The organism is Nonomuraea sp. WAC 01424 (assembly GCF_003947315.1).
Taxonomy (GTDB): Bacteria; Actinomycetota; Actinomycetes; order Streptosporangiales; family Streptosporangiaceae; genus Nonomuraea; species Nonomuraea spiralis.
In genome coordinates, this window is the sequence record NZ_QHHZ01000016.1 from 108,385 (window position 1) to 216,019 (window position 107,635).

Here is a 107,635-nt window from a genome sequence, read left to right on the forward strand (position 1 = left end):
GCAAGAAGTTCGACGCCACCGACCGGATCGCGAGCCCGCTGACGCTGGCCAACACGTGGGTGCAGCCCGACATCTGGGTCAGCGGGCGGTTCTTCTTCGAGGTTCCCTCATCGGCTCTGCCGGAGGCTCGGGTGGTCTTCGGGCTGCCGGCCGAGATGCTGGTGGAGCCGTACCAACCGGAGGTCGAGGTCGACCTCGGGCTCGACGAGGAGGCCGCGCGCAAGCTCGCGGCCTCGCCGCAGGCCGTCTACTCCATCGTCAAGAAGTGATCGCACTGTGAGCACGAACGAGCGCGACTGGTTCTCCCCCAGAACCGACCACCAGCCCGAGGACCCGCCCCCACCCCCGCCCGCCGGACCGCCCTCGGTCCCCCCGAGGTCCCCCTCGTTCCCGGGCTTCCCGGAGTCCTCACCTCCCACGGCACCTCCGCCGCCGCAGGGACAGCCGCCTGTACCGCCGTCGCCGCAGGGGCCGCCGCCTGAGGCGGGGGCGCCGCAGGCGCCGCTGCCCGCCGGGCAGCGGCGGCGGCGTGCGGGCACCGGGCGGGACCGCGCCACCCCGCCGCCCAGCCGCCCCACCCCGCCTCCCGGGTACGGAGGCACCCCCGGCGGCTACGGCGGCGTGCAGCCCGGCCCCGGCGGTGCGAGCGGGCCCGGCGCCCCGGGTACGCCCGGTGGTCCTGGTGGCCCCAGAGGCGCGCAGGCGGCCGGAGCGGGGCAGGCGGCGTTCGGGCAAGGGGCTCCGGCAGGGCCCGGGTTCGGGCAGGGGGTGGCTGGGCGGGGGCGGTACGTGCATCCGGACCAGCAGGTGTGGCCGCCCGCCCAGCGCGAGTCCTCAGGGGGCAGTACCCAGCCCTTGCCGGCCATCCGCCCCGGCATGCCCGCGCCTCCCCCGCAGCAGACCCAGCCCCACGGCGGCGGCCCGTCCGAGCCGCCCCCCAGGGGGCCCCGGCAGGGCGCGCCGCAGCCCAAGCGCAGCCGACTGATCCTGGTCGCCGTGGGCGCCGCCGTGGCGTCCGTCGTCGCCATGGGCCTGAACGCCTACGACGGCTACGGCTTCTACGACACGACCGTCACCGACGGGATCGAGACCAAGGTGATCGCCGTCGCCCCCGGCCAGGCGGGCAAGGTCTTCAACATCGAGTGGAAGGCCACCCTCACCCCGACCCCCGCCCCTCAGGGCAGCAAGCACGGCGCCGAGGTCACCTGGCTGAAGGTGGACATCACCCAGAAACTGCTGGACGAGGCCAACGCCACCATGATCGCCCCGCCGGACAAGGCCAGGCTGGAGGACCGCTCCGGCCGGACCTGGACGGTGGAGTTCGATCCGGGCGACCGTCCGACGGACCGGCTGGAGCTGGGCAAGGAGTACAAGATCGAGGGGCTGGCCATCGTGCCGGCCCAGGTCGCGAACGAGGTCGAGCTCTCCTTCAGGACCAGCGACTACCGCTCCGGCACACCCGTCCAGGACTTCTTCAAGCGCGACAAGGTGGGCCCGCCGGTCGCGAACGTGTTGTTGTTCAGACGTCGCTGAGGGGCTCGCCCTTGAGGCGGGCCCTCGTGGCGGCCAGGTCGTACGTGGCCGCCATCAGCGCCATGGTGAGCACGGTCACGAACATGTCGCGCAGGAAGATCACCGGCGCCTGCTTGTACGCCCACGTCCACTCGGCCTGCGAGCCGACGAGCGTCACCACCAGGCGCTCGGCGTACTGGCCGGCCAGCGTGACGGTGACGTAGCACAGGCACATCATGCCGAACAGCGGCGCCCCTGCCTTGGCGATCATGCGCAGGGAGTTGGCCAGCGGCAGCCAGCGGTCCCGGAAACCGCCGGTGAGCTGGTCGAACGACCGCTGGGTGAGGTCGTGGCTGTCCTCCAGCCGGTCCACGCCGCGTTCGAACCGGGTGCCCTTGACCAGGCTGCGGGTCTCGTCCGAGTAGGAGCCGAACACGAGCATCGCGACGGTGAGCCAGGCCAGCGGGACGGCGACGGCGTCCAGGAAGTACGGCCAGAAGTCGCTCACCACGCCGCTGACGCTCTCCCAGAGCGGCACGCTCTTCCGCGCCTGCTCCATCAGGTCCTCCGTGCCCGCGACCACGCTGCGGTGCTCCACCCAGTCCGAGCGCAGGCCGGCGATGGCGACGGTGGCGTTCAGGCCGTAGAAGACGAAGGCGAACTCGGAGAAGGCGGCGCCGAAGCCGTACAGCCTGCCCTTGCCCTGCTCCACGAGCTTGGCGAACAACCACTTCAGGCCGAACAGCACGACCATCGCGCCCAGCGACACCCGCCAGTCGAGGTCAGTGAGGCCCTTGCCGACCTGGGTCTCCTCGCCGAACCAGGCAGCCGACGTCATGTCGTAGAAGTGGTGGTTCAGGTCCATTCGCTGGACGGCGCGGGCGTCCTCCACGTGCCAGCCCCACGACAGGTAGAGCACCGCGAAGGCGGGGGCCACCCGGTCCAGCACCCTGAAGAAACGTTCGTCCTCGACGCCTTCGCCCCTTCTGGCGCGCATCTCCCACAGCGCGCCGCGCAGGGTGAAGAGCATGCCGGTGGTGACCGTCATCACCGCGAGGACGATCAGGGTCAGGAAGGTGACCGTGCCCATCAGCCGGAGCTGCCGCAGGTCGCCGTAGGCGATCTCAGTGGCGCCGTACAGCAGGGCGAAGCGCACGACCTGGCCGGCCGCGAACCACAGGATCAGCGGCAGCGCGCACCGTCCCGCAAGGCGCAGCGTGTGCAGAGGCAGCGAGTACGGCGACGGCATCCGCTGAGCCGGCGTAGGCCCAGGTCGGGGCGGCGCCATCACACCAGTCGATCCGGACATCTGCTGAATCGTAGCGGTCTGCCCCTAACACCGCAGCCGCAACCCGCGCACCGCGTGTGACCCGCGTTCCTGCTGCGCATTCCTGAGCACTGAGGAACAGAGGAAAGCGGGAATCGGCGGCCACACCGGACGAGCCGTGCGGCACGATGGCGTTATGGACCCGCTCCCCGCGTTCGACCAGGACCCAGCCGTCGTCGGCGATCGGCTGCGACGGCTGCGACAGGCGCGCGGGGTCTCGCTGTCCGAGCTCGCCAAGCGGGCGGGCATCGGCAAGGCCACACTGTCCGGCGTCGAGACCGGCACCCGCAACCCGACGCTGGAGACGCTCTGGGCGATCACCGCACAGCTCGGCGTGCCCATCGGCGCGATCCTCGACTCACCGCCCGAGCCGCAGACCATGCGCGGCACGGCCATCGAGGCCGACCTCCTGGAGGTCTTCGAGGACGACAACGTCACCTACGAGCTCTACCGCGTCCGTGTGCCGCCGGGCCTCACCCAGACCTCGCCCGCCCACCACGAGGGGGTCAGCGAGCACGTCACGGTCTTCACCGGCACGCTCAGCGCGGGCCCCCTCGACGCGCCGCTGACCGCCGGGCCAGGCGACCACATCTCCTGGCTCTCGGACGTGCCCCACGGCTATCGCGCGCACGGCCCCGACGTCGTGCGCGCGACCCTCCTGATGCGCTACCCGGCCAAGCCGCCCACCTGAGCGGGCCGGCACGTACGGCACGGCCGGTAGCCGGCCGCCCTGGCCTGGGCGATGCTGCGGAAGCCGTGCCGGTGCGCCGGGGTGATCCGGCGGGCGTTGTGGCAGGTCGGGAAGCACACCACGCCGGTGGTGTCGCTGGCCAGGTAGAACACCCGCTCCCCGGCCAGGTCGCGCACCCGGCCGAGGTCGACGCCCTCGGCCAGCAGCAGCCGTTCCTTGGCCGCCCGGCCGAACACGTAGTCACCGGCCACGCCGTCGGACCTGACGACCCGGTGGCACGGCACGAGCAGCGGCACCGGATTGCCGCCGAGCGCCGTCCCCACCGCCCGTACGGCCCGCGGCCGGCCGATCTGCGCCGCCACCCACGAGTACGGCCTGACCTCGCCTCTCGGGATCGTCCTGACCGCGTCGAGCACGTCACGCTGGAAGCCGCTGACGCCGCGCAGGTCCAGCGCCACCTTCCCCAGGCGGCCGGTGCGCAGCGCGGGCACCAGCCCGGCGGGCGGCCGTTCGGCGGCCAGCAGCGGCCGGCCGAACCGTTTCCTGAACGAGGCGGCGAAGTCGTCGCCGGCGTGCACGTACGCGACGCCCTGGTCGGTGAAGGCCACCCGCAGCGCGCCGATCGGCGCGGGCACGTTCACCCAGCGGGCGGCGATCCGGTCGAGCAGCCCGGCGGGCGCGTCGGTGGCCAGCCCGGCGAGCCCGGCCAGCAGTGAGTCGTCGTTCATCGGGCACCTCCCAGTTCGCGCAGTCGCCGCAACCCGCGTGACACATGTGATTTCACCGTGCCCTGCGGGATCTTGAGCACGGTGGCGATCTCGCTGACCGGCAGGTCCACGACGTGCCGGAGCACCACCGCTGCCCGCTGCTCGTCGGGCAGCAGGCCGAGCAGTTCCGACAGCTCGTCGCCGGTCTCCCTGCGGACCGCGGCCTCCTCGACGTCCTGCGCCGGGTCGGGCTCGTCGACGGGCTCGTCGCGGAGGTCGGGTGGCGGTTTGCGGGATTTCGCCCGTGCGCAGTTGCGCCAGATGTTCATGAGGATCGTCATCAGCCAGGCCCGGGGCTGGAGCGCGGCCACGCGGTCGCGGTCGTACCCCGAAAGGGCCCGGTAGGCCCGCAGGAACGCCTCGGCGGTGAGGTCCTCGGCGTCGGCCCAGCGCCCGCTCAGCCGCAGCGCGGTCGAGAAGACCAGGCCGCGATAGGTGGCGTACAGCTCGGCGAAGCCCTCGTCGAGGTCGTCGAGGAGCGCCTTGCGCACCGGGTCGAGACAGTCGGTTGCACTCACGACCTCTACAACACCGCCGCGTCCGGTTTCGTTGCACGTGCCGGAAACGCGGACGGGGCCCGTGTCCGAGGTGGACACGGGCCCCGTCGAGGCGATCTCGTGCTCAGACGGCGACCGCGAGCTGGGAGACCTCGCCCAGCTTGGCCTCCACCTGAACGTCCCGGGTGACGCCGCCGCCCGCGATGATGCGGACGGTCCAGTCACCGGGAGCGGCGAAGAAGCGGAAGACGCCGTCGTCGGAGACGACGACCTCACCGGTGAACTCGCCGGAGTCGTCGAGCAGCCGCGCGTAGGCGGTGGTGGCGCCCGTCACCACACCCTGGATGACGGCCTGGTTGGACAGATCGATCCCGGCCGGCAGCGCGATGGTCTGCTCCGGCGCTCCGCAACCCTGTGCAGTGGTCATCAGCGGGCCTCTCCCAGCTCGATCGGCACGCCCACGAGCGAGCCGTACTCGGTCCACGAACCGTCGTAGTTCTTCACGTTGCCCTGGTCGAGGAGCTCGTGCAGCACGAACCACGTGTGCGCCGAGCGCTCGCCGATGCGGCAGTAGGCGATGGTGTCCTTGCCGAAGTCGACGCCGGCGTCGCCGTAGAGCGCGCGCAGGTCGTCGTCGGACTTGAAGGTGCCGTCGTCGTTCGCGGCCTTGGACCACGGGATGTTGCGGGCGGTGGGCACGTGGCCGCCGCGCTGCGCCTGCTCCTGCGGGAGGTGGGCCGGGGCCAGCAGCTTGCCCGTGAACTCGTCGGGCGAGCGCACGTCGACCAGGTTGAGCTTGCCGATCGCGGAGACCACGTCGTCGCGGAAGGCGCGGATCGCGGAGTCCTGCTCCTGGGCGGTGTACTGGGTCTTGGCGCGCTCGGGCACGTCGCGGACCAGCTCGCGGGAGTCGAGCTCCCACTTCTTGCGCCCGCCGTCGAGCAGCTTGACGTCCTGGTGGCCGTAGAGCTTGAAGTACCAGTAGGCGTAGGACGCGAACCAGTTGTTGTTGCCGCCGTAGAGCACGACGGTGTCATCGTTGGAAATGCCGCGGTCCGACAGCAGGGCCTCGAAACCGGTCTTGTCCACGAAGTCGCGGCGGACCGGGTCCTGCAGGTCCTGCCGCCAGTCGACCTTCACGGCGCCACGGATGTGGCCCTTGTCATAGGCGCTGACGTCCTCGTCGACCTCGACGAGTACGACGCCAGGGTTGTCGAGGTTGGCCTCGACCCAGTCGGCGTCCACCAGTGCGGCGGAGCGGCTCATTGGGAAACCTCCATGTTGGCGGCGGGCAGTAGACGGCGGAAGAGCAGGTACGTTTCGCAGCCGAGGCAGAATCCGAAGGCTGCGTTGAGGAAGGCGGCGAGGAGAGCCGCGGCCGTGGCCCCGAGGGCCAGGGGCGTGATCCCGGCGACGAACCCGGCCAGCCCCACGACCGCGAAGACCAGCCCCACCCCCTGCGCGAACCGCGGCGGGCGGGCGTCTTCTGTCTCCTTCGGGGCACTCCTGACGAGCGCCTTGAAGAGCATCGTGTACGGCGAGAGCCGCGCGACTCCGAGTGCGAAGACCACCGCCTGGGCGGCAAGCAGCCACGCGCTGCCCGTCACGAGGACGAGAGCGAGGACCAGGGTGGTGATGGCCGCGCCGAAGCGCAGAGCTCTGGGATCAGCACGCATCACAGGATGCTCCTGAAGGGGGCGATGGGGCGGACCAGATGTCCGCGGTGACCGTCCTCAGGCAGCGCGACAGAGCGCGGTGGCGACGCGGCAGAAATCAACTGCGCGCCGCTTCGTGAGCAGCTCTGTCGACGGGTTCATGGCGTCGACACTACTCGTCGTCTCGCCATCTGTCACATCTCGTCCGAGTTCTGAGACAGTTCGTGAGACGACTGTGACTCCCCGGAGGGAATCGCGGCCGCCAGCGCGGCCAGTACGTCGGCCTTCCGCGGCTGGCCAGACGCCTTTTTGACGACGTTCCCTGACGGATCCAGCACAATTACGGTGGGCGTGCGCATGATGTCGAGCCGGCGCACCAGGTCGAGCCGGGACTCGGCGTCGATCTCGACGTGCGCCACCCCGGGCACGAGCGCGCTCACGTCGGCCAGCACCCGCCTGGTCGCCCGGCAGGGCTGGCAGAACGCCGTCGAGAACTGCACCAGCGTCGCCCGCTCGCCCATGGCGGCGCCCAGCATGTCCGCGGTCAGCCGGTCGCCGGCCGCCGTACGCACCCGTCCGTCGCGGCGCAGACGTACCACCCCGATCACCGTTCCGAGCGCCAGCGTCGCCAGCGCGATCCACAGACCCGTCACCTCAGGTGCCAACCACGGGCGTCCGCGATTACTTCCGCGCCGGGCCGTCGACGTTGACCAGCACCCGTCCGGCCCGGTCGACGACCTCGAACCGGTCGATGTGCCGCATGAGCACCGGCGTCTCCATCTGGAAGACGGTCTCCTTGCGGTAGGTCTCGCGGCTGACGGTCCAGCTCCCCACGACCTCGCGCCGCCCGCCGTCGTCGTAGACGGCCAGGCTGCAGTCGGTGCCGACCGGCACGTTCCGTACGGTCACCAGCAGTTCGGTGCTCGCGCCGCCGGGCAGGGCGTAGACCGTGGCGTAGTAGTCCTCGGCCGAGTTCTCGCCCTTGAAGGCGCGGCCGTCGCCGGTCCGTCTCGCCGTCGTGGGCGTCGCGCTCGGCGTCGGGGCGGCCTTCCCCATCCGGGTTTCGGGCGCGGCGTCGCTGGCCACGAAGGGCTCGGTCGTCAGCGACTTCTCGGCCGCCGAGGACTGGGGGGCGGCCGCGGGCGCGGCGGCGGTCTGCTGGGCGGTGTCCTGCCGGGTGGCGGTCCAGACCGTGCCGCCGAGGGCGACGACGGCCACCGAGGCGGCCACGGCCAGCATGAGCCGGCCGCGCCGGTACCGCTTGACCCGGGCGTTCAGCAGCCGGTCGAGCACCTGGCGCGGCGGGCTGGCGACCAGCTCGACGTCCCGTTCTGACACCTTGCCGAGGAACGCGGCGACGCCTTCGAGTTCGAGCAGCTCGGCGCCGCAGGTCTCGCAGGTGGCCAGATGGTTGTCGACCTCCAGCGCCTCGTCGGGCTCCAGCGCCCCCAAGGCGTGCGCGCCCATGGCCAAACGCACTTCTTCGCAGGTCATCACGGCGCCAGCCCCCGTTCTTCGAGTGCCAGCTTGAGCGCGCGCAACGCGTAGTAGGTGCGCGACTTGACCGTGCCCGGCGGAATGCCCAGCGTCGCCGACGCCTCCTTCACCGATCGCCCCCGGTAGTAGACCTCCAGCAGCACCTCGCGGTGCTCGGGCCGCAGCGCGGCCAGCGCCTCGGCCACGGCCCACGACTCGACCGCCCGCTCCAGCTCGTCGTCGGCCGGCAGGACCGCGAGCGCCTCGTCGCCGGTCTCCTGCGGCCGGGCCTTCTTGGCCCGGTGCTGGTCGACCACGAGGTTACGCGCCACCGTGAACAACCACGCCCGGATGGGACGGCCGGAGAGCGCGTCGGGGTGCCGCCAGGCCCGCAGCAACGTCTCCTGCACCACGTCCTCCGCACGTCCGGAATCACCGGTGAGTCGCAGCACGTACCCGTAAAGTGGCCCGGCGTGCTCGTCGAAGAGGGTGCGTACGAGCTCCTCGTCCGCGGTGCCTGCTGCGCTCACGTCCTCATCACGTACGGGAGGCCGCAGCGGTTCAGGCTCATCCACGGATCGGCACGTCAGACGCTTCGGCCGAGAACTCCAATCCGTCGGCCACGTTCTCGACCCCGGTGATCTTCACGTCGAAGGGCAGCCCGCCCTTGAACGGGATCGTGTAGCCGACGAACCCGGCGAGCTGGTCGGGCACGCCCTCGATCTTCTCCGCCTGGAGCCTGATGGCGCCGTCGGTGACGACGACCCGCATCTCCGCGTTGAACTGCACCTTGCGCACCCCCACCGTCACCTCTCCCGACGCCACGAGCCGCCGCCCGTTGCCGCTGATCTTGACGCCCCGGGGCGCGTACTTGTCGATCGTGGCCCGGGTGAGCGTGCCGCTCACGGTGACGCGCCCGGCCCGGACGTCGGCGCGGTTCTGCAGCACGTCGGTCAGCGGGGCGGTCACGTCGTAGGCGGCGCCGCGCAGGTTCTTGACCGGCACGCCCCCGTAGGTGAGCGTGCCGAGATTGAACCGTACCTCTGGATAGTGCCCGGAGACTGCCTGAGTGAGAAACGGGATGCCCTCGATCTCGACCGTGGGGGTGCCGCTGAGGTCGGAGGCGGCCGCGATGCGATTGGCGAGATCGCGTTCCACGCCGGCCACTGCGACGCGGTCGAGGGCGATGAGGAGGACGCCCAGCACGATCAGAAAGACGATCAGCTTGCGCATGTGGCTCCCTGTCGGTGGCGGGGGTTGACGAGCCTATCGACTGGCAGGTCTCATTCCCCGCCAGGGCCGGCGATCACCCGCCGGCGAAGGGCGGCAGCACCTCGACCGTCACGCCCTCGCCGAGCACGACCGAGTCGTGGGCGCGCAGGCCCACGGGCGCGCCGTCGACCAGGAACGACGAGCGGCCGACCACTCTGGCGAGCTCGGCGCGGTTCTCTGTGATTTTGGTCATCAATTCGTCAAGAGTGGCCGCCTCGAACGACTCTTCCGCCACTCCGGCGGCCTCCTTGGCCGCCGCCCAATAACGTATTCTTCCTGTGGCCATGCGTTGCCTCACAATCGCGTTCGCTCTATTGTGCGGCGTCCTTAACGCGCTTGTTCCACGGGAGTCGCTGTTCACCAGGTGGACGCGCAATGGACGCGACTTAGTCGTGGGATATCCTCGCTTACAGGACCTGGGCGACATCGCCCCCGGGTCCTTGCGTGTTCGAGGAGGCCGTAATGAGCAACCTGCTGCTGCTGACCAACGCCCTCGAGCCTTCCTCCGAGGTGCTGCCGGCGCTCGGGTTGCTGCTCCACTCCGTCCGGGTCTCGCCCGCCGAGGCGTCGGCGCTCATCGACACGCCGCCCGCGGACGCCGTCATCGTCGACGCGCGCAGGGAGCTCGTCCAGGCCAAGAGCCTGTGCCGGTTGATCCGCACCACGGGCGTCGACTGCCCGCTGCTGGTGGTGGTCACCGAGGGCGGCCTGGCCGCCATGACCGCCGAGTGGGGCGTCGACGACGTGCTGCTCGAAACCGCCGGTCCGGCCGAGGTGGAGGCGCGGCTGCGCATGGCCACCGGGCGCATGTCGCAGTCCGCCGCCGAGGACGTCCCCGACGAGATCCGCAGCGGCGACCTGTCGATCGACGAGGCCACCTACACCGCGCGGCTGCGCGGGCGCGTGCTCGACCTGACGTTCAAGGAGTTCGAGCTGCTGAAGTACCTCGCCCAGCATCCGGGCCGGGTCTTCACCCGCGCCCAGCTCCTCCAGGAGGTCTGGGGTTACGACTACTTCGGCGGCACCAGGACGGTCGACGTGCACGTCCGGCGGCTGCGGGCCAAGCTCGGCACCGAGAACGAGTCGCTGATCGGGACCGTACGCAACGTCGGCTACCGCTTCGTGCCCGACAGGAGCGATCCCGCGCACGTGTGATCCGTTGACCCGCGTTCGCCCGATGTGACACTTTGTCGTTGGGACTGTTTCCAACCTGTCATGTCGAGGACACCGCCGTCCCCAGATTGGTGGTGTCGGCGTGGATCTGTTCAGGTCACTCGTGGACGAGGGCGCGCGCCCTCGCCTCTTCCGCCGCGGCGAGCTGATCTGCTCGCCGGTCCGGCCGGTCAACCGCGTCCATCTGATCGACCACGGGTACGCCCGCGAGCACGTCCCCGGCGGTGACCGGGAGGTCGTGCACGACCTGCGCGGCCCCGGCGACCTCGTCGGCGAGCTGGCCTTCTGGAGTCCGGGCGAGCGCGTCAAGGTGGACGCGCTGACCGAGGTCCGCGCCTGGCCGATCGACCTGGGGCGGCTGCGCGAGCACGCCTCGGCGGGCCCGGCCGTGGCGACCGCGCTGGTCCAGGAGCTGTTCGCCAGGAACCTGGCCGCCCGCAGGCACGAGGCGCTGGCCCGCGCGCCGGTCGCGGCCCGGCTGGCCGTCTGGCTGCTGCACCTGGACGAGCGGTACGGGCTGGCCTCCCCCACCGCGCCGCCGCTGTCCATGGAGACGCTGGCCGACCTCGTGGGCAGCGCGCCGGACGTCGTACAGCGGCAGCTCACGCAGTGGGTCAGGCGCGGCTGGCTGGTGCGGCCGGGGTACCGGCGGCTGCGGATCGCCGACCCGGCCGCGCTGCGCGAGGCCGCCGGGGCGTGGGGGGAGCTGTCGGAGCCGTGGCGCGGGCGGGTGACGCCGTTCCTCACGCGGCCGGGCGCGCAGGCCGGGCCGCTGCCTGTGGGCGAGCTGCCGAAGCCGCGCCAGCTTCCCGCCGACGTCCCCGACTTCACCGGACGGCAGCAGAGCCTCGACCTGCTCACCGCCTGGCTGGACCGGCCGCGGCGGACGAACACCATGGTCGTGCAGGGCCTGCCCGGGGTCGGCAAGACCGCGCTGGTGACGCATTGGGGCCTCCTGCACGCCGACCGGTTCCCCGCCGGGCAGATCATGATCGACCTGCGCGGGCAGTCGCCGACCCAGCCGCCGATGAGCTCGGCCGAGGCGCTCGGGCAGATCCTGCGCTCGCTCGGCGTCGGCGAGCACATGCCGGCCGCCGACGAGGCCGAGCTGATGTTGTTGTACCGCAGCAGGATCGCCGGGCGCAGGCTGCTGCTCATCCTGGACAACGCGGCCGACCCCGCCCAGGTGCGGGCGCTGTTGCCGGGCGGCAAGGACTGCGTGGTGCTGGTGACCAGCAGGACGCGGATGGCGCCGCTGCGGGCCACCGGGCACGCCGACCTCATGGACCTGTCGGTGCTCGACCCGGGCAACGCGGTGGCGCTGCTGGTGTCGGTGCTCGGCGAGGGCTCGCCGCGGGCCGCCGACCGGGACGCGCTGGCCGAGCTGGCCCGGGTGTGCTCGTACCATCCGTTCGCGCTGCGGATCTCGGCGGCCAAGCTGGCCGAGGACCCGGCGCTGAGCGTGCGGTCGCGGGTGACGGAGCTGCGAGGGCCGGACCGGCCGCTGGCGGGGGATCCCGAGGAGGCGTTCAGGTCGGCGCTGGACCTGGCGTACGAGTCGCTGGGTCCCGCTCAGCGGCGGGCCTTCCGGCATGTCGGGCTGCTTCCTGGACGGGACTTCGCGCCGGAGGTGCTGGCTGCGGCGCTGGGCGTGCCGGTGGGCGAGGCCGTGGCGGCGGTGGAGGGGCTGCATCGGGCGTACCTGGTCGAGCCGCTGCCCGGACCGCGTTACCGGGTGCACGACCTGGTCAAGCGGCTGGCCAGGGAGCTGGGCCGGCACGCCGAGGCGGGGGTGCGCGAGGCCAGGGTGCGGCTGCTCGACCACTACCTGGCGGTGGCGACCGGCCCGGACACGCCGCGCGAGTGGTTCGAGGCCGAACGGCGCTCGCTGGTCTCTGCGGTACGGCTGGCCGAGGAGAGCGGCGCGTACGGGCTGGCCTGCCGGCTGGCCGAGGCGGTGTTCGAGCCGTTCAGGAGGCTGCGGTACTACGAGAACAACCTGGAGGTCCAGCAGGCCGGGCTGAGCTCGGCCATGCAGGTGGGCAACCGCCGGGCCGTCGCGCTCATGCGCAGCCACCTCGGCTCGATCCACCGCGACATCGGGCCGTCCACGCTGGCGGCCAGGTTCATCGGCGAGGCGCTGGCCGACTTCACCTCGCTCGGCGACCGCGAGGGGCTGGCCCGCGCGCTCAACGACCTGGCCGAGGTGCACGGCATCGCGGGCAACAGGGACGAGGCGCTGCGCCGCGCGGGCGAGGCGCTGGAGGTGCACCGGGAGATCGGCGACCTGGCCGGCGTGGCGAAGTGCCTGCACACGCTGTCCCTGCTGCACCTGTCGCAGGAACGCCACGACCTGGCCCTCCGGTACGCCGGCCAGGCCCTGCGCGTACGGGAGGAGCTGGGCGACCGCAGGGGCACCGCGCAGAGCCTGATCATCTCGGCCCGCGTACGGCAGAGCCTGGGCGAGCCGGACACGGCGCTGTCGGAGGGCCTGGAGGCGCTGTCGATCTGCCACGAGCTGGGCGACGAGCACGCCGAGGCCGAGACGCTGCTCTGCCTGGCCGAGATCTACGACCGGCTCGGCCTCCAGCAGGACGCCCGGCGCGACGCCGAACGCGCGCTCGCCGGGTACACGGCCACCGGCGACCAGCACGGGTGCGGGCGCGCGCTGTGCGCGCTCGGCCGGATCGCGCGCAACGGCTCGCGTTACGACGAGGCGCTGGCCTGCTACGAGCAGGCGCTCGCGGTGCAGGTCGAGCTCCACCACGAGCAGGGCAAGGCCGAGACCCTGGGCGACATCGGGGTCGTGCACTGGCGGCTGTCGGACTACCTGCGCGCCGACGACTACCTGAACCAGGCGCTCGGCATCAGCAGGGTGATCCGCGACGAGCCCGGCGAGGCGCGCATGCTCAACCGGCTGGCCCGGGTCCGGCGGCGCCAGGGCCTGCCCCAGGTGGCCTTCGTGTACGCGCTGGAGGCGCTGGACCTGGTCCAGGGGCTGGGCAACCGGCGGGCCGAGGCCGACGTGCAGGAGACGCTGGCGTACACGTACCTGTCGCTGGGACGGCACGAGCAGGCATTAGCGGCGGCGCGGTCCTCGCTGGCGCTCAGGGAGGAGACGGGCGACAACCAGGCCAGCGCGCTGCTGTCGATCGCGCAGGCGCTGTACACGGCCGGCGAGCCCGCGGCGGCCCTGGAGTACGCCGGGGAGACCGTCGAACTGCAGCACGTCACCGGCACCAGGGACCGGTGGGGGGCGGCGCTCACGACGCTGGCCATGGTGCTGCTCGACCTGGGACGGGCCGAGGAGGCGCTGGTCCACGCCAAGCAGGCCAGGGACGTGCATCTGGAGTGCGGGACGCGGCGCGACCTCGGATGCGCGCTGCGGGCGCTCGGACTGATCACCGCCAGGCTCGGGGACCGCGTGGCGGCGAGGGCCCACCTGACCGAGGCGGTGCGCACGCTGGAGGAGGTGGGGGACGTCTTCGAGGGCCGGCGGGCGGCGCAAGAGCTGCGGGAGCTTGCCTGAAATCCCGCTGAAAGTCGTGAATTCTCGGCAATAAGGTCGCAGATCTTCTCCGGACCTTCTCGTTAGCTGGTTCCACCAGCTACGACACGGAGGTGATCCGGATGCTCAAGAGCCATCTGCGTCGAGACCTGCAGTCACTGAAGCGACAGTCGCGCAGGGACCGGCGGGTCACGCTCGGCCTGCTGGCCGGGGTGCTGGCGGCCTGGACCCGCCAGCTCTCGCCCGGTGACCCGCCCTCGGGGCCGGGGGTGCTGCTCGCCCTCTCGGTGGGACTGGTCGCCGCGTCGTGGGCGGCCTGGCTGCTGGCGGCGTACTTCGCGCTGCGGGCGGTCCGGCCGCGCTCGGAGCCGGTGGAGGTGCTGGTCCGGGTGGCCCGGGTCGGCAGGAGCAAGGAGTGGGCGTTCTGCTCGCTGGCCGCGTACGTGGCCTGGCACCTGCTGCAGTTCGTCACCGCGCTGCTCCTGGGCTGAGCGGGGGCGCGGCGAGGCGTCACCCCGGAGGGGGCGTCTCGCCGCCTTCGCGCCCGCGCCGGACCCTGACCGCGGCCTCGATCAGCGCCGCGTAGCCGGCTTCGAGGTCGTCCGGCAGCCGGTCGACGGGGAAAAAACGCAGGTCGCTGTGCTCCTCGCTGACGCGCGGCTCGACGGGCCCCACGAGGGTGGCGAGCAGGGCCACGATCAGGACCTTGCCGCCGGCGATGTGGAAGATCTCCGCGCCGACGACCTCGCCGACCTCGACGTCGAGGCCGCTCTCCTCCAGGACCTCACGGCGTACGACCTGGGCGAGCGTGTCGTCGGCCCGGTCCGGCCAGCCGCCGGGGAGCTCCCAGGCGTTCCTGGGGTTCCGGCAGAGCAGGACGCCTTCGTCGGTCAGGACCACGCCCTTGATCGAGGCGTGCATGAAATACCAGCCGGTCTCCGCGTCGATCACAGGCCGATCATGGCACGGTCCTGGGCGGGCGCGGGCGGGTGGCTCGGGTCAGGGGAAGGCGTCCCGGTGGGGGCCGGTGTCGGGGTCGAACTCGTGGCGGATCCTGGCGCAGTCGTCGAGCAGGGCGCCGTACAGAGGCCAGAGGGGGCCCTTCGGCGGGGAGTCGGCCAGTTCGGCGGTCAGGTGGCGCTGCTGGTGCTCGCCCTCCCGCAGCGCCGCGCACAGGTCCGCCATGTCCCTGGACCTGGCCTTGCCCACCTGGAGCAGGCCGAAGTTGTAGAAGATGCGCGACAGCGCCCGCAGCTCCTCGGCCAGGGGCTCGGGCAGGTCGGCGGCCTCCTCGCCGGGCAGGCCGCGGGCCCCGGCGATCAGGTCCACCAGCCCCCTGGCGATGCTCCTGAGCTGGTGCCCGGCGTGATCGAGGCAGGTAGCGGCCTCGGCGGCCTGGCGCAGGCGCCGCTCGTAGCGGCGGCGCCGGCGGAAGGTCAGGCGCATCGACTCGGCCGCCTGGTCGGCCGTGTCCTTGGTGTTCTCCAGGCGCTGGGACAGCTCGCGGGCGCGGTCGAGCCAGTCGCGGGCCATGTCCTCGGTCCAGTGGCCGCCCAGCCCGTCGGCCATGTCCTCGGCCAGCTCGGCCAGCTCGCCCGACATGTCACACAGCTCCCGCGCCGCGTGCTCCACGAAGCGCGGCGGGAGGATGAGCAGGTTCGCCGCGATGCCGATGGCCGCGCCGAGCAGCACGTCGGCCAGGCGGGCGAAGCCGTACGTGCGGCCGAGCGAGAGCACGAGCAGGGCGGTGATCGGGATCTGCACGTTCTGGGCCGGCAGGTTGAGCAGGCGCGTCAGCACGAGCCCGGACGCCACCAGCACGCTCAGCGTCACCGCGTTCACGCCGATGAGCCAGATCAGCACCGACGCCGCCCCCACCCCGACCACGACCGCCCCGACCTGCGGGAACCCGCGTACGACCGTGCTGTAGGCGGTCGCCGAGACCGTGAGCAGCACGCCGATCGGCACCAGGACGGGCAGCGGCACCTTCAGCACGTACGCCGCCAGCCACCACCCGAACACGCAGGCCAAGGTCACCTTGACCGTCTGGGTGAACGCGTCCCGCTCGGCCCGCAGCCACTCGCGGAACCCCTGGGCGCGCAGCCGCGCCAGCCCGGCCGCAGCGCCCGAGACGATCCGCCCGAGCGGGGCGCCGGCGCTCTGCTTGCGGCCCGGTTCTCTGTCCATCCTCCCAGGTCAATGCCCATCCAGGCGGCGGATAGAGGTCGTCGTGCCTGGGTAGCGGCAAGGCTGTGGCGCAGCGGCGCCACGAGCCCGTCGGAGGTGAAGCATGACCGGCGACCTGGTCATCCCGGACGCCGCCCAGGGGGTGGTGGTGTTCGTTCACGGCAGCGGCAGCAGCCGGCTCAGCCCGCGCAACCGGTACGTGGCCGAGGTGCTGAACAGGGCGGGCCTGGGGACGCTGCTGTTCGACCTGCTCACGCCGGAGGAGGAGGCCGACCGGGCCAACGTGTTCGACATCCCGCTGCTGGCCGGGCGGCTGCTGGAGCGTACGGCATGGGTGCGCGGGCAGGAGGCGGCGGCGGGGCTGCCGATCGGCTACTTCGGCGCGAGCACGGGCGCGGCGGCGGCGCTGTGGGCGGCGGCCGAGCCGGACAACGAGATCACGGCGATCGTCTCACGCGGCGGCCGGCCCGACCTCGCGGGCGGGCGGCTGGCCGCGGTACGCGCCCCCACCCTGCTCATCGTGGGCGGCCGGGACCCGATCGTGGTGGACCTGAACGAGGAGGCGCAGCGGCACCTGCGGGCCGACACCCGCCTGACGGTCGTGCCCGGCGCCACCCACCTGTTCGAGGAGCCGGGCGCGCTGGAGAGCGTGGCCGAGCACGCGCGGGACTGGTTCGCCACGCACTTCAGCGGATCGTGACGGGCGCGGCCTTCAGGGGGTCGTGACGGGTGCGGCGCCGCTCGCCTGGGCGACCAGGCGGGCGTAGACCTCGGGGTCGGTCGTCTCGCAGCCCAGGCGGTGGCCGGTCAGCTCGCCGTGGTCGTCGCTCGACCCGGTCACCTCCAGCCCGAGCCCGGCCGCGAGCCGCCGCAGGTGGGCGCGGGCCTCGTCGTCGTGGTCGAGGTGGTCGGCCTCCACGCCGAACAGCCCGGCCGCGGCCAGCTCGGTGATCCACTCGTCCAGTACGGGCTCGCCGCGCCTGACCGCCTTCGGGTGGGCCAGCACGGGCACCCCGCCGGCGGCGCGTACCAGGCGGACCGCGCGTACGGGATCGAGGGCGTAGCGGGTGACGTGCGCGCGGCCGCCCGCGCCGATCCACTCGGGCGTGAACGCCTGCTCCGGCGTGGCCACGGCGCCGGCGGCGACCATGGCGCGGGCGATGTGCGGACGGCCGACCGGGCTGCCGCCGTCCAGCGCGGCCACCTGTTCCCAGGTGATCGGCACACCCAGCTCGACCAGGCGTTCGACGGTCAGCCTGCCGCGTTCCTCGCGGGCCCGGGTGATGCGCGCGCACTCGGCCAGCAGCTCGGGGTCGGCGGGGTCGAAGAGGTAGGCGAGCAGGTGGATGCTCCGCCCGGCCCGCCGGCACGACAACTCCATGCCCGGCACCAGCGTCAGGCCCTCGGGCAGCGCCTCGGCGGCGGCGGCGTGCCCGGCGACGGTGTCGTGGTCGGTCAGCGCGAGCACGTCGAGGCCGCGCTCGCGGGCCCGGCGCACCACGTCGGCCGGCGGCTGCGTGCCGTCGGAGGCGGTGCTGTGGCTGTGCAGGTCGATGCGCATCGCTCGATGGTAGGCGGTGTCGGGCGGTCACACCTGGACGGTCGCGAGGATGCGGCCGTCGAAGGTCTCGATCGCGAAGTGGTTCAGGTCGTCCTGGGTCAGGCTGGTGCCGCCGTGCAGCAGGAGGGGGTCGGGGGCGCCGGGCACGCCGTACCCCTTGTCGGGGACGCCCCAGCTCGCCACGGTCTCCGAACGGCCGTCGTCGCCGTAGGCCAGCAGCCGGCACTTCAGCGGCCCCTTGACGCCCTTGAGCTCCAGCGCCACGTGCGTGCCCCAGCCCTTGTCCTCGACGCCGACGACGCCGGACACGCCGGTCGCGGGGTCGCTGACCGCGTACGTGCGGCCCGTCATGAGCAGGGCGCGGGCGGGGCTGTGGACGCTGTCGGGGTCGGGCCCCGAGGTGACCGCGTTGACGGCGAGGAAGACGCCGGTCGCGACGAGGAAGCAGGCGGCCGCCGACATGACCGCGCGGTGCAGGGTACGGCGGCGGCGCTCCTTGGCGGCCCGGTGGACCAGCAGGGACTCGACCGGGGAGTCGATCCCGGAGCCCGCCGGGGCGGTGCGCAGGTCGTCCGGGTCCACGTCGCGCATCAGCTCGCCCATGGCCGCGAACGCGCCGACCTCGCCGGCGCAGCTCGGGCAGCCGTGCAGGTGGCGTTCGAAGGCGTTGCGCTCCTCGTCGTCCAGCAGGCCCAGCGCGTACGCCGCGACGTCCTCGTGGTGCACTTCGTTCATGGGAGCCCCACCCCCCTTTCCTCCAATGCGATGCGTAACGCCCGCATCGCGTAGTACACGCGGGACTTCACCGTGCCCACGGGCACGCCGATCGTCTCCGCCGCCTCCTGCAAGGTTCGATCGCGCAGGAAGGTCTCCGTGAGCACCTGGCGGTGCGCCGGCGAGAGCGAGAGCATGGCGTCGGTCACCACGATCTCGCGCAGCAGCCGGTCGTCCTCGGCGGCCACGGCGTTCGCGCGTTCCGGGATCTCCTCCACGGTGTCGAGGGGGCGTGTGCCGGAGCGTCGCCGGTCGTCGATCACGACCCGGCGGGCCACGGTGGCCAGCCAGGGCATCAGCGAGCCGTTGTCCGTCCGCAGGTCCCCCAGGTTGCGCCAGGCGCGTACCAGCGTCTCCTGGACGACGTCCTCCGCCCAGCGCCGATCGCCGCCCGTCAGCCGGACGACGAAGGCCATCAGCGGGGACCCGTATTCGCGGTACAGAGCCCGGACCATGGCCTCGTCGGTCACACGATGATTCACGCGGCGACTCCTCGCGCTGCGTACATCATGAAATGTCGCCCTGACAACTACTGATATTGAATTATTGCCCTAGATACCGGCGGGGAACAAGATACGGAATTTGCATCAATCGCCTCACCTGTTGATTAAGCGTTAAATCAGTGCTGGTCCGCGACCGTGCCGGCCGGTCGCTCGCGACCGGGTCTCCGTACGCGCCCACTCGTCCGGGCCGGACCAGCCCTCGGCCTCGCGCAGCAGCTCGCGTACCGAGGCGTGCCGGGCGGAGGGCGAGTGCCCGAGCAGGACGCGCACCAGCTGCATCGCCGTCGGCCGGGCGGCGGGATCGGGCCGGCGGCACCGGCCGATCATCTCGCGCAGCTCGTCCGGCAGCGCGTCGAGCCCCGGATCGCCGTCGGCGGCCTGCCCGGTGGCCGCGAAGACGATCACGTCGGCCCACTCGCGCACGTCGGCCGGCGGCAGCTCGCTGCTCCTCGGCCCGGGCGCGAACGACGCCTCGCCGAGCGGGCCGATCAGCACGTTGTGCGGCCCGAGCCGCAACCCCGCGATGCCGGTCAGATGCAGCCGCGCCATGGTGGCGGCCGTGCCGAGCGCGAGCCGGTGCAGCGCCTCGCCCCCGTACGGCCCCGCCGCCGCGACGACGTCGGCCAGCGGCTCACCGATCCCCAGGTAGTCGCGCGGCCGGAGGGCCAGGCCGCCACCCCATCCCTGACTGTCCATCGCCATCCTCTGGGTCGACTTCCCGTCGTCAGGCTGTACGCCGGTCTTCGCGGGCGGGGTTCAACGGCTCCCATACGGAAAACTCATGGGACGGCCGTGAAGAACTCGTAGCTGTGACCGTTCGGGTCGCGTACGTAGACGCCCCGGCCGCCGCCCAGGTGGTTGATCCGCCGGTCCCAGCCGTGCCAGGGGCCGGAGCCGTACTCGAGGGACGGGTCCGCGCCGAGCCGGCTCAGCAGCGCGTCGAAGGTGCCGTCGTCCAGCAGGAAGGCGTAGTGGCCGGGCTGGGCGTGGTGGCGGTCGTCGAAGTCGAGCGTGAGGCCGTCGTTGATCCGTACGGGTGCGAACGGGCCCGCGGGCGCGCCGACGTCCAGGCCGAGCAGTCCGGCGAGGAAGGCCGCCGCGACGTCCTTGTCGGCGGCGGGGACGATCAGATGGTTCAGCGTGATCTCCATGGCGACTCCCGTCAGTTGCGTGCGATACGCATACGATAATCACATAGACTGACCCGGTGAACGACGATTCCCCCGCCGACGGGGGCCCCGCGCTGTTCCGGCTGGTGCGTTTCTGGTCGCGGCGCTGGGCCGGGCAGGCGGCCGGCGACCTGGGCCAGGTCCAGCACGTGCTGGTCCTGGAGGCCGTACGGTGCTCCGGCGGCGACGCCGACGTCGGCACCGTCGCCCACCAGCTCGGGCTCGACCACTCGGGCGCCAGCCGCATGGTCAAGGACGCCGTCGCCGCCGGTCACCTCGTCCGCGAGACCAGCGAGCACGACCGCCGCCGGGCCGCGTTGCGGCTCACCGACAGCGGCCACGCCCTGCTGGCCGCCGCACGGCAGTGGCAGCGGCACGTCTTCGACGACCTGACCGCGTCCTGGGACGAGCCGGACCGGGAGCGGTTCGGCGCGTACCTGCGCCGCCTGGCCGACGACGTAGGCGCCTGACACCCCGGGCGCCTGACACCCGAGGCCTTCGAGACTTCGGACGCCCGACATTCCGGACGTACGGCATTTCGGGCATCCCGGCGGCCGGGATTTAGATGAGATCAGCTCATGTTTAGTCTTGCCGGACCCCTTCCGGCGGTGGATGCTTGCGGCGACCCCGGTACCGCAGCCTGGGAGGTGGTCCCGTGCTCCACCGACTCATCCGCAGGGCGGCCGCAGCCGTCCTTCTCCTGACCGGCGCGCTGGTCGCGCCGTCCGTCCCCACCGCCGCCGCGCAGACGGCCGCCGCCGTGAGCGGCTTCGTCGACGGCCACAGCCACCTGTTCTCGTACGAGGCGTTCGGCGGCATGCTCATGTGCGGCAAGCCGTACGATCCCGACGGCATCGAACGGGCGCTGACCGACTGCCCCGACCACTACCCGAACGGCGAGCTGGCCTGGTACGAGAACTTCACCAGGACCGGCAAGCCCACCGGCACCCACGACCCCGTGGGCTGGCCCACCTTCCGCGACTGGCCTGCCAACGACTCCCTGACCCACCAGCAGGCGTACTACACCTGGGTCGAACGCGCCTGGCGCGGCGGACTGCGGGTGCTGGTCAACGACCTGGTGGCCAACCGGCAGCTCTGCGCGATCTACCCGCTGAAGAAGTACTCCTGCGACGAGATGAGCTCCATCAGGCTCCAGGCCCAGCGGGCCCGCGAGCTGCAGGACCACATCGACGCGGAGTCGGGCGGCCCCGGCCGGGGCTGGTTCCGCATCGTCGACAACCCGGCCGACGCCCGGAGCGTGGCCGCGGCCGGCAAGCTGGCCGTCGTCCTCGGGATCGAGACGTCGGAGCCGTTCGGCTGCCGGCAGATCCTCGGCATCCCCCAGTGCACCAAGGCCCAGATCGACCGGGGCCTGGACGAGATGTACACGCTCGGCGTGCGCAGCATGTTCGTCTGCCACAAGTACGACAACGCGCTGTGCGGCGTGCGCTTCGACTCCGGCACCCAGGGCGCGATCGTCAACGTCGGCAACCTGCTCGCCACCGGCTCGTTCTGGCAGGCCCGCACCTGCACCGGGCCCGAGCACGACAACACCATCGACCCGGCCGGCGTGCTGCCCGACCAGATCGCGCGGCTGCTGCCGCTGGGCGTCTCGCTCCCGCTGTATCCGCCGGCGCCCCACTGCAACACCCGGGGGCTGACCTCGCTCGGGACGTACATGGTGCAGGGCATGATCCGGCGCGGCATGATGGTGGAGATCGACCACATGAGCGTCAAGGCCGCCGCCCAGACGCTCGGCCTGCTGGAGGCGGCGCGCTACCCGGGCGTGATCTCCTCGCACAGCTGGGCCGACCCGAACTTCTTCGCCCGGATCTACGCCCTCGGCGGCATGATCACCCAGTACGGCCACAACTCCCAGGACTTCGTCGCGGAGTGGCGGCGTACGGCGCCGCTGCGGCAGCAGTACAACGTCCCCGGATACGGCTACGGCCTGGACGTCAACGGCATGGGCCGGCTGCCCGCCCCGCGCGCGGGCAACGCCGCGAACCCCGTGACGTACCCGTTCGCGTCCTTCGACGGGAGCGTACGGCTGGACCGGCAGCGTACCGGGCAGCGGGTCTGGGACGTCAACGTGGACGGCGTCGCCAACTACGGACTGGTCCCCGACTGGATCGAGGACATGCGCCTGCTCGCCGGGCAGGACATCGTCCGTGACCTGGCGAGCGGCGCGGAATCGTACCTGCGGACGTGGGAGGCGACCGCCGCGCGGCGACTGCCGTGAGGCGGGCGTCCGCGTCCTTCACGCGACCGGCTGGACGGACCGCGCGGTCCTCCGGCCGGTGGCCAGGTTGAGCAGCAGCGATCCCGCCGTCAGCGCCACGCCGAACCAGACGACGCTGGTGACCCCGAGGTTGTCGGCGAACAGCCCGCCGAAGAGCGCCCCGAGCGCGATCGAGGTGTTGTACGCCATCGTGTTGAGCGACATGGCGGCCTCGAAGGTCTCCGGCGCGGCGGCGAGCGTCATGTTGACCTGGGCGAGCTGCACGACCCCGAACGACACCCCCCAGACGACCAGCGCCACGATCGCCCCCGTGGCGCTGTCGCCGATCGCGAGCAGCAGCAGCATGGCCGTCACGAGCCCCGCGGCGCCGACGACGAAGCTGCCCCGCAGGTTCCGGTTCACGGTGTGCCCGGCGACGAAGTTCCCGATCGCGCCGGCGACGCCGAACACCATCAGCACCCCGGTCACCAGCAGCGGCGAGGCGCCCGCGTTGGCCTCCATGAAGGGCCGTACGAAGGTGTAGGCCCCGAAGTGGCCGAGCACGAACAGCACGACCGTGAACAGCACCATGCGCAGCGGCACGTTCCTGAGCGGGAGCCCGAACACCTCGCGGACCGAGACCGCGTTCGCCGACGGCAGCGACGGGATCATGACGGCGACCGCCACGAACACCAGCGCGCTCAGGCCGCTCCAGATCAGGAAGGTGCTGCGCCAGTCGGTGAGGCTCTCCAGGAGGGTCCCGACCGGGATGCCGACCACGGTGGCGATCGAGATGCCGGACATCACGATCGCGGCGGCCCGGTTGGCGTGCCGCTCCGGGACGAGCCGCATGGCCATGCTCACGCCGATGGCCCAGAACACGCCGCTGGCGAAGCCCAGCAGAAGCCGGGTCGTCAGGATCACCGGGTAATTGGGCGCGATGCCCGTCACCAGGTTCCCCAGGGCCAGCACCGCCAGCAATGTGGACAGCAGCAACCGCCGGTTCACCCGCCTGCTCAACGCCGCGATGAACGGCACGCCGAGCCCGGCCGAGACGCCCTGCAACGTCACCATCAGCCCGGCCGCGCCCACCGAGATGTCCAAGCTCTCGCTGAGCGGGGTGAGCAGGCCCACCGGCATCAATTCGGTCGTGAGGAAGACAAAGAGACTGGCCGTGATGGCGGCGACACCCGCCCAGGCCCTGAAAGCCGAGCGCGCCGGCTGCGTCGAAAGAGTTTGCGTCATGGGACAAGGGTGCTGGAGACCTGATTGATGAGTCCAACACATAGTTTTCATCGTGATCGATCGCGTGACACGATTGTTCGATGGAGCTCCAGCAGCTGAGGTACGTCGTCGCCGTCGCCGAGACCAGCAACTTCACCAGGGCCGCCGAACGCTGCCGGGTCGTCCAGTCGGCGCTCAGCCACCAGATCGCCGCGCTGGAACGGGAACTCGGCGCCCGGCTATTCGAACGCACCAGCCGGCGCGTGCGCCTGACGTCGGCCGGTGAGGCGTTCCTGCCCGCGGCCCGCGAGTGCCTGGAGGCCGCCGACCGGGCGCGGGCCGAGGTCGCGGCGGCCAGCGGGGAGATCCGCGGGCGGCTGGCGGTCGGCTCGATCCCCACGGTGGCGGCCGTCGACCTGCCGGTCCTGCTGAAGGAGTTCCGCCGCCGGCACCCGCGGGTGCACATCACGCTCACCTCCTCAGGCAGCGAGGAGCTGATCGAACGCGTCCGGCGGGCCGACATGGACGTCGCCTTCCTCGGCCTGCCGCCGCGCGCCGAGCCGAAGGCCGTCCGCAGTCGTCCGCTGGCCAGGGGTGAGCTGGTCGCCGTGGTCGCGCCGGACCACCGCCTGGCCGGCGAGGTGACGGACCTGCGCGGCCTGGCCGGTGAGTCGTTCATCGACTTCCGGGCCGGTCACGCCGGGCGGATCCAGTCGGATCAGGCGTTCGCCGCCGCCGGCGTGGAGCGCGAGGTCTCCTTCGAGGTCTCCTCCGCCGAGTTCATGGTCGACCTCGTACGGCACGGGCTCGGCGTGGGCCTGCTCCCGGCCGCGTACGCGCCGCGCTTCGCCAACCTCGGCATCGTCCGGCTGCGCGACGCCCCGGCGCGGGTGGAGCACCTGATCTGGACGAATCACCCCTCCCCGGCGGCCGCCGCCTTCCTCGACCTGATCGGCCGCGACGACGGGTGAACGCTTGGCCCCGAAAAGCCCCGGGCCTGCCGGGGCTTCGCGGCGTCCGGGGCTTCCGGGGCTTTTCGGTGAAGGGGGACGATGCCGGGATCAGCCGCGCAGCAGCGGCTGGCCGGCGAGCTTGACCTTGGTCTTCATCAGGCTGGGCGCGCCGTTGCCGCCGATGTTGACGAAGTAGAGCGCCTTGCCGTCGAACGCCAGGCTGGCCGGGCTGTCCAGCTTGTCGGCCAGGACCTCCACACCGCCGCCGGTGCGGACGATGCTGAGCGTGTTGCCCGTGTAGCTCGGGACGTAGAGCTGCCCGCGCACGTCGAAGGCCACGCCGTCGGCGCCGGCCAGCTTGGCGTCCTTGACGTACACGGTCGGCACGCCCGCCTTGCCGCCCTTGCCGTACGGGATGCGGACGATCTGCGCCTCGTCGGACACCGCCACGTAGAACGCGCCCGAACGCCAGGCGATGCCGTTCGCGCCCGTGCCGTCCGAGCCGACGAGCAGCGGCGACTTCGCCCAGACCGCTGCCTTGCCGTCGTCCACGCGGTAGACCACGCTGTTCGTGGTGTCGGTGACGTAGAGCGCGTCGTCGGGCCCGAAGGCGAGGCCGTTGGCGAAGCCGATCGGCAGGGCGGCGTAGAGCTTGGCCTCGCCGTACGAGGTGATGCGCCAGATGCCGTTGGTGGCGGCCTGGCCGGAGTTGAGCGCGGCGTAGACGTTGCCGCGCCGGTCGGTGGCCAGGCCGTTCAGCTTGCCTTCGCCGATGGGCAGGGTCGCCAGCAGGCTGTCGGTGCCGGTGCTGTCGTACTTCCTGATCTCGCCCTTGGTCAGCAGCCCGACGTAGATCGTGCCGTCCGGCGCGACGGTGACGCCTTCGGTGAGGTCGGCGTACGGCTGCACGAGGACCGGGCGGAGCGCGGCGGCCTGAGCCGGGGTGGCGATCAGCGTCAGCAGGGCGACGGAGGAGAGAATGAGGGGGATGCGCTTCATGGCTGTGATCCTGTCGCCGCAAGATCGCTACGGCGTCACCACCACATCCGCGAATCGTCATGTCGAGCCACACAACGAAGACGTAAGCGCCCCCTCAAAGCACAACCCCACCGGCCGGACTGCATCGGGTTGACCTTGACGCGGCGGCAGGGGAAATGCGTTCTCATGTTGTGAAACCGAGTAGTTGGAGTCAGTCGGCGGGGTGGCTGCGGTAGTGGTCGGTGGCGGCGGCGATGTCGGTCCAGCCGAGCATGCTGGCCAGGCCGATGGCCAGATTGCGCAGGCCGGCCATGATGCGGGGTGCGGTGCCGGTGCGGTGTCGGTGCGGACGCGGGAGGTGTCTTCGCGGTAGGTGACGTCGCGGATGTGGTGCGGGGCCTCGATGCTCCGGTGGCCGTGGCTGGTCTCGTCGGTGCGGTCGTTGAGAATCGCTTCGTGCCAGGGCAGGGTCTTGAGCCGGTGCGGGAGTGTGGGCTGGTTGCTCTTGACGATGAACAGGTGGTGTCCGCTGGCGGGAGCGATCTGCCGGGTGTGTTCCTGCTGGGTGTGCAGGGCATCGGCGGTGATCACCACGCCGGTCAGGTCGAGCCCGGACAGCAGGGGTGTGAGCGCGGGGATCTCGTTGCTCGTGGCCTCGACCTGCTGTTGGGCTATGACGATCTGGGTGTTGTGGCAGGTGGCAAGAGCACGTCGATCGGGGATGATGGCACGCGACCGCGGCCCCTGTTCTTGATCGACTGGCTGGACGCCGACGATCACCAGAGGTCGCATTTGTCATGTGCACCCCGGAACACCTGCCTCATCGAGCCAGCAAATGTCCATCAACCGAGAACGCAACGGCCTTGGCTCACCCCCGGCTCTGCCGCTTTCACGCGCCCACGTCAACAATCACCTGTCTACTGGCCAATAGCGGCCAAGCGCCGGCGTCACATGGACATAGTCATTCAGTCACCCATCCATGGGCGATGGCCTGACCAGCACCACTGCTTCGGCCTGGCGTAGTTTGACATCAATTCCTCGGGCGGGCGGCCGGACACGTCGTAGTGATCTTGCCGGACACCGCTGATGGGATTAAGTGGCGGAGGCGTGAATCCTGTCCGGATGTGGCCACGGCTGGAGGGTGATTTCCCGCCCGCAATCAAGTTTCATAGAGACAAACAGCGCGTCGCTGCCTCGATCATCAACTGGAGGGGATCATATAGCCATTCCTGTTGTCGCCAACCTAATCAATAGCCAGTTACGGCTGGTGATCGACATCGAGGGCGCATCCACCGACAACGGCACCCAGGCCATACAGTGGACTGGGAACAGACAGTCGGCCAACCAGTAATTCAATATCAAGCCCGCCCGCGATCCTGCCGGCGCTTACAATCTCTTCGCCAAACATTCCGGCAAGGCGCTGATAGTCACTCCTGAATGGGTGGTGGAGCAGGCCGAGTTCGACCCATGCGCTTCCGGCTCATGCAGTACGAGAGGGAAGACGCGGGGGCGTACTGGATCCTCGCCGAGACTTTTAATCAGGTGCTGTTCGTGGACTCCACCACTGCGGGCACGCCGCTAATGCTCGCGCCGTGGTTTGGCGGTTCATCACGGGCTTTCTTGACGGGCGCATCTGTCGGAGTTCGTGGCTGAAGAATATATGTCATATATGGCCGCTGTGTCTGTATTGACCCTTGAGTGTCGACCGGCTCAATGTGGTGACCACTGGCAGGGCACGCCGTCCGGTGTGTGTCAGGCCCCTACCCCCGATTTCCCCTACCAAGGAGGTAACCATGGCTCCCTTCCCTCCGCGAGCCCGGCTGATCGTCAAGCATTCGGGCAAGGTGCTGGCCATCGAGAACGCCAGCCTCAAGGACGGTGCCAGTCTGAACCAGTACGACTCCGGCCACCAAGACAACGAGAAGTTCGAGCTGCGCGACGTCGGCGACGGCTACGTCCGCATCGTAGTCAAGCATTCGGGCAAGGTGCTGGCCATCGAGAACGCCAGCCTCGATTACGGCGCCAGTCTGAACCAGTACGACTCCGGCCACCAAGACAACGAGAAGTTCGAGCTGCGCGACGCCGGCGACGGCTACGTCCGCATCGTAGTCAAGCATTCGGGCAAGGTGCTGGCCATCGAGAACGCCAGCCTCGATTACGGCGCCAGCGTGAACCAGTATGACTCCGGCACCCAAGACAACGAGAAGTTCCGGCTGGAGCCCATCAGCGACGCCAACTGGTAGCTCACAAGGTTTGGCACGTCCGTGCCGTCCGTGCGCCGGACGGCCGGGCGTACCTGACATCGCGGTTCACCGTCTCCGCACTACCGCCCAGCAGGCAACTGCCACAGAACGGGCGGCCCGGAACCCTGTCGGGCGGGGCGGGTCCCCGAGTCGTAGGAACACAGCTTCTTCGTCGAGAAGCACGTCGTCGACCGACGATGAGCCGGGCGACCCGGATGGGGGTTGCACGTAGAGAAGCACGACAATGTCGGCAACACACAGAGTCTCAAGGCCGTTGCGTTCTCGGTTGATGGACGTTTGCTGGCTCGATGAGGCAGGTGTTCCGGGGTGCACATGACAAACGCGACCCCTGTTGATCGTCGGCGTCCAGCCAGTCGATCAAGAACAGGGGCCGCGGTCGCGTGCCATCATCCCCGATCGACGTGCTCTCTCGCCGCCTGGAGCACGTCACCGTCGCCGACCTGCCCGACGAGCCGCTCGATCTGCCCACGCTCGCCGAACACCTGGACACCATCTCTGACCCGCGCAGCCGCCGGGGACGCTGCTACCGGCTCGGCCCCATGCTGGCGCTATTTTGCTCGCCGTACTCGGCGGCGCGACCTCCCTGGCCAAGATCGCCCGATTCATCGCCGGGTACGACCCCGTCCTGCGCGCCCGCACCGGCCTGCCCGGCACGATACGCCTGGCCGCCAGCACCCTTGGACGACTGTTCGCCCGCCTGGATGGCGACGCCTTCGACACCGCCACCTGCACCTATTCGGCCGCGCACACCACCTGCGCCCCGCCCGCCACCCCAGGCAACCGGCCCGCAGACCGCACCCCGCACCCCGCTGACCGGCCTGGCCGTGGACGGCAAGACCCTGCGTGGCAGCCGCACCAGCCAAGGCGCGACCCACTTGCCAGCCGCCACCTGCCACAACACCCAGATCGTCATAGCCCAACAGCAGGTCGAGGCCACGAGCAACGAGATCCCCGCGCTCACACCCCTGCTGTCCGGGCTCGACCTGACCGGCGTGGTGATCACCGCCGATGCCCTGCACACCCAGCAGGAACACACCCGGCAGATCGCTCCCGCCAGCGGACACCACCTGTTCATCGTCAAGAGCAACCAGCCCACACTCCCGCACCGGCTCAAGACCCTGCCCTGGCACGAAGCGATTCTCAACGACCGCACCGACGAGACCAGCCGCGGCCGCCCCACCCACCACCGCACCGGCAAGACCACCACCGTCACCATCTACGCCATCACCAGCCTCCCACCAGGCCGGATCACCCACGCCCAACTCGCCGCGCTGATCCACGGCCACCGGAGCATCGAGGCCCTGCACCACATCCGCGACGTCCCAGTCAGAGAGCCGGAATCACACCGGCTTGACCTTGACGCGGCGTCAACCTGTCTAATGAGGGCATGCGGATCGGCGAGTTGGCCGCTTTGGTCGGGGTTTCTACCCGTACCGTGCGGTACTACCACCATCTGGGCCTTCTGCCCGAGCCTGAGCGGCTTCCCAACGGTTATCGCGAGTACCGGATGCGCGACGCCGTACGGCTGGCGCGGGTGCGGCATCTGGCCGGGCTCGGGTTGTCGTTGGAGGAGTTGCGGGACGCTCTGTCCGGCGACCGGGGTGCGGACTTCCGGGGTGCGGACTTCCGGGAGGCGTTGCGGGAGCTGGACGACGACCTGGCCAGGCAGCAGGAGGCCATCGCGGCGCGGCGGGCCCGGCTGGCGGCGCTGCTCGCGCAGCCGGAGCTGAGCCCCGACTCGATGATGTCGCCCGACGCGGCGGACGTGCTGCGTGACCTGGGCAGCGGCGGGTCGGTCTTCGGGGCGTTCGACCACGAGCTGCTGACCCTGGCGACCGTGTTGTCCGACGAGGAGGGCCAGGCGAACCTGGCCGAGCTGATGCGGCCCATGACCGAGCCGGGCAAGCTCGACGCCGGGCACGCGCTGTACCGGCGCCTCGACGAGCTGGCGGACGCGGAGGCCGGGGACGAGCGGGTCGGGCCACTCGCCGAGGAGATGGCCGCTCACGTCCCGGACGAACTGGCCGGGATGGTGCCGTCCGGTCCGGCGGCCGATCTGTCCTGGATGGAGGCGATGACCGGGGAGCTGTCGCCCGCGCAGGCGGAGGTGCTCCGGCTGGTGTTCACCAAGCTGAAGGAGAGAGCGTGATGTTGCACGTCGTACGCGCGGCCCTGAGGTTCGAGCTGGCCGGCATGACCAGCGTGGGGTTGTGGGCCGCCCGGCGGCGGCACGGCGTGCCGGACGGCGCGACCCCCCTGTCGTACGCCAAGGAGCAGGCGTTCACGCTGGGCCTGTTCATGTTCGCGATGGCCGTCGAGACGGGGGTCGTCGACCTGCTGCTGCTGGTGAACGACGTGCCGTCGGCGGTACGCGTGCCGGTGCTGATCCTCGACCTGTACAGCCTGCTGTTCGTCGTGTTCATGGCCGCCGCCTCCGTCACCAGGCCACACGTGGTCACCGAGGACGAGCTGCGCGTCCGGTACGCCGCCTACTTCGACCTCCGTGTGCCGCGCGACCTCATCACCTCGGTCCGCGTCACCCAGAGCTACAACGAGAACGGGTTCATCACGATGGACGGCGGGCGGCTGAACGTCGCGGTCGCGTCCCGGACGAACGTGACGGTGGAGCTCGGCGAGCCGGTCGTCGCGGTCCGGCCGCTCGGCAGGCGGGCCGAGGTCACCTCGATCCGTTTCTTCGCCGACGACCCGGCGGCCATGGTCGCCGCCCTGCGCTCCCCCGCGCGTACGTCCAACTGAAAGATCCCGGGCGGAGGCCCCGCCCGGGATCACCCTCTCAGCTCGCCGACTGCACCGCGACCGCGGACCTGGCCGCGGTCGCGGCGGTCCGCGGCGGGATGCCGCGCAGGTTGAAGGCGAACCTGGCCGTCGAGTCGGCGACCGCGTCGGCGTCCACGTCGAGCGCGGTCGCGTTGATGTTGGCGATCGTGTCGCACGCCTGGTGGTAGCAGGCGTCGTACGGGAGTCCGGCGACGCCGCCGAACAGCGCGGCCTCCTCCGCCGTCTTGATGCCCTCCGCGCCGGTGAAGATCCCGCCCGCGGGGATGCCGACCGCGATGAACGGCCCGTAGTCCGAACGCCCGTCGAAGTCGGTGCCCACGGTGGGCAGGTGGCGGGAGCCGTAGAAGTCGGCGAGCTGCCGTTCGATCTGCGCCGATCCGGGCGGGCCGGCCGGCGAGCCCTGGTTGTCGGAGTTGTCGCCGTCATACAGCTTGTACGCGTAGTTGGGCGAGGCGACCATGTCGAAGTTCAGGTAGACCCGGATCTTGTCGCGTTGTGCCTGGGACAGCGACGCGACGTACTGGTCGGAGCCGAGCAGGCCGATCTCCTCGGCGGCCCAGAACGCGAACCGCACCTTGTTCTTGACCGGGAAGTGCGCCATCTCCTCGGCCACCTCAAGGATGGTCGCGCTGCCCGAGCCGTTGTCGTTGATGCCGGGCCCGACGGTCACGCTGTCCAGGTGGCCGCCGATCATGACGACGTTGCCCGGGTCGCCGAACCGGGACTCGGCGATCACGTTGTCGTTGGTGCCGAGGACGAGGGTGGAGTCGACCTTGAGCCGTACGGTGGGCGTGCCGGTGGCCAGCTCGTTGCCGACGGCGAAGTCGGCGAAGACCATGGGCACGTTCGCCCGCCACTCGCCGATGTCCAGGGGGTAGGCCTCGGTCCGGCCCGGCTGGCCCTCGTTGAACACGATGATCCCGGACGCGCCGGCCCGGCCCGCGTTGCGGATCTTCTGGGCGAACGCGCACGTACCGCGCTGGATGAGCGCGATGCGTCCGGCCACGAACCCGGCGAAGTCGGACTCCTCGCAGCCGCTGGTCGAGGTGGGCGTCGGGGTCGGGGGCAGGATCAGGTCCACGCCCTGGACCTGCGCGGTCACGTCACCGGCCGGTGAGGGCTCGAAGGAGTAGAAGTCCTCGTTCGGCGCGTACGACTTGGCGTCCGGCGCGGTCCGGGCGAGTGTGGGCGGGCTGTTCTCGGTCCAGCTCTGGACGAAGTTGATCGGCTGGAGTGTGACCTTGTAACCGGCCTTGCGCAGCTTGCCCGCCACGTAGTCGCGGGAGGCGTTGTAGCCGGGTGTGCCGGCGGCGCGGGTGCCGCCGTTGGCGTTCGCGATCGACTGGAGTGCTTCCAGGTGTTTCCTGACGTTCTCGCCCTTGACCTGCTTCACGAGCAGCTTGGCGAAGACGTCGTCGAGTGGGCCCGCGCTCGCCGGGACCGCCATGGCGACGGGTAAGGCGAGAGCGGTGACCAACGCGATGATGATTCTGCGCATGCAGGCTCCCCTAGGAGTGAGATGCGGAGAAATCCCCCGAGCCGCAGTGATTCGGAAAGTAACCCGCCGAAGCACCCCTGAGAAGGTCTACCGGCCTACGCCAGTGCGTCAATATCCGGACATTACGGTGACTCGGCCCGGCGAGCACGGGCACGACGCTTCCCCTCGTGCATCGCCTGTACGCGGGCCACCGGGATCGTGTGCCCCTCCGCGACCAGGTCGGACGGCAGCGGGCGCGCCTCCGGCATGAGCTCCGCCCACGGGTCGCGGTCGCCGAGCAGCCCGGCCGCGTTGTGGATGGTGAAGTCGGCGGGCGCGACCCGGTCGAGCTCCTCCCACGGGACCGGGAACGAGACCGGCACCCCCGGCCGCACCCGCGGGCTGTAGGCCGACACGACCGTGGCCCCGCCGGCCCTGGTGGAGTCGATGAACACCTTGCCCGCGCGGTCCTCCCTGATGAACGCCGTGGTGGCCAGGTCCGGGTCGATGCGCTCGGCGCGGGCGGCCAGGGCGCGAGTGGCCGCGGCCAGGTCCTCCACGCCCGTGCCCGGCGGGACCGGGACGAACACGTGCACGCCCTTGGCCCCGCTGGTCTTGACCGCGCCCGCCAGCCCGGCGTCGGCGAGCGCCTGACGGACGAGGAGGGCGGCCCGTACGGCGAGCGGGAAGGAGTCGCTGCCCTCCGGCGGATCGAGGTCGAGGATCATGTGCGTGGGATGCCCGCCCAGGAACAGCGCCGGGTGGTACTCGACGGCCCGCTGGTTGGCGAACCACAGCAGGGTGCGCCGGTCGTCGCACAGCGCGTACGACACCTGCCGCCGGGACGCCTCGGCCCAGACGTTGACCGTCCTGATCCAGGAAGGAGCGTATTTGGGCAGGTTCTTCTGCATGAAGGGCTCCTGGCCGGGCCGTACCCGCAACACCGACAGGGCCCGCCCGCGCAGCGCCGGGACGATGCGGCCGGCGACCGCGTCGAGGTAGTCGACCAGGTCGCGCTTGGTGGCGCCGGACCCGTCGAACAGCGGCTGGTCGAGATTTGTCAGCACAACGTCATCGCCGGTCACCCGCCCCACGATGCCGACCGGCCGGGCCCCGGTCAAGATCGGGCGCGCCGTCAGGCGGGCGTGGCGTGGGCGAGCGACCGGGAGGCGCCGATCTCCTCCCGGAGCCGGGCGAGCGTGCGGCCGGTCGCCGAGTCGGGGTCGGCCGTGTACATGACGATCAGCAGGTCGGGCTGGCCGGGCACGGCCAGGGTCTCGTACGCGAAGTCCAGCTCGCCCAGTTCGGGGTGGCGCAGGCGCTTGCTCCCGTACGTCTTCTCGGCGACGCCGTGCTCCTCCCACAGGCGTACGAAGTCGGGGGACGCCGACAGCTCGGCGACCAGCGCGGGCAGCAGCGGGTCGCCGGGGTGGCGGCCGGCGTAGAGCCGCAGGTACGCGACCGTCTCGGCGGCCACCTCGGCCCAGTCGCGGTAGAGGGTGCGCGTGTGCGGGGCCAGGAACACCTGTACGAGCTGGTTGCGCCGGTCGTCCGGCAGACCGGCGAAGCCGGTGACGCGGTCGGCCAGCGCGTTCCAGGCCAGCACGTCCATCCGGGGCCCGAGGACGAACGCGGGCGCGCCGTCGGCCAGGTCGAGCAGCCTGCTCAGCCCGGGGCGCAGGACGGGGGTCCCGGCGTGCCGGACCGGGCGCAGCAGGTCGCGCAGGTGGGCGCGTTCGGTGTCGTCCATGCGCAGGACCCGGGCGACGGCGTCGAGCACGGCGTCGGAGACGTTCTGGACGCGTTCCTGCTCAAGACGGATGTAGTAGTCGACGCTCACGCCGGCCAGCAGCGCGACCTCCTCGCGCCGCAGCCCGGCGACCCGCCGCCGCCCCGACGCGGGCAGCCCGGCCTCCTCCGGATGGATCCGGGCCCGACGAGAACGGAGAAACTGCCCCAAATCACCTTCCATCGCTTCAGGGTAGTACTGGCCTTACCAGGAAAAGCCGTGCGCTGGGTAAGTGCGCCGGCCTCGGCCAGGGTGAGAGCCATGACGAACTACGAGAACCTCTCGGGCCGCATCGCCGTCGTGACCGGAGCCGCCAGCGGCATGGGCGAGGCCACGGCCCGCCTCCTGGCCGCCAACGGCGCCACGGTGGCCCTGCTCGCCCGCCGCGCCGACCGGCTGGCCGAGCTGGCGGGCAAGATCGACGCCGACGGCGGCACCGCGCTGCCCGTCACCGTGGACGTCACCGACGAGGCGAGCGTGGCCGCCGCCGCGCTGGCCGTCCGCGACGGGCTGGGCCGGCCCGACCTGGTCGTCAACGCGGCCGGCGTGATGTTGCCGAACCCCATCGACAGCGGCCGGACCGACGAGTGGACGCGCATGCTCGACACCAACGTCGCCGGCGTGCTCCGCGTCACCGGGGCGTTCGCGGCCGACCTGCTGCTCGGCGTACGCGCGGGCCGGACGGCCGACCTGGTCAACATCTCCTCGATCGGCGCCCACCTGACGTTCCCGAACTACGCCGTGTACGGCGCCACCAAGGCCGCGCTGACCCACCTGTCGGCCTCGCTGCGCCCGGAGTTCGGCCCGAGGGGCGTACGGGTGACCAACCTCGAACCCGGCCTGACCGCGACCGAGCTCGGCGACCACATCGACAACGCCGAACTGGGCACGCAGCTCGCCGGCATGTTCGAGGCGTTCACGCCGCTGACCGCCGAGGACGTCGCCGACCTGATCGGGTACACCGTCAGCCGGGCCCGGCACGTCAACCTGCGCCAGGTGGTCGTGCTGCCGACCGCGCAGGCGTAGGACGGGAAGCGCCGGCGCGCCGGACGTGTTGAGGCTGGCATGGACGATCGTTTCGCGGATCAGCGTGTGATCAGGAGCCTGCTGCACGACGCGGGCACGTGGGTCTTCGTGGGGTTGAGCGACGACCCCCAGCGCACGGCCTACGACCAGGCCGAGCGCATCCAGTCGCGCGGCAAGAAGATCATCCCGGTGCACCCGGCCGGCAAGCCGGTCCTGGGCGAGCCGGGCTACACGTCAGTGGCCGAGGTGCCGGTCAAGGCCGACGTGGTGGCGATCTACCGGCGTTCGGAGTTCGCCGGCGAGGTCGTGGACGACGACCTCGCGGCCGGGGCGGGCGCCGTGTGGCTGCCCATCGGCGTGATCGACGAGGCCGCCGCGCAGTGCGCCCTCGACGCCGGGCTCGACGTCGTGATGGACCGCTGTCCCGCGGTCGAATGGGCGTTGCGCCGCAATCCCTGACCCCTCCGCGATCCCCGGACACGAGGTACGGTGCGGTGCAGGAGGGCGGATCCATGGAAGACGACCACATCACCACGATCGGCACCTGCTTCGCGTGCAAGCGTACGTTCCCCTATACCGTGGCGAACGTCACGATGATCACCATCGATCCGGAGACCGGCCTGCCTCCGGACCGGTCGGTGCTCGGCACCCAGCGCGAGCCGACCCCGGAGGCCCTGGCCCGCGCGGTGCCCGAGCCCGTCTGTCCCGACTGCCTGACCAGGGCACGCCAGTTCAGGGACCGTATGCACTCCCCTGCCCTGCGCCTGGAGCCCTGGCACCGTCCGGGCCCCGGCTGACCTCACCGCACGGGCGGGCGGGCCCATTCGTCGCACAGCGTCTCGTAGGCCAGCGCCAGCGAGCTCACCACCACCGCTCCCGCGAGCGGCCCCAGCACGAGCGCCGCGGACAACTCCCCCGCGTGCCATCCCGCCGCCATGATCGCCGCCGACGTCAGCAGCGTGACCCCGAACGTGCCCGCCCACACCGGCAGCAACCGCAGGTACGCGAACAGCAGCGGGAACGCCGCCCCCACGAACGGCGCCGCCGCGACGGCCAGGACGGCCCAGCACGCGGTCACCAGCCCTAGCCACACCCGTCCGAGCGCCGCCCGGCCAGGCCCGGCGAGGTGCGGCGGGTCACCCTGGAGCACCTGCCCCACGCCGTAGAGCACGCCGAGCAGCACGCCTCCCGCGACCTCGACGGACCGCCCCTCGTCCAGCACGGACGCCAGAGCGATCACCAGCAACGCCCAGAAAGTGCCGTGAACGGCCCATCTCAGCAGCCGCAACACCGGCGACAACCACGGAAAGTCCATCATTGTTCACCAACAGTAATGGAACCTTCCCTGGCCCGATAGGTCAGCGGCGTCGCAGGGTGAGCACGAAGTAGAGCAGCCCGGCCAGCACCAGCGCGATGACCACGCCGATGTTGGCCGCGCCGAACGTGCTGCCGCGCAGTTCGTCGCTCATCAGGAATCCGACGACCGCCGCGATGTGCTCGTCCGCGGACGTGATCAGGCCGATGCCCGTGACCGAGGCCACGACCAGCGAGACCAGGCCGGCCCAGTTGACGGCGGGCGCTCCCGGGCGCAGCAGCCGCTCGTCGTAGGCCCGGCCGCCGTCGCGCAGCCGCCACATGTCGACCAGGAAGATCGCCACCCAGGCGGCCATCACCACGCCGATGATCGCCAGGAACGCCTGGAAGGTGCCGAAGAAGTTGTCCGAGACGAACAGCAGGTAGTAGCCGCCGAGCACCATGAGAGCCCCGTCGATCAGCACCGCGTAGTGCCGCCTGACCGGCACGCCGAGCGCCAGCATCGACAACCCCGACGAGTAGATGTCCATGATCGCTCCGGCCAGGAAACCGCCGATGACGGTCAGCAGGTACGGCAGCAGGAACCAGGTCGGCAGCGCCGCCGCCAGCGCGCCCACCGGGTCACCGCCCGCCGCCTCGCCCAGCTTGGGGTCACCGCCGGCCAGCAGCACGCCGAAGACCAGCAGCACCATCGGCGGCAGCGCGCCGCCCAGCATCGTCCACAGGGCCACGGACCTGGGCCGGGAGGCGGCGGGCAGGTATCGGGAGTAGTCGGCGCCGCAGTTGACCCAGCCCAGGCCGAGCAGGGTCATGGCCAGGATGACGCCGCCCACCCAGCCGCCGGGCCCCGCCGTCGTCTCCAGCGCGCCGCCGAGCTTGGGGGCCATGAGGATCACGTAGACGACGGTCAGCACGACGAACGCGTACGTCAGGTAGCGCTGGACGGCCATGATCATGGCGTGGCCGTACACGCCGACGGCGATCACGACCAGCGCCGAGACGGCGAAGCAGGCCGCGGTGGCGGTCGTGCCGGGGATCCCGGGCGCCACGCGCCGCAGCACGGCCGCGCCGCTCTGCGCGGAGAGCGTGACGAGCACGATCTCCCATCCCACGTTCGAGACGTACGACAACACCGCGGGCAGCTTGTTGCCCTGGTAGCCGAAGGGCGCCCGGCCCAGCGTCATCGTCGGCACGCCGGACCGGCTGCCCGCGACGGCGACCAGGCCGACCAGCAGGAACGACAGTGCGTACCCGAGGGTCCCGGTCACGATGGCGGGGACGACGCCCAGGCCGAGCCCGACCACGTACACACCGAACGCCACGCCGAACAGGGAGAGGTTCGCCCCCGCCCAGGGCCAGAACAGGCCGGAAGGTCTTCCGTGCCGCTCGCTCTCGGGTACGGCGTTGATGCCGTTGCGCTCCACGGCCATCGTGTCCATGATCGCTCCTTCGCGGGGGGCCGGCAAAGAAATCATTGTCCGCCACGGACGATATTTCCCAGCCTGCGGGGAATCATGATCGCGGCCCCTGTCCCGCAGAGAGGTCGCGATGCAGGCATCCGGTTCCGACACGCGCCGGCGGGCACTGGGTGTGTGCCTGGTGGCGGCGTTCATGTCGGGCCTGGACGTGAGCATCGTCAACGTGGCCCTGCCCTCGATCCGCGAGGGCCTGCACGCCTCCGACGCCGGACTGCAGTGGACGTTGTCGGGCTACGCGCTCACGTTCGGCCTGCTGCTGGTCCCGGCGGGCCGGATGGGCGACGCCCGGAGCCGCCGGGCGCTGTTCATGTGGGGTGTGGTGGCGTTCACGGCGTCCAGCGCGGCCTGCGGGTTCGCCTGGAGCATGCCGGTGCTGATCACGGCCAGGCTGGTGCAGGGCATGGCCGCCGGGATGCTGAACCCGCAGGTGTCCGGCCTGATCCAGCAGATGTTCCTGGGCCACGAACGAGGACGGGCCTTCGGCGCGCTCGGGGCGACCATCGGCGTGTCCACCGCCGCCGGGCCGCTGATCGGCGGCGCGCTGGTCACCGGGTTCGGGGCCGAGCAGGGCTGGCGGTGGGTGTTCCTGGTGAACGTGCCGATCGGGATCGTGCTGCTGCCGCTGGCCTGGAAACTGCTGCCCGGGCCCGCCCCTGGGCTCGCGCGGAGCGGGCGGCGGGAGAGCATGGACCCGGTCGGCGTGCTGCTGCTCGGGGTGGGCGTGGCGGGCCTGCTGCTGCCGTTCATCCAGCAGCACCAGTGGAAGGGCGAGGCCAAGTGGCTGCTCCTGCCGGCCTCGCTCGCCGTGCTGGCCGGGTTCGTGCTCTGGGAGCGGCGGTACCGCAGGGAGCCGCTGGTGAACCTGTCGTTGTTCGCCAAGCGCTCCTACAGCGTCGGGTCGGCCATCGCCCTGTTCTACTTCGCCGGCTTCACCGGGATCTTCTTCATCTTCACCCTCTACCTCCAGAGCGGTGAGGGCTACAGCCCGCTGCTGGCCGGTCTGTCGATCACGCCGTTCGCGCTCGGGTCGGCCGGGTCGTCGGTGGTCGGCGGCCGGCTCGTCGGTCGGGCGGGCAGGAAGGTGGTCACTGTGGGGCTCGGGACGGTGATCGCGGGACTGCTGGCGACCATGGCGGCGACCCTGCTGGTGCCGGGGCCCGGCGTGGGCGCGGCGACCGCCCTGCCGCTGCTGGTGGCGGGCATCGGCAGCGGGCTGGTGATCTCGCCCAACCAGGCGATCACGTTGTCGGAGGTGCCGCCCGAGGGCGGCGGCAGCGCGGCCGGGGTGCTGCAGACCGGGCAGCGGCTCGGCTCGGCGATCGGCATCGCGGCGGCGGGCTCGACGTTCTTCGGCGCGCTGCCGCAGGGGTGGCCGACGGCCTTCCGGCACGGCCTGCTGGTGGTGCTGGCGTTCGTGCTGGTAGCCCTGGTGGCCGCCCTCTACGACCTCCTCCGCTCGCGCACCGCCGCCCCTGGCTAGAGGTCGGCCGGGTCCGGGTGGTCCAGTTCGTCGCCGTACTCGAAGGGGGTGAGCGGGCCCGACGTCCTCGGGGGCTCACGGTCCAGTACGGCGACCCGCCCGGCGGGCTCGGGCACGCCCGGCACCCGGACGGTGAGGCCGGGGGCGAGCAGTTCCACGTCGGCCGCCTCCGGGTCGCGCCGCCGCCAGGTGACGGCCAGGGCCAGGGCGAGCAGCAGCCCGCACACGTCGCCGCCGTAACACATGATCTCCACCGCGCCCCTGAGCTGGCCGGCCGGCACCGGCGGGTCCGTACGGGCGGCGTACATGAGCTGCGACAGGCCCGCGTGCGCGGCGACCGCCACCGCCAGCACGGCCACCCGCACGGGCACCGGCGGGCGGCGCGGCGCGGGGTCGGGACCGGCGACGACCCAGGCGAACAGGTAACCGGTCAGCAGGACGTACGCGTGCGCGAGCGGCACGGGGACGAACCCGTACAGGGGGGTGCAGTACAGGGCCGCCGTGCCGCCCGCGCTGAGCGCCAGGGCCGTCCACGGGTTGGCCAGCAGGTGCACGGCAGTGCCGCGGAGCGCCCAGGTCACGCGGCGCGCGTACGCGACCGGCAGCGAGCGCAGCAGCAGCGTCACCGGCGCGCCCATCACCAGGGCCAGGGGCGCGAGCATGCCGATCAGCAGGTGTTGCAGCGTCTGGCCGCGCAGGTCGGTCGTGGCCAGCGAGGCGACGGGATCGGTGAGCGCCACGGTCAGCAGCACGCCGCCGCCGGCGAAGCTCGCGGTACGCCACCGGCTCCACGCCGTCCGCGTGGCCAGCACCGCGTACGTGATCAGCACGACGAGCGCCGGCGCGGCCCAGGACTCGCTCAGGTGGTGGTGCGGCACAGCTCGATCACCTTGCCCATGTGTTGCGGCGGCCACCCACGCCCGGCCGGCGCGCGCGGCGGGGCGGTCCGCCGTCGCGCTCCGGCGCCTCGCACGTGATCAACTATTCGACCGCACACCGGGGTCGCCCGCCGGGAACACGCCTCTTTGCGGGCCGCTTGCCGAATCTCGATCCGGCATTTGCCCAGTTCGAATCCTTATGGGTAGGTCTCTGGGGGATGGCGAAAAGGCTCTTTCCCCGCTCGATACGTGGGCGCCTGACCACTCTCGCGACATTGGTGGCGGCAGTGGTCCTGGCCGTCACGGCCACGCTCACGCTCACGCTCGGGCCGGACAACCTGCACGGTCTTGTCGAGACCCGGGTGGAGCTGGCCGTACGCAGGGTGGCCAGCGAGGCGCGGGCCGGGCAGCTCTCCCCCACGCTTGAGGCCCCGGCCCGGGTGCAGCTCCTTCAGGTGGTCTCCGCCGACGGCCGCGTCATCGCCAGCAGCCCCGGGCTGCGCGGCCAGCGCCTGACGGGCATCCAGGTGGACAAGCCGGAGACGATCTACAGCACCGAGAGCACGCTCACCGGCCTCAGGGACGAGAAGGAGGCCCAGTACCTGATCATGGCGATCCAGGTGCACACCCCCAGCGGGGAGCTGGTCACGGTGTACGGCGCCTCCTCGCTCAGCGACGTCAACCGGGCACTGTCCTGGCTGAACGCCATGGTGTTCCTGGGCACCCCCATGGTCCTGGTGATCGTCGCCGGCATCACCTGGGTCGTGGTCGCCTCCGCGCTGCGCCCGGTCGAACGCATCCGCGCCGAACTCGCCGAGATCACCGGCCGCGACCTCAGCCGGCGTGTCTCCGTCTCCGACACCGGCGACGAGATCACCGACCTGGCCGCCACCACCAACCACACCCTCGACCGGCTCGAGCGCTCCGCCGAGACCCAGCGCCGTTTCGTCGCCGACGCCTCCCACGAGCTGCGCAGCCCCATCTCCGCCCTGCGCACGCAGCTTGAGGTCGCCAACTCCTACCCCGACGAGACCGACTGGCCGGCCACCGGCGCCCGCGCCCTGGCCGCCGCCGAACGCCTCACCGGCATCATCGACGAGCTCCTCATGCTGGCCCGCCTGGACGCCGGCGCCATCCCCGACCGCCGCATCGTCGACCTGTGCCGCCTGGCCGAGGCTGGGGTACGCCGCCGCGCGGGCGGCAAGATCCCCATCGTCCTGGACACGTGTGGCCGCGCCCTGGTCCTCGGCTCCCCGGTCCAGCTCGACCGCCTGCTGACCAACCTGCTCGACAACGCCACCCGCCACGCGGCCAGCCGGATCGACCTGCGGATCTGGGTGGAGGGCGACCACGTCTACATCTCGGTCACCGACGACGGCGACGGCATCCCGCCCGAGGACCGCGAGCGCGTCTTCGAGCGTTTCACCCGTCTGGAGGCGGCCCGCAGGAAGGAGAAGGGCGGCAGCGGGCTCGGGCTGCCCCTGTCCCGCGAGATCTGCGCCTCCCACGGCGGCACCCTCAAGGTCGCCGACCACAGCCCGGGCGCCCGCCTGATCGCCCGCCTGCCGCTGCACCGCGCCTAGAGCCGCCCGGGGGCCCTCGGGCGGGCACCTAGACTCGCCTGATGGACGCCTGGACCCACCCGCCTGTCCCTAGACTCGCCTGATGGATCTGCGCCGGCTCGGCCATGACGTCCAGCGTGTCTCCGACCGCTACGCGGGGCGGCTCGGGATCGTCCGCGACGACGCCTGGTACCTGCTCAAGCTCCAGGAGGAGGTCGGCGAGCTGACCCAGGCGTACCTCATGCGCGCCGGACAGGCGCGGACCAGGGGGCTGACCCCGGAGGAGATCGAGGCGGGCTTCCGCGCGGAGCTGGCCGACGTGCTGTGCCACGTGCTGCTGATGGCCCGCCACCACGGCGTGGACCTGGAGGCGGAGGTCACGCGCAAGTGGCTGACGCGGCTGCCGGGCGAGCCGGAGGCCCCGGCGGGCGGGGCCCCCGGCTCGGGGATCACTTGACGAAGGTGATCTCGGGGATCACTTGACGAAGGTGATGCGGTCGGCCGCCGACGGGGTGATCGGCGAGCGCGCGGTCAGGTACGCCGTGAACGCGTCCAGGTCGATGGCCCCGCTCCAGGTGTCCGTGCTCTGCGTGAACACCGAGAAGCCGTCGCCGCCGCCCATCAGGAAGTTGTTCGCGGCGATCTTGATCGACTGGGTGTCCGTGACCGGCGTGCCGTTGAGCTTGATGCCCGACACCCGCGACCCCACCGGCTTGGTGGTGTCGAAGGTGTAGGTCAGCGAGGACGACACCTGCAACATCCGGTGGTTGATCGCGCCCGTCGCCGGGTTGGGCGTCCAGACCTGCTGCTCCAGCAGCGCCTTGAGCTGCGCCCCCGTGTACGTCCGCACCTGCACGAGGTTGCTGAACGGCTGGACGGCGAACGCCTCGCCGTAGGTCACGACGCCGTCGCCCTCCGACCCCGACTGCGTGTACGTCAGCGAGGTGCGGATGCCGCCCGGGTTCATCAGCGCGATCTCGGCCCCGGCCGCCTTGGCCGATTCGAGCTGCGAGTCGGCGATGAGGTCGCCGAGCGGCGTCTCCGGCTTGGTGGTCGCGGCCGAGGTGTTGCTGACGACGTTGCTGATGTCGCCGGTGATCGTGCCGATCTTGCGGTTGGCCACCTCGGCGCTGCGCGTCCGCCACGTCTGGACCTGCGCCTCGACCTGCGGGTCGGGCGTGACCGTACGGGCGACGACCTTGTTGTCGGCGGTGACCGAGGAGCGGATCACGTCCTTGGTGCGCTTGTCGACCCGCAGGTCGATCTGGGTCAGCACGCGGCCGAACGACGACCCCTGCGTGTAGAGGCGGTCCTGGCCGGCCGGGTCCTTGGTCTTGCAGATGTACGCCTGGTGCGAGTGGCCGCTGATGACCAGGTCGATCTGCGGGTTCAGCTCCCTGGCGATGCGCGAGCCGGCGTTGGCGGTGTTCACCGAGCAGGCGTCCGGGCTCTGGTTCGGGGTGATCGAGTCGCCCTCGTGCATCAGGACGACCTGCGCCTTGACGCCCCTGCGCGCCAGGTAGGCCGAGGCCCGGTTCGCCGCGGCGACCTCCTCGGTGAACTGCAGGCCCTTGATGCCCTCGGCGGTCACGATGGTCGGCGTGGTCGCCGTCACCAGGCCGATGAAGCCCACCTGGACGCCGTTGATCTTCTTGACGTAGAACGGCGGCAGCGCGTACTGGTCGGTGCCCTCCTTGACGACGTTGGCCGCGAGGAAGTCGAAGTCCGTGCCCTTCCACTGCCCGGCGGGCGAGCAGCCGTCCACCGGGTGGCAACCGCCGTTCATGAGGCGCCGCAGCTCGGCGTACCCCTCGTCGAACTCGTGGTTGCCGGCCGCGGTCGCGTTGAGGCCGAGCGAGCCGAGCACCTCCAGCGTGGGCTCGTCGTGGTAGGCGGCCGAGATCAGCGGGGACGCGCCGATCAGGTCGCCCGCGGCCACGACCAGCGTGTTCTCGGTACGCGCCTGCTTGACGTACGTCGCCAGGTACGACACGCCGCCGGCGATCGAGTACTTGCCGCCGGCGAGCCCGGTCAGCGAGCCGTCGGCGTCGACCAGGGGGCCGTCCGGGTCGAGGATGCGGCTGGAGGAGCCCGACGGCGGTTCGAGGTTGCCGTGCAGGTCGTTGATGCTGAGCAGGCGGACCGGGACGGTCGGCCCGCCGTGTCCGTGGCCGTTGCCGGCGGAGCCGCTGGTCGCGGCGACCGCGGGCGCCACGGCCAGGGCGATCCCGGCCGCGGTCGCGACGCCGGCCGTGCACAGCCGGAGGAGGGTGCGTGACGTCATGACAGGGACGTTACGACGTCTCCCTATGCAACGAATGTCTCAAAGGTAACGATTGACCGGGACAGCCAATGGCATTGTTCGCCATTGGTACGCCTAGAGTTCGTCCTGTGGGTGCGCACGTGAAGATCAGTGAACGGCTCGACGACGTAGAGGTCACCCAGGTGCTCGGCATCGTCGAAGCGGCGACCGAGGCGGACGGCGTCCGCCCGCTCAACGAGCACGTGATGCTCCATCTCCGCTACGGCGGCGATCCCCGGGCCCGCTCGTTGCTGCTGCACGCGGCCGACGGCACGCCCGTGGGCTACGCGCACGTCGATCCCACCGACGAGGTCGAGGGCCCGAGCGCGGAACTGGTCATCCATCCGGCCCACCGGCGGCAGGGCCACGGGACGCGGCTGCTGCGGGCCGTACTCGAACTGGCCGGCGGCCGGGTGCGGTTGTGGGCGCACGGCGACCACGCGGGCGCCGGCGCGCTGGCCGCGTCGTTCGGCTTCGAACGCGTGCGCTCGCTCTGGCAGATGCGCCGCTCGCTGTTCGCCCCGCTTCCTCCCTACACGCTCCCGGACGGCGTGCGGCTGCGCACGTTCGTCCCGGGGCAGGACGAGGACGCCTGGCTCAAAGTCAACGCCGCCGCCTTCGCCCACCACCCCGAACAGGGCGCGTGGACGCGCGACGACCTGATCCGGCGCGAGCGGGAGCCCTGGTTCGACCCCGAGGGCTTCTTCCTGGCCGTACGCGGCGACCGGCTCGCCGGCTTCCACTGGACCAAGATCCACGGCTCGTCCGAGCACGGGCACGAGCCGCTCGGCGAGGTCTACGTCGTGGGCGTCGACCCCTCCCAGCAGGGCACCGGCCTGGGCCGGGCGCTCACCCTGGCCGGCCTGAACCACCTGCGCGCGCGTGGCCTCGCCCAGGCGATGCTCTACGTGGACGAGGCCAACACGGCGGCGATCAGGCTGTACGAGTCCCTGGGCTTCGCCCGCTGGGACGTGGACGTGATGTACGCGGGCGGGCAGCCCACGCCGTAGCCCTACTCCACGATGGCGTGGAGGAGCAGGTAGGCCAGCGACGCCACGAGGGCCGCCGCCGGGATGGTGAGCACCCAGGCGGTCACGATGTTGCCGGCGACGCCCCACCGCACGGCGCTCAGCCGCTTGGTCGCGCCGACGCCCATGATCGCCGTGGTGATGGTGTGGGTGGTGGAGATCGGCGCGCCGAACCCGATCGCGGCACCGTACAGGACGGTGGCCGCGGCCGACTCGGCGGCGAACCCCTGGGGCGGGTCGAGCGCGATGATCCGCCGGCCGAGCGTGCGCATGATGCGCCACCCACCGGCGTACGTGCCGAGCGAGATCGCGCCGGCGGCGGAGAGGATGACCCACTGGGGGATGCCCTCGCCGGGGCTGGCGTACCCGCCGACCGTCAGCGCCAGGAAGATGACGCCCATCGTCTTCTGCGCGTCCTGCAGGCCGTGCCCGAGCGCCATGGCGGCGGCCGAGACGGTCTGCGCGTAGCGGAACCCGCGGTTGGTCCTGCCCGGCTGGCTGTTGCGGAAGATCCAGTAAATTGCGATCATGATCAACGCGGCGAGGCTGAAGCCGATCAACGGCGACAGGATCATCGGGATGACGACCTTCTCGATCACGCCGTCCCAGTGCACCACGCTGGCCGAGGCCAGCGCGGAACCCACCAGGCCGCCGATGAGCGCGTGACTGGAGGAGGAGGGCAACCCGAAGTACCAGGTGATCAGGTTCCAGGCGATCGCGCCGATGAGCGCCGCGGCCACGACGACCAGGCCGTGCGGACCGTTGGGAGCGTCGATGATCCCTTTGCCGACCGTCTGAGCGACCTGGGTGCCCAGGTGGGCGCCGATGAAGTTCATCGCCGCGGCCATGAACAGCGCGGCCCTGGGGGTGAGCGCCCGGGTCGAGACGGAGGTCGCGATGGCGTTCGCCGCGTCGTGGAACCCGTTGGTGTAGTCGAAGACCAGAGAGATGACGACCACGCCGATGACGAGGGCGAGCGTGAGGTCCACTGGGCCTAGCTTTCCTTGACCGCGATCGACTCGACGGTGTTGGCCACGTGCTCGAAGGCGTCGGCCGCCTCTTCGAGGGCGTCGACGACCTCCTTCATCTTCATGACGGTGAGCGCGTCGTACTCACCGCTGAACAGCTTGGCCAGCAACCTGCGATAGACCTGGTCACCCTGGTTCTCCAGGCGGTTGACCTCGATCCAGTACTCGTTGAGGTTCTTCATGGAACGCAGCCGCGGCATCGCCTCGGCGGTCAGCTCGGCGGCACGTTCCAGGACCTCGACCTGCCGGACCACGTCTTTGGGGAGGTGGTCGATCTGGTAGAGGACGATGAGGTCGGAGGCGGCCTCCATGGCGTCCATCACGTCGTCGAGGTTGGAGGCGAGGCGGTAGATGTCCTCACGGTCGAACGGGGTGATGAAGCTCTCGTTGAGCCGGTTCATGATCGCATGGGTGCGTTCGTCACCGGCGTGCTCGCAGGCGCGCATCTTCTCGGCCAGGGCTTCCCTGTCCGATCCGTCACTGATGATCTCGACCAGCAGACGGGATGCCGTGACCAGGTTGTTCGCGGAGTCTGCGAACAGGTCGTAGTAGCTGTCCTCACGTGGCGTGAGACGCAGGCGCACGTCGTTCTCCAGATGTGCGGGGATGGTCCGTGGAAGAGGGTACGGGTTACCAGGCGAAATGCGAACTTCATGTTCCCTTCGCCTTCTGGCTACCCTGCGTATGTTGTGCGACACCGGGATACGGAGTAGTTTGGCCGCTTTTTGCAGGGAAATCCGACCCCTGACATGGCCTGATGGCGGGTGCGTTGAGGGTCGATCCCGCCAAGGCGTTTTCTAAATGTTCACCTGTTGTTCACTCAAATCTTCGTCCGGTGGAAGTTCCTGAACGACCGGGACGGAGTGGGCCCCCGCTGACCCTGATACCGGGACTCGTACTTGGCCGACCCGTACGGATGCTCGGCGGGCGAGCTGAGCCGGAACACGCACAACTGCCCGATCTTCATCCCCGGCCACAACTTGATGGGCAACGTCGCCACGTTGGACAGCTCAAGCGTGACGTGCCCGCTGAAACCCGGATCGATGAAGCCGGCGGTCGAGTGCGTCAGCAGCCCGAGCCGTCCGAGCGAGCTCTTCCCCTCCAGCCGCGAGGCCAGATCGTCGGGAAGCGTGATCACCTCATAGGTGGACGCCAGCACGAACTCACCCGGATGCAGGATGAACGGCTCGTCACCGGCCGGCTCGACCATCCGCGTGAGATCCGGCTGCTCCACGGCGGGGTCGATGTGGGGGTACTTGTGGTTCTCGAAGACACGGAAGTAGCGGTCGAGCCGTACGTCGATGCTGGACGGCTGGATCATGTCCTGGTGGAAGGGGTCGAGGGCGAGCCGGCCGGAGTCGATCTCAGCAAGGATGTCACGGTCAGATAGCAACACGGTGAGCCAACTTACCGTCCCGGCCGGAAAAGGTGGGGCGTTGGGTTTGCTGTTGAGGGGCAAGTTTCCGCTACAGTGGGGGACGCGCACTTCGGTTCGTGCGGGTGTAGTTCAATGGCAGAACATCAGCTTCCCAAGCTGACAGCGCGGGTTCGATTCCCGTCACCCGCTCCACTCACGAAGGCCCAGGTCATGGATGACTTCCGACCCCGGGCCTTGATTGTTTTCTGAGACGTTTCTCACCTGCATGCCAGTTCAGTTGATCTTGCCTTTGGCGAGAGGGCCGCCGTCGAGTGGAACGGAAGCGGCTGGAAGCGGTTCGGCCGCCGGCGACATTGCCCCGCATCCCGGCGGCGTTGATCTCCGCCTCGATGCCCGCGGTCGTCTCGTCCCGGTCGGCCACGTCCTGACCGTGACGTTCGGCGGCATCCCGCTTGACCTGCACATCGGCCTTGAACTCGATCAGCCGCTTCTGATCGTCGGTGGCCGGGTACGGCTCGAACACGGGCTGTGTGGGAAGACCTGGTCGAAGCCGATCGAGCTCGGGCCCTGGATGGCCATGGTGATTCACTCCTCTCGAGAGAGACCGATGTTCGGTCGTCCACTTGTCCGACTGGGCCGAGAGGAGCTCCTTCAACTTGCCGCACAAGTGATTGAGCTGGGCGTGCGGGAGAAGTTTCAGCTCACCCGGCAGGCAGCCTCGACTGGATCAGTGACAGCGAAGGTCCAGGCCCGCGTCTGTGCTGTCGGACAGTTCCACGATCACAGCTTGGCCGCCGTGGGCGGTGGGTTTCGACGCCTGCTGAGCCCGCATCGTGACGTAGGGCCGATCTCCGTCGATTCCCACGATTTTCGCCCGGTCGTAGTAGTTCTTGAGCTCGGGGATGCTCAGGCCCGTCTCAAGCGTGAAGCGGGCGAGGTAGTCACAGTGGTTGCCGTTGCCGCGAAGCGCGACGGATCCTTCGCCCTGGCCGACCCACTCGGTCTTGGGCGGCAGGGGGTGACGCTCGAACCGGCTGATCATGCCCGCCAGCTTCCCGTCATTGACCCATATAGGGATCATGAAGAGGAGTACGAGTAGACCCAAGGCCATCACCGGCGACAGGAGGGCGACCAAGAGACAACCCCCCTTCCGACTGCGCCAGAACGACTTCTTCCTGGGGGGGTCTTCACTGACGACAGCAGGAATGTCTTGCACGGCACCATCCGAAGTCGGCCTATGTCACGGGATAGACATCCTGCAACTCATGAAGAACACCTGGCAACGCCGCTTCCAGCACCATCAGCACGGCTCCCGCCGCATCGTGCGCCGTGGCCAGGACGCCGGCCGGCCTTGGGCTTGGGCGGACCGAGAGCTGGCGCTCACCAATGCAGCGCTCCACATAGGCCAGACGCACGCGAACCATGCCTGCGTCGATGTCGGGATCCGCTCGGGTCACTGCGGCGATCTCGCCCGATCGCAGGCTCGCGAACGGGGCCAAGAGCACGAAGGCCCTGAACCGCCGATCACGCGTACAGTCGGCCTGATCGGTGTCGATCATCGCCACAGCGCCCGCTCGGCTTCTGCCCGCGTCAGGAACATTGGTGCGAGGGTCTTGACCGCGAAGGTCTTCCGGGCGGGCTTGTTTGATGCGGGACCGTGAAGCGGTCGTGTCCAATCCAGGACAGACCGGGATCAACACTTCTTGCCATGGAGCCGGAACGTACTGAATCCAGAGGTGGTTCGGCGCTGCTGGTCTTAGGAGTCGTGTGGGTGCTGGGCACCCTGGTGCTTGGATGGCTGGGTTTCACGTACAGCTTCGCCCTGATGGGAGCCAAACCGGCGAATGAGGACCTGGGCCAGGTGCTCATCTACCTGGCGCTCGGACTCGGAGGCGGAGCACCCGTCGTGGGTCTGATGACTGCCTGGGTGCTGAACAACAAGGGCGGCACCTGGTTCTACGGGCTCGTCGTACTCGGCATGGTGATCTTCGTCATCTTCGCCATGTATCAATACAAGAGCCGCAGCAACCATGTGTGGCAGGAAGATCCGCCGGTCTGCACAGCACCCCCAGAACGGGCGCATGGAGTGCCCGGATGCTAGGAAATGGGATGGGCGTCCTCTAGCTCGTGCTTGTCTGCCGGGAGCAAGACCTCCACAACCGTCCGAGGCCGGCCGGAAGCGTCGCCGACCGCACCACGTTTCTGCAGGACCCCTGAACGGCCCCCACGCTCCCCTTTGAGCCCTCAGCCGGGAGGAAGACCCCCGAATGCCCGGCTACATCCCGAACGTGCGACTTCGGGCCTGGCGCAACGCAAAGCACCTTTCCCGCGTCCAGATGGCCGACCAGATCAACGCCACTCCCATCGGCATCGCCGAACACCTGGCCTGCGACGAGGAGCGCGTCCGACGCTGGGGGCCGGCGAAGTCCGATGACCCGCACGCCGTACCGGCTCGCCCTGACACAACTGACCGGCCTGGAACCGAAAGCACTCGGCTTCTCACCCACCAAACAGACCGGCAACCGCCTCACCGAGGCCCACGTCATCCCGGCCGACGCCCTACGAGCCGAAGCCGACCTGTACGGCACATGGAACTCGCCCAGCAACTCCAGGCATCCGACGTCGGAACCGGCACGTTGGGAGCCCTCGCCGAGGCCGTCGATCTGTTGTGCCGCGCCTATCCCGTTGTCCCCACAGGCACGTTACGGGACCGCACACGAAAGCGCTTGGCACAGATCAACCACCTGCTTGCCGGACGCCTCACTTTGGACCAGCATCGCGAATTGCTCGTGATCACGGGATGGCTCACTGCGCCATGCGTACCAAATTCATGATCCTTGGCTGAGGGAGTCCACAGGGCGCTCGGGGCATTCCAGGCAGACGAACATGTAGAGCGATCCAGCGTCCTGGATCATGAGATCGGTGGGGTTCTGCACTTCCGGAGGGGCGTGTGGGGTGAGCAGTGGACGGTCTTCGACGGGAGCCCAACGTTTGCTGCTCTCGATGTCGAGTTCCCAGCTCGCAATGGTCAGCAGGTGTGCCATCTCGTGGCCTCTGCCGCACTCGAACTGCACCGGATCCTGGATCCAGTCCACCCAGCCTCCAACCTTGCTCCCTGGAGCAGCTGAGAGATGCGAGAAGTAACTCCAGCCGTCAGGGTTCGAGGCATCCTTTTCCCATGCCCAGATCCGAGCCCTGAGCTCAGGGGGAAGTTCCCAACCATCCGGGTACTCCTCCACCCGCTCCGGCGACAGGACGCAAGCCGTAGGGAGATACGAGTCGTCGCTGTCAGGATCTGGCTCGGGGGCCTTGATGAGCAAACTCCCGATCTCTTCCGCCTTCCGCCAGCGCACGATCGCATGAGGCTGAAAGTACGGCTCGTGATCGAGCGGGCACCACAACACTTGGAGGGTGTCGGTGCCATCAGGGAAGGGCAGTTCGGGAACATCTCGAGCGGAAAGCTGCATGACGGGGACCAGCGGAAGTGGATCCCGGCCTTCCGAGGGATCATGAGACAGCGGATCAGGACAGGCTGGCCAAGCCTCATCCGCAGGCCACAACAACGGCCCGCCCATGGAGCTGTCCGTGATGGCTGGCTTTCCCGGACGCGGATGCAGCCGAACCGTGGTCCGGCGCTGGCCGGCCAGTTCAGGAAAGACAGCTGCTACATCGAACGGCGCCGAGGGCGTCGTCAACCCCATGCTCACCACTCCGATCACAACAGACGAGTCGTAGTGGCACACCGTAGAGCAGAGGGCCGACAGAACGAATCCCTGTTCGCAGCTGTGATCGTCGTACCGTTAGCCGGGGTACAAGGAGTCAACCACGGTCACTCAGGACTGGCCCCAGCCCCAGGCGAACGCCCCTGACAAGCCGAGATCCCGGCAATTCCCGAGCTGGCAGCGCGGGTTCGATTCCCGTTCCCCTTCCAAGGGCGAGAAGCCAGGTCAAGGGTTGGTCCTCGACCTGGCTTTGAGCGCTTCTACGGCTTCTTCGATCTTCCGGGCCCGGTGGTCCTCGTGGAAAGTGCCCCCTGCGGGGCAACAGGTCTCGTGGGACCGCGCAGGATCGGACCACAACGGTGTTGCGGTGTGACGGAGATCATGGAAGGGAGATCCGCCGCTCTCGGCGTACGTCTCCATGCGCTCGCGGAAGTCCGGTGGGCGGATCATGCCGCGTCCCGGGTGTGCGGCAAATTCGCCCCGCTGCGTGCCGCGAGCAGGATCGGTGTGTGACTTGAGGACGGCGGTCACCCGCCCCACGCCATTGCCCCGGCGTCTCTGGATGTGAGCCGTCCATGGTGGGTGCGCGGAAGCCACTCATCGAGCTGAGCTGAGCTGGGCCGGACAACCTCGGGACAGGGGCTGGGTGCTCATCCGTCGAAGCCGGCGGCGCGGCGCCGCACACGGGTGTCCGTCAGGGGCGAGCCTTGGGCAGGCTCACGTCAGTTTCGGCTGCCGCCGTTCCACGTCGGGTCTTCGATCGTGACGCAGGGCCCGACCTGGCCAGTGATCATGGATGCCGTCAGCCGCCACAACACCTCCTGCTTACGCGTCTCGGCGGTCTCCTCTTCCGTGCCGGCGAACTCCAGCACCAGTGTCTGGTCCTTGCCGATGTGCCGGGGATTGATGTCGAGGCCGCCGTCGCGCATGCGGGCCGCCGCGTCTGGGCCCGGTCCCATGGCCGTCACCGCGCCCACCGTCTTCCCCCGGCCGGTCTTGCACTCCTTGCCGGACGGGAGGTAGCTGATGTCGGCCGTGACGCCTGCCGCGCGCAGGTCCTGCTCCAGCTGGTCGGCGTCCTTGAACTCGTTGATCTCCACTCGCACTGTGCCGTCGGTGTTCTTGCTCACGGCGTACGCGGGGGTCTCCGTCCCCGTCAGCATGGGGACGGCGAACGCGGCCGCCGCGGCGAGGAGGCCCACCACGCCTCCCGCGTACAGTCGGCGGGTGACGCGGCGGTGGCGCTCTGCGCGGCCCGCTATCTCGGCCTTGAGTTCCATCAGCAGTTGCTCCTCGAATGTCATCCTGATGCTCCACTCATGACGAAGGGCAGGTTCCGCAGTGTCCGGCGGGCGCGGTGCAGGCGTACCTTGGCGGCGCTCTGCCGGATTCCGAGGGCGAGCGCTGCCTCCGTGACTGTGAGCTGGTCGATCACGACCAGCTCCAGTACGGCGCGCTCCCCCTTCGGCAACTCGGCCATGGCCTCGAACACCTGCCTGGCGTGCCGCTCCGCGTCGATGCGCTCCTCGAGCCTGGCGACGTCGTCGGTGGCGAGCGAGCGTCGTCCGCTCACCCGGTCCGTCAGCTGGTACTGCTTGTACGCCCTCCGCCGCTCGGCGGAGATCGTCTTGCGTGCCACGCCGTAGAGCCAGGCGATCTCGGAGCCCAGCTCGGCTCGGTAGGTGTGGGCCGAGTCGAGCACTGCCACGAACACCTCGGCCACCAGGTCGGCGACCGTGTGCGGGTCGTCCACGCGGCGGGCGAGGAATCGGGTGACCGCATCGACGTTCCGCCGATAGAAGGCCTCGAAGGCCACAGGATCTGTGGCTATCTCCGCCTGTTTACGACGCACCGGTCATGCTCCCTTCATCGATTCGCCCCTGCTTGGTGAGAACCGACAAAAGGGTTACATTCGCAGGTCAGCCCCTTCGCGACCGACCGGGTTCCTACGAGTCAGCGTGCGCGGCTCGGGGGACAGGTTCAGTTGCTCGAGAGTGACGGGACGCCGTCGACGTCCCGCATGAGGAAGCAGAAGGCGGGCCGGCCATCGTGTGAGCCGATGAGGAGCAGCCGGTCGATCTTCCCGGCGAGAGGTCGTCTCCACGTGGCCTCCAGAGAGGACCGCGTAGTGGTACCCGGGACACTGCGGCTTCCGTGTTGTCAGCGGCGTCCCCATCGGGCGAGAGCACGAACGATCGTCGGGATGTCCTCCCGCCGCGCACGTACGAGCGCCACAGAACCGAGCACCAGCCAGGGCAGAACCGGGATCAGGACAGCGAAGGGCAGGGACACGACAGAGCCACCTCTCGGCATCGGTGTCTGTCGCTGGAGCCTGCAACGCATCATGCACGGCGACCGCGCACCCACAAAACAGAATCCAGCGTCCAGAACGGTGAGCCGAGGATCACACGTGGCCTCGCTCCCCGTCAACCGTCCAGGTGAACGACCAGAACGCCGGATCATGATGTGGAGAAGTCGTGCGAATGGTGTGAGGGTGTGTCGGCGGACCTGGTCCGCGGCACGCCCACGACCACAGACTTCGTCCATGCGTCCCGCGACGAAGAAGCCCCGCCAGGCCAGATGGACGGTCACCATGGCATCGGCCGGATGGCTGGTGCTGACCGTCGTGTCCTGCCTGTGGTTGCCGTTGTTCCAGGCGATCTGGTGGTTCAGCATGCCGGCGATCGCGGCGGCCTGGGCATGGGCCGTTCTCTGGTCCTTCGCCGCGGTGATGACCTACCTGTCGCTCAAGCGGTACGTACGTTCCTTCGTCACGCTGACGATCGCGGTGCTCCTGGGGGTGGTCATCTTCAGGATTGACTGGCAGACCTCTACATCGACAGCCAGTTCTGGCTGCACCGGGACGAGTTCGCCGCTCTTGTCGCGGAGCACGAGAGCGGCCGGCCACTCACGGTGCCGTGGTGGATGAAGTACCTGTCGATGGACGGCCAGGTGCAGCAGCAGGGAGAGGTGCTCTACCTTCCGGTGTTCGAGGACTGGCGAGCGGAGACCGGCAGCGGGATCGCCCACCTGCCGGCCCCGCCGACCTCCCGGACGCTCGTCCAGACCGCGTCCGGCGACCTCGGCAGCCCCGTACGGGACCTGGGCGACGGCTGGTGGTGGGTGGGGTAGATCAGCCGGCGGGTGTCAGAGGTCGCGTTCCCGCTCGTCGAGGATGGCGAGCGCGATCGTGGCCGCGCCGGCCGCGCCGCCGGCTTCGATCGCCTCGTACAGGTCGCTGCATGGATGACGACCGGCAGGGTGGTCTCTCGTGGGTGGGAGTCGTCGTCGAGTATTGGTTCCACCCTGTACGCGAGAGCGGAGCCGACCTGCATGACCATCGACGTCCGAACACTTCTTCCCGTCGCCGAGCAAGCCGCGTCGATCGCCGGCGCGATCATCACGAGCAAGGCTCCGGGCGTCGTCACCGCCAAGGGCGACCGTGACATGGCCACGGAGGTGGATTTCGCCGTGGAACACGCCGTACGAGAGTTCCTGTCGCGCGAGACGCCCGAGATCGGCTTCCTCGGCGAGGAGGAGGGCACGAGCCGGGCGGGCGAAGGCTTGACGTGGGTGCTGGACCCCGTGGACGGCACGGCGAACTTCCTCCACGGCATCCCGTTGTGCGGAGTCTCGTTGGGCCTGGTCGACGGGGACACGTCCCTGCTCGGGGTCATCGGGCTGCCGTTCCTGAACCTCAGCTACTCGGCCGCTGAAGGTGCCGGTGCGAGGGCCAACGGATCGCACATCCAGGTGAGCGGCGCCCGAGACCTGCGGGACGCCATCGTCGCCCTCGGCGACTACGCGGTCGGCGAGAACGCGCCGGAACGCAACAGACCCCGATTCGCCCTGACGGAAGGACTGGCCGCCCGCGTCCAGCGTGTCCGGATGTTCGGCTCGGCCGCGATCGATCTCGCATGGGTGGCCGACGGCAGGATCGACGCCAACGTCATGCTCAGCAACAACCCATGGGACACCGCTGCGGGCGTCGTCATCGCCCGCGAGGCGGGAGCCGTGGTGGTCGATCTCGACGGCAGCCCGCACGACATGGCCTCCCAGGCGACGATCGCCGCCGGCCCCGAGCTGGTGACCGACCTCGTGGCAATCCTCGCGGAGGCACAGCAGGCTGCCGGGTAACTCCGCAAGGGGCAAGGGCGCCCGCGTACGACGACGGGAAGCTCATCCATGCGGCTCGTACACGACGGTTTCCCGGCTTGCTCGGCGACGCGGAATTTCTGCCGGGCAAAGCTACCCTGGGCGTATGGGTCATGCGAAGACGTCGTTCGTCTGTCTGCCTTGCCGCGCCTCGTACAAGCAGCCTTATCCACTCCCCGGGGACAAGGGCCGGACGTGCCCGCGGTGCGGCGAGTCGCTGATCCATGTGGGTTCCGCCTTCGCGGCCCCGCGCCGGCGGGACACCGCGGCGTGGCGGGTGCTCTCGCTGTTGCTGCACGCGGACGTCCGGTTCCACAAGAGTTGTTGCGGCGGACCCGGCTACCGTCCGCGCACGCTCAGTGCGGCCCGCGCCCGAATGGCACACGCCCGCGCCACCGGCGAACCGTTCGCCAAGGCTCTGGTACGCCGCGAGCTGCCCTGACCCCTGCCCGTTCGCTGAGCGATTCGCCGGGTACGCCGGCGGTGCGACCTGTCATGGCAGGACGTGGGAGAGCATCGTCTTGGCGGGGTGGCCCAGGAGGCGTTCCAGGTCCGGGGTCTGGCGTTCCAGGGCGCCGGTGCGGATCCGGGCGTTGAGCCAGGCCATCGGGCCGGGGGCGGCGTCCGGGACCTCGCGGTAGGGCACGCCCAGGGCCTCGGCCAGTTGCGGGTGGGTCCACAGCGGTCCGGTGAGGTCGTAGGAACGGCCCTCGTGGCCCTCGCCGGTCAGTACGTCAGCCGCCACCTCGGCCAGGTCGGACCGGAACGCGGTGTTCAGGCCACGCCCCCCGGTGCTCCCGGCCAGTACGCCGTCCGTGACCCTAGGGACGAACGCGTCGCTGTAGAAGGGGTGGCGCAGGACGGTGTACGGCAGGCCGCTGCGCATGAGGGCCTGCTCGGTGGCGTGGTGGGCCTCGGTCATGCCGGTGGCGACGGTGTCGGCGTCCAGGAAGCTGGTGTACGCGACGGCGCCCACGCCCACGTCCACGGCGGCGGCGATGGCGGCCAGGTGGTGGGCGGTCCTGCGGGCGGGGTCGAGCTCCGGGGAGGAGATCAGGAGCAGGCGGGCGGCGCCCTCGAAGGCCGTACGCAGGCTCGCCGGGTCGTCGTAGTCGCCCCGCCGCACCGGTACGCCTTCCGGGGCCCGCGCGGGATCGCGTACGGCGGCGACGACGTCCGCCCTGGTACGCAGCCGGTCGATGACGAGACGGCCGAGCGCGCCCGACGCGGCCGAGATTACGATCATGGATCTCCCTCTGAGGATGGGTGATCAAAGTGAACTGCCGGGCGTGACGGGACGCCACTGCTTTTCCACGGCATGCTCCGCACCCACGACAGCCCCGAAAGGGAGCATTCCTTGAGAAACCTGGCCAGATCACCCGGGTTACCGTGATCGTGACCCCACCCGCTGAGCGGAAGGGAGTGAACATGGCCGGGCACATCACGTACGACAAATGGGCGTCGGCGCGCGGCTCGCTCAAGGCGACCGGCGACCGGTTCGCGAAGCTGATCTCCATCGTCGACCCCCACACCATGGCGACCGGGGAATGGACCGTCGCCGAGACCGCCGCCCACGTCGGCATGATCGCCACGCTCTACACCTCCACAGTGCGTCCGGGCGAGGTGCCGTCGCCGTTCCCGGGGCTGGAGGAGGCGATTCTCGGCGCCAACGTGGACACGGTGAGCACGCTCAACGAGCTGGCGTTCGGGCACTCCGCCGAACGCGACCCGCTGGTCCTGGCCGACCGGCTGCGCGACGACATCCGGGAGATCCTGCGCGCCACCGCCGACGTCGACCCGGCGACGCCGGTCCCGTGGCTCGGCGACGCGCGGGTGCCCATCGCGGGCGTGCTGGCCCACCTGGTGAACGAGTTGCTGCTGCACGGCTGGGACGTCGCCCGCGCGACCCGTACCCCATGGGCGTTGCCCGCGCGGGACGCCGGCCTGTTCTTCGACCTGTTCCTCGTCGGGATGATCAGGAACGACTACGGAAGCCTGATGGACACCGGCTCGCCCGCGCCGCGCCGCCGGATCGCCGTCGGGTTCCACTCCGCGCACACCGCGCCGGCGGCGCTGGTGCTCGACCACGGGCGGGTGTCAGTGGCCGAGGTGGACGCGGGAGTGGACGCGCACGTGCGGTTCGACCCGGCGACACTGAACCTCCTGCTGTTCGGCCGCGTCTCCAGGACGCGCGCCGCGCTCACCGGCAAACTCGCCGTCTGGGGGCGCCGTCCGTGGTTGCTGCCGGCTTTCCTGCGGTTCGTACGCCTGCCCACGACGACCCGCCCACGCTCGCACGCCGAGTCCGTACGGGTGTGAAAAGCGAGGTTCGATCCCGAGTATCCCTCAAGGGGGCGCATACTGGAGGAGATGAAGCGAGCTAGCGGCGATTCTCGTCGTCACCTGCCCACAAGTCCCTTCAAGCCGCCGCCTCCGGCCCCACCCGCCGAGCGGTTCGACATGCACGACCGGGTGAGCCACGACCGTTACGGCCTCGGGGTCGTCATCGGGGTGGAGGACGATGTCGCCGTACTGGTCGACTTCGGTTCACGGCAGGAGCGGATCCCGACACCGTTCAACAAGCTGTACAAGCTCTGAGAGGCCGATGGGATCAGAACAGAATCGGTTTCCACCTGAACGCCGATCCCTGGCGTTCGACCAGGCCCAGGCCCGGGAAGGGCATGTGGTAGGCGTGCACCGGCAGGTGTTCGGCCGCCGCCCGTTCCAGGATCCGGCGGCGGCTGCGCACCGAGCGCTCGCCGTCCAAGTCCCATGGGGTGCGCCACTCGGGGTGGCTGAGCTGGAGCCGGTCGTAGAAGGAGTCGCCCACGCAGAGCAGCCGCTCCCGTCCTGACTTCAGCAGGACGGCCATGTGCCCCGGCGTGTGACCGGCGGCGTTCACGGTGTGCACATGGGGCAGGATCTCGGTGTCGTACTCGACCGGGCGCAGCCGTTCGCCGAAGAGCCTGATCGCCTCCTGTGCCGGGCCGCGCTGCTCGCCGGGGGCCTGCGAGGCGGCGTCCGACCAGTAGGCGATCTCCGCCGAGTGCGCGAACGCGGTCGCCTCGGGGAAGGTCGGACGGCCCGACCAGACGGCTCCGCGCGCGTGGTCCTCGTGCAGGTGGGTGAGGACGACGGCGGCCGGGTCGGCGGCCGTGAACCCGAGCGCGCGCAGCCCGGCGCCGAGCTGGCCGACCAGGGGTGAGATGTCCGGGCCGTAGCCGAGGAAGTTCCGGCCGAGGCCGGTGTCGATCACCGCGAGTCCGGCCGAGGTCTCCACGCACAGGCAGTTGTAGCCGCAGGCCAGCGTGGTGCGCCCGTGCTCCTCGTGCTGCTCGGCCGCGCGCAGCTCGTCCTCCGGTACGCCGGCGTCGGGGGTGAAGAAGTCGGCCAGCGCGGGCTCCCACGGAGGTTCCATCTGGCCGTCGCTGATGAGGGCGCACGACAGCGTCCCGACGGAGAAGCGCCGGATGAGCTGCGCCGAGACAGGCCGCCCCGGCGGGTGCGGACCGGTCATGGGGTCGCGACGGCCCATGTCGTCACGACGGCCCATGGGGTCGCGACGGCCCATGGGGTCGCGACGGCTCATGGGGTCACGATGGCGAAGTCGCGGGTCGGTGAGTCGAGGACGGCGACCAGCCGCTGGAGGGCCGTGATGTCCCCTTCCCGCTCCACCCCCTCCACACCCTTCCCGGCCACCAAGCCGAGCAGCTGCGTACGGGTCAGGCGGAGCGTCAGGTCCACGGGCTCGTCCGGGGGGTTGAGCCGCTGGACCAGCACGCCGTTCGACAGGGTGGTGCGATGCAGCTCCCCCAGGTCCGTCAGGTGCCAGTCGATGGACAGGCTCTCGTGCCACGCCTTGGGACCGTCCACGCGGATGGCGAGCGAGTCGAGGATCTGCTCCACGGTCAGGGCCGCGACCAGGTCCGGCGAGGTGGTGCTGAGCGGGGTGGGCACGATGCCGTCGGTCAGTTCCATCGCCCCCGTCAGGTACGCGTTGCGCCAGGTGGCGTTCTCGGCGCCGTGGCCGAGCCGGGTGTAGACCTCGGCCAGCAGGTCCCTGGCGGCCTTGTTGCCCTCGTCGGCGAAGACCGCGTGGTTGAGGAGCTGGGCGGCGAAACGCAGGTCGTTCTCCTCGACGTACCTCCTGGCGAAGGCCACGACGGCCGCGCCGCCGCCCATGCATTCGACGTAGCGGATGGCGCTCTCCCTCGGCGGGTGTTCCCACAGGTGGGCGGGGTTGCCGTCGTACCAGCCGAGGTAGCGCTGGTAGATGGCTTTGACGTTGTGGTTGACCGAGCCGTAGTAGCCGTGGGTGTGCCAGGCCCGTTCGAGGGCGGGTGGGACGCGGAGGTGTTCGGCGATCTCGGGGCCGGTGAGGCCCTTGTTGAGGAGTCGGAGGGTCTGGTCGTGGAGGTAGGCGTACAGGTCGCGTTGCTCGGTGAGGAAGGCCGTGAGCTGGGCGGTGCCCCAGGTGGGCCAGTGGTGGGAGGCGAAGACGACGTCGGCGTGGGAAGCGAGGTGGTCGATGGTCTCGGTGAGGTAGCGGGCCCATCGGTGGGCGTCGCGGACGGGGGCGCCGCGCAGGGTGAGGATGTTGTGGAGGTTGTGGGTGGCGTTCTCGGCCATGCAGAGGGCCCGGTGGTCGGGGAAGAGCATGTTCATCTCAGCGGGGGCTTCGGTGTCGGGGGTGAGCTGGAAGACGATGCGGATGCCGTCGATGGTCTCTTCCTGACCCGTGTGAGTGATGTGGACGGTGGGCGGGATGAGGGAGACGGTTCCGCTGGAGGTGGTCATGCCGAGGCCGCAGCCGAGCTGGCCGCCGGTGGTCGGTGGCAGGGTTTGGCCGTACATGTACGTGGCGCGGCGGTTCATGGCGGGCCCGGCGTGGATGTTCTCGGAGATGGCGTGGTCCATGAATCCGGTGGGCGCGAGGATGGGGACGTCGCCCGTGGTGACGCCGCGTACGCCGCCGAAGTGGTCGACGTGGGTGTGGGTGTAGATGACGGCGGTGACGGGCCGGGGTCCGCGGTGGGCGCGGTAGAGGCTGAGTGCGGCGGCGGCGCATTCGGTGGAGATGAGGGGGTCGATGATCACGACGCCGGTGTCGCCCTCGATGAGGGTCATGTTGGACAGGTCGAGGCCGCGGATCTGGTAGATGCCGTCGGTGACCTGGTAGAGGCCCTGTTTGACGCAGAGCTGGGCTTGTCGCCAGAGGCTGGGGTGGGCGGTGTCGGGGCATTCGGCGTCGAGGAAGGTGTAGGCGTCGTTGTCCCAGACGACCTTGCCGTTCCGCGACGTGACCACGCCGGGGGTCAGCTTCGCGATGAAGCCACGATCCGCGTCCTCGAAGTCGCCCGTGTCATGAAATGGAAGGTCTGCCATGTCTGCTCGCATGCCCCCGATCGGGAAGTCGTAGCTCAATAGCCAGCCCCAATAGCATGAAACTCGGGCAATAAGGGCAGGGCGGGGCGGCGTACCGGCTTCGGCGGTGTGATTGGGTGGTTCCAGTCCGATCGTGCTGGGGGTGGTCATGGAAGCGTGCGTGTTCGACCTCGACGGCGTACTCGTCGACTCCGAACCCGTCTGGGAGCAGGTGCGGCGCGCCTACGTCGCCGACCACGGCGGCACCTGGCAGCCCGACACGCAGTCCAGGCTCATGGGCATGAGCACCGGCGAGTGGGCGGCCTACCTGCACGAGCTGGGGGTGCGCCTGACGCCCGACGAGATCGCCGAGGGCGTGATCGACCAGATGGCCGAGCGCTACCAGGACGGCGTGCCGCTGCTGCCGGGGGCGCGTGAGGCCGTGCAGCGGCTGGCCGCCCAGTTCACGCTCGGCCTGGCCAGTTCGTCGCCGCGGCGGCTCATCGACGTGGTGCTGGACGCGTCCGAGCTGCGCGAGTACTTCGTGACCACGGTCTCCACCGAGGAGGTCGCGCGCGGCAAGCCCGCCCCCGACGGTTACCTGGAGGCGGCCAGGCGGCTGGAGATCTACCCGAAGGACTGCGTGGCGGTCGAGGACTCCAGCAACGGGCTGCGCTCGGCGCACGCGGCCGGCATGCGGGTGATCGCCGTGCCGCATGCGGACTACCCGCCCGACGACGACGCCCTCGCCATCGCCTGGCGCGTGCTCCCCGACCTCGACGCCCTCACCGTCGAGTTGCTGACGTGACGACCCATGAAAGCCCAGACGTGACGACCCATGAAAGCCCAGACGTGACGACCCATGAAAGCCCAGACGTGACGACCCGTGAGAGCCCAGACGTGACGACCCGCGAAGGCGGCGGAGTGGCGGTTCGCCATCGGACGCCGGCCGATCTCGACGCCTGCGCCGAGGCCCTGGCCCTGGTGCACGCCGCCGACCGCTACCCCGTCGACTGGCCGGGCGACCCCCAAGGCTGGCTGACGCCCCACGGCCTCCTGCGCGCCTGGGTGGCGTACGAGGACGGCCGGGTGCTCGGCCACGTGGGCCTGGCCGACACCCCCGAGGGCCCGGAGGTCACACGACTCTTCGTCGCGCCCGCCGCGAGGGGCCGCGGGCTGGCCCCGCTCCTGCTCGCCACCGTACGCGAGGCCGCCGGCACGCCCGTGCTCCTGGAGGTCTCCCACGAGGGCCGGGCCGCCATCGCGCTCTACGAGCGGCTGGGCTGGCGCCGCGTCCGCAGCAGCCGCGCACGATGGCTCAACGCCGCCGGCGAACCCGCTCTCCTTCACCACTATGTGAGCCCGTGAAGCTATCCTTTGTGAATCGTGCGAGACATCACGGTCTTCAGTGGAACTGCCCACCCCGAGCTCGCCGAGGAGATCTGCTCCCACCTCGGCACGAAGCTCCATCCCGTCAAGGTCGACCGCTTCGCCAACGACGCGCTTGAAGTGCAGCTCCAGGCCAATTGCCGGGAGCGTGACGTGTTCCTCATCCAACCCTTGGTGCCGCCGACCCAGGAGAACCTGGTCGAGCTGCTGCTCATGATCGACGCGGCCGACGCCGCCTCCGCGGCCAGGACGACCGTCGTCCTGCCGCACTACGCCTACGCCCGTTCGGACAAGAAGGACGCGCCGCGCATCTCCATCGGCGGGCGGCTGGTCGCCGACCTGATGGTGGCCGCGGGCGCCAACCGCGTACTGGCCATGACGCTGCACTCGCCGCAGGTGCACGGCTTCTTCAGCGTCCCCGTCGACCACCTGCACGCGCTGCGCGAGCTGGCCGCGCACTTCCGCCGCTACGACCTGTCGAACACCGTCGTCGTCTCCCCCGACCTGGGCAACGCCAAGGAGGCCGCGCACTTCGCCCGGCTGCTCGGCACCGGCGTCGCCATGGGCGCCAAACAACGTTTCCCCGACGACCGCGTGGTGATCAGCTCGGTCATCGGCGAGGTGGCGGGCAAGGACGTGATCATCCTCGACGACGAGATCGCCAAGGGCAGCACGGTCGTCGAGCTGCTCGGCCGCCTGCGCGAGCAGGGCGTGAACTCCGTCCGCCTGGCCTGTACGCACGGGCTGTTCGCGGGCGGTGCGATCGAGCGGCTGAGCGCGTTCCCGGAGGTCATGGAGATCGTCTGTACGAACACCGTGCCCCCGCCCAAGCCCAGTGACAAACTGACCGTGTTGTCGATCGCCCCGGCGCTGGCCGAGGCGATGCGGCGGATCCACGACGGCGAGTCGGTGAGCGCGCTGTTCGGCACATCCTGACGGCCTGCCCGGTGATCTTCCGGGACGGCCGGGAATGGATCATAGTGGACATCATGCATGCGGCCACAGACGTCCTGCTCCAGCGGTTCCGTGATGGTGTGGGCGAGGTCGTGCCCCTGGTCGCCCTGTGGGCGCACGGCTCACTGGGCGCGGGTGACTATCAGCCCGGGCGCAGCGACCTCGACCTGATCGCGATCGTCGAGACACCGGTCACGATGGAGCAGTGGCGCCGGATCAAGGGGCTGCACCGGGGGCTCGGCCTGCCGCTCGCCGACCTGCTCCACTGCTCCTACATGTCCCTGGAGGAGCTGGCGGACCTGCCGGCCGAGCACGTCACGTGGGCCCACGAGCAGATCTTCCGCCGCCGGGTCACCGCCGTGACCCGCCGCGAGCTGCACACGGCCCCTCTCGTGCTGGCCGGGCCGCCGCCCGCCGAGCTGCTGCCGCCGGTCTCCGACGCCGAGCTGGCCGAGTTCGTCCGTACGGACCTGCGCCTGTTCTGGCTGGACAAGACCATGGGACGCCGGCGCTGGCTGCGGGACGTCTGGGTGGACCTCGGCCTGCTGACCGTCGCGCGGGCCTCGGTCACGCTGCGGGAGAACCGGTTGATCACCAAGCGCGAGGCGCTCGACGTGCTGGCCGGGATGGGCGCGCCGGAGGTCGTGCTGGCCGACGTACGGGCCCGCCGGTACGACACCCCCCGGCCGGTCCTGAGCCGGTTCAGGAGGGGCCGGCTGACGCGGGCCTTCGTCAGGTCCGCGATCGGGAAGACGCTGGCGGAGAGCCGCGACGACGCCTGACGGCGGCGGTGTCTCAGTGGGCAGGACGGCGGCCCTCACGGTCGGTGGCCGGGGATAGTCTTGGGCCCGACTTACCACCCGAACCGGGGAAAGGGCGGCATATGGCGGAGATCAGGCAGTCCTATCTGATGGCCGCGACGTCGGCGGTCTCGCTGCTGCGCGACCCGGCCGTACGGACGGCGTGGGACAAGCCGAGCGCGCTGACCGAGTTCAGTGTCGCGGGGCTGGCCGGGCATCTGGCCCACCAGATCGTCCGGGTCATCGACGTGCTCGACTCCGGCGAGAAGGCCGACGAGCCGATCCCGCTCATCGAGCACTACACGAGGTCGCCGTGGGTTCAGGCGGGCCTCGACCACGAGAGCAACGTCAGCGTCCGGGCGGGCGGGCAGGCCGCCGCCGCCGACGGGCACGCCGCGCTCGTCGAGCGTACGCAGGCGCTGCTCGACCGACTGCTGACCGAGTTGCCCGCCGAGCCCGAGGACCGGGTCGTACGGCTGCCGTGGGCGGCCTGGTCGCTGCGGCTGGACGACTTCCTGCTCACCAGGGTGATGGAGCTGGTCGTGCACTCCGACGACCTGGCCGCGAGCGTGGGCATCGGCACCCCCGAGCTGCCGCCGTCGATCAACGAGCCCGTGGTGGAGCTGCTGGCCCGTCTGGCGGTCCACCGGCACGGCGCGACGGCGGTCATCCGCACCCTCAGCAGGGCCGAGCGCGCCCCCGCCACGATAAGCGCCTTCTGAGGCCCTCGCGGCGGGCCGTACGCTACGACCCGCCGCCCACCAGGCGCAGGGCCTCGGCGACCTCGTGCCCCGACAACGCGCTGTCCGGGTCGAGCAGCCATTGCGCCAGGAACCCGGTCAACATGGCCTGGTACAACGAGCCCACCAGCCGGGCCCGCTCCGGGTCCGTCTCCGCCCGTACGTCCTGGAACAGCGCCTGATCTCCGGCGCGAGCATCGCCGGCACCTCGCTGGCTTACTGGCTGCGCCGCCACGGCTTCACCGTCACCGTCGTCGAGCGCGCCCCGGCCGTCCGCGAGGGCGGCTACAAGGTGGACATCCGGGGCGCCGCCCTCGACGTGATCGGCCGCATGGGCCTCACGGGCGCGGTCACCGCCCGCGCCACCGACATGCGCGTGGCCACCCACTACGACCGCAAGGGCAGGCCGCTGGCCACCATGGACGCCGACCTGTTCGGCGGGCGTACGGGCGACGACGTCGAGATCATGCGCGGCGACCTCAACGACCTCCTGTACGACCTCACCCGCGACGACGTCGAATACCTCTTCGGCGACTCCGTCACCGCCATCGCCGACGACGGCCGGGTCACCTTCGAGCACGCGGCGCCGCGCCGCTTCGACCTGGTTGTGGGCGCGGACGGCATGCGTTCCAACGTGCGCAGGATCGCCTTCGGCGAGGACGCCGGGTTCGTCCGCGACCTGGGCTACTACATCTCGATCTGCACCGTCCCCAACACGCTCGGCCTGGACCGCGAGGAGGCCGTGCACGCGAGCCCCGGCAGGACCGCCAACGTCTACAGCACCGGACGGGACGGCGACGCCAAGGCCCTGTTCATGTGGGCCTCTCAGCCGCTCGCCTACGACCACCGCGACGTCGGCCACCAGAAGGACCTGCTGACCGAGGCCATGTCGGGGGCCGAATGGGAAGTGCCCGCGCTGCTCGGCGCGGTGCGCGGCGCCGACGACTTCTACTTCGACTTGGTCAGCCAGGTGCACATGGACCAGTGGTCGAAGGGCCGGGTCGTGCTGGTCGGGGACGCCGCGTACTGCGCCTCGCCGGCCTCGGGGCAGGGCACGAGCCTGGCGATCGTGGGGGCGTACGTGCTGGCGGGCGAGCTGGCCCGGCGCGGCGGCGTGGCCGGCTACGAGCGGGAGATGCGCGAGTTCGTACGGGTCAACCAGGAGCTCGGCCCGGCGAACGTCAAGGGCATGGTGATCGGCTCACGGCTGGCGATCTGGATCCAGATGAGGATGTTGAAGCTGCTGCCGTACCTGCCGGGCAAGGAGAAGGTCGTCGAGCGTGTCGCCGGGGCGATCCACCGGGCGGCCGTGGCGATCAGCCTCAAGAACTACATGGAATGAAGTGTTCCGTTCTGCTATAGTAAGAGCAGAACATTCCGTTCCACATGAATTGGGGTTTGCCATGACCATCCTCGTCACCGGTGCCACCGGAACCGTCGGCCGTCTCGTCGTCGAGGAGCTGCTTCAGGCCGGCCAGCAGGTCCGGGCCCTGACCAGGAACCCCGCCAAGGCCGCCTTCCCCGAGGGCGTCGAGGTCGTCGGCGGAGACCTCGCCGAGCCCGCGTCCCTGGCCGCCGCCTTCGAGGGCGTCACCGGGGTGCACTTCATCAACTTCGCCGGCGACGACTACTCCCCGCTCCCCGACGGCGCCGGGCTGGCCGAGCTGGCCGTCAAGGCGGGCGTACGCCGGGTCACCGTGCTCGGCGGCCGCGAGGACGGCGAGCTGGAGCAGGCCCTCGCCGCCACCGACCTGGAGTGGACGCTGCTCCACCCGGTCGAGTTCATGGCCAACACCCTTCAGTGGTGGGCCCACACGATCAGGACCGAGGGCGTCATCAAGGAGCCGTTCGGCGAGCGCCTGAGCGCGCTGGTGCACGAGCGCGACATCGCCGCGGTGGCCGCGACGGTCCTGGCCGAGGGCGGCCACGGCGGCAGGACGTACGTGCTGACCGGCCCCCGCGCGATCACCCTCAAGGAGAAGGTCGCCATCCTGAGCGAGGCCGTCGGCAAGGACGTGGAGTTCGTCGAGCTCACCGTGGACGAGGCGCGGGCCAAGTGGCGCGCCGACGGCATGGGCGAGCAGACCATCGAGTTCCTCGTCGGCGCGCTCGGCAACACGCCGGAGGTCGGCTACACGGTCGTCCCGACCGTCCGTGAGATCACCGGCCGGGACGCGCGCGACTTCGCGGAGTGGGCGCGGGAGCACGCCGACGCCTTCCGCGGCTGAACTACCCGCTGACCGCCGCGAAGTGGCAGGCGGCCTGGGCGTCGGGCACCGCGGGCAGGATGCTCAGCGGTTCCGACCGGCAGGCCGCGTCCACGCCCGCCTCGGCAGCCCTGCCGGAGGCGAGCACCTGGCAGCGGGGATGGAACCGGCAGCCACCCGGCACCCTGGTCGGGTCCGGCGGCTCACCGGTCAGCACGATCCGCTCGGGCGACTCCGGCAACACCGACATCAGCGCCTGCGTGTACGGATGCCGCGGCGCCGTCAGCACCTGCTCGACCGGCCCGGACTCGACGATCCGGCCGAGGTACATGACCGCGACCCGGTCGGCGATGTTCCAGGCCAGGCCGAGGTCATGGGTGACGACCAGCGCCGACAGGCCCAGGTCGGCCCTGAGCTTGAGCATCAGGGCCAGGATCTCGCCGCGTACGGACGCGTCGAGCGAGGCCACGGGCTCGTCGGCGATCAGCACCTTCGGGTTCAGCGCGAGCGCGCGGGCGATCACGACGCGCTGCCGCTGGCCGCCGGACAACTCGTGCGGGTAACGCAGGAAGAAGCGCTCGGGCGGCCGCAGTCCGGCCCTGGACAGGGCCGAGGCCACGATCTCCTGCTCGTCGGGCAGGCCGTGGATGCGCGGGCCCTCGGCGACCGCCTCGTAGACGGTTTGGCGGGGGTTGAGCGAGCCCATCGGGTCCTGCAGCACGAGCTGGACCTGACGCCGGTAGGACTTGAGCGCCCTGGAGCCGTACTGGAGCGGGGAGCCGTCGTAGCGGACCTCGCCGGAGGTGGGGCGTTCGAGGCCGAGCAGCGTGCGGGCCAGCGTGGTCTTGCCGCAGCCCGACTCGCCGACGAGGGCCACGATCTCGCCGTGGCCGATCGCCAGGTTGACGCCGTCCACCGCGCGGGCGCTGCGGCCTCGCGCGGAGAACGCGACATGCAGGTCACGGGCCTCCAGCAACGCGCCCTTGCCCGTCGAGACGGTCTCGGCCGCGGTCTGCGTCTCGGTCATGACGTCTCGACCTCCTCCTTGGTCCGTACGTGCACGCAGGCGGCGGCGTGGCGGGGACCGGCGGGCCACAGCTCGACGTCGAGCCCCGCGCACTCCTCCACCGCGACCGCGCAGCGCGGGTGGAACGAGCAGCCGGCCGGGAGCTGCATCGGGTCCGGCGGGTCGCCGCCGAGGCCCTTGGGGGCCAGCCGCGACACCGGGTCGCCCACGGTCGGGAACGCGGCCGCCAGCGCCCGGCTGTAGGGGTGGCGGGCGTCGTGGAACACCTCGTGGGAGGGGCCGTGCTCGACCACGCGGCCGGCGTACATGACCGCGAGCTGGTCGCAGACGTCGGCCAGCACCGACAGGTCGTGCGAGATCATGATCAGGGAGATGCCGTGCTCGGCGATCAGCTCCTTGATCAGGGTCAGGACCTGTGCCTGGACCATCACGTCGAGCGCGGTGGTCGGCTCGTCGGCGATGATCAGCCGGGGCGAGCAGGCCAGCGCCATCGCGATCATCACGCGCTGCCGCTGGCCGCCGGACAGCTCGTGCGGGTAGCTGCGGGCCCGCCAGGCGGGCAGGCCGACCTGTTCGAGCAGCTCGGCGACGCGCTTACGGGCGCCGTCGGGCTTGGCCAGGCCGTGCACGAGCAGCGGCTCGGCGATCTGCTCGCCGATCCTGCGCACGGGGTTGAGGCCGTGCTGCGCGCCCTGGAAGACGATCGAGGCCTCGGCCCAGCGCACGGCCCGCATACGGCCCCACTTCATGGCGAGGATGTCCTCGCCGTCGAGCAGGATCCGGCCGCCGACCCGCGTGCTCTTGGGCAGGAGCCTGAGCAGCGCCATGGCGAGCGACGACTTGCCGGACCCCGACTCGCCGGCGACCCCGAGTGCCGCCCCGGGGTCGAGGGACAGCGACACACCGCGCACCGCGGGCACCTCGCCCGAGGCGATGCGGTACGTCACCGACAGGTCGTCCAGTTCGAGGAGACTCATGCCGCCCTCCTGAGCCTTGGGTTCAGCACGGCCTCCAGCGCCCTGCCGCACAGCGTGAACGCCATGACGACGGCGAGGATGCACAGACCCGGGATGAGGATGTACCACCAGGCGCCGTACGTGGCCGCGCCGAAGTCGTAGGAGGCCCGCAACATCGTGCCCCACGAGGTCTTGTTGGCGGTGACGCCGAGGAAGGCGAGCGTGGACTCGGTGACGATCGCGCTGGCCACCTCCAGCGTGGTGCTGGCCAGCAGCAGCGGCGCCACGTTCGGCAACACGTGCCGGGTGGTGATGTGCCAGTGGCCCGCGCCCAGCGCCTTGGAACGTTCGATGTAGGGCCGCGCCTCGACCGACAACGTCTGCGCCCTGATCAGGCGGGCGGTGGATGGCCAGGTCGTGATCCCGATGGCCATGATGATCGTGAACGTGCTGCCGCCCAGGATGGCAGCCAGCACCAGCGCCGTGATCAGCGAGGGCAGCACCAGGAACCAGTCGGTGATCCGCATGAGCACGGCCCCGGACCAGCCGCGGAAGTGCCCGGCGGCGATGCCGACGACCATGCCGATCACGATGCTGAGCAGCGCGGCGAGGAAGCCGATGAGCAGCGAGGTACGCGAACCCCACCAGATCATCAGCAGGATCGAGCGCCGCGACTCGTCGGTGCCGAACGGCTGGTCGAGGCTCGGCGGGGCCATCTTCTCGCCGGTGGCGCGGACCACGTTGGTCACGCCCTCGTCGATGAACAGCGGCGCGATCAGCGCCAGCACCACCGCCACGACGAGCACCCCGAGACCGACCATGCCGGCCCGCTGGTGGCGGAAGGTGCCCCAGAAGCGGCCGAACGCGTGCCGCCTGCGGTCCCAAGCGACGCTGGTCATGCCGACCTCACTCTCGGGTCGAGGAAGTGGTAGACCACGTCGGCCAGCGTGTTCATGAGGATCACGGCCACGGTGATCAGCATGAACGTGCCCTGCATGAGCGTGAAGTCCGGCACCTCGATCGCCCGGTAGAACAACTGCCCGAGCCCCGGCCAGCTGTAGATGTACTCGACGGTCACCGCGCCGCCGACCACGAAGCCCATACGCATGAAGACCAGCGTCACCGTGGGCAGCAGGGCGTTGGGGACGGCGTGCCGGCGGCGTACGTCCTCGTCGCGCAGGCCCTTGGCGCGAGCGGTGGTCACGTAGTCCTGGCTGACCTCCTCCAGCAGGGACGACCGCATGACCAGCAGGTATTGGGCGTAGACCACCGCCACCAGGGTCAGGCACGGCAACACCATGTGCGAGGCCACGTCGAGCAGGTACGCGAACCCGTCGGGCGCGTCCACGCTCTCGATGCCGCGGAAGGGGAACAGCCCGGGGATCGGCCCGACGCCGACGCCGAACACCATGAGCAGGAGCAGCCCGAGCCAGAAGGTGGGCACCGACCACAACACCAGCGAGACGCCGGTGGAGAACCGGTCGAACCTGCTGCCGTGCCGCCAGCCGGCCCGCGTGCCCTGCCAGATGCCGAGCGAGACCGCGAGGATCGTGCCCGTGCCGGCCAGCAGCAGGGTCGGGCCGATGCGCTCGCCGATGAGGTCGAGCACCGGCCGCTTGTACTCGTACGACAGGCCCAGGTCGAGCCTGAGCGTCTTGCCGACGAAGTCGAAGAACTGGTCGAGCACCGGCTTGTCGAGGCCGAGCCGGTGGCGTTCCAGGTTGAGCTGCGCGGGGGTCATGTTGCGGCCCTGCGCCAGGTTCCGCACGGGATCGCCGGGCAACAGCCGGAAGACGAAGAACGTTCCGACGATCACCGCGGCGATGCTGAACAGCGCCCCGCCGGCCTTCGACAACGCGTACCTGAGCGTGCCGCGGCCCGCGGGGCGGTCCTCACCGGAACCCGCCGCCTGGACGGCGACGGGTTCCGCTGCTTCGAGCGGTGTTGTCATTCGCGCTCGTCGGCAACGCTCTTGCGCCGCCTGGTCAGGAGGAAGGCCACGAGGCCGATGACGACCACACCGCCCACCACCCCGACGATGAGGCCGGTGTTGGAGCCGCCGCCGTCGGCGCCGGAGCCGGAGGCCGCGCTCGCCTTGACGTCGACCGTGTAGAACGGCCAGTAGCCGCTGCCGCCGTACAGGAGGCCCTTGTCCTCGGGGATCGGGGTGATGCTGGTGATCCGGTCCTTGCGGTAGCCCTCAAGGTCGTTGGGGTAGTAGATCGCGATGACGGGAGCGTCGGTGTAGAGCCGCTGCTCCATCTGCTTGATGATCTCGGCACGCTTGGGCCGGTCGAGCTCCTTGAGCTGCTCCTGGTAGAGCTTCTCGAAGGTCGGGTCGCAGTAGAAGGACTCGGTGCCGCCGCCCTCGCCGCCCGGCGCCGGCCTGCGGCTGCACAGGTGGGTGGCCAGGATCTCCTCGGGGTCGGGGTTGACCGACCAGCCGCTGATCGCGATGTCGAACAGCGCCGTGACGCCGGTCTCCTCGGTGAACTTGCTGGAGTCGAGCTTCGTGGTGGTCAGCGTGACGCCGATCTCCTTGAAGAAGCCGGTCAGGTACTCGGCGAGCTTGTCCTCGCTCGGCGCGTCGGTGTGGATGCTGAAGCGGAACTCCAGCTTGCGCTTGCCGTCGGGCATCGTACGGACGCCGTCGGAGCCCTTCTTGTAGCCGGCGTCGTCGAGGATCTTGTTGGCCTTGGCGACGTCGTAGGTGACCTTCTCGTCGCCCGTGGCCTCCCAGAAGAAGTCCTTGTACATGGGCGGGATGATCGAGCCGTCGGCCGGCTTGGCCAGGCCGTTCTGCGCCTCGTCGACCAGCTTCTGCTTGTCGATGGCGAAGTGCAGCGCCTGGCGCACCTTCGGGTCCTTCAGCGCCGGGTGGCCGTCACCGACGGGCTTGTTGTCCGTGGTGGTGGCGCCGTGGTTGATCTGCAGGTACGCGGCGCGCCGGCCCTGGGTGTTCCACGCCTCGATGTTCGGGTCGTTCTGGATGGCCTCGAACTCCGGCGGCGTCATGCGGCCGAGCAGGTCGATGTCGCCCTTCTTGAGCCCGGCGACGGCGGCCTGCGGGTTGTCGTAGAAGATGACCTGGAGTTCGTCGATCTTGGGCTTGCCCCGCCAGTAGTCGGGGTTGGCCCGCAGCTTGACGTACTGGTCCTTCTTGTGTTCGACCGCGATGTACGGACCGCTGCTGACGGTCGGGTACGTGTCGCCCTCGAAGTTGGTCATGTCGGTGACCTTCTCCCACACATGCTTGGGCATGATCGGGATCGGGTTGTCCAGCATGGACGCCTGCGGCGCCTTGGTCTTGATGACCAGGTCCTGGCCGTTGGCGGTGACGCTCTCGAAGTTCTCCACGGCCGGGCCGTTGGCCGTCTTGGCCGCCTCGTCCGTCATGATCTTGTTGAACGTCCAGGCGGCGTCCTCGGCCGTGACCGGCTGGCCGTCGGACCACTTGGTGTTACGGATCTTGAACGTCCACGTGAGCCCGTCGTCGGACGTCGTCCACGACTCAGCCAGGTCGGGGCTGGGCTGGAGCGTCTTGGAGTCGGGGACCGCGAGGAAGCCGTACATCCAGCGGTGGATCGAGGTCGAGACCAGCCGGACCGCTGTGAACGGGTTCATGTGGTCCATCGCCTGGGTGGCACCGACGCGAAGGACCTTCTTCCCCGCCGCAGGTTCCTGGGCTTGGGCCGCCGTGGCACCCTGGCCGGCCACTAACAGCGCAACACCCAGCACTGCCAGGCGTGCGAACCATTTCCTCATGAATGCCTCACCTTCAGGCGGGGGGTTCCTGTGTAGAAGAAGGCACACCATACGGAGACCGCGTGTCAACGAGCAGCGGAGAATTGTTTCATTCTCGTTTCCTTTTGCGGTGTAAATTTTCAGTACGCTTGGCACTACGTTGATTCGGTGCCCCGCCTGCCCGTTCTCCTCGCCGCCGTGCTGACGATCGTGGCCGGGCTCGCCGTCCGGCTGCTGTGGGACGGGCCCGTGCCCAAGTATGCGGGTGACGCGCTCTACACCGTACTGATCTACGCGCTCGTCGTACTGGCCGCGCCGCGCGTGCGGCCGTGGGCCGCCGCGGTGGTGGCGGGCGGGCTGAGCTGGGCGATAGAGTTCGCCCAGCTCGGCAAGATCCCCCCGTTCCTGCGACCGCTGCTCGGCAGCACCTTCAACCCGCCCGACCTGCTCTGGTACGCCGTCGGCGCAGCCCTCGCGTGCGCCGCGCACACCCTTTGGCGATCCCGGCGGGCCACCCCCTAGGCGGGTCAGCAGCAACCGCCGCCCGAGCCGCAGCACGACCCCGCCTGCGGCAGCAGCTCGCGGCCCCCGCCCAGCTCGTAGCCGGCCTCGACCACGGCCGACTCGATGACGGCCAGGTCGATCGGCGCGCTGCTGGTCACGACCATCTCCTTGGCCGCGAGGTCGACCTCGACGACCTGGACCCCGTCGACCTTGCCGACCTCGGCCCGCACCGAGCTGACGCAGTGGCCACAGGTCATGCCCTCGACCTGGTACGCAGTGGTGATCACCATGTCCGAACTCCTCACTCTCCCGGTTACGCCGCCCACTCTATACCCCCCGGGGGTAAAAACGCATACATCCGGACCGTCCGGATAGGGGGAGGGAAACGAAAGGGACAGTCATGGCGAACGGCAAGACCATCGCGTTCCTGGTCGCTCCCGAAGGGGTCGAGCAGGTGGAGCTCACCGAGCCATGGAAGGCGGTCAAGCAGGCGGGTGGCACGCCGCGGCTGGTCTCCACGTCTTCGGGGCAGATCCAGGCGTTCAAGCATCTGGACAAGGCGGGCACGTTCGCCGTGGACGCCACGGTGGACGACGCCGACCCCGCCGGATTCGACGGCCTGGTACTCCCCGGGGGTGTCGCCAATCCCGACTTCCTGCGTACGGTGCCGGGGGCCGTCCGGTTCGCGCGCGCCTTCTTCGACGCCGGCAAGCCGGTGGCCGCCATCTGCCACGCCCCGTGGACGCTGATCGAGGCGGACGTCATACGCGGGCGTACGCTCACGTCCTGGCCGAGTCTTCGTACCGACCTGGGCAACGCGGGCGCGACCTGGAAGGACCAGGAGGTCGTGGTCTGCACGGACGGCCCCAACACACTGGTCACCAGCCGCAAACCGGACGACCTGAAAGCCTTCTGCCAGGCCGCCACGGACGCCTTCTCAGCCTGACCCGCCCCACGGACGCCTTCCCGGCCGGAGCCGCCTCACGGACGCTTTCTCGGCCTGAGTCGCCTCAGCCGCGTAGGAGCGCTCGCGCGACGCCGCGGACCGAGGATCTGAGCCGGTCCGCCCCGCCCTCGGACATCACGTGCCGGGCGAGGTCGGCGTCGTAGGAGGCGAGGAGGGTGTGGGCGGCGAACCCCGCGTCGAGCCCAGGAGCCGCCGCCGCGATCAGCGCCGTCACGTGGGCGTGCCAGCGCAGATAGGTGGGGTCGCGGTACTTGTCCGCCGCGCAGGCCCGTTCGTGCGCGGCGAACAGCGCCAGGTTGCGTTCGGCCAGCCCGGCCAGCACGTCCAGGAAGGCGAGCAGCCGTTCCTCCGGCGGCGTCCCCGGGCCGAGCGGCGAGCCGGGCGACTTGATGGCCTCGGCCAGGGCGGCCGCCCGTTCGGCCAGCAACTCCTGGAACAGGCCGGTCCTGCTGCCGAAGCGCCGGAACAGCGTGCCCTTGCCCACCCCCGCCCCGTTGGCCACCCGGTCGAGCGAGATGTGCTCGGCGCCGTGGGCGGCCAGCAACTCTTCGGTGGCCCGCAGAATCGCCTCGCGGTTACGGGTCGCGTCTGATCGCATCCGACCTCTCCCTTGCAAGCGGACTGTCGGTCCTCATAGTATCCCGGCAGCGAAGCGGACCGTCGGTCCGCCTGTCGGCGAGAGGAGCCGTGGTCGTATGCGCGCACTGGTGGTCGATCCGGGGGCGGAAGGGCGGTTCGCCGACGTGCCCGAACCGGTGCCCGGTCCCGGGCAGGCGCTGGTCGAGGTGCACCGGACGTCGATCAACTTCAGCGAGTTGCGGCACATGGGCCGCCTGCCGGAGGGCACCGTGCTCGGCTACGACGCCGCCGGGGTGGTGCTCCGGGCCGCCGCGGACGGCACGGGCCCGGCCGAGGGCACGCGGGTGGCGGCGTTCGGGGCGGGGGCCTGGGCGGAGCGGGCGGCGTTCGACACCGGCTCGATCGCCGCGGTGCCGGACGGGGTGGACCTGGCGGTGGCCGCGGCCGTGCCGATGTCCGGCCTGTCGGCCCTGCGCTCGCTGCGCGCGGCGGGCGCCTCGCCGGGCTCGCGCGTGCTCGTCACGGGCGCGTCGGGCTCGGTCGGGCGGCTCGCCGTACAGCTCGCCCGCCTGGCAGGGGCCCACGTCATCGCATCGGTCAGCACCCCCGAACGCGCCCGCACCCTACCCCCCTCCGTCACCGCACCCCCGGTGGAGGTCGCGGCGGGGCGCGACGGGGTCGCGCCCGTGGATGTCGTGATCGAGGTGGTCGGCGGGGAGACGCTGGTGGCGGCGTGGGGCCTGCTGAAGCCGGGCGGGAACCTGCAGAGCGTCGGCTGGGCCTCCGGGCGGCCCGCCGTCTTCCCGCCCGGGTCGACCTTCTCCCTCGGCCCCGCCCGATCCCTGAACTCCTTCGGCGACGTCACCTCCCCCGGCCCCGACCTGACCTTCCTGCTGGACCTCGTGGCCACTGGCAGGCTGTCGGTCGAGATCGGCCACCGCGAGTCGTGGGAACGCCTGAAGCAGGCCGCCGCGGCCCAGCTCGACCGTACGATCACCGGGAAGATCGTGCTGGACATCGCCCCTGCGGACCACGCCCCTTCCTGACCGCACCGAAACTCACCTGTAACACCTTGTCCCCCGGGGAGAAATGGTCTAGACGTAGACCAAATAGAGCGTCCTCCGCGCCCCCCAGGGAGACCTCAATGTCCATCGAAGAGGATTCCAGGCGACTCGCCGAGCTCGGCTACAAGCAGGAGCTGGCCCGGACCTGGAGCGGCTTCTCCAACTTCGCGATCTCCTTCTCCATCATCTCGATCCTCGCCGGCTGCTTCACGACCTTCGGACAGGCGTGGAACAACGGCGGCCCCATCGCCATCTCGTGGGGCTGGCCACTGATCTCGCTGTTCATCCTGATCATCGGTTTCTGCATGTCGGAGCTGGTCTCGGCGTTCCCGACGGCGGGCGGCATCTATTGGTGGGCCGCCACCATGGGCAAGCCGATCCACGGCTGGTTCACCGGCTGGCTCAACCTGATCGGCCTCATCGCGGTCACCGCGTCGGTCGACTACGGCTGCGCCACGTTCCTCAACATCACGATCAGCCGCCTGACCGCCGGCGCCTGGGAGGGCACGCTCCCCCAGGCGTTCCTGCTGTTCGTGATCATCCTCATCCTGCACGCGCTCATCAACATCTTCAGCCACCGGCTCATCTCGCTGCTGCAGAACATCAGCGTGTGGTGGCACGTGGCGGGCGCCGTCGTCATCGTCGCCATCCTGGTCTTCGCGCCGTCCGAGCACCAGTCGCTCGGCTTCGTGTTCGGCGGCACGCTGAACAACTCCGGCTTCGGCGACGGCGACGGCGGCCTCCCCTTCTGGCTGTACGTGCTCCCGCTCGGCTTCCTGCTCACCCAGTACACGATCACCGGGTTCGACGCCTGCGCCCACGTGTCGGAGGAGACGCAGGGCGCGGCCAGGACCGCCGCCCGCGGCCTGTGGCAGTCGATCTTCTACTCGGCGATCGGCGGCTGGATCCTGCTGCTGTCGTTCCTGTTCGCCGCGACGAACGTGGACGAGATCAACAAGCAGTCCGGCTTCGTCGGCGCGATCTTCGAGACCGCGCTCTCCTCCCCGCTGGCCACGGCGATCTTCGCGATCTCCACGATCGGCCAGTTCTTCTGCGGGATGAGCTGCGTGACCTCGATGTCGCGCATGACGTACGCGTTCTCGCGCGACGGCGCGGTGCCCGGATGGCGGCTGTGGTCGAAGGTGGACCGCAACCGCACCCCGGTCAACGCCATCCTGGCCGGCTGCCTCATCGCCGCCCTGATCACCCTCCCCGCCCTGTACGCCCCCGCGGGCTCGACCACGCCGGTCGCCTTCTACGCCGTCGTGTCGATCGCGGTCATCGGCCTCTACCTGGCGTTCCTCATCCCGATCTGGCTGCGCCTGCGCATGGGCGACGCCTTCAAGCCCGGCCCGTGGACGCTGGGCCGCAAGTACCGCGTACTGGGCTGGATCGCCTGCGTCGAGATCGTCGTCGTGTCGGTCTACTTCATCATGCCGTTCTCGCCCGCGGGCGTGCCCGGCAACAAGGACTTCACCTGGACCTCGGTCAACTACGCGCCGATCGCGGTCGGGGTCGTGCTGATCGGCATCTGGTTGTGGTGGGCCCTGTCGGCCAGGCGCTGGTTCACCGGACCGCGCCGCACCATCGACGACGTCCCGGCCGCCTGACGCCTCGCCGGGTACGGCTCTCCCAGGGCCGTACCCGGCCGGTCAGCCCTTCACGACGGCGTCACGCGACAGGCTGGGGAGCCGCAATGGCGCACGGCACGCACGCCCCTTCTACTGACAACTCCCATCATCACGCCCTACTTCCGGACATCGCTTGACGAAGGAGGCTAAAGGCTTTAGCTTTGTGGCTACAGAGCTTAGCCGAGGAGATGGACATGACCGAGTTTCTGACGATCGGCGACGGGCAGATCGCGTACGACGTGACCGGCGAAGGGCCGCTGGTGGTGCTGGTGCCGGGCATGGGCAACGACCGGCGGGCGTACCGGTTCCTGGCGCCCGAGCTGGTCGCGGCCGGTTTCCGGGTGGCGGCCATGGACCTGCGCGGGCACGGCGAGTCCAGCCGCGACTGGCCCTCCTACACCCGCGCCGACGTGGCCGGCGACATTCTCGCGCTGGTCCGCCACCTGGGCGGCCCCGCCGCGATCGTGGGCCACTCGTTCGCGGGCGGCGCCGCCACGATCGCCGCGGCGCAGGCCGCCGCGCTGGTCAGCGCGCTGGTGGAGCTCGGGCCCTTCACCCGGGCGCAGAAGATCGACGGCGGCGCGCTGCTGCGCCAGGGCCACCACCGCAAGGGCGCCCTCCTGCTGCTCGGCAGCGCGATCACGCGCAGCGTCGGGCTGTGGAGGAAGTACCTCGACCACGCCTACCCGGGCACCAAACCCGCCGACTACGCCGACTACATGACCGCGCTCGAAGCCGACCTGCGCAGGCCGGGCCGGATGGCCGTGGTCGCCAAGATGGGCCAGTCCGCCCCGACCGACGCCGGCGCCGAGCTCCCCCGCCTCCGGACCGACGCCCTCGTGATCATGGGCACGCTCGACCCCGACTGGGCCGACCCGCGTGCCGAGGCGGACGGCATCGTGGCCGAGATGCCCGCCGGGCGCGGCACCGTCGTCATGATCGACGGCGCCGGCCACTACCCGCACGCCCAGTTCCCGTCGCAGGTGGCCGCCGCGGTGGTGCCGTTCATCAAGGAGCGCGTGCGTGGCTAGGGCGGCGTTGTCACAGGAGACGGTCGTCGACCTGGCGGTGGCCCTGGTGGACGAGAGCGGCCCCGAGGCCCTGACACTGTCGGCCGTGGCCGCCCGCGCCGGGGTCGCGACGCCGTCGCTGTACAAGCACGTACGCAACCTGGCCGAGCTGCGCGAGCTGCTGTCGGTGCGGATCATCGACGAGATCTCCGACGAGCTGGGCCCGGCGGTGCTGGGCCGCTCGGGCGAGGAGGCCGTCGGCGCGTTCATGGACGCCTGGCGCGCCTACGTCACCCGCCACCCCAACCGCTACGCGGTGGTCATCCAGCAGCCCCACCCCAGCATGCGGACGGCGGGCGAGCGCCTGATGGGCATCATGCTCGCGACGCTGCGCGGCTACGGGCTCGCCGACTCCGACGCGATCCACACGGCCCGCTGCATGCGCGCGGCGGCGCACGGGTTCGCGGTGCTGGAGGCGTCGGGCGCGTTCGGCCTGCCGGAACGGCTCGACGAGAGCTACGACCTGCTCAAGCACATGATCGTGGCCGGGCTGACGGCCCCCCGCTGACGGCTCAGGACGCCTCGAACGCGGCGGCCACGGCGGGCCGCACGTCGTCCATGGTGACCGAGCCCAGCTCTCGCTTGAGCGAGGTCATGTCCACGTCGGGCATGCCGCAGGCCACCGCCCAGTCCCACGGCGCGAGGTCGCCGTCGACGTTGAGCGCGAACCCGTGGCTGGTGACGCCCCTGCTCTGCCGCATGCCGATCGAGATGATCTTGCGGCTCGTCCCGGACGTCCACACGCCGGTCAGCAGCTCCGAGCCCGGCGGGGTGTCGCGCCGCTCGGCGGGCAGGCCGAGCTTGCCCAGCGCCTCGACCAGGCGCAGCTCCACCTCGCGCACGTAGTCGACGATGCCCTGATCTTCGGTGAGCTTGACGATGAGATAGCCGACGAGCTGCCCGGGGCCGTGGTAGGTGAGCTGCCCGCCGCGCCCGGTCTCCAGCACGGGGATGCCTCGCGAGGGGTCGGGCAGGTGCTCGGGAGCCGTACGCCGGCCGACGGTGTAGACGGACGGGTGGCTGAGCAGCCAGAGCGTGTCGGGCCGTTCGTCTCGCTGGCGCTGCCCGACGAGGTCGGTCATGCGCTCCATCGCCGAGTCGTAGTCGACGAGATCGTCCTGGATGAGTGTCAGCGGCCTTGCCCTCATGCTTCGAGGATAAGACGCATCCCGGACACCAGCGCACGCAGCCCGAACTCGAAGTCGCCGTCGGGGTCCTCCTCCGGCCGCACGTCGAGCGGCACGGCGGCGCCGCGCTCGTCCACGGCCGAGCCGAGCGCGAACCTGCCGACCGCGATCAGCGCCCTGATCGCCTGCTCCCCGGTGAAGCCCGCCTCGACCAGCGGCCTGATGAGCGCCGGGATCTCCGCCACCCGTCCCGGTGTGGGCCGGGACCCGGCGTGTACGAGCGCCCCGTCCCGGTACGACAGAAGTGTGCGGCGGATCACCCGCCCGCGGGCCATGAGCCAGTTGTCCCATTCCTGGCCCGGCTCGGGCACGTCGAGGGGGTCCAGCGTGCCGGCGAGCATCTCCTCGGCCATCTCGTCGAGGAGCTCCTGCTTGTTCTTGAAATGCCAATAGAGGGCCGGCTGCTTCACGCCCAGCTCGTCGGCCAGCCTGCGGGTGGTCAGCCCGTCGATGCCCACCTCGTTGAGCAGCCGCAGGGCTGCGCGGACCACCGTCCTCCGTTCCACGCTTGACAACTTATCAAAGATAAGGCTTTATCAGCGATAAGCACTTATCGTTGATAAGGAGGCACGGATGGACGTCGTCATCGCCGGGGCCGGTCCCGTCGGGCTGATGCTGGCCTGCGAGCTGCGCCTGCGCGGCGTGCGCACGCTGGTGCTCGACCGGGTCGCAGCCCCGACCGGGCTGTCCAGGGCGCTCAACCTGCACCCGCGCTCGGTCGACACCTTCGCCATGCGCGGGCTGCTCGACCGGCTCGGGGACGCGCCCCAGCTGGACTTGCAGCACTTCGCGGGCATGCGGGTGCTCGACCTGACGGCCACGCGCACCCCGCACCCGTACGGGCTGCTGGTCCCGCAGTCGCGGGTGGAGGAGATCCTGGAGGCACGGGCGCTGGAACTGGGCGCGGAGATCGTCCGGGGGCGGGCGGTGACCGGCCTGACGCAGGACGGGACGGGCGTGACGGTCGAGACCGGCGACGGCACGGCGTACCGGGCGGGCTGGCTCGTCGGCTGCGACGGCGGCCGCAGCACGGTGCGCAAACTGGCCGGGATCGCCTTCCCCGGCACCTCCGCCACGCTCGCCGCCTACGTCGCGGACGTCACGGTCGCCGGCGGCACGCCGACCGGCTGGCTACGCACCACCCACGGCCTGTTCCAGTGGCCGTTCGTCCGGCCCGACGGCTCGACCAGGATCCTGACCGTCGACCACGGCCGGGTGCACGAGGACAAGGACGCGCCCGTGACGATCGAGGAGTTCGCGGCCAGCGTGCGCCGGCACCTCGGGGACGCCGCGCCCGAGATCACCGGGGCGACCTGGTTGTCCCGCTTCTCCGACGCTGCCAGGCAGGCCGAGTGCTACCGGTCCGGCCGGGTGTTCCTGGCCGGCGACGCGGCGCACGTGCACATGCCGTTCGGCGGCCAGGGGATGAACACGGGCCTCCAGGACGCGGTCAACCTGGGCTGGAAACTGGCCCTGGCGGTACGCGGGACGGCCCCCGCCGGGCTGCTCGACAGCTACCACGCCGAACGCCACCCGGTCGGCGCCGCCGTCCTGGCGAACACGTTGCAGCAGGTCGAACTGGCCGCGCCGGACGCCGGGACGACCCGGCTGCGCGACCTGTTCGCCCAGCTCATGACCGTGCCGGAGGCCAACAGGCTGCTGGCCGAGGACGTGAGCGCGGTGTCGGTGCGCTACGCGCCCGGCCCGAACCCGCTCGTCGGCGCCTTCATGCCCGAGGGCCTGCGGCTGGACGACGGGCGCGGGCTGCTCGTCACCCCCGACCCGGCCCTGCTCGCCGCCGGGGTGGGCTGGGCCGATCGGGTGGACGTCGTACGCGGGGACCGCGGGCTGCTGGTACGGCCCGACGGTTACGTGGCCTGGGCCGAACCCTGCGCGGAGCCTGCCGAGGCGGCGCTCACGCGGTGGTTCGGCGAGCCTGCGGGCACGTCAGTGGGCGCTGTATCCCCTCGGCTCCTCCGGGATGAGGATCCACATGGCGACGTAGACCACCCAGAGCGGACCCGGGATGAGCGACAGCAGCAGCCAGAGGATCCGGACGAGGGTGGGGGGCAGGCCCATCTTGTCGGCGAGCCCGCCGCAGACGCCGGCCAGAATCCTGTGCTCCCTTGAGCGGTACATGCTGTTCCTCCGTGTCGTGATGACCTACCGGTAAAACGGACAGCGGTGCCGCCGATATCCCGCTAGGGACCCTGAGAAAACCCTGTAAGGGTCAGCCATTCATGTGCCATGCCCAGATGTTCCCTGGTCAGTCCATGTCTGGGATCGACGTGGATCAGCAGGAAATCCCGCAGACCCTGACTCACCCTGAGGTACTCCTCGTCCTCCGCCCACACCTGGTCGTCGAACCACACGAACGGCCGACGCCCGGCGTAGGCGGCCACGTGCGGCGTCTTGAACATCTCGCCGTGCTCGCTGCGCGGCCGGTCGGGGCCCATGGTGATGACCGGGAGCGCGGGCAGGCCGATCCTGGGGGCGATCCACTCGTTGGCGTGGTGCTCCCAGGTGGTGGCCCAGACCAGCTCGGAGCCGGTGGACAGGGCCAGGTCGAGGAGCCTGCGGCCGTGGCGGGGGTTGAGGTGCACGGTGTAGACCTCGGTGCCGATCGTGCACCGGTAACGCCGGTAGTCGATCGTGGGGCGGCCCATGGGGTTGAGCACGCCGTCCACGTCGAGCAGCAGGAGCGGCTTCATCGTGCCGCTCCTGCCCGGTGTTCCTGGGGGCTGACGCCGCGTACCCGCTTGAAGGCCGCGCTGAGGGCGAACGGGCTGCCGTAACCGACCTTCCTGGCCACCGAGCCGATCGTGGCGTCGGGCTCGCGCAGCAGGTCGGCGGCCAGCGTGCGGCGCCAGTCGGTGAGGAAGGACATCGGCGGCTCCCCGACCAGGTCGGTGAACCGCCTGGCCAGCGCCGCCCTGGAGACCCCCACCTCGGCGGCGAGCGCGGCGACCGTCCACGGGTGGGCGGGGTTGTTGTGCAACATGCGCATCGCCCTGCCCACGACCGGGTCGCCCATCGCGCGGTACCAGGCGGGCGCCTCGTGCGTGGCGAACCACGACCTCAGCACCGCGATCAGCAGCAGGTCGAGCAGCCGGTCGAGCACCGCGGACTGGCCCGGGTCGTCCTTGACGATCTCGGCGCCGAGCAGCGAGATGATCGGCCCGCCGGGCTGCACGAGCAGCTGGGGCAGCGCGTCGAGCAGCCGCCTGCTGACCTCGCCCTCCATCGTGTACGTGCCGGTGATCAGCACGGTGCCGCCCTCGGCGCCGTTGCCCCAGGTGCGCACGCCGAGGTCCATCGACTGGTAGATCGACTCCCCGTCGACGGTTGTGCAGCGCTGGCCGGGGTGGATGACGATCTGCGGCGCGGTGGCGGGGTCGTCGGCCACCACGTACGGCTCCGGCCCCCGTAGGATCGCCACCTGCCCGGGAACCAGGCTCTGCGGGTCGCCCTTGTCCGGCAGTACCCAGGCCGCGCCGGACACCAGAGCCACGAGCGTGAGCGGCGCCTCGTCCTGGATGCGCATCGACCACGGCGGGTCGAGGATGGACCGGAGCAGGAAGGCGCTCCGCGCTCTCGGTCCGTCGAGCAATGCCGCGAGCTGATCCATGGGCTAGACGATCGCATATGGGAACGCGCTTCTCAACCATGGAGAGTCTTATGGGTATGAGGGCTTACTGGATGCATGACGATTTTGGTTCTGGGCGGGACCGGCAAGACCGGCCGCCGCATCGCTGACCGGCTCACCTCTCTCGGCCTCCCCGTGCGGATCGGCTCCCGCTCGGCCACCCCGTCCTTCGACTGGGCGGACCGCGCCACCTGGCCGGGCGCGCTCGACGGCGTCGAGGCCGTGTACGTGTCCTACTACCCCGACCTGGCCCTGCCCGGCGCGTACGAGGACGTCCGGGAGTTCACCCGGCTCGCCGTGGAGGCCGGGGTGCGGCGGCTGGTGTTGCTGTCGGGGCGCGGTGAGCCGGGCGCCGAGGCGAGCGAGCGGACCGTACAGGAGTCGGGCGCCGAGTGGACGATCGTGCGCTGCGGCTGGTTCATGCAGAACTTCAGCGAAGGTTTCCTCCTCGACCAGGTTCTGGACGGCGTGCTGGCGATCCCGGTGGCCGACGTGGCCGAGCCCTTCGTGGACGCCGACGACATCGCCGACGTGGCCGTGGCCGCGCTCACCCAGGACGGGCACGCGGGCCGCCTGTACGAGCTGACCGGCCCGAGGCTGCTGACGTTCGCCGACGCGGCGGCCGAGCTGTCGCGGGCCACGGGCCGCACGATCACCTCGGTCCAGGTCACCCCGGAGGAGTACGTGGCCGCGGCGGTCGAGGTGGGCGTGCCGAAGGAGGAGGCCGAGGGGCTGACCGGGCTGTTCACCGAGGTCCTCGACGGCCGCAACGCCCACCTGGAGGACGGCGTGAGCCAGGCGCTCGGCCGCCCGGCCCGCGACTTCACCGACTACGCCAGGGCCAACGCGCCGGTCTGGGCCCGGAGCTGAAGAGGCGACGGCACCGGGCCGGGCAGCGGCCGCGTGCGAACGCACCGGGTGGGCAACTGCTCGGCCCCCGTTTCCGCTAACCTCACCCTGGTCACTCCCGTAACCGGAAGGTGTAGTCGTGATCGGCTGGCTCGAAGCGGTGGTGCTGGGGCTCGTCCAGGGGCTCACGGAGTTCCTGCCGATCTCCTCCAGCGCCCACATCCGTGTGGTCTCGGCCTTCTTCGGCTGGCAGGACCCGGGGGCGGCCTTCACGGCGGTCATCCAGCTCGGCACGGAGACCGCGGTGATCATCTACTTCCGCAAGGAGCTGTGGGAGATCATCTCCACCTGGGTCCGCTCGTTGTGGGACAAGGAGCTGCGCGGCCACTGGGCGGCCCGCATGGGCTGGTACGTCATCGTCGGCTCGCTCCCGATCGGCGTGCTCGGCCTGGTGTTCAAGGACCAGATCGAGACCGTCTTCCGCGACCTGCGACTGGTCGGCACGACGCTGATCGTCTTCGGCTGCATCCTGTGGTTCGCCGACCGCACCGCGCGCAACAAGCTCACGCTGGAGAAGCACCTCAGCTTCACCCACGCCATCGTCTACGGCTTCGCGCAGGCGCTGGCCCTGATCCCCGGCGTCTCCCGCTCGGGCGGCACGATCACGGCGGGCCTGCTGCTCGACTACCGCCGCGAGGACGCCGCCAAATACTCGTTCCTGCTGGCCATCCCCGCCGTCCTGGCCTCCGGCGTGTTCGAGCTGAAGGACATCGGCGAGGGCCAGGCCCCCGCGTGGGGGCCCACCATCCTGGCCACGGTGATCTCGTTCGCCGTGGGCTACGCGGCGGTGGCCTGGTTCCTGAAGTACATCAGCACCCACCGCTTCACCGGGTTCGTGATCTACCGCATCATCCTGGGGTTCTTCGTCATCCTCGCGGTCACCCTGGGCTGGATCCCGGCCCTAGGCTGACACGGCCGTGCGGTCGGGGGCGGGCGTGGGGTAGTACGCGGCCCACGCCTCGTCGCCCATCCGCAGGACCTTCACGCCGGTCCAGCCGAGGCCGGCCACGGGCAGGGCCCAGAACAGCACGGTCAGGGGGCCGTACTCGATGGGGAAGGAGACGACGTACCCGACGAAGACGAGCAGCGGCACCCACCAGCCAATGAAGCCGGCCCGCCACACGGCCGTGACCAGCAGCGGCAGGCCGAGCAGGCCGAAGAACATCCACGGCACCTGGAAGCCGAAGATCACGCCGGGCAGGTTCAGCATCTCGTCGAGGATCTTCTGCGCCTGGTCCGGCGGGTTGTGCCGGCCCAGCCACCACTCGACCGGGTCCATCATCAGCAGCGCGGACATCGAGAGGTAGCCGATGGCCGTCGCGGCGCCCGTGATGTGGCCGAACACCGTGGCCTTGCGCCGGGTGAGGTGCACCAGGCCGATGGCCGCCAGGCCCATGAGCAGCCAGCTCCAGTGGTAGAGCGCGGACTCGGTCTGGGCGAGGGCGGGGTTGTCGCCGTAGCTGACCGCCTCCCGCGAGTCGCCCCAGGTGCCGGGGTCGAGGACGACGGCGATGGCCTGGAGGAGCGGGGCCACGATGAGCAATGTGCCCGCCGCGACGCGGCGGAAGGTCACCTGATTCCTGAACATGCCGGCGACGGTACGTTCCGCCGCCGCCGGCCGTCGTCCGCCTGCGGAGCGACCGCAGGTCACCTCCGAGGAGGAGAAGATCAGGCCGCCACCGGCGTGCGCGGTACGGCGGGGGCCGCCTGCGTCCGGCGTCCCGGCAGGGCGAGCAGGACCAGGCCGAGCAGCGCCCACAGGGCCAGCACGCCGAGCGGCGTCCACAGGGCCGCGCCGCCGAAGAACACCGTGTTGCGCACCGCCTCGGCGGCCGGGCCGACGGGCAGGATCCGGCCGACGGCGGCGTACCACTCGGGGATGTAACGGGCGCCCAGCGGCCCGCCGCCGGCCGGGAGCCCGATCGGGATGAACAGCAGCGCCGCCACCCCCACGCCCGGCGTGCCGATGACCTTGACCAGGCCCGCGACGACCAGGCCGACGGCGAGCGAGATGCCCGCCGAGACCGCCACCAGCGGCCCGAAGCTCCCCGGCAGCGCGCCGAACACCACGTCGGCCAGCCACGCGTTCGCCGTGCCCGCCACCAGCGAGCCGGCCGCGAGGACGCCGATCCGTCCCGCCGCGCCCAGGCCGGGCGCGGCCCGGGTGAGCAGCACGGGCAGCGCGATCCCCGGCAGGACCACGCTGAGCACGTAGAACATGCCGGCGATGCCACCCGCGTCGCCGGGCGGGAGCGGTACGGCGTCCTCCACCCGCAACGTGCGGCCCTGCGCCTGCGCGGCCCCCTGGAAGGCCGCGGTGATCACCGTAGCGCCGGTACGGCCGCCCGCGCTGGCCACCACCAGCGTGCCCTCCTGAGGGACGAGCACGGCGTCGACCTGCCTGTCCAGCAGCGCGGCCCGCGCCTCCCCCGCCGTGGCGTACCCGCTCAGCGCGAACGCCCCCGCCCTGCGCCGGTCGACGCCGTTCTGGAGCTGCCTGACCTGTTCGGCGGGCGCGACGACGGCGACGGGCACGCCGTGCGGCTCGGGAGCGTGGAAGGCCCCGAGGAACGATCCGGCGAAGAGCATCCCCAGCAGGGCGACCCCGACGACGAGTCCAATGATCCTGCCCATTTTTCACCACCTGATGACTTCATCGATGTTGAATTCCAAGGTAGATGAATTCCACGTGGTTGAATAGCCCCATGGCCGAGGAACGCGGAAGACGACCGGGAAACCCGCAGACCAGGGACGAGATCCTGGAGGCGGCGATGCGGTCGTTCGCCGCCCACGGCTACGGCGGCACCACGATCAGGGCCGTGGCGCGGGCCGCGGGCGTCGATCCGGCCCTCGTGATGCACTTCTTCGGCAACAAGGACGGCCTGTTCGAGGCCGCGATCAAGGCCGGCATGCCGGTCGCGCTGATGGTCGGCGCCCTCGACGGCGACGAGTCGGGCCTCGGCGAGCGGCTGGTGACCCGCTACCTGGAGTTGTGGGAGGACCCGGCGCACGGCCCGCGCCTCGCGGCCGTGCTGCACGCGGCCGCCGCCACCCCGGCGACGGCCGCGCTGCTGAAGGAGCTGATCAGCCGCGAGCTGCTGGCCCCGGTCGCCCGCCGGCTGTCCGGCGACCATCCCGAGGTCCGGGCGCTGCTGGCCGCCTCGCAGCTCATCGGCCTGGCCATGATGCGTTATCTGCTCAAGGTCGAGCCGCTGGCCTCGCTGCCCGCCCGCCAGGTGGCGGCCGCGGCGGCGCCCAACGTCCAGCGTTACTTGACCGGCGCGCTCTCCCTGGACGAGACCGCCGCCGCCCGCGGATAGGTGACCAGGGTGAACAACAACGCCAGCGCGCCGACCCCGGCGGCCAGCACGACCACCCCGGTCCGGCCGTACCCGTCCAGTGCCAGGCCGCCCGCGATCCCGGCCGCGAACAGGCCGATGTACTGGGCCGACGACAGCAGGCCGAGCCCGATCGGCACGTTGTCCGGCACCGCGGCGACCGTCCTGAACTGCTGAGCCGGCGCGACCAGCCAGCCGAGCGCGCCCCACAGGAACGCCCAGACCAGGGCGATCGGCAGGGCCAGGTTCGCGACGGGGATGAGGGCGATGAACACCGTGGCGGCGCCCAGGCCGACCAGCACCATGGCGCGCGGCCCGTACGAGTCGGTCAGGCGCCCGCCGAGCTGGTTGCCCACGATGCCGCCGACCCCCCACGCCCACAAAACGGCCGGCAGCGGCAGGTCGAACAGCGACCCGATGTAGGTGTAGGCGGTGAACCCGGCCCCGAACATCAGGAACTGCGTGCCCAGCACCACCAGCACCCGCCGGTCGGCCAGCGGCGCGAACCGCTCACCGAGCCGTCCCGACACGGCGATCTTGACGTCGGGCACGAGCGCCGCCACCCCGGCGAACCCGATCACGCCGAGCCCGACCACCAGCCACAACGTCGCCCGCCATCCCGAGGCCGAGCCCAGCCAGGTCCCCAGCGGCACGCCGACGGCCGAGGCGACGGTCAGCCCGCCCATCACCAGCGCCAGCGCCCCACGGCGCCGGTCCGGCGTGGTCAGCGCGTTGGCCACGCCGGAGGCGGTCGGCGTGAACATCGCCGCGCCGGCCGCCGCGATCACCCGGGTGACCATGACCAGCGTGTACGTCGGAGCCAGCGCGGTCAGGACGTTGCCCGCGACGAACACGGCCAGCGCGATCAGCAACACCCGCTTGCGCGACAGTCGCGCGGTGAACGCGGCCAGCAAGGGCGACAACACCGCGTACGCCAGCGCGAACACGGTCATGAGCTGCCCGGCGGCCGACGTGGAGATCTTGAGGTCCGCGGAGATGGGGGTGAGCAGCCCCGCGGTGACGAACATGCCCGTACCTACAGCGAAATTTCCGGCGGCTAGGGGATAAAGCCGGGAACTCATGAAACCTCCACACAGTTGGACGCACGTCAAACTGTCATCATGGTTGGATAGTTGTCAAACAATAGGAGGGAGGTAGGGTGCCACCATGCGCCTGCTACCGCACCCCTCGAAGGAGGACATCCAGCTCACCGAGGTTCTGCGCGCCCTCTCCGACCCCGTCCGGCTGGAGATCGTGATCCGCCTGGCCACCCTCGGCGAGATGACGTGCAGCGCCGCCGGCGATCACCTCGGCGTCCACAAGTCGACGGCCTCCCACCACTACCGCGCGCTGCGGCAGGCAGGCGTGATCGTCTCCAAGCAGGAGGGCAGGCTCAAGTTCATCAGCCTGCGCCGCCACGACCTCGACGAACGTTTCCCCGGCCTGCTCGACTCGGTGTTGTCGGCCTCGCATGTCACGACCTGACCGGCTCCCCATCCACGACGCGCTCCCCGAGCAGGTGGCCACGCTCGACCGGCACCGCACGGCGGTGCTGACCGCGCCGCCCGGCACGGGCAAGACCACGGTCGTGCCCCTGGCGCTGGCCGAGGCCGGGCTGCGGGTGCTGGTCGCCGAGCCGCGGCGGCTGGCCGTACGCGCGGCGGCCCGGCGCATGGGCGTCAGCTACACGATCCGCGGCGAGCGGCACACCGGCGCGAACCCCATGGTCGAGGTCGTCACCACCGGCGTGCTGCTCCAGCGGCTTCAGCGCGACCAGGAGCTCGCCGGGGTGGACGCGGTCATGCTCGACGAGTGCCACGAACGCCACCTCGACGCCGACACCGCCCTCGCGTTCCTGCTCGACGTACGCGACACGCTCCGGCCCGACCTGCGCCTGCTGGCCACCTCGGCCACCGCCGACGCGACCCCGTGGTCCACGCTGCTCGGCGGGCCGGTGGTGGCGGCCTCCGGGTCCGTCCATCCGGTGGAGACCATGTGGGCGCCGCCGGAGCGCCCGGTCGCGCCGCCGCACGGCCTGCGCGTCGATCCCGCGCTGCTGTCCCACGTGGCCTCGGTCGTACGGCGTGCCTACGCCGAGCGCGACGGCGACGTCCTGTGTTTCCTGCCCGGCGTGGGCGAGATCGCCCGGGTCGCCGGGATGCTGGGCGACCTCGACGTGCTCCAGGTGCACGGCCAGGCGCCCGCCCGCGTGCAGGACGCCGTCCTGTCGCCCGGTACGGCCCGCCGGGTGGTGCTGGCCACGTCGGTGGCCGAGTCGAGCCTGACGGTGCCGGGCGTCCGCGTGGTGGTGGACTCCGGGCTGGCCCGCGAGCCCCGTACCGACCATGCCCGGGGGCTCGGCTCGCTCACCACGGTCAGGGTCTCGAAGGCGTCCGCCGACCAGCGGGCCGGCCGCGCCGGGCGGGAGGCCGAGGGGGCGGTCTACCGCTGCTGGTCGGCCGCCGAGCACGAACGGCTGGCCGACCACGCGCGGCCGGAGATCGCGCTGGCCGACCTGACCGGGTTCGCGCTCCAGGCGGCCTGCTGGGGCGACGCGGACGCCGTCGGCCTCGCCCTCCTCGACCCGCCGCCGCCCGCCGCGATGACGGCCGCCCTCCGCACCCTGGAGGTCCTGGGAGCGCTGGAGTCCGGGCGGGTGACCGCGCGCGGGCGGCGGATGGCGCTCGCGGGCGTGCATCCCCGCCTGGCCAGGGCCCTGCTCGACCTCGGGCCGCGGGCGGCGGAGGTGGTGGCGCTGCTGTCGGAGCAACTGCCCAGGGACGCGGGGGACGACCTGGCCGAGGTCTGGCGCGCGGCCCGGAGAGGCGGCACGGGTTTCGCCGCCCGCTGGCGCCAGGAGACCGCCCGCCTGACCCGCGTCACCGATCGCCGTCCTCCGGGCGACCGGCGCGAGGTGAGCGACGACGTGCTGGCCGGAATGGCCGTGGCGCTGGCGTTCCCCGAGCGGGTGGCACGGCGACGCGGCGGCGGTTACCTCATGGCCTCGGGCACGCAGGCCCAGCTCGCCGAGGGCTCCGGCCTGGCCACCGCGCCGTGGCTGGCGATCGCGGTCGCCGACAGGCCCACGGGCTCGGCCTCGGCCCGCGTACGCCAGGCCGTCGTGATCGACGAGGAGATCGCCCGGCTGGCCCTGCCCGCCGTGGTCGAGGAGGAGGTCACCTGGCGGGTCCCGCCGGGCGAGCGGCGCGGCGACGTGTCGGCCCGCGTGGTCGAACGCCTGGGCGCGATCGAGCTGTCCGCCACCCCGCTCAAGGACGCCGACGTACGCCCCGCCATCCTGCACGGCCTGCGCACCGAAGACCTCCTGACCTGGACGCGGCAGGCCAAGGAGCTGAAGGACCGCCTGACCTTCGCCCACCGCGCGGCCGGCCCCCCGTGGCCCGCCACCGACGACCTGATCGCCCTGGCCGACCAGTGGCTGGAGCCGGAGCTGTCCAGGGCCCGCCGCCGCTCCGACGTCGAGCGCATCGACGTGGCCGCCGCCCTGCGCCGCCTGATCCCGTGGAGCGAACGCCTGGAGAACGTGGCCCCCGAACGGGTCGAGGTCCCCAGCGGCTCGCAGATCAGGATCGACTACTCGGGCGAGCAGCCGGTGCTGGCGGTGAAGCTCCAGGAGTTGTTCGGCTGGGACGAGGCCCCGCGGATCGCCGGCGTCCCGCTGCTGGTCCACCTGCTCTCGCCTGCTGGGCGTCCGGTGGCGGTGACCGCCGATCTGGCCTCGTTCTGGCGTGACGGCTACCGGTCCGTACGGGCCGAGATGAGGGGCCGCTACCCTAAACATCCATGGCCGGAGGACCCGCTCACCGCGCCGCCCACCCGCCGCGCCAACCGGAGCCGACCATGATCGACGAAGCCGTCCGCAACAACGCCGCCTGGTGCGAGTCGATGTGCCGGGCGCACGGCAGCCCCGGCGTCTTCGGCCCGCTCGCCTGGACGAACCCGGCCAGAACCCCTCTGTTCTATCCCGATGCCGTCACGCTCTCCCCCGAGGCCGGGGCGGCCGACGTGCTCGGCGGCATCGACGCGTCCTCGGGCGCCTCGGTCAAGGACAGCTTCGCCACTCTCGACCTGCCGGGCTTCGACGTGCTGTTCTCGGCCGAGTGGATCCACCGTGCCGCGCCGGAGGCGCCGCGCGGCCCCCTCCTGGCCGCCACCGGCGACCCGATCGCGTGGGAGGTGGCCGCCGACGCGGGCGCGCTGCGCGAGTGGGCGGACGCCTGCTTCTCCGGCGGCACGCCGGACCTGTTCCCGCCCGCGCTGCTCGACGACGCCGACGTACGGCTGCTGTGCGGCCGGATCGGGGGCGACGTCGTCTGCGGCGCCGTGCTCAACGCCAGCGGCACGGTGACAGGCGTCTCGAACGTCTTCGCCTCCGGCTGCGACCTGGCCGCCGCCTGGGCGGGCACGGTGGCGACGGCGGCCGAGTTGTTCCCCGGCCGCCCGCTGGTCGGCTACGAGAGCGACCCCTCCGACGCCCTCGCCCACGGCTTCACCACGCTCGGCCCTCTCCGCGTCTGGCTCAAGCCCTGACCCCCGCGCAGGGGCGTCAGGGGATGAGGTCGGCGACCGTCAGGCCCGCCCGCACCGGGAAGACCTCCTCGCCCACCCCCATGTCCTTGAACCCGCTGGACGTGCCTATGCACACCACGGGCCCGTCGAAGTCCCGCCGCAACTTCCGGTAGCCCGCCAGGCCCGCCGCCCCCGACAGCTCCTGCCACACCCCCTGCCGCGCCAGGTCCCGCTGGGCCGCGCGCATCTCCTCGTCCGTGACGAGCACCGCCTCGCCGCCGCTGTCGCGCACCGCCAGCACGCCGCGGTGCCCGCCGACCGACCCCGCGATGCCGTACGCCTCGCTGGCCCCGAGCTCGACGATCGCCGCGGGCGCCCCCTCGGCCAGGGCGCGCGCGTTGGGGCCGCCCGCGGCCGGCTCGCAGGAGAACATCCGCGGCGTCGCCTCGGCCAGCCCGAGCTGCCGCAGCTCGGTGAAGCCCTTCCACGTCCCGAACAACAACTCGGCGTAGCCCGTGGGCGCGAAGACCGCCGCGGGAACCCGTCCGAGCTGCAGGAACAGCTCGTACGCGATCGTCTTGTACCCCTCGGGCCCGTACGGGTGCCCGGTGTGGGTGACCGTCTGGTTGCTGATCGGGTGGTAGCCCAGCCGGTCCACGATCTCCCGCAGCAGCGGCCACCGCTCGTCCACCGGTACGGAGTACACCTGGGCCCCGTACGCCCGGACGAACGCCTGTACGCCGGCCGGCGACTGCGCCGAGGCGAGCACGATGGCGGGCAGCCCGGCGCGGGCGGCGTACGCGGCCGTCGAGGCGCCGTGGTTGCCCGATGAGGCCACCACCACGGCGTCGGCGCCCTCGGCCAGGGCCGCGCTGATCGCGACCCGGTTGAGCCGGTCCTTGTGGGACCAGGTCGGGTTCTGCGACTCGTCCTTGAGGTAGATCCCGTCGAACTCCAGCAACGGCGTGCCGCCCTCGCCCAGCGTGGGCGCCTCCAGCGGCGGCAGCAGCGGCGACCAGCGCCCGATGTCCGGCCCCGGCGCCTGGTCGAACAGGCCCTTGTCGAGACGCGCGTAGTCGTAGACGACCTCGACCGGGTAGGCGATCTGGTCGGTGCTGGTGCGCGGGCAGCCCCTCGTGAGCGGCGGGGACAGCGGGAACTCGATCGAAGGGTCGCCAAGCGAGCGCTGGCGGATGGCAAGCGAAGATCCAGTCACGCGCATGGAGTTTATATGGCTATCATGGTGATATCACTTCGATAGCAAGGAGTCGCGATGGAACGTCGTGCTTTCCGGATCAACGGATTCCTGGTCCTGCTCGTCCTCCTCGTGCTGGCGGGCGGCGCGGCGCTGGTCTCGATCGAGACGCTGGGAATCGCCTGGGTCGTGCTCTTCGCGCTCGCCGCCACCGGCTTCACCGTGGTCAACCCCAACGAGGCGAAGGTCGTGCAGTTCCTCGGCCGCTACGTCGGCACGGTCAACGTGCCGGGCCTGCAGTGGGTGGCGCCGTTCACCACCAAGCGCCGGATCAGCCTGCGGGTGCGCAACTTCGAGACCGCCAAGCTGAAGGTCAACGACGCCGACGGCAACCCGGTGGAGATCGCCTCGGTGGTGGTCTACAAGGTCAGCGACACGGCCAAGGCCGCCTTCTCTGTCGACGACTACGAGGAGTACATCGCGATCCAGTCCGAGGCCGCGGTGCGCCACCTCGCCACCACGCACCCGTACGACTCGCACGACCCCGAGCGCACCAGCCTGCGCGACGGTGCCGAGGGCGCCGGCGAGCTGACCGCCGAGCTGCGCGAGCGCACCGAGCTGGCCGGGATCGAGATCCTGGAGGCCCGCATCACCCACCTGGCCTACGCGCCCGAGATCGCCCAGGCCATGCTGGTGCGCCAGCAGGCCAGCCAGGTGGTCGCCGCCCGCACCCGGATCGTCGAGGGCGCGGTCGGCATGGTCCAGCTCGCGCTCGACCGGCTGGCCGCCGAGGGGGTCGTGGACCTCGATGAGGAGCGCAAGGCCCAGATGGTCTCCAACCTCCTGGTCGTCCTGTGCGGTGACCGGGCGACTCAGCCGGTGGTGAACACCGGCAGTCTGTATGGCTGAGCGCAAGAAGCTCCTGCTCCGCCTCGACCCGGCCGTCTACGACGCCATCGCCAAGTGGGCGGCCGACGACCTGCGCAGCATCAACGCGCAGATCGAGTTCGCGCTGCGGCTGGCGTTGAAGGAGGCCGGGCGGGAGCCGGGCAGGAGCTCTCGCAAGGAAGAGTGAAAACCTGCACACTCTAGACATGTTGTGGGCAGGCAGGACCGCCATCGAGATCGCGACGGCCGTCCGGCGCGGCGACGTCACGGCCACGACCGTCGTGGAGGAGCACCTTCACCGCATCTCGGAACGGGATTCCCGGGTCGGGGCGTTCCGGCTGGTCAGGGAGCGGGCGGTGGACGAGGCGCGGGCCGTCGGGAAACGCCGCGACCTGCCCGACCTGCCACTCGCCGGGGTCCCGGTGGCGGTCAAGGATAACCTGGAGGTGGCCGGCGAGCCCACCCGCGGCGGCTCGGCCGGCACCTCCGACGTCCCCACCCTGGAGGACCATCCCGCCGTGGCCCGGCTGCGCGCGGCGGGCGCGGTGGTCGTCGGGCTGACGAACCTGCCGGAGCTGGGGCTGGTCGGCTTCGGCGACAGCACGTACGGGATCGTCCGCAACCCCTGGAACCCCGCCCGTACGGCCGGCGGCTCGTCCTCGGGCAGCGCGGCGGCGGTGGCGGCCGGGATGACGCCGATCGCGCTCGGCAACGACGGCATGGGATCGCTGCGCATCCCGGGCGCCTGCTGCGGCGTGCTGGCCGTCAAGCCGGGCGCCGGGCTGGTCTCGCTGCCCGCCGACGACTGGGACGGGCTCAGCGAGAACGGCCCGCTCGCCACGACCGCGTCCGACCTGTCGCTCGCGCTGTCCGTCCTGGCCGCCGACCCGGCGCTGGCCGAGGCGTGGCGTACCGGCCGCCGGGTCGAGCCGAAGCCGCGCATGCTCCGCTCGGTCTGGGCGGACGACGACGAGGTGTGGGAGCCCCAGCCGCCCCAGGACAGCCCCGAGCCGTTCGACCTGCGGGTGGCCTACGCCCCGCAGCCGCTGCCCGCCGGACTGCCCGTCGACCGGGAGTTCCAGGCCGCGGTACGGGCGGCGGCCGAGACGTTGCGGCAGGCCGGGCACACGGTCGTCGAGCACCCGCGGCGGCTGCCCGCCTGGCTCGGCCCGGCCACGGTCGCCACCTGGCTCGGCCGGGCCGCCGCCGCGACCGACGGCCTGGACGCGCGCCTCCTCGAACGCCGTACCCGCGCGCTCGCCCGCGCCGGACGGGTGCTCACCGCGCTCAACCTGGACGGCCGGCGCGGGCGTGAACGCTGGAGCGGCTACGGCGCCGACACCTGGTTCGGCGACGCCGACGTGCTGATCACGCCGGCGCTGGCCGCCCTCCCGCCGCGGGCCGAACGCTGGGGGCGGCGCGGCCTCGTGCGCAACCTGCTGGCCAACGTCAGGTACGCCCCCGCCACCGGCCCCTGGAACATGTGCGGCTGGCCGGCGATCACGGTGCCGGTCGCCACCCACTCCAGCGCGCTGCCGATCGGCGTGCAGCTCGTGGCGCCGCCGGGCGGCGAGCCGCACCTGCTGGCCCTGGCCGCCCAGCTCCAGGCGGCCCACCCGCCGCTGCGGCCGCCCGGTTTCTCCTAGACGCCGGCCGGATGCCAGACGGTCTTGGTCTCCAGGAACCGGGTCATCCGCCCGATCCCCGGATCGGCCGTCCAGTCCTCGCGTACGGGCCGCAACACGCGCTTGAGGTTCTCGGCCGCCTCCTGCTCGCAGCGCAACGCCAGGTCGGCGTCCTCGACCCCGGTCAGGTCGAGCGCGTTGACGTCCATGTGGGCCGCCAGCCAGGGCGCCAGCTCGGCCTGCCGCCCGGTCAGGACGTTGACCACCCCGCCCGGCAGGTCGGACGTGGCCAGCACCTCGGCCAGCGTGATCGAGGCGAGCGGCGAGGGCTCGGAGGCGACCACGACGCACGTGTTGCCGGTCACGATCACGGGCGCGACCACGGACACCAGCCCGAGCAGCGGATCGGCGGGCGCGACCACGGCCACGACCCCGGTCGGCTCCGGCGAGGACAGGTTGAAGTACGGCCCCGCCACCGGGTTGGCCGCCCCGCGGACCGAGGTGATCTTGTCGGACCAGCCCGCGTACCAGACCAGCCGGTCGACCGCCGCGTCCACCGCTTCCAGGGCGGCCTTCTTGCCCGTGCCCAGCTCCTCGGCGAACTGCCCGCGCCGCCCCTCCAGCATCTCGGCGACGCGGTAGAGGATCTGCCCCCTGTTGTAGGCGGTCGCGCCCGACCAGCCGGGGAACGCCTTGCGCGCGGCCACAACGGCGTCGCGCGCGTCCTTGCGCGAGGCGCGCGAGGCGTTGGCGAGGAAGTCGCCCTTGGGCGAGGTCACGGGGTAGGACCTCCCACTCTCCGAGCGCGGGAAGGCCCCGCCGATGTACAGCTTGTAGGTCTTTCTGACGGACAACCTACTCATCGCCCCGACCTCTCCACGTGGACTCCTGCGACGTCTGAACCGGGGCGAACACCTGGCCGCACCGGCTGACGCCGCAGCGGTGGGCGTACCAGCCGACGCGTACGGGCCGCCCGGCGCGGGCGAAGGCGTGGCCGCGGGTGGCCTGGGCACCCCGCCCGGCCCGCCCGGCACGGCGGTGATCACACGTCAAGGTAGGCCTCCAGCCCCGCGAGCCCGCCTTCACGGCCATAGCCCGACTCCTTGTAACCGCCGAACGGCGAGGTGGGGTCGAACTTGTTGAACGTGTTGGCCCAGACGACCCCGGCCCGCAGGCGGTCGGCCATCCACAGGATGCGCGACCCCTTCTCGGTCCAGACCCCGGCCGACAACCCGTACGGGGTGTTGTTGGCCTTCTCCACGGCCTCGGCGGGCGTGCGGAAGGTCAGCACGGACAACACCGGCCCGAAGATCTCCTCCCGGGCGATCCTGTGGGACAGGGCGACCCCGGTGAACAGGGTCGGCGGGAACCAGTAGCCCCGGTCGGGCAGCTCGCACGCCGGCGACCACCGCTCGGCGCCCTCGTCGGCCCCGGCCTCGGACAGCTCGCGGATCTTGGCGAGCTGCTCGGCCGAGTTGATCGCGCCGATGTCGGTGTTCTTGTCGAGCGGGTCGCCGAGCCGCAGCGTGCCGAGCCGCCGCTTCAGCGACTCCAGCAGCTCGTCGTGGACGGACTCCTGCACCAGCAGCCGGGAGCCCGCGCAGCAGACGTGGCCCTGGTTGAAGAAGATGCCGTTGACGATGCCCTCGACCGCCTGGTCGATGGCCGCGTCCTCGAACACGATGTTGGCGGCCTTGCCGCCGAGCTCCAGCGTGAGCTTCTTGTCGGTGCCCGCGACCGCGCGGGCGATGAGCCGGCCGACCTCGGTCGAGCCGGTGAAGGCCACCTTGTTGACGTCGGGGTGGGCCACCACGGCGGCGCCGGTCTCGCCCGCGCCGGTCACGATGTTGACCACGCCGGGCGGCAGCTCGGCCTGCCGGCAGACCTCCGCGAACAGCAGCGCGGTCAGCGGGGTCGTCTCGGCCGGCTTGAGCACGACGGTGTTGCCGCAGGCCAGCGCGGGCGCGACCTTCCAGGCCAGCATGAGCAGCGGGAAGTTCCACGGGATGACCTGGCCGGCCACACCGAGCGGCTTGGTGCCGAACCCGGCGTAGGCCAGTTTGTCGGCCCAGCCCGCGTAGTAGAAGAAGTGGGCCGCGACCAGCGGCACGTCGACGTCGCGGGACTCGCGGATGGGCTTGCCGTTGTCGAGGGATTCCAGGACGGCCAGCTCGCGGGCCCGCTCCTGGATCAGGCGCGCGATGCGGAACAGGTACTTGGCCCGCTCGGCGCCGGGCAGGGCGCTCCACACGCCGAACGCCTTGCGCGCCGCCTGCACGGCCCGGTCGACGTCGTCGGAGGAGGCGGACGCGACTTCCGCCAGCTTCTCCTCGGTCGCCGGGTTGATCGTCTTGAAGGAGGAGCCGGAGCCGTCCACGAACTCACCGTTGATGAACAACCCGTACGACGGCTTCAGATCGACAATGTCGCGCGCCTCTGGCGCGGGTGCGTAGTCGAACATCGGCGTCAGCCCAGGGTGAGGTATAGGGACATCACCTTGCCAGCGTAGACGGTCGGTCCGAGTGCTCAGAGGGGCGCGGAGTCCCTAGGACAGGAGTGACAGGCGATGCGCCGCCGCGGCGGCCTCTCCGCGGGTGGTGACGCCCAGCTTGGCCAGGATGTTCGACACGTGCACGCTCACCGTCTTCGCCGAGATGAATAGTTCGGCGGCGATGTCCCTGTTCGTCCGGCCCTGGGTCACCAGGCGCAGCACCTCCAGCTCGCGCGGCGTCAGCACCTCCGACGTCGCCTCCTGGGCCTGCTGGCGGCCGCCCACGCGGCGCGAGAGCGCCTCGATCTGCTCGACCAGCGGGGTGGCCCGCAGCGCGACGGCCAGCGGGCGCGCCTGCCCGAGCCGGACCGCCGCACCCTCCCTGTCGCCGCTTGTGGCCGCGCAGCCGGCCGCCCGCAGCAGGGCCTTGGCCTGGTTGTGCGGACGCATCAGCCGCTCCCACGCCGCCGCCGAGGCGTCGAAGTCACCGCTGTAGGACAGCCGGTACGCCTCCGCCACCGGCCCGCTGATCGTGAGCTCGGCCGCCACCTCGGCGGCGTGCGCCCGGACCGCGGCGGTACGGCCGGGTTCGAGGTCCTCGGCCGCGTCGCAGACCGTACGCAGCAGCGAGAGCAGCCGCCAGCCCAGCATGGCCTTGCTCGGCAACCGCGGATGCGACAACGCCCGCTCGGCCACGGCCAGCGCCGCCCACGGCTCGCCCTTGAGCAGGTGCCAGCCGATGTGCAGGCGCGCGTTGCTGATGACGTCCTGGACGAAGTCCTCCGGGCGGTCCTTGAGCACGCCGATCTCCGACAGGATGCCCTCGACGAGCTGCAGCTCGCCCCTGGCCAGCCCGATGTCGGCCCGCACGCGCAGCAGGGCGTACTGGGTGCGCAGGCTGGGGCCGTAGTTGAGCGCGCTCTCCACGAGGTCGAGCGCCTCGTCCCAGCGGCCGAGCGACTCCAGCGCCTCGGCCCAGTTGTTGAGGATGAACAGCCCGCTGCCGCGCAGCCGGCCGTACTTCTTGGCGTACCGCCAGCCTTCCTCCGACAGGCGCAGGGCCTCCTCGGCGCGGCCCATGTCGATCAGGGAGTCGATGTTGTTGCCGATCGCCCTGACGATGATGCGGCCCGAGCCGCCGGCCTTGCCGAGCCCCGTCGCCTGCTCGTTGACGGCGATGACCTGCTCCAGCTCGCCTCTGAGCGAGTGGCCGAGTGCCAGGTTCATCAGCAGGTCGCCTTCGAGGCACCGGTCGCCGGACCGCCTGACCAGGTCGAGCCCTTCGACGATCAGCTCCTCGGCCTCGGCGATGTTGCCGCGGAGCATGAGCTGCCTGCTCAGCGTCATGGCGACCTCCGCGCGCACCGGGCCCGGCTCGGGGACGAGCCGCAGGGCGTGCCTGAGCAGCTCGATCACGCCCATCTGGCCCTTGGACACCTTGAACGACGCCTGCCGCACGATGAGCTGCGCGACCCGGCCGGGTTCCGCGGTCTCGTCCAGCTCGGCCAGGGCGGCCTTGACGAACTTCACGCCCTTGTCCACCTCGCCGCCGGCGTTCGCGGCCTCGGAGGCGCGTTCGAGCACGGCGGTGTGGTCGGCGCCGATGCGCCGGGCGGCGTCAGGGACCCGGTCCCAGAGCATGAGCACGCGTTCCAGCAGCGGCACGGCCTCGGTGTAGGCGTACGCCTTGAACGACTTCTGCGCGGCCTCCCAGGCGGAGACCAGGCCCCAGAGGTCGTTGCGGGCGCCGTACCAGTGGTGGGCCAGTTCGAGGGCGGCGCGGCCGGGTGGCACGAGCGTGCGGTCCTTGGAGATCTCCTCGGCGTACCGGGCGTGCAGGCGCTGGTACTCGCCGGGCAGCAGTTCCTCGTGCACGGCCTCCTGGATCAGCGCGTGCCTGAAGACGTAGGCGCGGTTGTCGGCGATCTGCAACACGTTCCCGGCGATGGCGGGCCGCAGGACGGCCTCCAGGTCGAGGTCGGACAGACCGCTGACGGCGGCCAGCAGCGCGTGGCCGACCCGGTTGCCGCCGGCGGCGGCGATGCGCAGCAGGCGCTGGGTCTCCTCGGGCAGCCGTTCGACGGCGTTGAGTATGAGGTCCTGCATCGACTCGGGGAACGTGCAGTCCTCGCCGCCGTCGAGCAGGGCCTCCACGAACAGCGGGATGCCCTCGCTGCGTTCGTAGACCTTCTGGACCTTCACGTATTCGGGGGCCGCGCCGAGGATGCCGGCCATCTGGGCGGCCACCTCGTCCCGCGACAGGCGGGGCAGATCCAGGCGGTGCACGCCGTTGACCCGGCCGAGCTCGGCCAGGACCGGGCGGAGCGGATGTTGCCGGTGCAGGTCGTCGGAGCGGTAGGTCATGAGGATGAGCACCTGCGGGGCGTGCAGGTTGCGGCTGAGGAAGGCGATCAGATCGCGGCTGGACCGGTCGGCCCAGTGGATGTCCTCGATGACGAGGACCGTGGGGCGGCTGTCCGCGAGCCGTTCGAGCAGAGTGAGGAACTGCTCGAAGAGCCGGGCGCGGCCCGTGTCGGTCTCCCCGTCGCCGCTGGGCTCGCCGAACTCCGGCAGCAGCCTGGCCAGATCGCGCTCGGCCCCCTCGGGCAGCAGCGCGGCCACCGCGGCCGGTCCGTGCTCCCTGACGAGTTGCCTGAGCGCGGCGGTGAAGGGCGCGTACGCCAGACCCTCGGTCGACAGCTCCACGCACCCGCCGATCAGCACCTGGGCGCCGTCGGCCAGACAGGACTCGGCGAAGCGCTGCACGAGCCGGCTCTTGCCGACCCCCGCCTCTCCGCCCATCAGCACGGCCGTCACCGTGCCCTTACGTGCCTCGTCGAAGCTCTCCGCGAGAGTGGCGAGCTCCTCCGCCCGCCCGACGAAGACGGGACTCACCGAACGTCCCAGCATGTCGTTCAGCATGCCATGCCCTATCAGTCGCTATCGACGGGTTTAAGGGGGTTCAGAGGCCCGGCCAGGAGCGAGGATATGGCCGGGCTCTCTTGGGACGGTCATGACGAACGGCGCTTGCCGAAGACCGAGCGACGCCCGGCCTTGTTGCCCTTCATGGCCTCGCGTACGCGGCGGTGCTCGGCGGCGGCCTGCCGGAGCTCGTTGGCGTAGTTCTTCATGAGCTCGTACTCGATCTCGGGGTTCATCATCTTTCTCCTGCACATTTGGTGCGTTGTTCTGACACCTTTAATGCTCGGTCTAAGGCGCGCCCCGGCACATCGGGTGGATGCCTTATCTCCGGGCCTCAGACGGGCGGGACATACCTAGGACCGGACCCCGCCGCCTTAGGCCGCCGTTCCACCCCGGTTTGGAGGTAACGGCCGTGGTCGGCGATGCTGTGAAGGTGTCAACTGTGACTACCTCGCTCGCGGACGTCGCCTCGTCCCACGCGACGCTGCGCGCCTTCCTGCACGGCCTTCCCGGAGTCGACCGGGTGGGCGCCGACCAGCGGGCGGCCATGCTCGGCACCCGTTCCATCAAGACCAGCGCGAAGGCCCAGGCCATCGACCTGGCCATCTCCATGGTCGACCTGACGACGCTCGAAGGCGCCGACACGGCTGGCAAGGTGCGGGCCATGTGCACCAAGGCCGTCCACCCGGGCGGCGGCGCCCCCAAGGTGGCCGCGGTGTGCGTCTACCCCGACATGGTGCCGGTGGCCGTCCAGGCGGTGGGCGGGTCGGGGGTGAAGGTGGCCTCGGTCGCCACCGCGTTCCCCAGCGGGCGTTCCTCGCTGGAGGTCAAGGTGAGCGACACGGCGCTGGCCGTGGCCGCGGGCGCCGACGAGATCGACATGGTGATCGACCGCGGCGCGTTCCTGTCCGGCGACTACACGAAGGTGTTCGAGGAGATCGTCGCGATCAAGGCCGCCTGCGGTCCGGCCCACCTGAAGGTGATCCTGGAGACGGGCGAGCTGGCGACCTACGACAACGTGCGCCGGGCGTCCTGGCTGGCGATGATCGCGGGCGCCGACTTCATCAAGACCTCGACCGGCAAGGTGTCCCCCGCGGCCACGCTGCCGGTGACCCTGATCATGCTGGAGGCGGTGCGCGACTTCCGCGACGCGACCGGCCGCCAGGTGGGTGTGAAGCCGGCCGGCGGCATCCGCACGACCAAGGACGCCATCAAGAACCTGGTGCTGGTCAACGAGACGGCGGGCGACGACTGGCTGACCCCCGACTGGTTCAGGCTGGGCGCGTCCTCGCTGCTCAACGACCTGCTCATGCAGCGCCAGAAGCTCGCCACCGGCCGTTACGCGGGCCCCGACTACTTCACCCTCGACTGACCGCGACGGCCCTCGGGCGGCTCTACGAGGTGTTCGGCGCCGTCGCCAGGCCGGCGGCCGTGCCCGGCTGCCCTCACTGCGTCGAGCCGGGTGCGGGCGCGTGCCTCCTGTCGGGTCCGGTCGCGGCGATCGAGGCCGCGTCCCTGGCCCGGTACGCGGCCAAGGCGCTCACCACGTGGGGCGGCGTGCCCGAGTTCCGCTACTTCCTGCCGCGGCTGCTCGAATGCGCCGCGGCGGACGCCTTCTCCTACCCCGATCCGGAGATCGTCCTCGGCAAGCTCGCCGTCGCGGGCTGGCAGGGCTGGCCGGCCGCCGAACGCGAGGCGATCACCGGCTTCCTGTACGCGTGGTGGCGCGAGACGCTGGGCCGCCATCCGTCCCGTCCGTCCGCCGGCACGGTCCTGTGCGCCCTCGCCGCCGCCGGTCTCGACCTCGCGCCCTGCCTCGACCTCTGGGCCGGGCTGGAGGACGACGCGGCGATCGAGCACCTGCGCGACTTCGTCACCGACGGCCTGTCCGGACGCCGGCTCACCAACGCCTTCTGGGACCGCGGCACGCCGGCGTACGCACAGGTCCTCGCCTGGCTCACCGAGGGGCCCGCGGCCCGCGCGGTGGAGGCCGCGTTCACCCGGGAGAGCCGGGAGCACGTGCTCGGCCTGCTCGCCGACGTCCACACCGAGATCCGGCACGCGCTGCCGCCGCGTCCCTAGAGGATCGCCTCGACGAGCAGCACGATGCCGAACACCGCGAACGCGGCGGCGGCGCCGTACCGGATGACCTTCTCCGGGAGGTGCTTGCCCATCAGGCGGCCGACGAGGATGGCCAGGGCGTCGGCGGCGACCATGCCCACGGTCGAGCCGATCCAGGTGCCGAACCAGCCGTGCTGCGTGGCCAGGGTGATTGTGGCGAGCATCGTCTTGTCGCCCAGCTCGCTCAGGAAGAACGCCACGGTCACCGCGATCAGGGCGTTCCTGGTCGTACGGCCAGCCTTGCCCGCCTCCTCCTCGGTCAGCTCGTCGCCGCGCAACGTCCAGAGGGCGAACCCGAGGAAGGCCACACCGGCCACGACGGAGATGGCCGTCTTCGGCAGCGCGTCACCGACCAGGCCGCCCACGGCCACACTCAGCAGGTGGACGACGGCGGTGGCGATCGTGATGCCCGCGATCACGGGCCAGGGCTTGAAACGGGTCGCGAACGTCATCGCCATGAGCTGGCTCTTGTCGCCCAGCTCGGCCACGAAAATGACCGCGAGACTGATCCAGAACGCTTCCAACCGATCCTCTTCCGCGCGACCGGACCGGAAGCGGACACCCGGGGGATCTTCGGGCACGACTTCGGCCCAGCAGCGTCTTCATCGATGACTGCCAGGCCGAAGGTCTCGTCCGCCCGTCAAGGCCCGTGTGACCGGGCGCGATCACGCGCCAGTATGTCGATCACACGATTGGGACTACTCCCCTTCGGAATTTCCAACACACCATAACAGCCCTCATGAGGACTCTGTTCCCGCCGCTACTCCGCCAGCGAGCAGCCGACCAGCACCGGTTCGTTCACCAGCGTGACGCCGAACTTCTCGCGCACCCCGTCGCGCAGCTTCGCGGCCAGCCCCAGCAGATCGGCCGCGGTGGCCGCGCCCGCCGGGTTGGTGAGGGCCAGCGTGTGCTTGGTGGAGATGCGCACCGGACCGCGTTCGTAGCCCTTGGGGAAGCCCGCCTGCTCGATCAGCCAGGCCGCGGGCACCTTGACGCGGCCGTCCGGCAGGTCCCAGCGTGGGTGGCCGGGCGCGCGCCCGGCCAGCTCCCCGGCCTCCTCGGCCGTCAGGATCGGGTTGGTGAAGAACGAGCCCGCGCTGCGGCTGTCGGGGTCGGCCATCGGGTCGAACACCATGCCCTTGCCCCGCCGCAACCCCAGGACGGCCTCGCGGGCCAGGCCGAGGGACACCTGGGCGCCCAGCTCCACCCCGAGCCGCCCGGCCAGCTCCTGGTAGGCCACCGGCCCGGACATGTCCGACACATCCAGTGCGTACGTCACCGCGAGCACCACGTGCCGCGACAGGTCCCGCTTGAAGGCGCTGTCGCGGTAGGAGAACCCACATTGGCGCGCCTCCAGGTCGACCACCTGCCGGGTGAGCCGGTCGTAGGCCCGTACGCATCTGATGGTCTGGGCCACCTCCTGGCCGTACGCGCCGACGTTCTGGATCGGGGTCGAGCCCACCAGGCCCGGGATGCCGGACATGCACTCGATGCCGGACCAGCCCTCGGCCACGGCGCGGGCGACCAGCGGATCCCAGTCCTGGCCCGCCTCGACCGTGAGCAGCACCTGCTCGCCGTCCCTGGAGACGGTCACGCCCTCGGTCGCCACCTTGACGACCAGCCCGTCGAACCCGTCGTCACCGACCACCACGTTGCTGCCGCCGCCGAGCACGAGGGTCGGGACGCCGTTCATGTCGGCCTCGGCGATCAGCGACACGAGCTGCTCCGCCGTGACCGCCTCGGCGAAGTCGCGGGCGGGGCCGCCCAGGCCCAGGGTGGTGTGCGACGCGAGCATCTCCATGGCCCCCAAGCTTATGAGCCCTTCTCGATGCCCGGCACCCTCCCGGCTTTCCCGGCTCTCCCGGCCCCAGGTCCTGAGTCGCCCGGCCTCGGTCCTGAGCCGCCTCTCCGGCCCGTATGCGGGGGCTCAGCCGCCGATCGCCTGCTCGTCGCGTCGTTCCGAGCCGATCCGGCGGACCGGCAGCGGCCCCTCGGGCACCACCAGCTCGCCCTCCAGCGCGTGGGAGAACTTCAGGTCGGCGTCCGGGCCACGCTCCGCGTCCTCGGGGAACGCCCCCAACGCCGCCGCCCTGCGCACCGCCATCAGGTCGCACCGCAGCGCCTCCACCCGGCCCGGCTCCCCGGACTCGGCCGCCTGCCACCCCGCCGCCACCGCCCCTTCGACGATGGCCGCCACCAGCGGGGTCAGCGCCTCCCCCGTCAGCACGAGCGAGGTCTCCATCAGCACGTGCACCTCGGACTCGTCCAGCCGCAACAACTTGGTACGGCACTCACCCCACCCCACCGTGCCCCCGTCCGCACGCGTGGTCTCGGCGACGTGCCAGACCGCGATCCGCTCCGGGTAACGCCCGGCCAGCTCGTCCAGGACCTCCCCCGCACCGTCGATGTTCCCCAGGTCGAGAGCCAGGATCCGCGCGTGCGTATGGTCGATCACCGACTGGACGCAGGTCAGCGCGTCCTCCGGTCGGCCTGCCACCAGCAGTCCCACCGCGACCGTGACGCCCTTGGTCTCGACGCGCTGGCGCTCGGTGTTGACGCCCAGGTCGTCCATGCGGTTGGTGGCGAGGGTGCCGTCCCAGACGCGCTGGGCGTGCAGCATCGTGTATTCGGGGTCGCCGTGCTGGCCGCCGTCGCCGGAGAAGCCCAGCGCGGCGGCGGGGTTCCCGTGCGCGCCGGCGCCTCTGGGCCGGGCCCGCCCGGTGCCGACGCCGGTGGCCGAGCCGCCGGTCGTGTCCCGTCCGGTGCCGGTGCTGCCCGCCACCTGCTCCGGAGGGATGGGACGCAGGTGAGCCGGGGGTTTGGAGTCGGTCACCGACGACACGGGGATGGAACGGACCGTGGGCCAGACCTGTCGCGCAGCTTCACTCATACCAACACGCGCTACCCGCGACCCGCCCGACATATCACGGCATCAGGAGACGCGCCCCCGACACGTCACGGCATCGGGAGAGGCGCCCTGCCTGACACAGCAGGGTGTCAGGAGAGCTGCACCACCGCGCGTGCCTGCGTGAGGACCCGCGCGTCGCCCGCCTTGGCCGTCAGCCCGATGACCACCCGCTTGTCCTCAAGCTTCTCCTCCACGACCCCGCTGACCGCGATCGTCGCGCCCTGGTCGTCGTCCGGCACGATCACCATCGAGGAGAACCGCACGCCGAAGTCCACCACGGCGCCCGGATCGCCCGCCCAGTCGGTGACGTACCTGGCCGCCTGGGCCATCGTGTACATGCCGTGCGCGATCACGTCGGGCAGCCCGACGGTCCTGGCGAAGCGCTCGTTCCAGTGGATCTGGTTGAAGTCGCCGGAGGCGCCGGCGTACATCACCAGGTTCAGCCTGCGCACGTTGTAGTCCGCCGCCGGGAGCTCCTGCCCGACCTCGACCTCGTCGTACCTCACCGTGGCCGCCATCTCAGCCCGCCCCTCCGCGCTCGACGACCGTGTTGTAGGTCGTACAGACCGGCTCGCCCGTGACCGTCGTCACGTCGCTCCTGATGGTCAGCAGCTCGTTGCGGCCCGCGCTCCTGATGTCGGTGATCGTCGCGATGGTGAACAGCTCGTCGCCCGCGCAGATCGGCCTGACGTACTCGAACCGCTGCTCGCCGTGGACCACCATCGCCAGGTTCAGGCCCAGCTCGGGGTCGACCAGCGCCTCCCCGCCCGCCTGGAGGCTGAACACGATGGGGAACGTGGGCGGCGCGATCACGTCGGGATACCCGGCGGCCCTGGCGGCCTCCCTGTCGCGGTAGACCGGGTTGTTGTCACCGATCGCGGCCGCGAACTCCTTGATCTTCACCCGGCTGACCTCGTACGGGGCGGCGGATGGGTACGTCCTGCCCACGAAGTCACGGTTCAAGGCCATCAGTGCTCCCTCGTACGTGTTCACCGAACTGTCTTCACCGAGCGCTGCTGAGGCAGACGGTAACAGAACAAGGTTCGGCTGTCGCCGGGGATGGGACGCTTTTTGCCGGGGCCCGGGTCAGCGCCGAGTCAGGGCCCTCAAAGTAGGTGAAACACGACGAACCGGCGCCCTGCAGAGGACGCCGGTTGTGCGATGTGGAGACAGAAGTACCGCTATCGGGTCTCGCGGTGCGCGCGGTGGCAGCGGCAGTTCGGGCAGTACTTCTTCAGCTCAAGCCGATCCGGGTCATTGCGCCGGTTCTTCCGCGTGATGTAGTTGCGGTGCTTGCACTCCTGGCAGGCCAGCGTGATCTTCGGCCTAACGTCGGTGGCAGCCACTTGGGAGTGCCTTTCTACGTTCGGGACATGGACACACCCGTGCCCAGGCCGACCGACCTGGGATTGGGTAGTAGCGGAGGCCGGACTTGAACCGGCGACACAACGATTATGAGCCGTTTGCTCTGCCTGACTGAGCTACTCCGCCTTGGCCGGAAACTCCCGGCCCGTAGAGGATACCCGAAGCGGGGAGCACATTAGTAACTCACCTGATCGGGTGGGGTGCTACCAGTATGCCCCAGGAACCTCCGACAATCGAAATCCGATCATGCCACCTAGGTCTCGCCTGGGGAATCACCTGCGGAGGCCAACGTCACACTAGCAGCCGCCCCCTCCCCAGGCGAACGCACGCGCTGGGCCGAGAACGCCCGTCGGGCACCCGTACGACCGCGAACGGACACCCGCGCC

Annotated in this window: 118 protein-coding genes, 2 tRNA genes and 2 pseudogenes (1 of these 122 cut by a window edge); 54 read left to right on the forward strand and 68 right to left on the reverse strand. The window is 70.8% G+C overall.

Annotation, left to right across the window (positions count from 1 at the left end; genetic code table 11):
* Both DMB42_RS37585 and DMB42_RS53660 read left to right on the forward strand, forming a co-directional pair.
* A protein-coding gene (locus DMB42_RS37585) for a hypothetical protein (protein WP_125643206.1) crosses the window boundary here: on the forward strand, window positions 1–269 show its final stretch. 385 nt of this gene lie to the left of the window's left edge; the window shows 269 of its 654 coding nt (coding positions 386–654); the start codon falls outside the window, past its left edge; it ends in the stop codon at window positions 267–269.
* A 7-nt stretch (window positions 270–276) separates the two neighbouring features.
* Window positions 277–1,533: a hypothetical protein gene (locus tag DMB42_RS53660; RefSeq protein ID WP_185845064.1), complete on the forward strand. Its 1,257-nt coding sequence runs from the start codon at window positions 277–279 to the stop codon at window positions 1,531–1,533.
* Here DMB42_RS53660 and DMB42_RS37600 read toward each other — a convergent pair.
* Window positions 1,520–2,761, reverse strand: a complete 1,242-nt coding sequence (locus DMB42_RS37600) for a hypothetical protein (RefSeq protein ID WP_125643215.1) — start codon at window positions 2,759–2,761, stop codon at window positions 1,520–1,522. The two genes, DMB42_RS53660 and DMB42_RS37600, sit on opposite strands and share 14 nt — an antisense overlap.
* A 214-nt stretch (window positions 2,762–2,975) precedes the next feature.
* Here DMB42_RS37600 and DMB42_RS37605 point away from each other — a divergent pair, with 214 nt between their 5' ends.
* Window positions 2,976–3,530 carry a helix-turn-helix domain-containing protein gene (locus DMB42_RS37605; RefSeq protein ID WP_125643218.1) on the forward strand — a complete coding sequence of 185 codons (555 nt, stop codon included), beginning with the start codon at window positions 2,976–2,978 and terminating at the stop codon, window positions 3,528–3,530.
* Here DMB42_RS37605 and DMB42_RS37610 read toward each other — a convergent pair.
* From DMB42_RS37610 to DMB42_RS37655, 10 genes are all read right to left on the reverse strand, one after another.
* Window positions 3,506–4,258 carry a methylated-DNA--[protein]-cysteine S-methyltransferase gene (locus DMB42_RS37610; RefSeq protein ID WP_125643221.1) on the reverse strand — a complete coding sequence of 251 codons (753 nt, stop codon included), beginning with the start codon at window positions 4,256–4,258 and terminating at the stop codon, window positions 3,506–3,508. The two genes, DMB42_RS37605 and DMB42_RS37610, sit on opposite strands and share 25 nt — an antisense overlap.
* Window positions 4,255–4,815: an RNA polymerase sigma factor gene (locus tag DMB42_RS37615; protein WP_125643224.1), complete on the reverse strand. Its 561-nt coding sequence runs from the start codon at window positions 4,813–4,815 to the stop codon at window positions 4,255–4,257. Before DMB42_RS37615 ends, DMB42_RS37610 begins: the two co-directional genes overlap by 4 nt.
* A 103-nt stretch (window positions 4,816–4,918) precedes the next feature.
* On the reverse strand, window positions 4,919–5,221 hold the full coding sequence (locus DMB42_RS37620) for a DUF1416 domain-containing protein (protein ID WP_125643227.1): 303 nt from the start codon (window positions 5,219–5,221) through the stop codon (window positions 4,919–4,921).
* Window positions 5,221–6,060 (reverse strand): sulfurtransferase, encoded by an 840-nt coding sequence (locus DMB42_RS37625; RefSeq protein ID WP_125643230.1) that lies wholly within the window; start codon window positions 6,058–6,060, stop codon window positions 5,221–5,223. Before DMB42_RS37625 ends, DMB42_RS37620 begins: the two co-directional genes overlap by 1 nt.
* Complete coding sequence (locus DMB42_RS37630; RefSeq protein WP_125643233.1) at window positions 6,057–6,470, reverse strand: DUF4395 domain-containing protein; 414 nt, start codon at window positions 6,468–6,470, stop codon at window positions 6,057–6,059. The genes DMB42_RS37625 and DMB42_RS37630 overlap by 4 nt, the downstream gene beginning before the upstream one ends.
* A gap of 173 nt (window positions 6,471–6,643) precedes the next feature.
* Window positions 6,644–7,102 (reverse strand): thioredoxin family protein, encoded by a 459-nt coding sequence (locus DMB42_RS37635; protein ID WP_125643236.1) that lies wholly within the window; start codon window positions 7,100–7,102, stop codon window positions 6,644–6,646.
* A 28-nt stretch (window positions 7,103–7,130) separates the two neighbouring features.
* Window positions 7,131–7,943, reverse strand: a complete 813-nt coding sequence (locus DMB42_RS37640) for an anti-sigma factor (RefSeq protein ID WP_125643239.1) — start codon at window positions 7,941–7,943, stop codon at window positions 7,131–7,133.
* Window positions 7,943–8,455: a sigma-70 family RNA polymerase sigma factor gene (locus DMB42_RS37645; protein WP_125643242.1), complete on the reverse strand. Its 513-nt coding sequence runs from the start codon at window positions 8,453–8,455 to the stop codon at window positions 7,943–7,945. The genes DMB42_RS37640 and DMB42_RS37645 overlap by 1 nt, the downstream gene beginning before the upstream one ends.
* A gap of 37 nt (window positions 8,456–8,492) precedes the next feature.
* Window positions 8,493–9,158 (reverse strand): DUF2993 domain-containing protein, encoded by a 666-nt coding sequence (locus DMB42_RS37650; RefSeq protein ID WP_125643245.1) that lies wholly within the window; start codon window positions 9,156–9,158, stop codon window positions 8,493–8,495.
* Between the two features lie 73 nt (window positions 9,159–9,231).
* Entirely contained in the window at window positions 9,232–9,483 is a 252-nt protein-coding gene (locus DMB42_RS37655) for a MoaD/ThiS family protein (protein WP_125643247.1), read from the reverse strand.
* Window positions 9,484–9,659: 176 nt separating this feature from the next.
* Between DMB42_RS37655 and DMB42_RS37660 the strand changes: the two genes are divergently transcribed.
* The 3 genes from DMB42_RS37660 to DMB42_RS53665 all read left to right on the forward strand — a co-directional run bounded on the left by DMB42_RS37660 (window position 9,660) and on the right by DMB42_RS53665 (window position 14,369).
* Window positions 9,660–10,352, forward strand: a complete 693-nt coding sequence (locus DMB42_RS37660; protein ID WP_125643250.1) for a response regulator transcription factor — start codon at window positions 9,660–9,662, stop codon at window positions 10,350–10,352.
* A gap of 100 nt (window positions 10,353–10,452) precedes the next feature.
* Window positions 10,453–13,899 carry a tetratricopeptide repeat protein gene (locus DMB42_RS37665; RefSeq protein WP_125643253.1) on the forward strand — a complete coding sequence of 1,149 codons (3,447 nt, stop codon included), beginning with the start codon at window positions 10,453–10,455 and terminating at the stop codon, window positions 13,897–13,899.
* Window positions 13,900–14,000: 101 nt separating this feature from the next.
* Window positions 14,001–14,369: a hypothetical protein gene (locus DMB42_RS53665; protein ID WP_185845066.1), complete on the forward strand. Its 369-nt coding sequence runs from the start codon at window positions 14,001–14,003 to the stop codon at window positions 14,367–14,369.
* Window positions 14,370–14,388: 19 nt separating this feature from the next.
* Here DMB42_RS53665 and DMB42_RS37675 read toward each other — a convergent pair whose 3' ends face one another.
* Both DMB42_RS37675 and DMB42_RS37680 read right to left on the reverse strand, forming a co-directional pair.
* Window positions 14,389–14,829, reverse strand: a complete 441-nt coding sequence (locus DMB42_RS37675) for an NUDIX domain-containing protein (RefSeq protein WP_125643256.1) — start codon at window positions 14,827–14,829, stop codon at window positions 14,389–14,391.
* A 48-nt stretch (window positions 14,830–14,877) separates the two neighbouring features.
* Window positions 14,878–16,065 carry an aromatic acid exporter family protein gene (locus DMB42_RS37680; protein WP_125643259.1) on the reverse strand — a complete coding sequence of 396 codons (1,188 nt, stop codon included), beginning with the start codon at window positions 16,063–16,065 and terminating at the stop codon, window positions 14,878–14,880.
* A 103-nt stretch (window positions 16,066–16,168) separates the two neighbouring features.
* Between DMB42_RS37680 and DMB42_RS37685 the strand changes: the two genes are divergently transcribed.
* Window positions 16,169–16,765 carry a dienelactone hydrolase family protein gene (locus DMB42_RS37685; protein WP_125643262.1) on the forward strand — a complete coding sequence of 199 codons (597 nt, stop codon included), beginning with the start codon at window positions 16,169–16,171 and terminating at the stop codon, window positions 16,763–16,765.
* Between the two features lie 12 nt (window positions 16,766–16,777).
* Here the strand turns inward: DMB42_RS37685 and DMB42_RS37690 are convergent, their stop codons facing one another.
* The 5 genes from DMB42_RS37690 to DMB42_RS37710 all read right to left on the reverse strand — a co-directional run bounded on the left by DMB42_RS37690 (window position 16,778) and on the right by DMB42_RS37710 (window position 20,054).
* Window positions 16,778–17,626 carry a PHP domain-containing protein gene (locus DMB42_RS37690; protein ID WP_125643264.1) on the reverse strand — a complete coding sequence of 283 codons (849 nt, stop codon included), beginning with the start codon at window positions 17,624–17,626 and terminating at the stop codon, window positions 16,778–16,780.
* 27 nt (window positions 17,627–17,653) lie between these two features.
* Window positions 17,654–18,361, reverse strand: coding sequence for a zf-HC2 domain-containing protein (locus DMB42_RS37695; RefSeq protein ID WP_125643267.1), 708 nt, complete (start codon window positions 18,359–18,361; stop codon window positions 17,654–17,656).
* Window positions 18,358–18,855: a sigma-70 family RNA polymerase sigma factor gene (locus DMB42_RS37700; RefSeq protein ID WP_185845094.1), complete on the reverse strand. Its 498-nt coding sequence runs from the start codon at window positions 18,853–18,855 to the stop codon at window positions 18,358–18,360. Before DMB42_RS37700 ends, DMB42_RS37695 begins: the two co-directional genes overlap by 4 nt.
* Window positions 18,856–19,014: 159 nt before the next feature.
* Complete coding sequence (locus DMB42_RS37705) at window positions 19,015–19,599, reverse strand: hypothetical protein (protein ID WP_125643273.1); 585 nt, start codon at window positions 19,597–19,599, stop codon at window positions 19,015–19,017.
* 83 nt (window positions 19,600–19,682) lie between these two features.
* Window positions 19,683–20,054: a VOC family protein gene (locus DMB42_RS37710; RefSeq protein WP_125643276.1), complete on the reverse strand. Its 372-nt coding sequence runs from the start codon at window positions 20,052–20,054 to the stop codon at window positions 19,683–19,685.
* A 56-nt stretch (window positions 20,055–20,110) separates the two neighbouring features.
* On the opposite strand from DMB42_RS37710, the gene DMB42_RS37715 reads away from it, so the two are divergent.
* On the forward strand, window positions 20,111–20,542 hold the full coding sequence (locus tag DMB42_RS37715) for a MarR family winged helix-turn-helix transcriptional regulator (RefSeq protein ID WP_125643279.1): 432 nt from the start codon (window positions 20,111–20,113) through the stop codon (window positions 20,540–20,542).
* Window positions 20,543–20,727: 185 nt separating this feature from the next.
* Window positions 20,728–22,314, forward strand: a complete 1,587-nt coding sequence (locus DMB42_RS37720) for a dipeptidase (RefSeq protein ID WP_260478178.1) — start codon at window positions 20,728–20,730, stop codon at window positions 22,312–22,314.
* A gap of 18 nt (window positions 22,315–22,332) precedes the next feature.
* On the opposite strand, the gene DMB42_RS37725 is transcribed toward DMB42_RS37720, so the two are convergent.
* Window positions 22,333–23,538 carry an MFS transporter gene (locus DMB42_RS37725; RefSeq protein ID WP_125643282.1) on the reverse strand — a complete coding sequence of 402 codons (1,206 nt, stop codon included), beginning with the start codon at window positions 23,536–23,538 and terminating at the stop codon, window positions 22,333–22,335.
* Between the two features lie 80 nt (window positions 23,539–23,618).
* Between DMB42_RS37725 and DMB42_RS37730 the strand changes: the two genes are divergently transcribed.
* Window positions 23,619–24,488 (forward strand): LysR family transcriptional regulator, encoded by an 870-nt coding sequence (locus DMB42_RS37730; RefSeq protein WP_125643285.1) that lies wholly within the window; start codon window positions 23,619–23,621, stop codon window positions 24,486–24,488.
* 90 nt (window positions 24,489–24,578) lie between these two features.
* On the opposite strand, the gene DMB42_RS37735 is transcribed toward DMB42_RS37730, so the two are convergent.
* Both DMB42_RS37735 and DMB42_RS37740 read right to left on the reverse strand, forming a co-directional pair.
* A complete protein-coding gene (locus tag DMB42_RS37735; protein WP_125643288.1) occupies window positions 24,579–25,469 on the reverse strand; it encodes an SMP-30/gluconolactonase/LRE family protein in 891 nt (296 codons plus the stop codon).
* A 57-nt stretch (window positions 25,470–25,526) separates the two neighbouring features.
* The gene (locus DMB42_RS37740) at window positions 25,527–26,240 is read right to left on the reverse strand and encodes a transposase (protein WP_125643292.1); all 714 of its coding nucleotides are present in this window, start codon (window positions 26,238–26,240) and stop codon (window positions 25,527–25,529) included.
* Window positions 26,241–27,241: 1,001 nt separating this feature from the next.
* On the opposite strand from DMB42_RS37740, the gene DMB42_RS37745 reads away from it, so the two are divergent.
* Entirely contained in the window at window positions 27,242–27,691 is a 450-nt protein-coding gene (locus DMB42_RS37745) for an RICIN domain-containing protein (protein ID WP_125643295.1), read from the forward strand.
* 544 nt (window positions 27,692–28,235) lie between these two features.
* Here the strand turns inward: DMB42_RS37745 and DMB42_RS55440 are convergent.
* Window positions 28,236–28,625 carry a hypothetical protein gene (locus tag DMB42_RS55440; protein WP_260478179.1) on the reverse strand — a complete coding sequence of 130 codons (390 nt, stop codon included), beginning with the start codon at window positions 28,623–28,625 and terminating at the stop codon, window positions 28,236–28,238.
* Between DMB42_RS55440 and DMB42_RS56465 the strand changes: the two are divergent.
* From DMB42_RS56465 to DMB42_RS37760, 3 genes and pseudogenes are all read left to right on the forward strand, one after another.
* Window positions 28,537–28,962, forward strand: a pseudogene (locus DMB42_RS56465) (ISAs1 family transposase); the annotation flags it as partial. The gene DMB42_RS55440 and the pseudogene DMB42_RS56465 overlap by 89 nt on opposite strands.
* A 137-nt stretch (window positions 28,963–29,099) precedes the next feature.
* On the forward strand, window positions 29,100–29,861 hold the full coding sequence (locus DMB42_RS37755; protein WP_125643298.1) for a MerR family transcriptional regulator: 762 nt from the start codon (window positions 29,100–29,102) through the stop codon (window positions 29,859–29,861).
* Complete coding sequence (locus DMB42_RS37760) at window positions 29,858–30,469, forward strand: hypothetical protein (protein ID WP_125643301.1); 612 nt, start codon at window positions 29,858–29,860, stop codon at window positions 30,467–30,469. Before DMB42_RS37755 ends, DMB42_RS37760 begins: the two co-directional genes overlap by 4 nt.
* 37 nt (window positions 30,470–30,506) lie before the next feature.
* On the opposite strand, the gene DMB42_RS37765 is transcribed toward DMB42_RS37760, so the two are convergent.
* The 3 genes from DMB42_RS37765 to DMB42_RS37775 form a co-directional block, all read right to left on the reverse strand.
* On the reverse strand, window positions 30,507–32,009 hold the full coding sequence (locus DMB42_RS37765; RefSeq protein ID WP_125643304.1) for a M28 family metallopeptidase: 1,503 nt from the start codon (window positions 32,007–32,009) through the stop codon (window positions 30,507–30,509).
* A 122-nt stretch (window positions 32,010–32,131) separates the two neighbouring features.
* Window positions 32,132–33,073, reverse strand: coding sequence for a DNA polymerase domain-containing protein (locus DMB42_RS37770; RefSeq protein ID WP_260478180.1), 942 nt, complete (start codon window positions 33,071–33,073; stop codon window positions 32,132–32,134).
* 50 nt (window positions 33,074–33,123) lie between these two features.
* On the reverse strand, window positions 33,124–33,960 hold the full coding sequence (locus DMB42_RS37775) for a helix-turn-helix transcriptional regulator (RefSeq protein WP_125643307.1): 837 nt from the start codon (window positions 33,958–33,960) through the stop codon (window positions 33,124–33,126).
* 78 nt (window positions 33,961–34,038) lie between these two features.
* Between DMB42_RS37775 and DMB42_RS37780 the strand changes: the two genes are divergently transcribed.
* From DMB42_RS37780 to DMB42_RS37790, 3 genes are read left to right on the forward strand one after another with little or no spacing between them, the layout of a single operon-like run.
* Window positions 34,039–34,803, forward strand: coding sequence for an SDR family oxidoreductase (locus DMB42_RS37780; RefSeq protein ID WP_125643310.1), 765 nt, complete (start codon window positions 34,039–34,041; stop codon window positions 34,801–34,803).
* 39 nt (window positions 34,804–34,842) lie between these two features.
* Entirely contained in the window at window positions 34,843–35,262 is a 420-nt protein-coding gene (locus DMB42_RS37785; protein WP_125643313.1) for a CoA-binding protein, read from the forward strand.
* A 53-nt stretch (window positions 35,263–35,315) separates the two neighbouring features.
* A complete protein-coding gene (locus DMB42_RS37790) occupies window positions 35,316–35,600 on the forward strand; it encodes a hypothetical protein (RefSeq protein WP_125643316.1) in 285 nt (94 codons plus the stop codon).
* Between the two features lie 2 nt (window positions 35,601–35,602).
* Here DMB42_RS37790 and DMB42_RS37795 read toward each other — a convergent pair whose 3' ends face one another.
* Window positions 35,603–36,121, reverse strand: a complete 519-nt coding sequence (locus DMB42_RS37795; RefSeq protein WP_125643319.1) for a hypothetical protein — start codon at window positions 36,119–36,121, stop codon at window positions 35,603–35,605.
* A gap of 40 nt (window positions 36,122–36,161) precedes the next feature.
* Entirely contained in the window at window positions 36,162–37,556 is a 1,395-nt protein-coding gene (locus tag DMB42_RS37800) for a cytosine permease (RefSeq protein WP_125643322.1), read from the reverse strand.
* Between the two features lie 109 nt (window positions 37,557–37,665).
* On the opposite strand from DMB42_RS37800, the gene DMB42_RS37805 reads away from it, so the two are divergent.
* On the forward strand, window positions 37,666–39,075 hold the full coding sequence (locus DMB42_RS37805) for an MFS transporter (protein WP_185845067.1): 1,410 nt from the start codon (window positions 37,666–37,668) through the stop codon (window positions 39,073–39,075).
* Here the strand turns inward: DMB42_RS37805 and DMB42_RS37810 are convergent.
* Window positions 39,072–39,953, reverse strand: coding sequence for a cytochrome c oxidase assembly protein (locus DMB42_RS37810; RefSeq protein WP_185845068.1), 882 nt, complete (start codon window positions 39,951–39,953; stop codon window positions 39,072–39,074). The two genes, DMB42_RS37805 and DMB42_RS37810, sit on opposite strands and share 4 nt — an antisense overlap.
* Before the next feature lie 278 nt (window positions 39,954–40,231).
* Between DMB42_RS37810 and DMB42_RS37815 the strand changes: the two genes are divergently transcribed.
* Both DMB42_RS37815 and DMB42_RS37820 read left to right on the forward strand, forming a co-directional pair.
* Complete coding sequence (locus DMB42_RS37815; protein ID WP_185845069.1) at window positions 40,232–41,536, forward strand: cell wall metabolism sensor histidine kinase WalK; 1,305 nt, start codon at window positions 40,232–40,234, stop codon at window positions 41,534–41,536.
* Window positions 41,537–41,618: 82 nt separating this feature from the next.
* A complete protein-coding gene (locus tag DMB42_RS37820) occupies window positions 41,619–41,972 on the forward strand; it encodes a pyrophosphatase (protein ID WP_125643334.1) in 354 nt (117 codons plus the stop codon).
* 18 nt (window positions 41,973–41,990) lie between these two features.
* Here DMB42_RS37820 and DMB42_RS37825 read toward each other — a convergent pair whose 3' ends face one another.
* Window positions 41,991–43,799: a bifunctional UDP-sugar hydrolase/5'-nucleotidase gene (locus DMB42_RS37825; protein ID WP_125643337.1), complete on the reverse strand. Its 1,809-nt coding sequence runs from the start codon at window positions 43,797–43,799 to the stop codon at window positions 41,991–41,993.
* A gap of 107 nt (window positions 43,800–43,906) precedes the next feature.
* On the opposite strand from DMB42_RS37825, the gene mshD reads away from it, so the two are divergent.
* On the forward strand, window positions 43,907–44,827 hold the full coding sequence (mshD, locus tag DMB42_RS37830) for a mycothiol synthase (RefSeq protein WP_396984889.1): 921 nt from the start codon (window positions 43,907–43,909) through the stop codon (window positions 44,825–44,827).
* A gap of 2 nt (window positions 44,828–44,829) precedes the next feature.
* Here the strand turns inward: mshD and DMB42_RS37835 are convergent, their stop codons facing one another.
* From DMB42_RS37835 to dcd, 3 genes are all read right to left on the reverse strand, one after another.
* Window positions 44,830–45,834, reverse strand: a complete 1,005-nt coding sequence (locus DMB42_RS37835) for an inorganic phosphate transporter (protein WP_125643343.1) — start codon at window positions 45,832–45,834, stop codon at window positions 44,830–44,832.
* Window positions 45,835–45,839: 5 nt separating this feature from the next.
* Window positions 45,840–46,457, reverse strand: a complete 618-nt coding sequence (locus DMB42_RS37840) for a DUF47 domain-containing protein (protein WP_106243913.1) — start codon at window positions 46,455–46,457, stop codon at window positions 45,840–45,842.
* Between the two features lie 236 nt (window positions 46,458–46,693).
* Window positions 46,694–47,269, reverse strand: coding sequence for a dCTP deaminase (gene dcd, locus DMB42_RS37845; protein ID WP_125643346.1), 576 nt, complete (start codon window positions 47,267–47,269; stop codon window positions 46,694–46,696).
* Between the two features lie 100 nt (window positions 47,270–47,369).
* Here dcd and DMB42_RS37850 point away from each other — a divergent pair.
* Window positions 47,370–47,443: transfer RNA gene (locus DMB42_RS37850), tRNA-Gly, on the forward strand.
* 16 nt (window positions 47,444–47,459) lie between these two features.
* Here DMB42_RS37850 and DMB42_RS37855 read toward each other — a convergent pair.
* The 3 genes from DMB42_RS37855 to DMB42_RS37865 form a co-directional block, all read right to left on the reverse strand.
* Entirely contained in the window at window positions 47,460–47,774 is a 315-nt protein-coding gene (locus tag DMB42_RS37855) for a hypothetical protein (protein ID WP_185845070.1), read from the reverse strand.
* Window positions 47,775–47,978: 204 nt separating this feature from the next.
* A complete protein-coding gene (locus DMB42_RS37860) occupies window positions 47,979–48,386 on the reverse strand; it encodes a hypothetical protein (protein ID WP_125643348.1) in 408 nt (135 codons plus the stop codon).
* Between the two features lie 100 nt (window positions 48,387–48,486).
* Window positions 48,487–48,810, reverse strand: a complete 324-nt coding sequence (locus DMB42_RS37865; RefSeq protein WP_125643351.1) for a hypothetical protein — start codon at window positions 48,808–48,810, stop codon at window positions 48,487–48,489.
* A 149-nt stretch (window positions 48,811–48,959) separates the two neighbouring features.
* Between DMB42_RS37865 and DMB42_RS37870 the strand changes: the two genes are divergently transcribed.
* Entirely contained in the window at window positions 48,960–49,352 is a 393-nt protein-coding gene (locus DMB42_RS37870; protein ID WP_125643354.1) for a hypothetical protein, read from the forward strand.
* A 727-nt stretch (window positions 49,353–50,079) separates the two neighbouring features.
* On the opposite strand, the gene DMB42_RS37875 is transcribed toward DMB42_RS37870, so the two are convergent.
* The 3 genes from DMB42_RS37875 to DMB42_RS37885 form a co-directional block, all read right to left on the reverse strand.
* On the reverse strand, window positions 50,080–50,958 hold the full coding sequence (locus DMB42_RS37875) for a DUF1963 domain-containing protein (protein ID WP_221762526.1): 879 nt from the start codon (window positions 50,956–50,958) through the stop codon (window positions 50,080–50,082).
* A 737-nt stretch (window positions 50,959–51,695) separates the two neighbouring features.
* The gene (locus tag DMB42_RS37880; RefSeq protein WP_125643357.1) at window positions 51,696–52,277 is read right to left on the reverse strand and encodes a hypothetical protein; all 582 of its coding nucleotides are present in this window, start codon (window positions 52,275–52,277) and stop codon (window positions 51,696–51,698) included.
* Entirely contained in the window at window positions 52,274–52,789 is a 516-nt protein-coding gene (locus DMB42_RS37885; RefSeq protein WP_260478181.1) for an RNA polymerase sigma factor, read from the reverse strand. The genes DMB42_RS37880 and DMB42_RS37885 overlap by 4 nt, the downstream gene beginning before the upstream one ends.
* Window positions 52,790–53,518: 729 nt before the next feature.
* On the opposite strand from DMB42_RS37885, the gene DMB42_RS37890 reads away from it, so the two are divergent.
* The 4 genes from DMB42_RS37890 (at window position 53,519) to DMB42_RS54435 (ending at window position 55,570) form a co-directional block, all read left to right on the forward strand.
* A complete protein-coding gene (locus DMB42_RS37890; protein WP_125643359.1) occupies window positions 53,519–53,902 on the forward strand; it encodes a hypothetical protein in 384 nt (127 codons plus the stop codon).
* The gene (locus tag DMB42_RS37895) at window positions 53,899–54,105 is read left to right on the forward strand and encodes a hypothetical protein (RefSeq protein ID WP_125643362.1); all 207 of its coding nucleotides are present in this window, start codon (window positions 53,899–53,901) and stop codon (window positions 54,103–54,105) included. The genes DMB42_RS37890 and DMB42_RS37895 overlap by 4 nt, the downstream gene beginning before the upstream one ends.
* A 201-nt stretch (window positions 54,106–54,306) precedes the next feature.
* On the forward strand, window positions 54,307–55,110 hold the full coding sequence (locus tag DMB42_RS37905) for an inositol monophosphatase family protein (protein WP_125643365.1): 804 nt from the start codon (window positions 54,307–54,309) through the stop codon (window positions 55,108–55,110).
* A gap of 244 nt (window positions 55,111–55,354) precedes the next feature.
* A complete protein-coding gene (locus DMB42_RS54435) occupies window positions 55,355–55,570 on the forward strand; it encodes a hypothetical protein (RefSeq protein ID WP_221762527.1) in 216 nt (71 codons plus the stop codon).
* A 51-nt stretch (window positions 55,571–55,621) separates the two neighbouring features.
* On the opposite strand, the gene DMB42_RS37915 is transcribed toward DMB42_RS54435, so the two are convergent.
* Window positions 55,622–56,374 carry an NAD(P)H-binding protein gene (locus tag DMB42_RS37915; RefSeq protein ID WP_185845072.1) on the reverse strand — a complete coding sequence of 251 codons (753 nt, stop codon included), beginning with the start codon at window positions 56,372–56,374 and terminating at the stop codon, window positions 55,622–55,624.
* A gap of 182 nt (window positions 56,375–56,556) precedes the next feature.
* Here DMB42_RS37915 and DMB42_RS37920 point away from each other — a divergent pair, with 182 nt between their 5' ends.
* Together DMB42_RS37920 and DMB42_RS37925 are read left to right on the forward strand one after the other, a co-directional pair.
* Window positions 56,557–57,447, forward strand: coding sequence for a maleylpyruvate isomerase N-terminal domain-containing protein (locus DMB42_RS37920; protein WP_125643371.1), 891 nt, complete (start codon window positions 56,557–56,559; stop codon window positions 57,445–57,447).
* A 51-nt stretch (window positions 57,448–57,498) separates the two neighbouring features.
* Window positions 57,499–57,726, forward strand: coding sequence for a hypothetical protein (locus tag DMB42_RS37925; RefSeq protein WP_125643373.1), 228 nt, complete (start codon window positions 57,499–57,501; stop codon window positions 57,724–57,726).
* Window positions 57,727–57,739: 13 nt separating this feature from the next.
* Here DMB42_RS37925 and DMB42_RS37930 read toward each other — a convergent pair whose 3' ends face one another.
* Both DMB42_RS37930 and DMB42_RS37935 read right to left on the reverse strand, forming a co-directional pair.
* The gene (locus DMB42_RS37930; RefSeq protein WP_125643375.1) at window positions 57,740–58,717 is read right to left on the reverse strand and encodes an MBL fold metallo-hydrolase; all 978 of its coding nucleotides are present in this window, start codon (window positions 58,715–58,717) and stop codon (window positions 57,740–57,742) included.
* Window positions 58,714–60,513: an alkyl/aryl-sulfatase gene (locus DMB42_RS37935; protein ID WP_125643376.1), complete on the reverse strand. Its 1,800-nt coding sequence runs from the start codon at window positions 60,511–60,513 to the stop codon at window positions 58,714–58,716. The genes DMB42_RS37930 and DMB42_RS37935 overlap by 4 nt, the downstream gene beginning before the upstream one ends.
* A 133-nt stretch (window positions 60,514–60,646) precedes the next feature.
* Between DMB42_RS37935 and DMB42_RS37940 the strand changes: the two genes are divergently transcribed.
* The 7 genes from DMB42_RS37940 (at window position 60,647) to DMB42_RS37975 (ending at window position 66,603) form a co-directional block, all read left to right on the forward strand.
* On the forward strand, window positions 60,647–61,300 hold the full coding sequence (locus DMB42_RS37940; RefSeq protein WP_260478182.1) for an HAD family phosphatase: 654 nt from the start codon (window positions 60,647–60,649) through the stop codon (window positions 61,298–61,300).
* A gap of 92 nt (window positions 61,301–61,392) precedes the next feature.
* Entirely contained in the window at window positions 61,393–61,860 is a 468-nt protein-coding gene (locus DMB42_RS37945; RefSeq protein WP_221762528.1) for a GNAT family N-acetyltransferase, read from the forward strand.
* A gap of 18 nt (window positions 61,861–61,878) precedes the next feature.
* Window positions 61,879–62,817, forward strand: a complete 939-nt coding sequence (locus DMB42_RS37950; protein WP_125643378.1) for a ribose-phosphate pyrophosphokinase — start codon at window positions 61,879–61,881, stop codon at window positions 62,815–62,817.
* Between the two features lie 53 nt (window positions 62,818–62,870).
* On the forward strand, window positions 62,871–63,617 hold the full coding sequence (locus tag DMB42_RS37955) for a nucleotidyltransferase domain-containing protein (RefSeq protein WP_185845073.1): 747 nt from the start codon (window positions 62,871–62,873) through the stop codon (window positions 63,615–63,617).
* A gap of 101 nt (window positions 63,618–63,718) precedes the next feature.
* Window positions 63,719–64,357: a maleylpyruvate isomerase N-terminal domain-containing protein gene (locus DMB42_RS37960; protein WP_125643382.1), complete on the forward strand. Its 639-nt coding sequence runs from the start codon at window positions 63,719–63,721 to the stop codon at window positions 64,355–64,357.
* A gap of 100 nt (window positions 64,358–64,457) precedes the next feature.
* Window positions 64,458–65,717 carry an FAD-dependent monooxygenase gene (locus DMB42_RS37970; protein ID WP_260478183.1) on the forward strand — a complete coding sequence of 420 codons (1,260 nt, stop codon included), beginning with the start codon at window positions 64,458–64,460 and terminating at the stop codon, window positions 65,715–65,717.
* A 61-nt stretch (window positions 65,718–65,778) separates the two neighbouring features.
* Window positions 65,779–66,603, forward strand: coding sequence for an NmrA family NAD(P)-binding protein (locus tag DMB42_RS37975; RefSeq protein ID WP_125643384.1), 825 nt, complete (start codon window positions 65,779–65,781; stop codon window positions 66,601–66,603).
* Window position 66,604: 1 nt separating this feature from the next.
* Here the strand turns inward: DMB42_RS37975 and DMB42_RS37980 are convergent, their stop codons facing one another.
* Genes DMB42_RS37980 through DMB42_RS38000 form a run of 5 tightly spaced genes read right to left on the reverse strand, consistent with a single transcriptional unit; the run spans window position 66,605 to window position 72,189 of the window.
* Complete coding sequence (locus DMB42_RS37980) at window positions 66,605–67,609, reverse strand: ABC transporter ATP-binding protein (protein WP_125643386.1); 1,005 nt, start codon at window positions 67,607–67,609, stop codon at window positions 66,605–66,607.
* On the reverse strand, window positions 67,606–68,586 hold the full coding sequence (locus tag DMB42_RS37985; protein WP_125643388.1) for an ABC transporter ATP-binding protein: 981 nt from the start codon (window positions 68,584–68,586) through the stop codon (window positions 67,606–67,608). Before DMB42_RS37985 ends, DMB42_RS37980 begins: the two co-directional genes overlap by 4 nt.
* On the reverse strand, window positions 68,583–69,464 hold the full coding sequence (locus DMB42_RS37990; RefSeq protein ID WP_125643390.1) for an ABC transporter permease: 882 nt from the start codon (window positions 69,462–69,464) through the stop codon (window positions 68,583–68,585). The genes DMB42_RS37985 and DMB42_RS37990 overlap by 4 nt, the downstream gene beginning before the upstream one ends.
* A complete protein-coding gene (locus DMB42_RS37995; protein ID WP_125643392.1) occupies window positions 69,461–70,516 on the reverse strand; it encodes an ABC transporter permease in 1,056 nt (351 codons plus the stop codon). The genes DMB42_RS37990 and DMB42_RS37995 overlap by 4 nt, the downstream gene beginning before the upstream one ends.
* Complete coding sequence (locus DMB42_RS38000) at window positions 70,513–72,189, reverse strand: ABC transporter substrate-binding protein (RefSeq protein ID WP_260478184.1); 1,677 nt, start codon at window positions 72,187–72,189, stop codon at window positions 70,513–70,515. Before DMB42_RS38000 ends, DMB42_RS37995 begins: the two co-directional genes overlap by 4 nt.
* A 288-nt stretch (window positions 72,190–72,477) precedes the next feature.
* Here DMB42_RS38000 and DMB42_RS38005 point away from each other — a divergent pair, with 288 nt between their 5' ends.
* Window positions 72,478–72,831 carry a DUF2809 domain-containing protein gene (locus DMB42_RS38005; RefSeq protein ID WP_125643396.1) on the forward strand — a complete coding sequence of 118 codons (354 nt, stop codon included), beginning with the start codon at window positions 72,478–72,480 and terminating at the stop codon, window positions 72,829–72,831.
* A 5-nt stretch (window positions 72,832–72,836) separates the two neighbouring features.
* On the opposite strand, the gene DMB42_RS38010 is transcribed toward DMB42_RS38005, so the two are convergent.
* On the reverse strand, window positions 72,837–73,103 hold the full coding sequence (locus tag DMB42_RS38010) for a heavy-metal-associated domain-containing protein (RefSeq protein ID WP_125643398.1): 267 nt from the start codon (window positions 73,101–73,103) through the stop codon (window positions 72,837–72,839).
* A gap of 110 nt (window positions 73,104–73,213) precedes the next feature.
* Here DMB42_RS38010 and DMB42_RS38015 point away from each other — a divergent pair, with 110 nt between their 5' ends.
* The gene (locus DMB42_RS38015) at window positions 73,214–73,759 is read left to right on the forward strand and encodes a type 1 glutamine amidotransferase domain-containing protein (RefSeq protein ID WP_125643400.1); all 546 of its coding nucleotides are present in this window, start codon (window positions 73,214–73,216) and stop codon (window positions 73,757–73,759) included.
* A 64-nt stretch (window positions 73,760–73,823) separates the two neighbouring features.
* On the opposite strand, the gene DMB42_RS38020 is transcribed toward DMB42_RS38015, so the two are convergent.
* Entirely contained in the window at window positions 73,824–74,378 is a 555-nt protein-coding gene (locus DMB42_RS38020) for a TetR/AcrR family transcriptional regulator (protein ID WP_125643402.1), read from the reverse strand.
* Between the two features lie 97 nt (window positions 74,379–74,475).
* Between DMB42_RS38020 and DMB42_RS38025 the strand changes: the two genes are divergently transcribed.
* From DMB42_RS38025 to DMB42_RS38040, 4 genes are all read left to right on the forward strand, one after another.
* Entirely contained in the window at window positions 74,476–75,405 is a 930-nt protein-coding gene (locus DMB42_RS38025) for a zinc-binding dehydrogenase (RefSeq protein ID WP_185845074.1), read from the forward strand.
* 98 nt (window positions 75,406–75,503) lie between these two features.
* Complete coding sequence (locus DMB42_RS38030; protein ID WP_125643404.1) at window positions 75,504–77,033, forward strand: amino acid permease; 1,530 nt, start codon at window positions 75,504–75,506, stop codon at window positions 77,031–77,033.
* Between the two features lie 215 nt (window positions 77,034–77,248).
* On the forward strand, window positions 77,249–78,085 hold the full coding sequence (locus DMB42_RS38035; RefSeq protein WP_125643406.1) for an alpha/beta fold hydrolase: 837 nt from the start codon (window positions 77,249–77,251) through the stop codon (window positions 78,083–78,085).
* Complete coding sequence (locus DMB42_RS38040; protein WP_125643408.1) at window positions 78,078–78,632, forward strand: TetR/AcrR family transcriptional regulator; 555 nt, start codon at window positions 78,078–78,080, stop codon at window positions 78,630–78,632. Before DMB42_RS38035 ends, DMB42_RS38040 begins: the two co-directional genes overlap by 8 nt.
* A gap of 4 nt (window positions 78,633–78,636) precedes the next feature.
* Here the strand turns inward: DMB42_RS38040 and lipB are convergent, their stop codons facing one another.
* The gene (lipB, locus tag DMB42_RS38045; protein ID WP_125643410.1) at window positions 78,637–79,272 is read right to left on the reverse strand and encodes a lipoyl(octanoyl) transferase LipB; all 636 of its coding nucleotides are present in this window, start codon (window positions 79,270–79,272) and stop codon (window positions 78,637–78,639) included.
* Window positions 79,269–79,817 (reverse strand): TetR family transcriptional regulator, encoded by a 549-nt coding sequence (locus tag DMB42_RS38050; protein ID WP_125643412.1) that lies wholly within the window; start codon window positions 79,815–79,817, stop codon window positions 79,269–79,271. Before DMB42_RS38050 ends, lipB begins: the two co-directional genes overlap by 4 nt.
* Window positions 79,818–79,884: 67 nt before the next feature.
* On the opposite strand from DMB42_RS38050, the pseudogene DMB42_RS38055 reads away from it, so the two are divergent.
* Window positions 79,885–81,237, forward strand: a pseudogene (locus DMB42_RS38055) (FAD-dependent monooxygenase); the annotation flags it as partial.
* A gap of 21 nt (window positions 81,238–81,258) precedes the next feature.
* Here the strand turns inward: DMB42_RS38055 and DMB42_RS38060 are convergent.
* From DMB42_RS38060 to DMB42_RS38070, 3 genes are all read right to left on the reverse strand, one after another.
* The gene (locus DMB42_RS38060) at window positions 81,259–81,450 is read right to left on the reverse strand and encodes a PspC domain-containing protein (protein WP_125643413.1); all 192 of its coding nucleotides are present in this window, start codon (window positions 81,448–81,450) and stop codon (window positions 81,259–81,261) included.
* A 62-nt stretch (window positions 81,451–81,512) separates the two neighbouring features.
* Window positions 81,513–82,022 (reverse strand): HAD domain-containing protein, encoded by a 510-nt coding sequence (locus tag DMB42_RS38065; protein ID WP_125643415.1) that lies wholly within the window; start codon window positions 82,020–82,022, stop codon window positions 81,513–81,515.
* Entirely contained in the window at window positions 82,019–82,939 is a 921-nt protein-coding gene (locus DMB42_RS38070; RefSeq protein ID WP_125643418.1) for an AraC family transcriptional regulator, read from the reverse strand. The genes DMB42_RS38065 and DMB42_RS38070 overlap by 4 nt, the downstream gene beginning before the upstream one ends.
* A 75-nt stretch (window positions 82,940–83,014) precedes the next feature.
* Here DMB42_RS38070 and DMB42_RS38075 point away from each other — a divergent pair, with 75 nt between their 5' ends.
* A complete protein-coding gene (locus DMB42_RS38075; protein WP_125643420.1) occupies window positions 83,015–83,827 on the forward strand; it encodes an NAD(P)H-binding protein in 813 nt (270 codons plus the stop codon).
* Window positions 83,828–83,945: 118 nt separating this feature from the next.
* Window positions 83,946–84,776 carry an undecaprenyl-diphosphate phosphatase gene (locus tag DMB42_RS38080; RefSeq protein WP_125643422.1) on the forward strand — a complete coding sequence of 277 codons (831 nt, stop codon included), beginning with the start codon at window positions 83,946–83,948 and terminating at the stop codon, window positions 84,774–84,776.
* On the opposite strand, the gene DMB42_RS38085 is transcribed toward DMB42_RS38080, so the two are convergent.
* On the reverse strand, window positions 84,768–85,454 hold the full coding sequence (locus tag DMB42_RS38085; RefSeq protein WP_125643424.1) for a hypothetical protein: 687 nt from the start codon (window positions 85,452–85,454) through the stop codon (window positions 84,768–84,770). The two genes, DMB42_RS38080 and DMB42_RS38085, sit on opposite strands and share 9 nt — an antisense overlap.
* Window positions 85,455–85,534: 80 nt before the next feature.
* A complete protein-coding gene (locus DMB42_RS38090; protein WP_125643426.1) occupies window positions 85,535–86,500 on the reverse strand; it encodes a hypothetical protein in 966 nt (321 codons plus the stop codon).
* Between the two features lie 71 nt (window positions 86,501–86,571).
* Here DMB42_RS38090 and DMB42_RS38095 point away from each other — a divergent pair, with 71 nt between their 5' ends.
* On the forward strand, window positions 86,572–87,186 hold the full coding sequence (locus tag DMB42_RS38095) for a TetR family transcriptional regulator (RefSeq protein WP_185845075.1): 615 nt from the start codon (window positions 86,572–86,574) through the stop codon (window positions 87,184–87,186).
* Here the strand turns inward: DMB42_RS38095 and DMB42_RS38100 are convergent.
* Window positions 87,135–88,286, reverse strand: coding sequence for an MFS transporter (locus DMB42_RS38100; RefSeq protein ID WP_125643430.1), 1,152 nt, complete (start codon window positions 88,284–88,286; stop codon window positions 87,135–87,137). The genes DMB42_RS38095 and DMB42_RS38100 overlap by 52 nt on opposite strands.
* An 85-nt stretch (window positions 88,287–88,371) precedes the next feature.
* Here DMB42_RS38100 and DMB42_RS38105 point away from each other — a divergent pair, with 85 nt between their 5' ends.
* Genes DMB42_RS38105 through DMB42_RS38115 form a run of 3 tightly spaced genes read left to right on the forward strand, consistent with a single transcriptional unit; the run spans window position 88,372 to window position 91,755 of the window.
* On the forward strand, window positions 88,372–88,689 hold the full coding sequence (locus DMB42_RS38105) for a helix-turn-helix transcriptional regulator (protein WP_125643432.1): 318 nt from the start codon (window positions 88,372–88,374) through the stop codon (window positions 88,687–88,689).
* Window positions 88,676–91,069 (forward strand): ATP-dependent helicase HrpB, encoded by a 2,394-nt coding sequence (gene hrpB / locus DMB42_RS38110; protein ID WP_125643434.1) that lies wholly within the window; start codon window positions 88,676–88,678, stop codon window positions 91,067–91,069. The genes DMB42_RS38105 and hrpB overlap by 14 nt, the downstream gene beginning before the upstream one ends.
* Window positions 91,066–91,755 carry a hypothetical protein gene (locus tag DMB42_RS38115; protein WP_125643436.1) on the forward strand — a complete coding sequence of 230 codons (690 nt, stop codon included), beginning with the start codon at window positions 91,066–91,068 and terminating at the stop codon, window positions 91,753–91,755. Before hrpB ends, DMB42_RS38115 begins: the two co-directional genes overlap by 4 nt.
* Window positions 91,756–91,771: 16 nt before the next feature.
* Here DMB42_RS38115 and DMB42_RS38120 read toward each other — a convergent pair whose 3' ends face one another.
* Window positions 91,772–92,950 carry a pyridoxal-phosphate dependent enzyme gene (locus tag DMB42_RS38120; RefSeq protein ID WP_221762529.1) on the reverse strand — a complete coding sequence of 393 codons (1,179 nt, stop codon included), beginning with the start codon at window positions 92,948–92,950 and terminating at the stop codon, window positions 91,772–91,774.
* Between the two features lie 57 nt (window positions 92,951–93,007).
* Between DMB42_RS38120 and DMB42_RS38125 the strand changes: the two genes are divergently transcribed.
* From DMB42_RS38125 to DMB42_RS38130, 3 genes are read left to right on the forward strand one after another with little or no spacing between them, the layout of a single operon-like run.
* The gene (locus DMB42_RS38125) at window positions 93,008–93,838 is read left to right on the forward strand and encodes an SPFH domain-containing protein (protein WP_125643440.1); all 831 of its coding nucleotides are present in this window, start codon (window positions 93,008–93,010) and stop codon (window positions 93,836–93,838) included.
* Window positions 93,831–94,004 carry a hypothetical protein gene (locus DMB42_RS53670; RefSeq protein WP_185845077.1) on the forward strand — a complete coding sequence of 58 codons (174 nt, stop codon included), beginning with the start codon at window positions 93,831–93,833 and terminating at the stop codon, window positions 94,002–94,004. Before DMB42_RS38125 ends, DMB42_RS53670 begins: the two co-directional genes overlap by 8 nt.
* 19 nt (window positions 94,005–94,023) lie before the next feature.
* Window positions 94,024–95,463 carry an amidase gene (locus DMB42_RS38130; protein WP_125643441.1) on the forward strand — a complete coding sequence of 480 codons (1,440 nt, stop codon included), beginning with the start codon at window positions 94,024–94,026 and terminating at the stop codon, window positions 95,461–95,463.
* Here DMB42_RS38130 and DMB42_RS38135 read toward each other — a convergent pair.
* From DMB42_RS38135 to DMB42_RS53675, 4 genes are all read right to left on the reverse strand, one after another.
* Entirely contained in the window at window positions 95,460–96,305 is an 846-nt protein-coding gene (locus tag DMB42_RS38135; RefSeq protein ID WP_125643443.1) for an aldehyde dehydrogenase, read from the reverse strand. The genes DMB42_RS38130 and DMB42_RS38135 overlap by 4 nt on opposite strands.
* A 179-nt stretch (window positions 96,306–96,484) precedes the next feature.
* Window positions 96,485–97,903: an aldehyde dehydrogenase family protein gene (locus tag DMB42_RS38140; protein ID WP_125643445.1), complete on the reverse strand. Its 1,419-nt coding sequence runs from the start codon at window positions 97,901–97,903 to the stop codon at window positions 96,485–96,487.
* A gap of 84 nt (window positions 97,904–97,987) precedes the next feature.
* On the reverse strand, window positions 97,988–100,843 hold the full coding sequence (locus tag DMB42_RS38145) for a helix-turn-helix transcriptional regulator (RefSeq protein ID WP_260478185.1): 2,856 nt from the start codon (window positions 100,841–100,843) through the stop codon (window positions 97,988–97,990).
* Between the two features lie 101 nt (window positions 100,844–100,944).
* On the reverse strand, window positions 100,945–101,094 hold the full coding sequence (locus tag DMB42_RS53675; RefSeq protein ID WP_185845096.1) for a hypothetical protein: 150 nt from the start codon (window positions 101,092–101,094) through the stop codon (window positions 100,945–100,947).
* Window positions 101,095–101,297: 203 nt separating this feature from the next.
* Here DMB42_RS53675 and deoC point away from each other — a divergent pair, with 203 nt between their 5' ends.
* Entirely contained in the window at window positions 101,298–102,227 is a 930-nt protein-coding gene (gene deoC, locus DMB42_RS38150; RefSeq protein WP_125643449.1) for a deoxyribose-phosphate aldolase, read from the forward strand.
* Between the two features lie 29 nt (window positions 102,228–102,256).
* Complete coding sequence (locus DMB42_RS38155) at window positions 102,257–102,937, forward strand: hypothetical protein (protein WP_125643451.1); 681 nt, start codon at window positions 102,257–102,259, stop codon at window positions 102,935–102,937.
* Here the strand turns inward: DMB42_RS38155 and DMB42_RS38160 are convergent.
* The 7 genes from DMB42_RS38160 to DMB42_RS38190 all read right to left on the reverse strand — a co-directional run bounded on the left by DMB42_RS38160 (window position 102,934) and on the right by DMB42_RS38190 (window position 107,375).
* Entirely contained in the window at window positions 102,934–103,500 is a 567-nt protein-coding gene (locus tag DMB42_RS38160; RefSeq protein WP_125643453.1) for a TMEM165/GDT1 family protein, read from the reverse strand. The two genes, DMB42_RS38155 and DMB42_RS38160, sit on opposite strands and share 4 nt — an antisense overlap.
* Before the next feature lie 236 nt (window positions 103,501–103,736).
* Window positions 103,737–104,777: a UDP-N-acetylmuramate dehydrogenase gene (locus tag DMB42_RS38165; protein WP_125643455.1), complete on the reverse strand. Its 1,041-nt coding sequence runs from the start codon at window positions 104,775–104,777 to the stop codon at window positions 103,737–103,739.
* Window positions 104,778–104,903: 126 nt separating this feature from the next.
* Entirely contained in the window at window positions 104,904–105,866 is a 963-nt protein-coding gene (locus DMB42_RS38170; protein WP_125643457.1) for a hypothetical protein, read from the reverse strand.
* Window positions 105,867–105,973: 107 nt separating this feature from the next.
* Window positions 105,974–106,402 (reverse strand): MaoC family dehydratase, encoded by a 429-nt coding sequence (locus tag DMB42_RS38175; RefSeq protein WP_125643459.1) that lies wholly within the window; start codon window positions 106,400–106,402, stop codon window positions 105,974–105,976.
* Window position 106,403: 1 nt separating this feature from the next.
* Window positions 106,404–106,853, reverse strand: a complete 450-nt coding sequence (locus DMB42_RS38180; protein ID WP_125643461.1) for a MaoC family dehydratase N-terminal domain-containing protein — start codon at window positions 106,851–106,853, stop codon at window positions 106,404–106,406.
* A gap of 212 nt (window positions 106,854–107,065) precedes the next feature.
* Complete coding sequence (rpmG, locus tag DMB42_RS38185; protein WP_019632658.1) at window positions 107,066–107,230, reverse strand: 50S ribosomal protein L33; 165 nt, start codon at window positions 107,228–107,230, stop codon at window positions 107,066–107,068.
* A 71-nt stretch (window positions 107,231–107,301) separates the two neighbouring features.
* Window positions 107,302–107,375: transfer RNA gene (locus tag DMB42_RS38190), tRNA-Met, on the reverse strand.
* Window positions 107,376–107,635 lie beyond the last annotated feature (260 nt).

What these genes read in the sequence shown, in the direction of transcription:
- DMB42_RS37600 (WP_125643215.1), bottom strand. Translation starts at nt 2,761, where the DNA reads ATGCCGTCGCCGTACTCGCTGCCTCTGCACACGCTGCGCCTTGCGGGA.
- DMB42_RS37605 (WP_125643218.1), top strand. Translation starts at nt 2,976, where the DNA reads ATGGACCCGCTCCCCGCGTTCGACCAGGACCCAGCCGTCGTCGGCGAT.
- DMB42_RS37610 (WP_125643221.1), bottom strand. Translation starts at nt 4,258, where the DNA reads ATGAACGACGACTCACTGCTGGCCGGGCTCGCCGGGCTGGCCACCGAC.
- DMB42_RS37620 (WP_125643227.1), bottom strand. Translation starts at nt 5,221, where the DNA reads ATGACCACTGCACAGGGTTGCGGAGCGCCGGAGCAGACCATCGCGCTG.
- DMB42_RS37625 (WP_125643230.1), bottom strand. Translation starts at nt 6,060, where the DNA reads ATGAGCCGCTCCGCCGCACTGGTGGACGCCGACTGGGTCGAGGCCAAC.
- DMB42_RS37630 (WP_125643233.1), bottom strand. Translation starts at nt 6,470, where the DNA reads ATGCGTGCTGATCCCAGAGCTCTGCGCTTCGGCGCGGCCATCACCACC.
- DMB42_RS37640 (WP_125643239.1), bottom strand. Translation starts at nt 7,943, where the DNA reads ATGACCTGCGAAGAAGTGCGTTTGGCCATGGGCGCGCACGCCTTGGGG.
- DMB42_RS37650 (WP_125643245.1), bottom strand. Translation starts at nt 9,158, where the DNA reads ATGCGCAAGCTGATCGTCTTTCTGATCGTGCTGGGCGTCCTCCTCATC.
- DMB42_RS37655 (WP_125643247.1), bottom strand. Translation starts at nt 9,483, where the DNA reads ATGGCCACAGGAAGAATACGTTATTGGGCGGCGGCCAAGGAGGCCGCC.
- DMB42_RS37660 (WP_125643250.1), top strand. Translation starts at nt 9,660, where the DNA reads ATGAGCAACCTGCTGCTGCTGACCAACGCCCTCGAGCCTTCCTCCGAG.
- DMB42_RS53665 (WP_185845066.1), top strand. Translation starts at nt 14,001, where the DNA reads ATGCTCAAGAGCCATCTGCGTCGAGACCTGCAGTCACTGAAGCGACAG.
- DMB42_RS37680 (WP_125643259.1), bottom strand. Translation starts at nt 16,065, where the DNA reads ATGGACAGAGAACCGGGCCGCAAGCAGAGCGCCGGCGCCCCGCTCGGG.
- DMB42_RS37685 (WP_125643262.1), top strand. Translation starts at nt 16,169, where the DNA reads ATGACCGGCGACCTGGTCATCCCGGACGCCGCCCAGGGGGTGGTGGTG.
- DMB42_RS37690 (WP_125643264.1), bottom strand. Translation starts at nt 17,626, where the DNA reads ATGCGCATCGACCTGCACAGCCACAGCACCGCCTCCGACGGCACGCAG.
- DMB42_RS37695 (WP_125643267.1), bottom strand. Translation starts at nt 18,361, where the DNA reads ATGAACGAAGTGCACCACGAGGACGTCGCGGCGTACGCGCTGGGCCTG.
- DMB42_RS37700 (WP_185845094.1), bottom strand. Translation starts at nt 18,855, where the DNA reads ATGGTCCGGGCTCTGTACCGCGAATACGGGTCCCCGCTGATGGCCTTC.
- DMB42_RS37705 (WP_125643273.1), bottom strand. Translation starts at nt 19,599, where the DNA reads ATGGACAGTCAGGGATGGGGTGGCGGCCTGGCCCTCCGGCCGCGCGAC.
- DMB42_RS37710 (WP_125643276.1), bottom strand. Translation starts at nt 20,054, where the DNA reads ATGGAGATCACGCTGAACCATCTGATCGTCCCCGCCGCCGACAAGGAC.
- DMB42_RS37725 (WP_125643282.1), bottom strand. Translation starts at nt 23,538, where the DNA reads ATGACGCAAACTCTTTCGACGCAGCCGGCGCGCTCGGCTTTCAGGGCC.
- DMB42_RS37730 (WP_125643285.1), top strand. Translation starts at nt 23,619, where the DNA reads ATGGAGCTCCAGCAGCTGAGGTACGTCGTCGCCGTCGCCGAGACCAGC.
- DMB42_RS37735 (WP_125643288.1), bottom strand. Translation starts at nt 25,469, where the DNA reads ATGAAGCGCATCCCCCTCATTCTCTCCTCCGTCGCCCTGCTGACGCTG.
- DMB42_RS37740 (WP_125643292.1), bottom strand. Translation starts at nt 26,240, where the DNA reads ATGCGACCTCTGGTGATCGTCGGCGTCCAGCCAGTCGATCAAGAACAG.
- DMB42_RS37745 (WP_125643295.1), top strand. Translation starts at nt 27,242, where the DNA reads ATGGCTCCCTTCCCTCCGCGAGCCCGGCTGATCGTCAAGCATTCGGGC.
- DMB42_RS55440 (WP_260478179.1), bottom strand. Translation starts at nt 28,625, where the DNA reads ATGACGATCTGGGTGTTGTGGCAGGTGGCGGCTGGCAAGTGGGTCGCG.
- DMB42_RS37755 (WP_125643298.1), top strand. Translation starts at nt 29,100, where the DNA reads ATGCGGATCGGCGAGTTGGCCGCTTTGGTCGGGGTTTCTACCCGTACC.
- DMB42_RS37765 (WP_125643304.1), bottom strand. Translation starts at nt 32,009, where the DNA reads ATGCGCAGAATCATCATCGCGTTGGTCACCGCTCTCGCCTTACCCGTC.
- DMB42_RS37775 (WP_125643307.1), bottom strand. Translation starts at nt 33,960, where the DNA reads ATGGAAGGTGATTTGGGGCAGTTTCTCCGTTCTCGTCGGGCCCGGATC.
- DMB42_RS37780 (WP_125643310.1), top strand. Translation starts at nt 34,039, where the DNA reads ATGACGAACTACGAGAACCTCTCGGGCCGCATCGCCGTCGTGACCGGA.
- DMB42_RS37785 (WP_125643313.1), top strand. Translation starts at nt 34,843, where the DNA reads ATGGACGATCGTTTCGCGGATCAGCGTGTGATCAGGAGCCTGCTGCAC.
- DMB42_RS37790 (WP_125643316.1), top strand. Translation starts at nt 35,316, where the DNA reads ATGGAAGACGACCACATCACCACGATCGGCACCTGCTTCGCGTGCAAG.
- DMB42_RS37795 (WP_125643319.1), bottom strand. Translation starts at nt 36,121, where the DNA reads ATGATGGACTTTCCGTGGTTGTCGCCGGTGTTGCGGCTGCTGAGATGG.
- DMB42_RS37800 (WP_125643322.1), bottom strand. Translation starts at nt 37,556, where the DNA reads ATGGACACGATGGCCGTGGAGCGCAACGGCATCAACGCCGTACCCGAG.
- DMB42_RS37805 (WP_185845067.1), top strand. Translation starts at nt 37,666, where the DNA reads ATGCAGGCATCCGGTTCCGACACGCGCCGGCGGGCACTGGGTGTGTGC.
- DMB42_RS37820 (WP_125643334.1), top strand. Translation starts at nt 41,619, where the DNA reads ATGGATCTGCGCCGGCTCGGCCATGACGTCCAGCGTGTCTCCGACCGC.
- DMB42_RS37825 (WP_125643337.1), bottom strand. Translation starts at nt 43,799, where the DNA reads ATGACGTCACGCACCCTCCTCCGGCTGTGCACGGCCGGCGTCGCGACC.
- DMB42_RS37865 (WP_125643351.1), bottom strand. Translation starts at nt 48,810, where the DNA reads ATGATCGACACCGATCAGGCCGACTGTACGCGTGATCGGCGGTTCAGG.
- DMB42_RS37870 (WP_125643354.1), top strand. Translation starts at nt 48,960, where the DNA reads ATGGAGCCGGAACGTACTGAATCCAGAGGTGGTTCGGCGCTGCTGGTC.
- DMB42_RS37880 (WP_125643357.1), bottom strand. Translation starts at nt 52,277, where the DNA reads ATGACATTCGAGGAGCAACTGCTGATGGAACTCAAGGCCGAGATAGCG.
- DMB42_RS37890 (WP_125643359.1), top strand. Translation starts at nt 53,519, where the DNA reads ATGCGTCCCGCGACGAAGAAGCCCCGCCAGGCCAGATGGACGGTCACC.
- DMB42_RS37895 (WP_125643362.1), top strand. Translation starts at nt 53,899, where the DNA reads ATGAAGTACCTGTCGATGGACGGCCAGGTGCAGCAGCAGGGAGAGGTG.
- DMB42_RS37905 (WP_125643365.1), top strand. Translation starts at nt 54,307, where the DNA reads ATGACCATCGACGTCCGAACACTTCTTCCCGTCGCCGAGCAAGCCGCG.
- DMB42_RS37915 (WP_185845072.1), bottom strand. Translation starts at nt 56,374, where the DNA reads ATGATCGTAATCTCGGCCGCGTCGGGCGCGCTCGGCCGTCTCGTCATC.
- DMB42_RS37920 (WP_125643371.1), top strand. Translation starts at nt 56,557, where the DNA reads ATGGCCGGGCACATCACGTACGACAAATGGGCGTCGGCGCGCGGCTCG.
- DMB42_RS37925 (WP_125643373.1), top strand. Translation starts at nt 57,499, where the DNA reads ATGAAGCGAGCTAGCGGCGATTCTCGTCGTCACCTGCCCACAAGTCCC.
- DMB42_RS37930 (WP_125643375.1), bottom strand. Translation starts at nt 58,717, where the DNA reads ATGAGCCGTCGCGACCCCATGGGCCGTCGCGACCCCATGGGCCGTCGT.
- DMB42_RS37935 (WP_125643376.1), bottom strand. Translation starts at nt 60,513, where the DNA reads ATGGCAGACCTTCCATTTCATGACACGGGCGACTTCGAGGACGCGGAT.
- DMB42_RS37955 (WP_185845073.1), top strand. Translation starts at nt 62,871, where the DNA reads ATGCATGCGGCCACAGACGTCCTGCTCCAGCGGTTCCGTGATGGTGTG.
- DMB42_RS37960 (WP_125643382.1), top strand. Translation starts at nt 63,719, where the DNA reads ATGGCGGAGATCAGGCAGTCCTATCTGATGGCCGCGACGTCGGCGGTC.
- DMB42_RS37975 (WP_125643384.1), top strand. Translation starts at nt 65,779, where the DNA reads ATGACCATCCTCGTCACCGGTGCCACCGGAACCGTCGGCCGTCTCGTC.
- DMB42_RS37980 (WP_125643386.1), bottom strand. Translation starts at nt 67,609, where the DNA reads ATGACCGAGACGCAGACCGCGGCCGAGACCGTCTCGACGGGCAAGGGC.
- DMB42_RS37985 (WP_125643388.1), bottom strand. Translation starts at nt 68,586, where the DNA reads ATGAGTCTCCTCGAACTGGACGACCTGTCGGTGACGTACCGCATCGCC.
- DMB42_RS37990 (WP_125643390.1), bottom strand. Translation starts at nt 69,464, where the DNA reads ATGACCAGCGTCGCTTGGGACCGCAGGCGGCACGCGTTCGGCCGCTTC.
- DMB42_RS37995 (WP_125643392.1), bottom strand. Translation starts at nt 70,516, where the DNA reads ATGACAACACCGCTCGAAGCAGCGGAACCCGTCGCCGTCCAGGCGGCG.
- DMB42_RS38000 (WP_260478184.1), bottom strand. Translation starts at nt 72,189, where the DNA reads ATGAACCCGTTCACAGCGGTCCGGCTGGTCTCGACCTCGATCCACCGC.
- DMB42_RS38010 (WP_125643398.1), bottom strand. Translation starts at nt 73,103, where the DNA reads ATGGTGATCACCACTGCGTACCAGGTCGAGGGCATGACCTGTGGCCAC.
- DMB42_RS38015 (WP_125643400.1), top strand. Translation starts at nt 73,214, where the DNA reads ATGGCGAACGGCAAGACCATCGCGTTCCTGGTCGCTCCCGAAGGGGTC.
- DMB42_RS38020 (WP_125643402.1), bottom strand. Translation starts at nt 74,378, where the DNA reads ATGCGATCAGACGCGACCCGTAACCGCGAGGCGATTCTGCGGGCCACC.
- DMB42_RS38025 (WP_185845074.1), top strand. Translation starts at nt 74,476, where the DNA reads ATGCGCGCACTGGTGGTCGATCCGGGGGCGGAAGGGCGGTTCGCCGAC.
- DMB42_RS38030 (WP_125643404.1), top strand. Translation starts at nt 75,504, where the DNA reads ATGTCCATCGAAGAGGATTCCAGGCGACTCGCCGAGCTCGGCTACAAG.
- DMB42_RS38035 (WP_125643406.1), top strand. Translation starts at nt 77,249, where the DNA reads ATGACCGAGTTTCTGACGATCGGCGACGGGCAGATCGCGTACGACGTG.
- lipB (WP_125643410.1), bottom strand. Translation starts at nt 79,272, where the DNA reads ATGAGGGCAAGGCCGCTGACACTCATCCAGGACGATCTCGTCGACTAC.
- DMB42_RS38060 (WP_125643413.1), bottom strand. Translation starts at nt 81,450, where the DNA reads ATGTACCGCTCAAGGGAGCACAGGATTCTGGCCGGCGTCTGCGGCGGG.
- DMB42_RS38065 (WP_125643415.1), bottom strand. Translation starts at nt 82,022, where the DNA reads ATGAAGCCGCTCCTGCTGCTCGACGTGGACGGCGTGCTCAACCCCATG.
- DMB42_RS38070 (WP_125643418.1), bottom strand. Translation starts at nt 82,939, where the DNA reads ATGGATCAGCTCGCGGCATTGCTCGACGGACCGAGAGCGCGGAGCGCC.
- DMB42_RS38075 (WP_125643420.1), top strand. Translation starts at nt 83,015, where the DNA reads ATGACGATTTTGGTTCTGGGCGGGACCGGCAAGACCGGCCGCCGCATC.
- DMB42_RS38085 (WP_125643424.1), bottom strand. Translation starts at nt 85,454, where the DNA reads ATGTTCAGGAATCAGGTGACCTTCCGCCGCGTCGCGGCGGGCACATTG.
- DMB42_RS38090 (WP_125643426.1), bottom strand. Translation starts at nt 86,500, where the DNA reads ATGGGCAGGATCATTGGACTCGTCGTCGGGGTCGCCCTGCTGGGGATG.
- DMB42_RS38095 (WP_185845075.1), top strand. Translation starts at nt 86,572, where the DNA reads ATGGCCGAGGAACGCGGAAGACGACCGGGAAACCCGCAGACCAGGGAC.
- DMB42_RS38100 (WP_125643430.1), bottom strand. Translation starts at nt 88,286, where the DNA reads ATGAGTTCCCGGCTTTATCCCCTAGCCGCCGGAAATTTCGCTGTAGGT.
- DMB42_RS38105 (WP_125643432.1), top strand. Translation starts at nt 88,372, where the DNA reads ATGCGCCTGCTACCGCACCCCTCGAAGGAGGACATCCAGCTCACCGAG.
- hrpB (WP_125643434.1), top strand. Translation starts at nt 88,676, where the DNA reads ATGTCACGACCTGACCGGCTCCCCATCCACGACGCGCTCCCCGAGCAG.
- DMB42_RS38115 (WP_125643436.1), top strand. Translation starts at nt 91,066, where the DNA reads ATGATCGACGAAGCCGTCCGCAACAACGCCGCCTGGTGCGAGTCGATG.
- DMB42_RS38125 (WP_125643440.1), top strand. Translation starts at nt 93,008, where the DNA reads ATGGAACGTCGTGCTTTCCGGATCAACGGATTCCTGGTCCTGCTCGTC.
- DMB42_RS53670 (WP_185845077.1), top strand. Translation starts at nt 93,831, where the DNA reads ATGGCTGAGCGCAAGAAGCTCCTGCTCCGCCTCGACCCGGCCGTCTAC.
- DMB42_RS38130 (WP_125643441.1), top strand. Translation starts at nt 94,024, where the DNA reads ATGTTGTGGGCAGGCAGGACCGCCATCGAGATCGCGACGGCCGTCCGG.
- DMB42_RS38135 (WP_125643443.1), bottom strand. Translation starts at nt 96,305, where the DNA reads ATGAGTAGGTTGTCCGTCAGAAAGACCTACAAGCTGTACATCGGCGGG.
- DMB42_RS38140 (WP_125643445.1), bottom strand. Translation starts at nt 97,903, where the DNA reads ATGTTCGACTACGCACCCGCGCCAGAGGCGCGCGACATTGTCGATCTG.
- DMB42_RS38145 (WP_260478185.1), bottom strand. Translation starts at nt 100,843, where the DNA reads ATGCTGGGACGTTCGGTGAGTCCCGTCTTCGTCGGGCGGGCGGAGGAG.
- DMB42_RS53675 (WP_185845096.1), bottom strand. Translation starts at nt 101,094, where the DNA reads ATGATGAACCCCGAGATCGAGTACGAGCTCATGAAGAACTACGCCAAC.
- DMB42_RS38165 (WP_125643455.1), bottom strand. Translation starts at nt 104,777, where the DNA reads ATGGAGATGCTCGCGTCGCACACCACCCTGGGCCTGGGCGGCCCCGCC.
- DMB42_RS38170 (WP_125643457.1), bottom strand. Translation starts at nt 105,866, where the DNA reads ATGAGTGAAGCTGCGCGACAGGTCTGGCCCACGGTCCGTTCCATCCCC.
- DMB42_RS38175 (WP_125643459.1), bottom strand. Translation starts at nt 106,402, where the DNA reads ATGGCGGCCACGGTGAGGTACGACGAGGTCGAGGTCGGGCAGGAGCTC.
- DMB42_RS38180 (WP_125643461.1), bottom strand. Translation starts at nt 106,853, where the DNA reads ATGGCCTTGAACCGTGACTTCGTGGGCAGGACGTACCCATCCGCCGCC.